98 protein-coding genes, 4 tRNA genes and 1 riboswitch (2 of these 103 only partly in view) are annotated in these 112,581 nt (G+C 72.2%); of the genes, 41 read left to right on the top strand and 61 right to left on the bottom strand.

What is annotated here, in order from left to right; all coding sequences use genetic code 11:
• Positions 1-388, bottom strand: partial view of a type II toxin-antitoxin system VapC family toxin gene (locus ACIRRH_RS27595; RefSeq protein WP_403072653.1) — the 5' portion only. The gene continues 11 nt to the left of window position 1, outside the view; 388 of the gene's 399 nt are visible here — the first part of the coding sequence; its start codon is at positions 386-388; its stop codon lies off the left edge, out of view.
• 37 nt (positions 389-425) lie between these two features.
• Entirely contained in the window at positions 426-653 is a 228-nt protein-coding gene (locus ACIRRH_RS27590) for an AbrB/MazE/SpoVT family DNA-binding domain-containing protein (protein WP_403072650.1), read from the bottom strand.
• Between the two features lie 303 nt (positions 654-956).
• Here ACIRRH_RS27590 and ACIRRH_RS27585 point away from each other — a divergent pair, with 303 nt between their 5' ends.
• Positions 957-1,955, top strand: coding sequence for a hypothetical protein (locus ACIRRH_RS27585; RefSeq protein WP_403072647.1), 999 nt, complete (start codon positions 957-959; stop codon positions 1,953-1,955).
• Between the two features lie 208 nt (positions 1,956-2,163).
• On the opposite strand, the gene ACIRRH_RS27580 is transcribed toward ACIRRH_RS27585, so the two are convergent.
• The 7 genes from ACIRRH_RS27580 to ACIRRH_RS27550 all read right to left on the bottom strand — a co-directional run bounded on the left by ACIRRH_RS27580 (position 2,164) and on the right by ACIRRH_RS27550 (position 6,730).
• On the bottom strand, positions 2,164-2,316 hold the full coding sequence (locus tag ACIRRH_RS27580) for a hypothetical protein (RefSeq protein ID WP_403072763.1): 153 nt from the start codon (positions 2,314-2,316) through the stop codon (positions 2,164-2,166).
• A gap of 45 nt (positions 2,317-2,361) precedes the next feature.
• Entirely contained in the window at positions 2,362-2,769 is a 408-nt protein-coding gene (locus ACIRRH_RS27575; RefSeq protein WP_403072644.1) for a type II toxin-antitoxin system VapC family toxin, read from the bottom strand.
• A complete protein-coding gene (locus ACIRRH_RS27570; protein ID WP_403072641.1) occupies positions 2,766-2,996 on the bottom strand; it encodes a FitA-like ribbon-helix-helix domain-containing protein in 231 nt (76 codons plus the stop codon). Before ACIRRH_RS27570 ends, ACIRRH_RS27575 begins: the two co-directional genes overlap by 4 nt.
• A gap of 125 nt (positions 2,997-3,121) precedes the next feature.
• Entirely contained in the window at positions 3,122-4,936 is a 1,815-nt protein-coding gene (gene thiC, locus ACIRRH_RS27565; RefSeq protein WP_403072638.1) for a phosphomethylpyrimidine synthase ThiC, read from the bottom strand.
• Positions 4,931-5,065: riboswitch (TPP riboswitch) on the bottom strand. (Overlaps the previous gene by 6 nt.)
• A 163-nt stretch (positions 5,066-5,228) precedes the next feature.
• The gene (locus tag ACIRRH_RS27560; protein WP_049653234.1) at positions 5,229-5,429 is read right to left on the bottom strand and encodes a DUF5326 family protein; all 201 of its coding nucleotides are present in this window, start codon (positions 5,427-5,429) and stop codon (positions 5,229-5,231) included.
• Positions 5,430-5,700: 271 nt separating this feature from the next.
• Entirely contained in the window at positions 5,701-6,372 is a 672-nt protein-coding gene (tenA, locus tag ACIRRH_RS27555; RefSeq protein WP_380769580.1) for a thiaminase II, read from the bottom strand.
• A gap of 40 nt (positions 6,373-6,412) precedes the next feature.
• The gene (locus ACIRRH_RS27550; protein WP_403072634.1) at positions 6,413-6,730 is read right to left on the bottom strand and encodes a cupin domain-containing protein; all 318 of its coding nucleotides are present in this window, start codon (positions 6,728-6,730) and stop codon (positions 6,413-6,415) included.
• A gap of 119 nt (positions 6,731-6,849) precedes the next feature.
• Here ACIRRH_RS27550 and ACIRRH_RS27545 point away from each other — a divergent pair, with 119 nt between their 5' ends.
• Positions 6,850-7,230, top strand: coding sequence for a phage holin family protein (locus ACIRRH_RS27545; RefSeq protein ID WP_403072631.1), 381 nt, complete (start codon positions 6,850-6,852; stop codon positions 7,228-7,230).
• Positions 7,231-7,329: 99 nt separating this feature from the next.
• On the opposite strand, the gene ACIRRH_RS27540 is transcribed toward ACIRRH_RS27545, so the two are convergent.
• Both ACIRRH_RS27540 and ACIRRH_RS27535 read right to left on the bottom strand, forming a co-directional pair.
• Positions 7,330-7,755: an SsgA family sporulation/cell division regulator gene (locus ACIRRH_RS27540; RefSeq protein ID WP_403072628.1), complete on the bottom strand. Its 426-nt coding sequence runs from the start codon at positions 7,753-7,755 to the stop codon at positions 7,330-7,332.
• Between the two features lie 197 nt (positions 7,756-7,952).
• Positions 7,953-8,768, bottom strand: coding sequence for an IclR family transcriptional regulator (locus tag ACIRRH_RS27535; RefSeq protein WP_403072625.1), 816 nt, complete (start codon positions 8,766-8,768; stop codon positions 7,953-7,955).
• A 238-nt stretch (positions 8,769-9,006) separates the two neighbouring features.
• On the opposite strand from ACIRRH_RS27535, the gene ACIRRH_RS27530 reads away from it, so the two are divergent.
• On the top strand, positions 9,007-9,576 hold the full coding sequence (locus ACIRRH_RS27530) for an NUDIX domain-containing protein (protein ID WP_403072622.1): 570 nt from the start codon (positions 9,007-9,009) through the stop codon (positions 9,574-9,576).
• Here ACIRRH_RS27530 and ACIRRH_RS27525 read toward each other — a convergent pair whose 3' ends face one another.
• The 4 genes from ACIRRH_RS27525 to pdhA all read right to left on the bottom strand — a co-directional run bounded on the left by ACIRRH_RS27525 (position 9,577) and on the right by pdhA (position 14,939).
• The gene (locus tag ACIRRH_RS27525) at positions 9,577-11,226 is read right to left on the bottom strand and encodes a globin domain-containing protein (RefSeq protein WP_403072619.1); all 1,650 of its coding nucleotides are present in this window, start codon (positions 11,224-11,226) and stop codon (positions 9,577-9,579) included.
• A gap of 232 nt (positions 11,227-11,458) precedes the next feature.
• Entirely contained in the window at positions 11,459-12,748 is a 1,290-nt protein-coding gene (locus ACIRRH_RS27520; protein WP_403072761.1) for a dihydrolipoamide acetyltransferase family protein, read from the bottom strand.
• A complete protein-coding gene (locus ACIRRH_RS27515; RefSeq protein ID WP_403072758.1) occupies positions 12,748-13,716 on the bottom strand; it encodes an alpha-ketoacid dehydrogenase subunit beta in 969 nt (322 codons plus the stop codon). Before ACIRRH_RS27515 ends, ACIRRH_RS27520 begins: the two co-directional genes overlap by 1 nt.
• A gap of 80 nt (positions 13,717-13,796) precedes the next feature.
• Complete coding sequence (gene pdhA / locus ACIRRH_RS27510; protein ID WP_403072616.1) at positions 13,797-14,939, bottom strand: pyruvate dehydrogenase (acetyl-transferring) E1 component subunit alpha; 1,143 nt, start codon at positions 14,937-14,939, stop codon at positions 13,797-13,799.
• Between the two features lie 149 nt (positions 14,940-15,088).
• On the opposite strand from pdhA, the gene ACIRRH_RS27505 reads away from it, so the two are divergent.
• Positions 15,089-15,553 carry an Lrp/AsnC family transcriptional regulator gene (locus ACIRRH_RS27505; protein ID WP_403072614.1) on the top strand — a complete coding sequence of 155 codons (465 nt, stop codon included), beginning with the start codon at positions 15,089-15,091 and terminating at the stop codon, positions 15,551-15,553.
• Between the two features lie 9 nt (positions 15,554-15,562).
• On the opposite strand, the gene ACIRRH_RS27500 is transcribed toward ACIRRH_RS27505, so the two are convergent.
• On the bottom strand, positions 15,563-16,147 hold the full coding sequence (locus ACIRRH_RS27500; protein ID WP_403072611.1) for a TetR/AcrR family transcriptional regulator: 585 nt from the start codon (positions 16,145-16,147) through the stop codon (positions 15,563-15,565).
• A 129-nt stretch (positions 16,148-16,276) separates the two neighbouring features.
• On the opposite strand from ACIRRH_RS27500, the gene ACIRRH_RS27495 reads away from it, so the two are divergent.
• The 3 genes from ACIRRH_RS27495 (at position 16,277) to ACIRRH_RS27485 (ending at position 21,043) form a co-directional block, all read left to right on the top strand.
• On the top strand, positions 16,277-17,545 hold the full coding sequence (locus ACIRRH_RS27495; protein ID WP_403072609.1) for a hypothetical protein: 1,269 nt from the start codon (positions 16,277-16,279) through the stop codon (positions 17,543-17,545).
• Between the two features lie 161 nt (positions 17,546-17,706).
• Complete coding sequence (gene paaN, locus ACIRRH_RS27490) at positions 17,707-19,407, top strand: phenylacetic acid degradation protein PaaN (RefSeq protein WP_403072607.1); 1,701 nt, start codon at positions 17,707-17,709, stop codon at positions 19,405-19,407.
• A 145-nt stretch (positions 19,408-19,552) separates the two neighbouring features.
• Positions 19,553-21,043 carry an FAD-dependent oxidoreductase gene (locus ACIRRH_RS27485; RefSeq protein ID WP_403072604.1) on the top strand — a complete coding sequence of 497 codons (1,491 nt, stop codon included), beginning with the start codon at positions 19,553-19,555 and terminating at the stop codon, positions 21,041-21,043.
• A gap of 82 nt (positions 21,044-21,125) precedes the next feature.
• Here ACIRRH_RS27485 and ACIRRH_RS27480 read toward each other — a convergent pair whose 3' ends face one another.
• Positions 21,126-21,692 (bottom strand): CGNR zinc finger domain-containing protein, encoded by a 567-nt coding sequence (locus ACIRRH_RS27480; protein WP_403072601.1) that lies wholly within the window; start codon positions 21,690-21,692, stop codon positions 21,126-21,128.
• A gap of 253 nt (positions 21,693-21,945) precedes the next feature.
• On the opposite strand from ACIRRH_RS27480, the gene ACIRRH_RS27475 reads away from it, so the two are divergent.
• The 5 genes from ACIRRH_RS27475 to ACIRRH_RS27455 all read left to right on the top strand — a co-directional run bounded on the left by ACIRRH_RS27475 (position 21,946) and on the right by ACIRRH_RS27455 (position 28,554).
• Complete coding sequence (locus ACIRRH_RS27475; protein ID WP_403072599.1) at positions 21,946-24,102, top strand: protease pro-enzyme activation domain-containing protein; 2,157 nt, start codon at positions 21,946-21,948, stop codon at positions 24,100-24,102.
• A 311-nt stretch (positions 24,103-24,413) separates the two neighbouring features.
• A complete protein-coding gene (locus tag ACIRRH_RS27470) occupies positions 24,414-25,430 on the top strand; it encodes an XRE family transcriptional regulator (protein WP_403072596.1) in 1,017 nt (338 codons plus the stop codon).
• Positions 25,431-25,614: 184 nt separating this feature from the next.
• Complete coding sequence (locus ACIRRH_RS27465) at positions 25,615-26,085, top strand: VOC family protein (protein WP_403072593.1); 471 nt, start codon at positions 25,615-25,617, stop codon at positions 26,083-26,085.
• A gap of 24 nt (positions 26,086-26,109) precedes the next feature.
• Positions 26,110-27,021: a pyridoxamine 5'-phosphate oxidase family protein gene (locus ACIRRH_RS27460; RefSeq protein ID WP_403072590.1), complete on the top strand. Its 912-nt coding sequence runs from the start codon at positions 26,110-26,112 to the stop codon at positions 27,019-27,021.
• 207 nt (positions 27,022-27,228) lie between these two features.
• On the top strand, positions 27,229-28,554 hold the full coding sequence (locus ACIRRH_RS27455; RefSeq protein WP_403072588.1) for a peptidoglycan-binding protein: 1,326 nt from the start codon (positions 27,229-27,231) through the stop codon (positions 28,552-28,554).
• 41 nt (positions 28,555-28,595) lie between these two features.
• Here ACIRRH_RS27455 and ACIRRH_RS27450 read toward each other — a convergent pair whose 3' ends face one another.
• Together ACIRRH_RS27450 and ACIRRH_RS27445 are read right to left on the bottom strand one after the other, a co-directional pair.
• Positions 28,596-29,348, bottom strand: coding sequence for a TrmH family RNA methyltransferase (locus ACIRRH_RS27450; protein ID WP_403072755.1), 753 nt, complete (start codon positions 29,346-29,348; stop codon positions 28,596-28,598).
• 39 nt (positions 29,349-29,387) lie between these two features.
• Positions 29,388-30,035 carry a TetR/AcrR family transcriptional regulator gene (locus tag ACIRRH_RS27445; RefSeq protein ID WP_403072585.1) on the bottom strand — a complete coding sequence of 216 codons (648 nt, stop codon included), beginning with the start codon at positions 30,033-30,035 and terminating at the stop codon, positions 29,388-29,390.
• Positions 30,036-30,222: 187 nt separating this feature from the next.
• Between ACIRRH_RS27445 and ACIRRH_RS27440 the strand changes: the two genes are divergently transcribed.
• Entirely contained in the window at positions 30,223-30,372 is a 150-nt protein-coding gene (locus ACIRRH_RS27440) for a hypothetical protein (protein WP_403072582.1), read from the top strand.
• Between the two features lie 23 nt (positions 30,373-30,395).
• Here the strand turns inward: ACIRRH_RS27440 and ACIRRH_RS27435 are convergent, their stop codons facing one another.
• From ACIRRH_RS27435 to ACIRRH_RS27420, 4 genes are all read right to left on the bottom strand, one after another.
• Positions 30,396-32,549 carry an FUSC family protein gene (locus ACIRRH_RS27435; RefSeq protein WP_403072579.1) on the bottom strand — a complete coding sequence of 718 codons (2,154 nt, stop codon included), beginning with the start codon at positions 32,547-32,549 and terminating at the stop codon, positions 30,396-30,398.
• Positions 32,550-32,558: 9 nt separating this feature from the next.
• Positions 32,559-33,833 (bottom strand): HTTM domain-containing protein, encoded by a 1,275-nt coding sequence (locus ACIRRH_RS27430; protein WP_403072576.1) that lies wholly within the window; start codon positions 33,831-33,833, stop codon positions 32,559-32,561.
• On the bottom strand, positions 33,830-34,492 hold the full coding sequence (locus tag ACIRRH_RS27425) for a DUF5819 family protein (protein WP_403072573.1): 663 nt from the start codon (positions 34,490-34,492) through the stop codon (positions 33,830-33,832). The genes ACIRRH_RS27430 and ACIRRH_RS27425 overlap by 4 nt, the downstream gene beginning before the upstream one ends.
• Before the next feature lie 73 nt (positions 34,493-34,565).
• Positions 34,566-35,831, bottom strand: coding sequence for a rhodanese-like domain-containing protein (locus ACIRRH_RS27420; protein ID WP_403072570.1), 1,266 nt, complete (start codon positions 35,829-35,831; stop codon positions 34,566-34,568).
• A gap of 214 nt (positions 35,832-36,045) precedes the next feature.
• On the opposite strand from ACIRRH_RS27420, the gene ACIRRH_RS27415 reads away from it, so the two are divergent.
• Entirely contained in the window at positions 36,046-38,892 is a 2,847-nt protein-coding gene (locus tag ACIRRH_RS27415; protein ID WP_403072567.1) for a SpoIIE family protein phosphatase, read from the top strand.
• 80 nt (positions 38,893-38,972) lie between these two features.
• Here ACIRRH_RS27415 and ACIRRH_RS27410 read toward each other — a convergent pair whose 3' ends face one another.
• Positions 38,973-39,665, bottom strand: a complete 693-nt coding sequence (locus ACIRRH_RS27410; RefSeq protein WP_403072564.1) for a hypothetical protein — start codon at positions 39,663-39,665, stop codon at positions 38,973-38,975.
• Positions 39,666-39,944: 279 nt separating this feature from the next.
• Positions 39,945-41,714 (bottom strand): phosphatidylglycerol lysyltransferase domain-containing protein, encoded by a 1,770-nt coding sequence (locus tag ACIRRH_RS27405; RefSeq protein ID WP_403072752.1) that lies wholly within the window; start codon positions 41,712-41,714, stop codon positions 39,945-39,947.
• A gap of 401 nt (positions 41,715-42,115) precedes the next feature.
• On the opposite strand from ACIRRH_RS27405, the gene ACIRRH_RS27400 reads away from it, so the two are divergent.
• Together ACIRRH_RS27400 and ACIRRH_RS27395 are read left to right on the top strand one after the other, a co-directional pair.
• Positions 42,116-42,769 (top strand): response regulator, encoded by a 654-nt coding sequence (locus ACIRRH_RS27400; protein ID WP_403072749.1) that lies wholly within the window; start codon positions 42,116-42,118, stop codon positions 42,767-42,769.
• Positions 42,766-43,911, top strand: a complete 1,146-nt coding sequence (locus ACIRRH_RS27395; RefSeq protein WP_403072561.1) for a sensor histidine kinase — start codon at positions 42,766-42,768, stop codon at positions 43,909-43,911. The genes ACIRRH_RS27400 and ACIRRH_RS27395 overlap by 4 nt, the downstream gene beginning before the upstream one ends.
• Positions 43,912-44,005: 94 nt before the next feature.
• Here ACIRRH_RS27395 and ACIRRH_RS27390 read toward each other — a convergent pair.
• Positions 44,006-44,089 (bottom strand) — tRNA-Leu (locus tag ACIRRH_RS27390).
• A gap of 422 nt (positions 44,090-44,511) precedes the next feature.
• Here ACIRRH_RS27390 and ACIRRH_RS27385 point away from each other — a divergent pair.
• The 6 genes from ACIRRH_RS27385 (at position 44,512) to pknB (ending at position 52,994) form a co-directional block, all read left to right on the top strand.
• On the top strand, positions 44,512-45,378 hold the full coding sequence (locus tag ACIRRH_RS27385; RefSeq protein WP_403072558.1) for an FhaA domain-containing protein: 867 nt from the start codon (positions 44,512-44,514) through the stop codon (positions 45,376-45,378).
• Between the two features lie 46 nt (positions 45,379-45,424).
• On the top strand, positions 45,425-45,970 hold the full coding sequence (locus tag ACIRRH_RS27380) for an FHA domain-containing protein (protein ID WP_403072555.1): 546 nt from the start codon (positions 45,425-45,427) through the stop codon (positions 45,968-45,970).
• 53 nt (positions 45,971-46,023) lie between these two features.
• A complete protein-coding gene (locus ACIRRH_RS27375; protein WP_403072552.1) occupies positions 46,024-47,622 on the top strand; it encodes a PP2C family protein-serine/threonine phosphatase in 1,599 nt (532 codons plus the stop codon).
• Between the two features lie 160 nt (positions 47,623-47,782).
• Positions 47,783-49,159, top strand: coding sequence for an FtsW/RodA/SpoVE family cell cycle protein (locus ACIRRH_RS27370; protein ID WP_403072746.1), 1,377 nt, complete (start codon positions 47,783-47,785; stop codon positions 49,157-49,159).
• A complete protein-coding gene (locus ACIRRH_RS27365; RefSeq protein WP_403072549.1) occupies positions 49,156-50,613 on the top strand; it encodes a peptidoglycan D,D-transpeptidase FtsI family protein in 1,458 nt (485 codons plus the stop codon). Before ACIRRH_RS27370 ends, ACIRRH_RS27365 begins: the two co-directional genes overlap by 4 nt.
• Before the next feature lie 260 nt (positions 50,614-50,873).
• The gene (pknB, locus tag ACIRRH_RS27360; RefSeq protein WP_403072546.1) at positions 50,874-52,994 is read left to right on the top strand and encodes a Stk1 family PASTA domain-containing Ser/Thr kinase; all 2,121 of its coding nucleotides are present in this window, start codon (positions 50,874-50,876) and stop codon (positions 52,992-52,994) included.
• 139 nt (positions 52,995-53,133) lie between these two features.
• Here pknB and ACIRRH_RS27355 read toward each other — a convergent pair whose 3' ends face one another.
• The 5 genes from ACIRRH_RS27355 to ACIRRH_RS27335 form a co-directional block, all read right to left on the bottom strand.
• Positions 53,134-53,991: a class E sortase gene (locus tag ACIRRH_RS27355; RefSeq protein ID WP_403072543.1), complete on the bottom strand. Its 858-nt coding sequence runs from the start codon at positions 53,989-53,991 to the stop codon at positions 53,134-53,136.
• A gap of 37 nt (positions 53,992-54,028) precedes the next feature.
• The gene (locus ACIRRH_RS27350) at positions 54,029-55,123 is read right to left on the bottom strand and encodes a class E sortase (RefSeq protein WP_403072540.1); all 1,095 of its coding nucleotides are present in this window, start codon (positions 55,121-55,123) and stop codon (positions 54,029-54,031) included.
• Positions 55,124-55,128: 5 nt separating this feature from the next.
• Complete coding sequence (locus tag ACIRRH_RS27345; RefSeq protein WP_224283166.1) at positions 55,129-55,794, bottom strand: aminodeoxychorismate/anthranilate synthase component II; 666 nt, start codon at positions 55,792-55,794, stop codon at positions 55,129-55,131.
• A 55-nt stretch (positions 55,795-55,849) separates the two neighbouring features.
• Positions 55,850-56,029 carry a hypothetical protein gene (locus tag ACIRRH_RS27340; protein WP_403072537.1) on the bottom strand — a complete coding sequence of 60 codons (180 nt, stop codon included), beginning with the start codon at positions 56,027-56,029 and terminating at the stop codon, positions 55,850-55,852.
• Positions 56,030-56,098: 69 nt separating this feature from the next.
• Complete coding sequence (locus tag ACIRRH_RS27335; protein ID WP_403072534.1) at positions 56,099-56,863, bottom strand: DUF881 domain-containing protein; 765 nt, start codon at positions 56,861-56,863, stop codon at positions 56,099-56,101.
• A 168-nt stretch (positions 56,864-57,031) separates the two neighbouring features.
• Between ACIRRH_RS27335 and crgA the strand changes: the two genes are divergently transcribed.
• Positions 57,032-57,280, top strand: a complete 249-nt coding sequence (gene crgA / locus ACIRRH_RS27330) for a cell division protein CrgA (RefSeq protein ID WP_224283164.1) — start codon at positions 57,032-57,034, stop codon at positions 57,278-57,280.
• Between the two features lie 335 nt (positions 57,281-57,615).
• Here the strand turns inward: crgA and ACIRRH_RS27325 are convergent, their stop codons facing one another.
• Positions 57,616-58,509 (bottom strand): rhomboid family intramembrane serine protease, encoded by an 894-nt coding sequence (locus ACIRRH_RS27325; RefSeq protein WP_403072531.1) that lies wholly within the window; start codon positions 58,507-58,509, stop codon positions 57,616-57,618.
• 249 nt (positions 58,510-58,758) lie between these two features.
• Between ACIRRH_RS27325 and ACIRRH_RS27320 the strand changes: the two genes are divergently transcribed.
• Positions 58,759-59,496, top strand: a complete 738-nt coding sequence (locus tag ACIRRH_RS27320) for a DUF5324 family protein (RefSeq protein ID WP_403072528.1) — start codon at positions 58,759-58,761, stop codon at positions 59,494-59,496.
• Between the two features lie 81 nt (positions 59,497-59,577).
• Here the strand turns inward: ACIRRH_RS27320 and ACIRRH_RS27315 are convergent.
• The 13 genes from ACIRRH_RS27315 to dnaA form a co-directional block, all read right to left on the bottom strand.
• Positions 59,578-59,650 (bottom strand) — tRNA-Ala (locus ACIRRH_RS27315).
• Between the two features lie 184 nt (positions 59,651-59,834).
• A complete protein-coding gene (locus tag ACIRRH_RS27310; RefSeq protein ID WP_014137031.1) occupies positions 59,835-59,963 on the bottom strand; it encodes a DLW-39 family protein in 129 nt (42 codons plus the stop codon).
• Between the two features lie 473 nt (positions 59,964-60,436).
• Positions 60,437-60,510 (bottom strand) — tRNA-Ile (locus ACIRRH_RS27305).
• Positions 60,511-60,612: 102 nt separating this feature from the next.
• Positions 60,613-60,689 (bottom strand) — tRNA-Ile (locus ACIRRH_RS27300).
• Between the two features lie 16 nt (positions 60,690-60,705).
• Positions 60,706-62,100: a class I SAM-dependent methyltransferase gene (locus ACIRRH_RS27295; RefSeq protein ID WP_403072525.1), complete on the bottom strand. Its 1,395-nt coding sequence runs from the start codon at positions 62,098-62,100 to the stop codon at positions 60,706-60,708.
• A 260-nt stretch (positions 62,101-62,360) separates the two neighbouring features.
• Positions 62,361-63,104: a DUF3566 domain-containing protein gene (locus tag ACIRRH_RS27290; protein ID WP_403072523.1), complete on the bottom strand. Its 744-nt coding sequence runs from the start codon at positions 63,102-63,104 to the stop codon at positions 62,361-62,363.
• A 151-nt stretch (positions 63,105-63,255) separates the two neighbouring features.
• Entirely contained in the window at positions 63,256-65,793 is a 2,538-nt protein-coding gene (gene gyrA / locus ACIRRH_RS27285) for a DNA gyrase subunit A (RefSeq protein WP_403072743.1), read from the bottom strand.
• Between the two features lie 131 nt (positions 65,794-65,924).
• Positions 65,925-67,940, bottom strand: a complete 2,016-nt coding sequence (gene gyrB / locus ACIRRH_RS27280) for a DNA topoisomerase (ATP-hydrolyzing) subunit B (protein ID WP_403072520.1) — start codon at positions 67,938-67,940, stop codon at positions 65,925-65,927.
• A gap of 267 nt (positions 67,941-68,207) precedes the next feature.
• On the bottom strand, positions 68,208-68,672 hold the full coding sequence (locus tag ACIRRH_RS27275; RefSeq protein WP_223244507.1) for a DciA family protein: 465 nt from the start codon (positions 68,670-68,672) through the stop codon (positions 68,208-68,210).
• Between the two features lie 271 nt (positions 68,673-68,943).
• Positions 68,944-70,077, bottom strand: coding sequence for a DNA replication/repair protein RecF (gene recF, locus ACIRRH_RS27270; protein ID WP_403072517.1), 1,134 nt, complete (start codon positions 70,075-70,077; stop codon positions 68,944-68,946).
• 41 nt (positions 70,078-70,118) lie between these two features.
• Positions 70,119-70,994, bottom strand: a complete 876-nt coding sequence (gene gnd, locus ACIRRH_RS27265) for a phosphogluconate dehydrogenase (NAD(+)-dependent, decarboxylating) (RefSeq protein WP_403072514.1) — start codon at positions 70,992-70,994, stop codon at positions 70,119-70,121.
• Positions 70,995-71,165: 171 nt separating this feature from the next.
• A complete protein-coding gene (gene dnaN / locus ACIRRH_RS27260; RefSeq protein ID WP_224284069.1) occupies positions 71,166-72,296 on the bottom strand; it encodes a DNA polymerase III subunit beta in 1,131 nt (376 codons plus the stop codon).
• 990 nt (positions 72,297-73,286) lie between these two features.
• Positions 73,287-75,113: a chromosomal replication initiator protein DnaA gene (dnaA, locus tag ACIRRH_RS27255; protein ID WP_403072511.1), complete on the bottom strand. Its 1,827-nt coding sequence runs from the start codon at positions 75,111-75,113 to the stop codon at positions 73,287-73,289.
• 354 nt (positions 75,114-75,467) lie between these two features.
• Between dnaA and rpmH the strand changes: the two genes are divergently transcribed.
• The 9 genes from rpmH to ACIRRH_RS27210 all read left to right on the top strand — a co-directional run bounded on the left by rpmH (position 75,468) and on the right by ACIRRH_RS27210 (position 82,180).
• Positions 75,468-75,605 (top strand): 50S ribosomal protein L34, encoded by a 138-nt coding sequence (rpmH, locus tag ACIRRH_RS27250; RefSeq protein WP_030059672.1) that lies wholly within the window; start codon positions 75,468-75,470, stop codon positions 75,603-75,605.
• Between the two features lie 18 nt (positions 75,606-75,623).
• Positions 75,624-76,052 carry a ribonuclease P protein component gene (gene rnpA / locus ACIRRH_RS27245; RefSeq protein WP_363388677.1) on the top strand — a complete coding sequence of 143 codons (429 nt, stop codon included), beginning with the start codon at positions 75,624-75,626 and terminating at the stop codon, positions 76,050-76,052.
• Complete coding sequence (gene yidD, locus ACIRRH_RS27240) at positions 76,049-76,420, top strand: membrane protein insertion efficiency factor YidD (RefSeq protein WP_403072508.1); 372 nt, start codon at positions 76,049-76,051, stop codon at positions 76,418-76,420. Before rnpA ends, yidD begins: the two co-directional genes overlap by 4 nt.
• Entirely contained in the window at positions 76,417-77,583 is a 1,167-nt protein-coding gene (gene yidC, locus ACIRRH_RS27235) for a membrane protein insertase YidC (RefSeq protein ID WP_403072505.1), read from the top strand. Before yidD ends, yidC begins: the two co-directional genes overlap by 4 nt.
• Positions 77,584-77,665: 82 nt before the next feature.
• Positions 77,666-78,196: a protein jag gene (locus ACIRRH_RS27230; RefSeq protein WP_392868679.1), complete on the top strand. Its 531-nt coding sequence runs from the start codon at positions 77,666-77,668 to the stop codon at positions 78,194-78,196.
• A gap of 159 nt (positions 78,197-78,355) precedes the next feature.
• Complete coding sequence (gene rsmG, locus ACIRRH_RS27225) at positions 78,356-79,174, top strand: 16S rRNA (guanine(527)-N(7))-methyltransferase RsmG (protein ID WP_403072502.1); 819 nt, start codon at positions 78,356-78,358, stop codon at positions 79,172-79,174.
• A gap of 145 nt (positions 79,175-79,319) precedes the next feature.
• A complete protein-coding gene (locus ACIRRH_RS27220) occupies positions 79,320-80,393 on the top strand; it encodes a ParA family protein (protein ID WP_403072499.1) in 1,074 nt (357 codons plus the stop codon).
• Positions 80,390-81,430 carry a ParB/RepB/Spo0J family partition protein gene (locus ACIRRH_RS27215; RefSeq protein WP_403072496.1) on the top strand — a complete coding sequence of 347 codons (1,041 nt, stop codon included), beginning with the start codon at positions 80,390-80,392 and terminating at the stop codon, positions 81,428-81,430. The genes ACIRRH_RS27220 and ACIRRH_RS27215 overlap by 4 nt, the downstream gene beginning before the upstream one ends.
• Before the next feature lie 132 nt (positions 81,431-81,562).
• Positions 81,563-82,180 (top strand): GNAT family N-acetyltransferase, encoded by a 618-nt coding sequence (locus ACIRRH_RS27210; RefSeq protein WP_224284275.1) that lies wholly within the window; start codon positions 81,563-81,565, stop codon positions 82,178-82,180.
• Between the two features lie 75 nt (positions 82,181-82,255).
• On the opposite strand, the gene trxA is transcribed toward ACIRRH_RS27210, so the two are convergent.
• The 7 genes from trxA to ACIRRH_RS27175 form a co-directional block, all read right to left on the bottom strand.
• Positions 82,256-82,582: a thioredoxin gene (gene trxA / locus ACIRRH_RS27205; RefSeq protein WP_403072492.1), complete on the bottom strand. Its 327-nt coding sequence runs from the start codon at positions 82,580-82,582 to the stop codon at positions 82,256-82,258.
• Positions 82,583-82,712: 130 nt separating this feature from the next.
• Positions 82,713-83,678 (bottom strand): thioredoxin-disulfide reductase, encoded by a 966-nt coding sequence (gene trxB, locus ACIRRH_RS27200; protein ID WP_403072490.1) that lies wholly within the window; start codon positions 83,676-83,678, stop codon positions 82,713-82,715.
• Between the two features lie 173 nt (positions 83,679-83,851).
• On the bottom strand, positions 83,852-84,856 hold the full coding sequence (locus tag ACIRRH_RS27195; protein WP_403072487.1) for a hypothetical protein: 1,005 nt from the start codon (positions 84,854-84,856) through the stop codon (positions 83,852-83,854).
• A complete protein-coding gene (gene sigM / locus ACIRRH_RS27190; RefSeq protein WP_403072484.1) occupies positions 84,853-85,575 on the bottom strand; it encodes an RNA polymerase sigma factor SigM in 723 nt (240 codons plus the stop codon). Before sigM ends, ACIRRH_RS27195 begins: the two co-directional genes overlap by 4 nt.
• 71 nt (positions 85,576-85,646) lie before the next feature.
• Positions 85,647-87,629, bottom strand: coding sequence for a serine/threonine protein kinase (locus ACIRRH_RS27185; protein WP_403072481.1), 1,983 nt, complete (start codon positions 87,627-87,629; stop codon positions 85,647-85,649).
• 303 nt (positions 87,630-87,932) lie between these two features.
• Positions 87,933-90,401: a murein biosynthesis integral membrane protein MurJ gene (gene murJ, locus ACIRRH_RS27180; RefSeq protein ID WP_403072478.1), complete on the bottom strand. Its 2,469-nt coding sequence runs from the start codon at positions 90,399-90,401 to the stop codon at positions 87,933-87,935.
• Positions 90,402-90,458: 57 nt separating this feature from the next.
• Positions 90,459-92,993, bottom strand: coding sequence for a DUF6049 family protein (locus ACIRRH_RS27175; protein ID WP_403072475.1), 2,535 nt, complete (start codon positions 92,991-92,993; stop codon positions 90,459-90,461).
• Between the two features lie 298 nt (positions 92,994-93,291).
• Here ACIRRH_RS27175 and ACIRRH_RS27170 point away from each other — a divergent pair, with 298 nt between their 5' ends.
• Positions 93,292-94,788 (top strand): CCA tRNA nucleotidyltransferase, encoded by a 1,497-nt coding sequence (locus tag ACIRRH_RS27170; protein WP_403072472.1) that lies wholly within the window; start codon positions 93,292-93,294, stop codon positions 94,786-94,788.
• Positions 94,789-94,840: 52 nt separating this feature from the next.
• Here ACIRRH_RS27170 and ACIRRH_RS27165 read toward each other — a convergent pair whose 3' ends face one another.
• From ACIRRH_RS27165 to ACIRRH_RS27145, 5 genes are all read right to left on the bottom strand, one after another.
• The gene (locus tag ACIRRH_RS27165) at positions 94,841-95,821 is read right to left on the bottom strand and encodes a hypothetical protein (RefSeq protein WP_403072469.1); all 981 of its coding nucleotides are present in this window, start codon (positions 95,819-95,821) and stop codon (positions 94,841-94,843) included.
• Positions 95,822-95,883: 62 nt separating this feature from the next.
• On the bottom strand, positions 95,884-96,564 hold the full coding sequence (locus tag ACIRRH_RS27160) for a hypothetical protein (protein ID WP_403072466.1): 681 nt from the start codon (positions 96,562-96,564) through the stop codon (positions 95,884-95,886).
• Between the two features lie 108 nt (positions 96,565-96,672).
• Complete coding sequence (locus ACIRRH_RS27155) at positions 96,673-97,995, bottom strand: MFS transporter (RefSeq protein ID WP_403072463.1); 1,323 nt, start codon at positions 97,993-97,995, stop codon at positions 96,673-96,675.
• 119 nt (positions 97,996-98,114) lie between these two features.
• Positions 98,115-99,197 (bottom strand): inositol-3-phosphate synthase, encoded by a 1,083-nt coding sequence (locus tag ACIRRH_RS27150; protein ID WP_403072460.1) that lies wholly within the window; start codon positions 99,195-99,197, stop codon positions 98,115-98,117.
• Positions 99,198-99,323: 126 nt separating this feature from the next.
• Positions 99,324-100,022, bottom strand: a complete 699-nt coding sequence (locus tag ACIRRH_RS27145; protein WP_403072457.1) for a PadR family transcriptional regulator — start codon at positions 100,020-100,022, stop codon at positions 99,324-99,326.
• A gap of 518 nt (positions 100,023-100,540) precedes the next feature.
• Here ACIRRH_RS27145 and ACIRRH_RS27140 point away from each other — a divergent pair.
• Together ACIRRH_RS27140 and ACIRRH_RS27135 are read left to right on the top strand one after the other, a co-directional pair.
• The gene (locus tag ACIRRH_RS27140; protein WP_403072455.1) at positions 100,541-103,009 is read left to right on the top strand and encodes a transglycosylase domain-containing protein; all 2,469 of its coding nucleotides are present in this window, start codon (positions 100,541-100,543) and stop codon (positions 103,007-103,009) included.
• 212 nt (positions 103,010-103,221) lie between these two features.
• A complete protein-coding gene (locus tag ACIRRH_RS27135) occupies positions 103,222-104,799 on the top strand; it encodes a glycosyltransferase family 87 protein (RefSeq protein ID WP_403072452.1) in 1,578 nt (525 codons plus the stop codon).
• 4 nt (positions 104,800-104,803) lie between these two features.
• On the opposite strand, the gene ACIRRH_RS27130 is transcribed toward ACIRRH_RS27135, so the two are convergent.
• The 3 genes from ACIRRH_RS27130 to ACIRRH_RS27120 form a co-directional block, all read right to left on the bottom strand.
• Complete coding sequence (locus tag ACIRRH_RS27130; protein WP_403072449.1) at positions 104,804-105,838, bottom strand: alanine racemase; 1,035 nt, start codon at positions 105,836-105,838, stop codon at positions 104,804-104,806.
• Positions 105,839-105,851: 13 nt separating this feature from the next.
• Positions 105,852-106,970, bottom strand: coding sequence for a lipid II:glycine glycyltransferase FemX (locus ACIRRH_RS27125; RefSeq protein WP_403072447.1), 1,119 nt, complete (start codon positions 106,968-106,970; stop codon positions 105,852-105,854).
• Between the two features lie 203 nt (positions 106,971-107,173).
• A complete protein-coding gene (locus tag ACIRRH_RS27120) occupies positions 107,174-107,473 on the bottom strand; it encodes a hypothetical protein (RefSeq protein WP_403072444.1) in 300 nt (99 codons plus the stop codon).
• Positions 107,474-107,793: 320 nt separating this feature from the next.
• On the opposite strand from ACIRRH_RS27120, the gene rpsF reads away from it, so the two are divergent.
• The 4 genes from rpsF (at position 107,794) to rplI (ending at position 109,566) form a co-directional block, all read left to right on the top strand.
• Complete coding sequence (gene rpsF / locus ACIRRH_RS27115) at positions 107,794-108,084, top strand: 30S ribosomal protein S6 (RefSeq protein WP_188298654.1); 291 nt, start codon at positions 107,794-107,796, stop codon at positions 108,082-108,084.
• Positions 108,085-108,180: 96 nt separating this feature from the next.
• Complete coding sequence (locus tag ACIRRH_RS27110; RefSeq protein ID WP_403072441.1) at positions 108,181-108,786, top strand: single-stranded DNA-binding protein; 606 nt, start codon at positions 108,181-108,183, stop codon at positions 108,784-108,786.
• A 79-nt stretch (positions 108,787-108,865) separates the two neighbouring features.
• Positions 108,866-109,102, top strand: coding sequence for a 30S ribosomal protein S18 (gene rpsR / locus ACIRRH_RS27105; RefSeq protein ID WP_030059640.1), 237 nt, complete (start codon positions 108,866-108,868; stop codon positions 109,100-109,102).
• 17 nt (positions 109,103-109,119) lie between these two features.
• Complete coding sequence (gene rplI / locus ACIRRH_RS27100; protein ID WP_224277698.1) at positions 109,120-109,566, top strand: 50S ribosomal protein L9; 447 nt, start codon at positions 109,120-109,122, stop codon at positions 109,564-109,566.
• A 92-nt stretch (positions 109,567-109,658) separates the two neighbouring features.
• Here rplI and ACIRRH_RS27095 read toward each other — a convergent pair whose 3' ends face one another.
• Positions 109,659-111,002, bottom strand: coding sequence for an MATE family efflux transporter (locus ACIRRH_RS27095; RefSeq protein WP_403072438.1), 1,344 nt, complete (start codon positions 111,000-111,002; stop codon positions 109,659-109,661).
• Positions 111,003-111,579: 577 nt separating this feature from the next.
• On the opposite strand from ACIRRH_RS27095, the gene dnaB reads away from it, so the two are divergent.
• Positions 111,580-112,581, top strand: partial view of a replicative DNA helicase gene (gene dnaB, locus ACIRRH_RS27090; RefSeq protein ID WP_403072740.1) — the 5' portion only. Its footprint extends 474 nt past the window's final position; 1,002 of the gene's 1,476 nt are visible here — the first part of the coding sequence; its start codon is at positions 111,580-111,582; the stop codon falls past the right edge of the window.

The following is a 112,581-nucleotide window of genomic DNA, read 5'->3' as shown; positions in this document are numbered from 1 at the left end:
TCAACTGAACGGTCGGGAAGTAGGTGCGGTAGCGCGTGGCATCCCGGGTGAGCAGGCGGTAACCCCGGACATCCGCATGCGCGCCTATGTAGAAGTCCGGAAGCGGAGCGGTTTTCTGACTGCCACATTTGCGGTACTGCAGGAAGGCCTTGCCGGCCAGGAACCCGGCCTCGTACGGAAGCGGCTCTCGAGTGAAGGCCTCAGTGGGGAGAACCGCGTCAAGTTCCTCGATCGCCGCATAGGCCACCGAGACCTCGGCGTAGACGATCGGGCTGATCACCACCTGTCCCTCGTCCTGAGCTTTGGCGAGCTCGACTTCGGACCAGTCGGCCCAGGTGGGGTCATCCGTCATGAGGTCCGGCAGCACGCAGGAGTCGACCAGGGTCACCGGCTGAGTCCGCTCCTGTTCCACAAGCCTCAGCCGGCTACTCGCCACGCAGCAACTCCATGATCTCGTCGGTCGACATGCCGCCCGCAGCGGTTCCCCTCATCCGCCGCGCCAGTCGCTGTCCTCCGGTGCCCGCCCCGACCCGGCGCACTATCCGCAGGACGCCCTCCTCCTCGATCACATCCACCTCGTCCCCGGGACGGAGACCGCACTTCTGCCGAAGTTCTGCAGGGATCGTGACCTGACCTTTGCTGCTGAGTCGCATCTCGTTGCTCCTGGCATCCCGTATTACCCCTACTACGTAGTACTACGCGCCACGACGACGCGCCGCCCCGAGAAGCGACGGCTCCAGGGGCGGTGTTCAGGGCGGTCCGGGCTCCGACGGTACTCGGGCCATCACTGCCGACGATCAGTCTGACGCACCGTCACATTACAGTGGCGATTTTACGTGGTGATCGAACGATTCGCCTGAGAAGATCTTCACATCGCAGCTGCTGGGCCCGCACCGAAGAGGCGGACCGACCTCAGCAAACGTCTGCATTTGGTTCTTCTTGGGGGGAGATCACCCATGTTCGCGCACTCGTCCACCCGTCGTTCCGGCCTGCTCGCCGCCGCCACGCTGGTGGTCGCCACCGGCACCGCCGCGCTCGCCCCGGCAACCGCCTTCGCCGGCACTCCCGCACCGACCGACGCCAAGCCCCTGGTAGCCACCCTGGAGCCGACCGAGGGACAGGCCCCGCTGACCCGCGGCGGCAACGGCGCGGCCCTGACGATGACCGTCACCAACAACTCCGACCAGGACCAGCCGTTCCACCCTGCGGTGACCGTCAAGCCGGTGGGCTCCACCCCGAGCGGATGGGCCTGGATCGACTTCAACGCCAAGGCGATCTCCGCGCCGGCCACCTACGGCCTGGCGAGTTGGAGCGACAACAGCACCTTCTCCGGCTACGTCGTGCCCGAGTACAGCATGTCCTACGTGCCCTTCACGGTGCCGGCCCACACGACCTACAGCTGGGCGGTCTCCTTCAAGCTGAAGGCCGCCCTCCCGGCGGACGACACCGCCGTCGAGGTCGGGCTGGTGAACGACCTGAACGACAGCACCAACAGCGCCCCGGTGACCCTGCCGGTCGCCTCCCCCACCGGCGCCCTCGTCCAGGACTTCAGCAACTACTCGGGCACCGTCTCGTACAAGCAGCCGTTCGAGACCGATCTCAACCTGACCAACAACGGCGCGGCCATCGACTCGACGATCAACCCGACGCTCCGCTTCGGCAACGGTTCCCGCCCGATCCCGGCCACCCTCAAGCTGGACGTGCTGCAGGACGACCAGTGGGTCACGGTCCCCGGCTCGGACAACGTCTGGAAGCTGCCGCCGGTGGTCGGCGGTCTCGGCCAGGGGGCGAGCCACCACTACAAGGTGCGGCTGTCGCTCACCGACTTCACCGGGGCGTGGTTCTCCGACTGGCTCAGCCTCGCTCCGGACACCGACCAGGGCCCGGTCGACATCAGCGTGAAGCCGTTGGTGAGGGTGGACGGCACCCCCGCCCCGTTCACCCCCACCGCCTAGCCCGTTCCGACCACGCCGGCCACCGCCGAAACCAGCGTGGTGGTGGCCGGGGCGACGTGCGGCACCTGCCCATGACGATCGTTTTCGGCGCCGGGCAGACAGCCTGAGCACAGTGCCGGGAAGCACCTCCGCTTCCCGGCACTGCTGTCGGTCGGCATGGGCCGCGAGCCCGACTTCACTCCCGGCCCGTGCCGACGATGGAACCCGATCAATCGGCCAGCGGAAGGTAGACCCGGTTGCTCTGGGCCGCGAACTCCGCCGACTTCTCGGCCATGCCGGCCAGGACCTCGGCATCGAAGTCGGTGGTGACGGCGGTGGAGCCTTCGCCGTGCTCGTCGCGGATCTTCTGGGAGATCTTCATCGAGCAGAAGGCCAACAAAGGCACCACGAAGATGAGTTGCGCCAGTCAGGAGCGGACCGAGGCGAAGACCTCGACCTCGCACTTCGCCGCACCACTGCGTTTGATCCTCGCGTCGCTGGTGACCAGCGGTACGCCCAAGGCCTCCGCCAGGACGACATACTGGGAGTCGTAGGCGCTGAGGTTGGCGTGCAGCTTCTTCACCCGGTCCCAGAAGGGCAGCGTCTCCCGTTTGGCGATGGGAAGCATCCGGTATGCGGCGACCGCCCTCTCCACTTCCTTCTCGGTCAGTTTGCCGCCACGCCGCATGCCGAGAAGGGCCGACTGGATCTCGTAGTCAAGGAGAGTGGGAGCGTAGACGTCCCCAGCCTCGGCTACGCGGTTGCGGATGAGCTCCCCGTCGGAACCGTGGGCCGTGAGAACCAGGACGAGGGCAGAGCAGTCAATGACGATCAACGCCCGGCTCGCCCTTCATCGATGGCAGCGAGAACGTCGGCGGCGCTGACGTTGGCAGTGGCTTCCCGGTTCAGCCTTTCCATCATCTCCGCCATCGTGGGCCTGGAGGCCTCCCTGGCGATCAGGTCCTGCATGAACGCCTGCAGCGACTTGCCGGCCTGAGCTGCGCGGACCTTCAAGGTCTGGATCTGGTCGTCCGGGACGTCCCGGATCGTGAGGGCAGTCATGTCTGCATTCTAGCTCCACTATCTGCAAAATGCAGATAGTGGAGCATGTTCGGAGCGGGAACGACGAAGCGCCGCCCCGAGAAGCAAGAGCTCTCGGGGCGGCGCTCAGGTGTCAGGCTCCTGCGTCAGTCGGCGAGCGGGAGGTAGACCCGGTTGCCCTGAGCCGCGAACTCCTCGGACTTGGCCTGCATGCCGGCCAGCGCCTCGGCGTGGAACTCGGTGTTGACGGCGCTGGAACCGTCGCCGTGCTCGTCCCGAATCTTTTGACTGATCTTCATCGAGCAGAACTTCGGGCCGCACATCGAGCAGAAGTGCGCGGTCTTGGCGGGCTCGGCGGGGAGGGTCTCGTCGTGGAAGTCGCGGGCGGTCTCCGGGTCGAGGGCCAGGTTGAACTGGTCCTCCCAGCGGAACTCGAAGCGGGCGTCGGAGAGGGCGTCGTCCCAGGCCTGGGCACCGGGGTGGCCCTTGGCCAGGTCGGCGGCGTGGGCGGCGATCTTGTAGGTGATCACGCCGGTCTTGACGTCGTCCCGGTTGGGCAGGCCCAGGTGCTCCTTGGGGGTCACGTAGCAGAGCATCGCGGTGCCCCACCAGGCGATCATCGCGGCGCCGATGCCCGAGGTGATGTGGTCGTAGCCGGGGGCGACGTCCGTGGTCAGCGGGCCGAGGGTGTAGAACGGCGCCTCGTCGCAGATCTCCTTCTGGAGATCCATGTTCTCCCTGATCTTGTTCATCGGGACGTGGCCCGGGCCCTCGATCATCACCTGGACGTCGCGCTCGCGGGCGATCCGGCCGAGCTCGCCGAGGGTCTTCAGCTCGGCGAACTGCGCCTCGTCGTTGGCGTCCGCGATCGAGCCCGGGCGCAGGCCGTCACCGAGCGAGAAGGTGACGTCGTAGGAGGCGAGGATGTCGCAGAGCTCCTCGAAGTTGGTGTAGAGGAAGTTCTCCTGGTGGTGGGCCAGGCACCAGGCCGCCATGATCGAGCCGCCGCGCGAGACGATGCCGGTCTTGCGGCGGGCGGTGAGCGGGACGTAGCGCAGCAGCACGCCGGCGTGGACGGTCATGTAGTCGACGCCCTGCTCGCACTGCTCGATGATCGTGTCCCGGTAGACCTCCCAGCTCAGCTCCTCGGCCTTGCCGTCCACCTTCTCCAGCGCCTGGTAGAGCGGCACGGTGCCGATCGGCACCGGGGAGTTGCGCAGGATCCACTCGCGGGTGGTGTGGATGTTGCGGCCGGTGGAGAGGTCCATGACGGTGTCGGCGCCCCAGCGGGTGGCCCAGGTCATCTTCTCCACCTCCTCCTCGATCGAGGAGGTGACGGCCGAGTTGCCGATGTTGGCGTTGATCTTCACCAGGAAGTTGGTGCCGATGACGGCCGGCTCCACCTCCGGGTGGTTCACGTTGACCGGGATGACGGCCCGGCCGCGGGCCACCTCGGCGCGCACGAACTCGGGTGCGAGGCCCTCGCGCAGCGCCACGAACTCCATCTCCGGCGTCACCACGCCCCGCTTGGCGTAGGCGAGTTGGGTGACGGCGCCACCGGCGCGGCCGCGCAGCGGGCGACGCGGGCGGCCGGGGAAGACGGCGTCCAGGTTGCGCAGGTCCCCGCCGCGCGGCGAGGTGTGCTTGATCCCGTCGTCCTCGGGACGCGGCTCGCGGCCGTCGTACTCCTCGACGTCGCCGCGCTGGCGGATCCAGGCGTCCCGCAGCGCGGGCAGGCCACGTCGCACGTCGGGCTCGTAGGACGGGTCGGTGTACGGGCCGGAGGTGTCGTACAGCGGGACGGACCTGCCGTTGGTGAGCTGCACCTCGCGGTACGGAACGCGCAGGTCGGGGCGCGATCCCTCGCGGTGGGCCTTGCGCCAGGCCGGGGTCGGGTAGCCGGTGCGCTCGCTGCTGGGGGCGCCCTGGGCAGACTGCGGCTGTGCTTCGAACGTGGTCATCTGACCTCTACTCCCTACGCCGGCATTACCCGGTCAGGTTCCTGCGGTCGACGCAGCCGTCGGTCCGTCCGTCGACGTCCCGGTCAGCGTCCTCTCAGCCCGGTGCTCCGAGCTCCCGCGTCGCAGGCGGTGTTGCCTGCACACGACGCCCAACACCGTAGCGAGCGGATCGCCGCAGGTCCAGAGCACGTCACGGCCCGCCCGGCCGGCCGGCACCCCGCGGGGAACGCCCGAGGCCCGGCTCCCCCCTCGCGGGGGACCGGGCCTCAGGGCGGCGTTACGGGGTGTCCGGTCAGCTCTTGGCGGCCTTCTTCACCAGGACCACCACGGCGGCCGCGATGCCGACCACCACCAGCAGCTTGATCACGATCGAGAGCAGTGCGCCGACAACGCCGAACACGAACGCGACGATGTTCCAGGCCAGCACCAGGACCAGCACCGGGATGACGATGTTGCGCACCCAGGAGGGCAGCGACTTCCAGAGCTCAGCCATGTCGGTTCCTCTTCTCCCCTCGGGTCGGCCGCCGTCCGGTGCCGCATCCCGCTTGCTTTCGGTACTTCGATCGTACGGTGACGTGAGTGCCGGAACGAGGCCCAACGGCCCGGAGAGAACCCCGAGATCACCCCGACTCCGACCCCCCGTGTGACCCCCGAGAAGCCGACGCCGCCGCCGACCCGGCCGGCTCCTGCGCCACGGGCCGACCCGCCACCGCCCGCCCGTCGTCCGGGCCCTGCCGGGGGACGGGCAGGCGCGCCCGCACGGCTCAGACCGGCCAGCGCTCACCGCGCCAGGCGGCGTCCCAGAACATCCACTCGTAGCGCGAGGTGGTCACGAAGTGTTCGACCACCTTGCGGCGTTCGGCCGCGGACAGCTCCTCGCCGAGCCGGTCGGTGAGCGCCAGCACCCGGCGGACCACCGACTGGAAGGCCTCGTCGCCGTAGGTGGCGATCCACTTGGCGTACAGCGGGTCGGGCGAGCCCTGGGCGAGCAGCGCCTCGCCGACCCGCGCGTAGATCCAGTAGCAGGGCAGCACCGCGCCGACCGCCTCGGCGAAGGAGCCGCCGTAGACGGTGGCCAGCAGGTAGCTGGTGTAGGCCCGGGTGGTGGGCAGCACCGGCTCGGCGGCGGCCTCCTCGGCGCTGCCGCCGAAGGCGGTCAGGAACTCGGCGTGCATGCCCTGCTCGGCGGCCAGCGCGCCGACCGCGTCGTCGGCGAAGGCCCGGACGTCCTCCTCGCCGGGTGCCTTGGCCGCGCAGACGGCGAGCGCGCGGGCGTAGTCGCGCAGGTAGTGCGAGTCCTGGACGACGAAGTGGCGGAAGGCCTCGCGCGGCAGGGTGCCGTCGGTAAGCCCGGCCAGGAAGGGGTGGGCGAGGATCTCGGCGTACACCGGCTCGATGGCCGCCCAGAGTTCTTCGGTCAGCGTCTTGGTGCTCATGACGCCGACCCTATGACGCCGACCCCGACCGCCGGGGTGCTCAGTCCTCCGGAGGGGAAAACACCACCAGCACCCGCAGCTCCTCGGTGATGTGGTGGAACCGGTGCGGGGTGCCGGCCGGCACGTACACCACGGTGCCCCGCCCGACCGTCGCGGTCTCGGCGCCGACGGTCAGCTCGGCCCGGCCGCTGATCACCTGGTAGATCTCGTCCTGGTCGTGCGCGGTCTGGGCGTCGGTGTCGCCGGGGGCGAGCGCGTACAGCCCGGCGGACATCCGCGGTTCGCGCAGGAACCGCAGGTACGCACCGTCGTTGGCCGCCCGTTCGGCGTCCAGTTCGTCCAGCCGGAAGAGCTTCACCGCGCCGTGCTCCCTCGTCCTCGGGCCCGTCCGTCCGCCTCCGCGCCCTGGCGCATTCAACACCACCCCGCCGCATGGTGGTTCCGCCGGGACCGGGGTTGCTGCCAGGCTTGGGCCGCATGAAGGGTTTCGTCATCAAGACACTGATCAACGCGGCGGCCATCTGGGTCGCCGCCTGGATCGTCAGCGGCATCCAACTGGCTCAGGGCACGGCGGACTGGCAGCACAAGGCGCTGACGGTGCTCGGCGTCGCCGTCGTCTTCGGCGTGGTGAACTGGCTGATCAAGCCGGTGGTCAAGCTGTTCTCGTTCCCGCTGTTCATTCTCACGCTGGGTCTGATCACCTTCGTGATCAACGCCCTGATGCTCCTGCTCACCTCCTGGGCCTCCGGGAAGCTGAACCTGGACTTCCACGTGGTCAACTTCGGTGCCGCACTGGTCGGTTCACTGATCATCAGCCTGGTCTCGTGGGGCCTGCACCTGGCCCTGGACGACGACTGACCGGTGTCGTGCGGACAGCCGAAAGGGGCCCGCACCCGGGTGTTCCACCGGGTGCGGGCCCCTTCGCCGTGCCTGTGCGGGCTGCCGCCGCCGGAGCGCTCACCCCGCGTTCTCACGCCCCTTGAGCAGGTCCGCGAGCTGGGCGTCGATGTCCCGCCCGGTGAGCTCCTGCCCCATCGGCACCAGCCGGTCGGTGCGCGCCAGGAACGCGATCAGCGGCGCCGACGAGGCGCGCAGCAGGGCGTCGCCGTCGGGGGAGCGCAGCACGATGCAGATCTCCGAGGGCTCCTCACCGACCGGGCGGATGTGCACGTCGCCCTCGCCCGCCGGTCCGCTGATTCCGTCGAGCAGCAGCTCCCGCGCGAAGTACCAGGTGACCGGGGCGTCGCCGGGCAGGTGGAAGGTGAGCCGGACGGCGTACGGGTCGTCGGCCTCGTACACCAGGTCCACCAGGAGGCGGAAGGAGAGCTCGTGCGAGACCACGAGGTTCATCACCAGGTGACCCTGGACTGTGCTGTGCTGCATGCGCCAGTACCTCTCGTTCTGCCCGCGCCGTCGGTTCGCTTGGTCCGATGGCGGCCGGACATGGTTTCGACGGTTTTTGTGACGGTTTATGCAACCAATCCACGTTCGATCATCATCGTCCACGTTTGGTGATGTAGTGGACAAGGTGTGCTTTTTCAAATGGTGAACAAACCGGAGCAGGTCTGGACCAAGTGGTGTCAGGGGATGAACGAGGGGCTCATCGCCCCGACCCCGCGCCGCAGTTGGCGGGCGGCGGAGGCCAACCGGTCGGCCTGTTCGACCGGAAGCGACAGGGCCATGGTGGCGACCACCGGGCCGATGGTGATCGGGACGGCCGCGCAGACCGTGCCGAGCACGTACTCCTGCCGCTCCAGCACGGGCATGGTCGGCCGCAGCACGGCGAGCCGGCGCAGCACGGCGCTCTCGCCGGTGAGGGTGGACGGGGTGAGCCCGGCCGGCGGATGGCGGGCGAGGTGGTCGCGGCGCGCCTCCTCGGGCAGCTGGCCGAGCAGGCACTGGCCGATGGCGTGCGCGTGGGCGGTGGCCCGGAAGTCCGCCCAGGGCTCGACGGCGGGGCGGTCCGGGTCCTCGACCACGTCCACCACGTGGACCTCGCCGTCCCGGTACAGCGCGAAGTAGACGGCGGCGCCGAGTTCGTCCCGTAACGACTGCATCCGCGTCCGCAGGTCGTGGTCGCAGGACCGGGCTATCCCGTCGAGCGCCTCCCCGGGGAAGAAGCGCCCCTCGGAGCGCCGCAGGTAGCCCTCGTGGGCCAGGGTGCGCAGCAGGTGGTAGGCGGTGCCGAGGGGCAGTTCGGCGGCCCGGGCCAGCTGTTTGGCGGTCGCGCCGCACCGGAAGCCCCCGACTGCCTCCAGCAGCCGCAGCGCCCGCTGGACGGAGCCGATCAGGGTGGGCCTGCGGTCCACCGCCGGCCGCCGCGGCGCGGCCGTCCGGGACTCCCGCGCGATCTCGACCGGCCGCGTTCTCTCGAACGGCTGTGCGATCCGATCCATGCCACCCAACCCCCAGCCCGAGTCCCTCGTACAGGTCCGTGCCCAGAACGGGCGTGCGGAGCGAAACCTCCGATTTGCCCAATAGCTGCTCATTGCAGCACAACGGGCCCCCGAACGGATGCACCCGACCGGGTCGGCGTTTCGACCCGTTCCCGGTGCGTTTCGACCCGTTCCCCGGGTTTCGCCCCCTCCCCGGTGCGGGAGACTCCCGCACAACGCGCCAGTCCCGGAGGTGGCCATGGGCCCCGAGAACCGCATCCCGCCACCGCGCCCGGTCGTGAAGCGCACCGCGCGGGCGATCCTGCTGGACCTGGACCCGGACGATCCGTACGGCCCGGCCTCGATCGTGCTGATCCGGCGGGTCCGGCCGGGCGCGCCGCACCCGTACTGGATCACCCCCGGCGGCGGGGTCGAGCGCGAGGACCGGACGGTGGTCGAGGCGCTGCACCGCGAGGTCGACGAGGAGCTCGGCGGCAAGATCGTGGACGTGGTGCCGGCCTTCGTCGACACCATCAGCCACGCCCTCCCCCATCCTCCGGCCGGGGGGACCCCGGTCGACGGCGGCACCCTGCCGCACCCGCACGGGGTCAAGGTGCAGCACTTCTTCGTCTGCCGGCTCGCCTCGATGGACCTCAGCCGGCGGCACGGGCCCGAGGTGACCGACCCCAACGGCGAGTACGAGGTGGTCCGGCTTCCGTTCACCCGCGAGGGCGTCACCTCCGTCAACGTGGTCCCGCCCCGGCTGCGGGCATACCTGGCGGCCAACATCGAGGGCATCCGCGCGCTCCTCGCCCCCGACCTCGGGTGATCACCAGGCGGCCGGGTCGCCGACCGGGTCGTGCCGGATCCGCTCGGCCGGCACCCCGGTGCGCAGCAGCACCCCGACGCCCTGGCGCACCATCGCGGGCGGCCCGCTGAGCACCGCCTCGCGGCCGGTCCACGGGCCGAACCGGCCCACCACCTCGGGCAGTTCGCCGGTCAGCAGGCCGCCGGCCGAACCACCCCCGGGCAGCGGACCACCGGCCGGCCCGCTGCCGGACAGCACCGGACTGACCGTCAGCCAGGGGTGGTGCGCGGCCAGTTCGCGCAGCCCGTCCAGCTCGTACAGATCCTCGGCCCGGCGGGCCCCGTAGAACACCTCGACCCGGCGGCCGGGCGTGCCGTGCTCGACGGCCTCCTCGACCAGGGCGCGGATCGGTGCGATGCCGGTGCCGCCGCCGAGGCAGAGCAGGTCCGGGCCGGCCGCGTGGTCGACGGTCATCGAGCCGGCCGCCGGACCGAGCCGCAGCACGTCCCCGGGCGCGGCGCGGTGGACCAGCGCGTTGCTCACCCAGCCCGCCTGGACGGCCTTGACGTGGAAGGTCAGCAGCCCGTCCGGGCGGGGCGCGGCGGCGAAGGAGTAGTGCCGCCAGACCCGCGGCCACCAGGGCGTCTCCAGAGCCGCGTACTGCCCGGCCCGGAACGGGTAGGCCTGGTCCGGCCGGACGGTGATCGCCGCGACGTCCCGGGTGCGGCGCTCGTGCCGGACGATCTCGCCCTGCCACCAGGGCGGCGAGGTGCGGGCGTCCTCCTCGGCGGCCTCGATCATGGCCGAGGAGATCATCCGGTAGGCGCGGCGCCAGGCCTGCTCGGCCTCGGCGCCCCAGCCGCCGCCCGCGTACCGGGCCAGCGTCTGCACCAGGCACTCCTCCACCGCGACGTAGTGGCCGGTCAGCGTGCCGTACCGGCGGTGGCTGCGGCCGAGTCCGGCCAGCGTGGCGCGCAGGGCCACCGGCTGGTCGATCTCGCGCACGACGGCCAGCAGGGTGCGGAACAGCCGGTCGCGGTGGACGTCCATGGCGGCGGGGAAGAACGAGCGGAGCTCGGGGTGGCGCAGGAAGAGCAGCGCGTAGAAGTGCGCGGTGGCCCGGTCGGCGACCGGCTCGACGGCGGCGAGGCCGGCCCGGACCAGCTCGACGTCCCGGGTGGTGAGCGGCTGGTCCCCGGCGGCCCGGTCGGGCCCGGCGGCCGGCAGCGCGGCGGCGGGGGGCGCGGCCGGAAGCCGTCCGGCGGGGGTCCGCACACCCCAGGCCTCGCTCCACCGGTCGCCCGGGCCGGCCCGGTTGAGGCCGGGCACGTCGACGAACAGCGGGCGGAACGCGGTGGCGGGGGCGGGCGCGGGCACGGGGGCAGGAACGGGCACGGGGACGGCCGGCGGCTGCACCGGCCGGGCCGGGATCACCGGCCGGACGGGCTCCAGCAGCGACACCGGCGGCAGCACCGCTGTCGGCGCGTCCGCCGGAGCTGCCGACGCCGGCGACACCGGCGGCCGGTCCGGCGGGTCCAGGGGCATCGGCGGCCGGACGGTCAGCTCCCGCGACCGGCGCCCTCCGGGCGCGGCCGCCGGCAGGCCCGGGACGGAGGTGACCCCCGCCGAGCCGTGCCCGGTGCGGACCAGGACCGTTCCGCGGGACCTCACCGCTACGTTTCGAGTACCCAAGAGAATCGTTTCGCCTCCGGCCGCCCTGCGCCACCACCCGGCTTGTCCCTGCTGGCGCCAAGGCAGCGTGGCACGCCCGGACCGCTCGTCCGGCGAATCGCGCGAAGCCCGGACATCCGGGCCCGGAACGCGCTACTCTCCCCGGCCCACGGTCGCCCTGGGCGCCCCTCCGCGCACCCAGGGCAATCGCGGCCCCGCCCGACGGCCGGGCTCAGAGCTGCCGCAGCAGCATCCCCGGCTGCTCCACGCAGTCCGCGACGAACCGCAGGAAGCCGCCCGCCGTCCCGCCGTCGCAGACCCGGTGGTCGAAGGTGAACGACAGCTGCGTCACCTCGCGCACCGCCAACTCCCCCTGGTGGACCCAGGGTTTGGCGACGATCCGGCCGACCCCGAGCATCGCCGCCTCCGGGTGGTTGAGGATCGGGGTGGAGCCGTCCACGCCGAACACCCCGTAGTTGTTCAACGTGAAGGTGCCACCGGTCAGTTCGGCCGGGGTGAGTCCGCCGCTGCGCGCCGCCTCGGTCAACCGGCCAAGCTCCTCGCCCAGTTGCTCGGTGCTGTGGTTCTGCGCGTCCCGCACCACCGGGACGACCAGCCCGCGCTCGCCCTGGGCGGCGAAGCCCAGGTGCACCGCCGAGTGCCGGATGATGCCCGAACCGTCCTCGGTCACCGAGGAGTTGAGCTCCGGGAAGCGCGTCAGCGCCACCGTGCAGATCCGCGCCAGCAGCGCCAGCACGCTCACCTTCGGCCCGGGCGTGGCATTCAACTGCCGCCGCAGCGCCATGAGTTCGGTGGCGTCCGCGTCCACCCAGCAGGTCGCCGCCGGGATCTCCCGGTGGCTGCGGCCGAGCTTCTCGGCCACCGCCTTGCGCAGCCCGCGCAACGGGACGACACCCTCCTGCGCGGCGGGCCCGGCGACCGCCGGAGCGGCCACCTTGGCCGCGACCGCCCGTTCGACGTCCGCACGCATGATCAGCCCGTCCGGCCCGCTCCCGGTGAGCGCGGCCAGGTCGACCCCCTGCTCCCGGGCCAGCCGCCGCACCAGCGGCGAGATCACCGGCACCACCGCCGGCCCGGCCGGCACGGCCGCAGCCGGCGCGGGAGCCACCACGGCCACGGCCGAGGCCGGTGCCCCGACCCGGCGCCGCCGCCCGCCCCGGCCCGGCTCGGCGACCCCGAACCCGACCAGCGGCCGCTCCACCTCGGCAGCGGCAACGGCCGGCTCGACCGGAGCCTCCGGAGTGCTCCCCTCCGCCGGCGCCACCGCGACCGTCACCAGCGGTGCGCCCACGGCGATCTCCTCGCCCTCCTCGCCGTACCGCGCGGTGACCACCCCGCCGTACGGGCAGGGCACCTCCACCACGGCCTTGGCGGTCTCCACCTCCACCACCGGCTGGTCGACCGCGATCACCTCGCCGACCTCGACCATCCAGCGCACCACCTCCGCCCCGGTGAGCCCCTCACCGAGGTCGGGCAGCCGGAACTCCCGCACGACGGGCATCATCCTCGGTCCTCCCACTGCAGCCGGGCGACCGCGTCCAGGATCCGGTCCACCCCGGGCAGGTGGTGGTGCTCCAGCATCGGCGGCGGGTACGGGACGTCGAAGCCGGTGACCCGCAGCACGGGCGCGGCCAGGTGGTGGAAGCAGCGCTCGGTCACCCGGGCGGCGATCTCCGCGCCGGTGCCGCCGAAGCCGCTCGCCTCGTGCACCACCACGGCCCGGCCGAGCGAGCGCACCACCCGGCAGACCGTCTCGTCGTCGAACGGCACCAGGGTGCGCAGGTCCAGCACCGCGAGGTCCCAGCCCTCGGCCTGCGCCGCCTCGGCCGCCTCCAGGCAGACCGGCAGCGAGGGGCCGTAGGTGATCAGCACGGCGGAGGTGCCGGTGCGCCGCAGCACCGCCCGGCCGATCGGCTCGACCGGCGCCGCCGGGTCGAAGTCGGCCTTGCCCCAGTAGAGCCGCTTGGGCTCCAGGAAGACCACCGGGTCGTCGGAGGCGATCGAGGCGCGCAGCAGCCCGTACGCGTCGGCCACCGTCCCCGGCGTGACCACGTGCAGGCCGGGGGTGCTGGTGTAGTACGCCTCGGAGGCGTCGCTGTGGTGCTCGACGCCGCCGATGCCGCCGCCGTACGGGATGCGGACGGTGATCGGCAGCGGGAGCCTGCCCGCCGTGCGGTTGCGCATCTTGGCGACGTGCGAGAACAGCTGCTCCAGCGCCGGGTAGGCGAAGGCGTCGAACTGCATCTCGACCACCGGGCGCAGCCCGTACATCGCCATGCCGATCGCGGTGCCGAGGATGCCCGCCTCGGCCAGCGGGGTGTCCAGGCAGCGTTCCGGGCCGAACTCGGCGGTGAGCCCGTCGGTGATCCGGAAGACGCCGCCGAGCGCGCCGACGTCCTCGCCGAGCACGTGCACCGCCGGGTCCTCGCGCATGGCGTCCCGCAGCGCGGAGTTGAGCGCCTGCGCCATGCTTGCGGTACGGGCACCGGAGGTGTTCCGTACCGCCGCTGCGCCGAGGGCGGGGGCGGGCGACGGGTGGGAAGCCGTGCTCATCGGTCGGCCACCTCCGCCTCCGCGGCCAGCTCGGCGGCCAACTGTTCTGCCTGCTCCCTCAGTTGAGGGGTGGGTTCGGCGAAGACGTGGGCGAACAGCGACATCGGGTCCAGGGCCGGGTCGGCGTGGAACTCGGCCCGCATCCGGGCCGCCAGTGCCTCCGCCTCGTCCGCCGCCTCCCGCACCAGCCGGTCGTCCAGCAGGCCGAGCCCGCGCAGCGCCCGCTCCATCAGCTGGATCGGGTCGTGCTCGCGCCAGGCGGCCACCTCGGACTCGGTGCGGTAGCGGGTGGCGTCGTCGGCGTTGGTGTGGGCGTCGATCCGGTAGGTCAGCGCCTCGACCAGGGTCGGGCCCCCGCCGGCCCGGGCCCGCTCGACCGCCTCGGTCAGCACCGAGTGCACGGCGGGCGCGTCGTTGCCGTCCACCAGCCGGCCCGGCATGCCGTAGCCGACGGCCTTGTGGGCCAGGCTCGGCGCGGCGGACTGCGCGCTGAGCGGGACGGAGATCGCGTAGCCGTTGTTCTGCACCAGGAAGACCACCGGGGCACCCAGCACGGCCGCGAAGTTCAGCGCCTCGTGGAAGTCGCCCTCGCTGGTGCCGCCGTCGCCGAGCATCGCCAGCGCGACCACCGGCTCGCCGCGCAGGCGGGCGGCGTGCGCCAGCCCGACGGCGTGCGGGGCCTGGGTGGCGAGCGGGGTGCAGAGCGGGGCGGTGCGGCTGGCCCGCGGGTCGTAGCCGGTGTGGGCGCTGCCGCGCAGCAGCGTCAGCGCCTCCAGCGGGTCGACGCCCCGGGAGACCACGGCGAGGGTGTCGCGGTAGCTGGGGAAGAGCCAGTCGCACTCGCCGAGCACCAGCGCGGCGGCGACCTGGCAGGCCTCCTGGCCGGTGGACGCCGGGTAGACGGCGAGCCTGCCCTGCTTGGTCAGGGTGGTGGCCTGCTGGTTGTACCGGCGGCCGACGACCAGCCGGCGGTAGAGCTCGCGCAGCAGGGCCGGGTCGTACTTCTCCAGCGCGGGGGTGCCGATCGCCCGGACGGGGGAGAGGTCCGGGAGGAGGGGTGCCGGATCGGCGCGCGGGGCGGTGGCCCCGGGCAGCCAGCCGGGCACAGGCGCGTGGTGTCTGTGGTCGAGAACGGTCATCTCGGGGCACCTCCAGGGGTGGCGGGGGCTCCCTACCGATTGTTCGGTCGTCTGTTCATCTTGACCAGAAGCGTGACAAGGTGGTGGACATTCGGCCCGTTCGGCGGTCGACTGGTGGCAGTACGTCCAATCGGGGAGGGTGGGGGGTCATGTCGGCTGAACAGATGTCCAGACTCGACCGGGTCGACCGGTCGATCCTGCGGCTGCTGCAGCAGGACGGTCGCGCCTCCATCCGCTCGGTGGCCGAGCGGGTGCACGTGTCCCGGGCCAACGCGTACGCCCGGATCTCCAGAATGGTCGAGGACGGCATCATCCGCGGCTTCACTGCCAGGGTGGACCACGAACGGGCGGGTCAGGCCGCGTCCGCGTACATCACCCTGAAAATCGTCCAGAACTCCTGGCGGACGGTGCGCGAGCAGCTGCTGGAACTGCCCGGGGTGGCGCACATCGCGCTGGTCGGCGGGGACTTCGACGTCCTGCTGCTGGTGCACACCGCCGACAACAAGACCCTGCGGGAGCTGGTGCTGGGCAGCATCCAGTCCATCCCCCAGGTGCTCGGCACCCGCACCATGCTGGTCTTCGAGGAGACCGACCAGGTGCCGCCCCTCTCGTGAGGGGACGGCTCAGCGCGCCCGCAGCCCGTCGAAGGCCAGGTGGACCACCGCGTCCGCGACCCCGTCGGCGGCCTTGAGCCCCGGCCGGTACCACTCCACGATCGAGTTGATCATCCCGAACAGGAGCCGGGTGGCCAGCCGCGGCTCCACGTCCGCGCGCAGCGCGCCGTCCGCGACCGCCGCCCGCAGCAGCCCGGCGACCTGGTGGTCGAAGTCCCGCCGGCGCTCCAGCGCCCACTGCTCGGTGGCCGTGTTGCCGCGCACCCGCAGCAGCAGCGTCACGTACGGCAGCTCCTCCAGCAGCACCTCGGTGGTGCGCCGCACCACGTGCTCCAGCCGCTCCACCGCCGGGCCCTCGACCGCGGCCGGCTCGGCCAGGATCGCGAACAGCCCGTCCAGCGCCCGCCCGACCGCCAGGCGCAGCAGCTCCTCCTTGCCGCGCACGTGGTGGTAGATGGAGGACTTGGAGATCCCGGCCGCCCGGGACAGGTCCTCCATGGAGGTGCCGTCGTAGCCACGCTCGTTGAAGACGTCGACGGTCACCGCGAGCAGTGACTCCACGGTGTAGGCGGTGCGCGTGGTGTGATCGGCCATCCTCCGAGTATCCCCGGCCGCCCCTGGCGGTACTCGATCGGGTCCGGCTGGTCCACACCAACCGAAGGAGGCAGGCCCTAGACTCTCCGGACGATCCGTCCACGTCCAGAGCACTGGGGTCCACGGCCGATGAACGCAATACGGGCAGTCGCCTCCGACGTGCCAGAGCAGCGCAGCGGGGATCCGGACGACGCCGCGCGCACCTGGCAGGAGCGCGCCCGCGCCCTGGTGGTCCGCTTCGGACCGGCCGTGTGGTGCTACGCGGTGCTGAAGCTGATCGGCTTCACCGTCTTCATGAAGCTGCTCTCCTTCGCCGGCGCGTACGCCACGAAGCCGGCCCGGTTCGGCGGCGGCGCCAATCCCTGGGACGTGGTGGCCAGCTGGGACGGCTGGTGGTACCAACAGGTGGCCCAGTTCGGGTACCACCCGGCGCTCGTCCCGATACCGAACGGGCCGGTCGGCTTCAACGTCGAGCAGAACTCGGCCGCGTTCTTCCCGCTCTACCCGGGCCTGATGCGGCTCACCTCGGACGCCACCGGCCTCGGCCTGTACGGCGCCGGGATGCTGGTCTCGGTGGTGGCCTCGCTGTTCGCCGCGGCCGGCATCTACGCCGTGGTGGAGAAGCTGACCGGCGACGCGCGCTCGGGCGTGATCGCGGCCGGGATCTGGGCGATCGCCCCGGGCTCGGGCGCCGAGTGGGCGGTCTACTCGGACTCCCTCTTCGTCGCCCTGGCCGCCTGGGCCTGCTACTGCGTGATGACCAAGCAGTGGGTCGCTGCCGGGGTGATCACCCTGGTCGCCGGGCTCAACCGGCCGACCTCGGCGGCCCTGATCGGCGCCGTGGGCCTGGCCGCGCTGGTCGAGCTGTACCGCCGGGAGAGCGGCGTCCTGCGCCCGCTGACCGCGATGCTGCTGGCCCCGCTCGGCCTGCTCGGCTACGTCGGCTGGGTGGGCTGGCGGACGGGCGAGTGGGGCGGCTACTTCCGACTCCAGCACGACGCCTGGCTGCACTACTTCGACTGGGGCCAGGGCACCTGGCACGCGATCCGCGGGGTGCTGCTGGGCCGCAGCGACTACCCCTTCGCCTTCCCGCTGCCGGACCTGTTCGCCACCCTGATCGTGCTCAGCCTGCCGATGCTGATCGTGCTGCTGATCCGGCTGCGCCCGCCGCTGGTGCTGACCGCCTACACGCTCGCCACGATCGTCTCGGTGCTCGGCAGCCTGGGCATCTTCGGCAACGTCTCGCGCTACCTGCTGCCCGCGTTCCCGCTGTTCATCGCGCTGGCGGTGGGGATGCGCAAGCTGAGCCTGCCGGTGCTGGCCACCGTCCTGGGCACCGGTGCGGTCGCCTCCGGCTGGTACGCCGGGTACGTGATATTCGAGCTCGGCGTGCCGTAGACCCCTGCTCGCCCGAGCCCACGGGGGCGCGTCCGCCACGGACGCGCCCCCGTTCGTTTCGGTGGATTCCCCGCCACGGCACCCTCTTGAGCCGACCGATCGTTCGGTTACCCTGTGACGTGTCCCGTCCTGCTTTTCGAGGCCCTCCGAGGAGCGCACAGATGTCCGCAGCGGTCACCCACCCCCTCGTCAGCGAGCTGGTCGAGCGCCACCAGGCCACCCTGGACGCCGCGCTCGCCGCCGCCGCCAAGCGCGACTACTGGTCGCCCTACCCCGAGTTCCCGAAGGCCTACGGCGAGAGCGGCCCGGCGGACGGCAAGGCCGCCTTCGACGCCCTGCTCGGCCGGCCCTTCACCCTCGACGGCCACCCCACCGACGGCGACCAGGTCGGCGGCGAGGCCTCCCCGTACGGCGTCGAGCTGGGCATCACCTACCCGCACGCCGGCCCGGACGCGCTGATCGCCGCACTCACCGCCGCCCGCCCCGGCTGGGCCGCCGCGACCCCGCTGGAGCGCGCCGCCGTCTGCCTGGAGATCCTCCACCGGATCAACGCCCGCTCCCACGAGTTCGCCCAGGCCGTCATGCACACCACCGGCCAGGCCTACGGCATGGCCTTCCAGGCCGGCGGCCCGCACGCCCAGGACCGCGGCCTGGAGGCGGTCACCTACGCCTACGCCGAGCAGACCCGGCTGCCGCAGCAGGCCGGCTGGACCAAGCCGCAGGGCAAGCGCGACCCGCTGGTGATGACCAAGGAGTTCACCGTCGTCCCGCGCGGCCTCGCGCTGCTGATCGGCTGCAACACCTTCCCCACCTGGAACGGCTACCCCGGGCTGTTCGCCTCGCTGGCCACCGGCAACCCGGTGCTGGTCAAGCCGCACCCGCGGGCCGTGCTGCCGCTCGCGCTGACCGTGCGGATCGCCCGCGAGGTGCTCGCCGAGGCCGGCTTCGACCCCAACCTGGTCTGCCTGGCCGCCGAGCACGAGGGCGGCACCGTCGCCCAGGCGCTCGCCGTCCGCCCGGAGATCAAGCTGATCGACTACACCGGCTCCACCGCCTTCGGCGACTGGCTGGAGGAGCACGCCAAGCAGGCGCAGGTGTACACCGAGAAGGCCGGCGTCAACGCGGTGGTGATCGACTCCACCGACGACTACAAGGGCATGCTGGGCAACCTGGCCTTCGCGCTCTCGCTCTACAGCGGCCAGATGTGCACCACCCCGCAGAACGTGCTGATCCCGCGCGGCGGCATCGCCACCGACCAGGGCGACAAGTCCTACGACCAGGTGGTCACCGACCTGGCCGGCGCCATCGAGGGCCTGCTCTCCGACGACGCCCGCGCCGCGGCGATCCTCGGTGCCGTGGTCAACCCCGGGGTGCTCCAGCGCTCGGCCGCCGCGGCCGGCGGCGAGTACGGCGAACTCGCCCTCGCCCCGCGCCCGGTGACCTCGCCGGACTTCCCCGGTGCGACCGTCCGCACCCCCGCGCTGGTCAGGCTGGACGCCGACAAGCCGGACGACCGCGCGGTCTTCCGCAACGAGTGCTTCGGCCCGGTCTCCTTCGTCGTCGCCGTCGAATCCACCGCCGCCGCCGTCGAGTTGCTGCGCACCACGGTCCGCGAGAAGGGCGCCATGACCGCCTCCGGCTACACCACCTCGCCCGAGGTGGAGGCGCTGCTGGTCGAGGCCGCGCTGGACTCCGGCGTCTCGCTCTCGCTCAACCTCACCGGCGGGGTCTACCCCAACCAGACCGCCGCCTTCTCGGACCTGCACGGCACCGGCGCCAACCCGGCCGCCAACTCCGCCTACTGCGACGGCGCGTTCGTCGCCAACCGGTTCCGCACGGTGGAGATCCGCCGGCACTCCTGAGCCCCGTACCGGCGGATCCGGGCCCCGGCGGTCACCCACCGCCGGGGCCCGGCGGTTCACGGCTCCGACCGCGCCCGCGATGATGGAGGCTGGGCGAACGCCGGGAACGGCGTCCGACCGCCCTCCGAGCAACGGGAGCTGACACATGGCCGTGAAGCCGACGACCGAAACCGACGTCCTGATCGTCGGCGCCGGACCGACCGGACTGCTGCTGGCCGGCGATCTCGCCGCCTCCGGAGTCGGCGTCACCGTGCTGGAGAAGCGGTCCGCCGAGTCCAACCTCACCCGGGCCTTCGGCGTGCACGCGCGCACCCTGGAGCTGCTGGACGCCCGGGGCCTGGCCGAGGAGCTGATCGCCACCGGCCGTCCGCTCACCGAACTGAGGTTGTTCGACCGCTTCGGCATCGACTTCGGCTCGCTGCCCACCCGCTTCCCGTTCGTCCTGATCACCCCGCAGTACAACGTCGAACGGCTGCTGCTGGATCGCGCGGAGAAGGCCGGCGCCACCGTGCTGCGCGGCGCCGAGGTCACCGGACTGCGCCAGGACGCCGAGGGCGTGACGCTGGAGACCCGGGACGGCCGCAGCCACCGCGCCGCGTACGCGGTCGCCACCGACGGCGTCCACTCCACCGTCCGCGACCTGCTGGGCATCCCGTTCCCCGGGGAGTCGGTGGTCGACTCGGTGGCGCTGGCCGACGTCCGGCTGGAGCGCGAGCCCGCCCAGGCGATCACCGCCGCCGCCAACCAGGCCGGCTTCGTCTTCATCGCCCCGTTCGGCGACGGCTGGTTCCGGATCATCGCCTGGGACCGCGAGGAACGGTACCCGGACGGCACCACCCCCTCGGCCGAGCAGCTCACCGCCCTCAGCCGGGCCGTCCTCGGCGAGGACTACGGCCTGCACGAGGTGCGCTGGAGCTCCACCTTCCACAGCGACGAGCGGCAGGCCCCCAACTACCGCTCCGGCCGGGTCTTCCTGGCCGGTGACGCCGCGCACTGCCACTCCCCGGCCGGCGGCCTGGGCATGAACACCGGCATGCAGGACGCCGCCAACCTGTCCTGGAAGCTCGCCGCCGCGCTCCGCGGCCGGGCCACCGACGCCCTGCTGGACACCTACCAGACCGAGCGGCACCCGGTCGGCAGGACGGTCCTGCGCACCTCGGGCGCGCTGATCCGGCTGGCGCTCGCCGAGTCCGCCCCCACCCGCGCCCTGCGCGGGGCGCTCACCGCGCTGGGCGGCCACCTCGACCCGGTCACCGAGCGCGGCGCCAGGCTGGTCTCCGGCATCGGCATCTCCTACCCCGCCCCCAGGGACGCCCACCCGCAGGTCGGCAAGCGCGTCCCGGATCTCCGGCTGACCGCCCTGAGCAAGCCCGTCGAGGGCGCCCCGGCCGCTCCCGAGCGGCTCTACGAGGCGCTGCGCGCCGGGAAGTTCGTCCTGGTCAGCAATGACGAGCTGGCCGCCGCCGAACCCTGGACCGACCGCATGGTCTGCGCCGCCCCCGCCGATCCGCACGGCAAGCTGCGCGACACCGTCCTGCTGATCCGCCCGGACGGCTACGTCGCCTGGGCCGCCGTCGATCCCGGCCAGGGCGAGCTCCGCACGGCCCTCACCGACTGGCTCGGCGCCCCGGCCTGACCGTCCTTCGGGCGGGTGCGCGACCCACCGCGCGCCCGCCCGTCCACCCGACCCGGCGCCCGGCCCGGCGCCCGGCCGTCGGTCAGCCCCGCGCCTTCACGTAGTGCCGCGCCGCCTTCGCCCGGTTCCCGCACACCGCCATCCGGCACCACCGCCGACGGCCGTTCTGCGAGGCGTCGAAGAAGTGCAGGATGCACGCCTCGTGCGCGCACTGCTTGACCCGCCGCGCCCCCTGACCGAGCAGCGCGAGGAAGCCGTCCACCGCCAGCCAGGGCGCCAGCCACTGCGGCCGGTCGGTCTCGATCCGGTCCTCGGCCCCGCCCGGCGCCGCCACCCGCCGGATCCGTCCGTGCGCCAGCACCTCGTCCAGTCCGTCCCGCGCAGCTGCGCCCAACTCGCCCTGCTCGCGGGCGTCCTGGGCGGCGAGCAGGATGGCCTCACGGGTCTGCCGGATCGCCGCCAGCCCCGCCTCGTCGGCCGCGCAGCGCTCGCTCAGCCCGGCGGAGGAGAGCCAGAGCGCGTACCCCTCGACGCCGGTGAGCAGGTCGTTGACGGGCTTTCCGGCCCAGCGCGTGTTGAGCAGGTCGAGTGCGAGCGGCTCGCCGATCAGCGGTCGCGGGTCCCTCGGGTCCGGCTGCACGTCAGTCATCGCCCTCCTCGGCTCGGCCCGATTCTACGTCCGCCCCTCCCAGCCCGAACCGGCGTGGACCGGCCCCCGGATCCCGGCCATTCACTGTATGGAACCGCCGAGTTTCCGACCCTCCACAGTTGACTGTTTTTTAGCAACGAATTGCCTGGCCATGAGCCACTTCGCACACGGGTTCTGTCATGTTCTAGCCAGCGTTCTCGACCTGAACGCCTGGCCCCTTGCCGGCCCCCACAGCCGGCCGGAGGAGGATCCGTTGCGCCCCCGCTCCCTTGCCCTCGCCGCGGCGATAGCCGTGCTGCCGCTGACCGCCGTCTCGCTCGGCGTCTCCACCGCGCAGGCCGCCACACCCAACGCCACCCCGCGCGTCGCCCTGCCGAACACCGTGAACCCCGCAGTGGCCCACTCGGAGAAGAAGGGTGACGTCCCGGCCGCGCAGCAGATCGCGGTGTCCGTCAGCCTGAAGCTGCGCAACACCGACGCCCTGGACCGCTTCCTCACCGCGGTCGCCACCCCGGGCACCCCGGAGTACGGCCACTACCTGACGCCGGAGCAGTTCACCGCGCAGTTCGGCCCGACCCAGGCCGCCGTCGACCAGGTCAGGACCTACCTGGCCCAGCAGGGCCTGACCGTCACCGACGTGAGCGCCAACCGCCAGGTGGTCAACGCCCACGGCACCGCCGCCCAGGTCTCCCAGGCCTTCGGCACGCACGAGAGCTCGTACCTCGACCCGCAGCTCCAGCGCGCCTTCTTCGCCAACGACGCCGCCGCATCGATCCCGTCCGACCTGGCCGCCGTGGTCCAGGGCGTCAGCGGCCTGGACAACCACGCGGTGCGCAAGAACCGCCTGGCCACGCCGAACGCGGTCACCCCGAACACCGCGAGCTCCACCCCGAGCGGTATGGCCCCGGCCCAGTACACCGGCGCCTACAACCTCAACAGGACCGGCGCGGACGGCACCGGCACCACGGTCGCGCTGTGGGAGTTCGACGGCTACAAGTCCTCGAACCTGACCACCTACGACTCCCAGTACGGCCTGTCCGGCCCGGCCGTCTCCACCGTCTCGGTGGACGGCGCGAGCTACGACTCCGCCCCCGGCCAGGGCCAGGGCGAGGTCGAGCTGGACAGCGAGATCGTCCGCGGCGCGGCGCCCAAGGCCACCCAGCTGGTCTACGAGGCGCCCAACAGCGACCAGGGCGAGATCGACATGGCCAACAAGATCGTGACCGACAACCGGGTCTCGGTGGTCTCGATCTCCTGGGGCTCCTGCGAGCCGGACACCACCGCCTCCTCGATGACCGCGGTCGACAACGCCTTCAAGCAGGCCGCCGCCCAGGGCATCTCGATCTTCTCCGCCTCCGGCGACGACGGCTCCCGCGACTGCACCCGCTCCACCAGCGGCTCGACCGTCAAGGCGGTCGACTTCCCGGCCTCCAGCCCGCACCAGACCGGCGTCGGCGGCACCAACCTCAAGGTCTCCAGCAGCAACACCTACTCCTCGGAGAGCGCCTGGAGCACCGCCGGCGGCGGCGTCTCCACCGTGTTCGCCAAGCCGAGCTGGCAGACCGGCACCGGCGTCAGCGGCACCATGCGCACCGTCCCCGACGTCTCCTCCAACGCCGACCCGGCCAGCGGCTTCGCGATCTACACCGCCGGCGCCTGGCAGGTCTACGGCGGCACCAGCGCGGCCGCGCCGCTCTGGTCCGGCTACGCGGCCCAGTTCAACCAGAAGGCCAAGGCCGCCGGCCAGCCGGTCCTCGGCGAGGCGAGCCCGCGGCTGTACTCGGTGGCGAACAGCAGCAGCTACGGCAGCACCTTCCACGACGTGACCACCGGCGCCAACCAGGACTTCTCCGCCAAGGCCGGCTACGACCAGGTCACCGGCTGGGGCTCCCCGGTCGCCGACGCGCTGACCACCGCCCTGCTCGGCGGCGGCACCACCCCGCCGTCCGGCGGCTGCACCGCCGCCCAGCTGATCGGCAACGGCGGCTTCGAGAGCGGCACCGCCTCCCCGTGGACCGCCTCCAGCGGCGTGATCGACAACAGCGCCTCCCAGCCGGCCCACTCGGGCAGCTGGAAGGCCTGGATGGACGGCTACGGCTCGGCCCACACCGACACCATGTCGCAGACCGTCTCGATCCCGGCCGGCTGCGCCTCCGCCAAGCTGACCTTCTGGCTGCACGTCGACACCGCGGAGACCGGCTCCACCGCGTACGACAAGCTGACCGTCCAGGCCAACGGCACCACGCTGGCGACCTACTCCAACACGGACGCGGCCGCCGGCTACGTCCAGCGCACCCTGGACCTGACCTCCTTCGCCGGCAAGAGCGTGACCGTCACGTTCACCGGCACCGAGGACTCGTCGCTCCAGACCAGCTTCGTGATCGACGACGTCGCACTGAACGTCAACTGATCACCGGCCGGTAGCACCACCGAACCCCCGCCGGGGCGGAGCCGTCAGGGCCCGCCCCGGCGGTGTCCGTCCCCTGCCCTCCCCGGGCGGTCCGCCGGCCCGGGAGGGCCCGTGTCCACGGCTTGTGTTTCCGGACTGTTTCAAGATCGCTAACCCTTCGGTCCACCTGCCGTGACCACTGTCATACGCACGACTGATGACGTAGCCTCTCGACCGTGCATAGGGTTCCCCAAAGCTCGGTGAAGCCGCTCGCGGCGCGCCCCGGCGCCGGCCCGGTCCCACCGAACTCACCTGGTGGGGAGGTTCACCGCATGGCCGCACAGCAGCCTCAGGACGCCGCGCGACTGCGGCTGGTCGGGTCGCACACGGAGCGCCCCGGCCCGTCCGGACCGGCTCCCGCCACCGTCCCCGCACCGCCCCCCGGCCGGCTCGCCCCGGTCGGCGGCTTCGCGGACACCCTGCACCTGGCCATCGAGGCCAGCGGCCTCAGCCTGGACCGCATCCGCGCCGCCCTGGCCGGCCGCGGCGTCAGGGTCAGCGTCACGACCCTCAGTTACTGGCGGCGCGGCCGCAGCCAGCCCGAGCGGGCCAGCTCGCTGCGCGCCGTCCACCTGCTGGAGGAGCTGCTCGGCCTGCCGCACAGCGCGCTCTCCTCGCTGCTCGGCCCGCCGCGCCCGCGCGGCCGCTGGGCCGCCGCGGCCAACACCTGCCACCTCGGGCTGGAGGACGTCTGGCCGGGGGAGCAGGAGATCGCCAACATCTTCGCCGAGCTGAACGCCCCGCCGGCCGGCGAGCTGGAGCGCCTGAGCATCCACGACTCCTACTACGTGGACGCCGAGCGGCGCGGCAACCTGCTGCGGATGCGCCAGGTGGTGCGCGCCACGGTCGGCGGCGTCGGCCGCTGCCTGGTGGTGCACATGGCCGACGAGGAGGCGGCCGGCTGCCCGGAGATCACCTCGGTGCGGCACGGCCGGCTGGGCCGGGTGCGCCGCCGCCCGGAGGCCGGACTGATCGTCGCCGAGCTGATGCTGGACCGTCCGCTGGGCCTCGGCGACAGCACGGTCTTCGAGTACGAGGTGGAGATCCCGCCCGGCGGCCCGACCATGGAGTACAGCCGCCGCTTCGCCACCCCGGTGCGCGAGTACGTGCTCCAGGTGCACTTCGACCCGGCGGCCGTCCCGGCGCACTGCGAGCGCTACGACCGGGAGCCGGGCGCCGACGTCGACCACCGCCGCGAACAGCTGTGGATCGGCGCCTCGGCGAGCGCCCACGTCCTGGCCCCGGACCAGCAGCCGGGCCACATCGGCATCCGCTGGGAGTGGGCGTAGCCCTTCCCCTCCTCCAGCCCCGCCGGACCTGACGGTCAGGCGGGGCTTTCGCATGCCCGCCCGGAAAACCTGACCGCCCCACTGCGAAGAACTGGTTGACGGCATATCACCTAACTCCTAATCTCATGAGTACCGGTTAGGCAGCGGCCTCGCCGGACACCGACGCCTCCGGGAGCGACCAGGCATGTCCACCACCACCCAGCTCCGCACCCTGCAGACCGGCCACGTGGGTCTGAACGTCACCGACCTGGCCCGCTCGATCGACTTCTACCGCGCCGTCCTCGGCCTCCAGGTCACCACCGAGGGCACCGACCCCGAACGCCGCTACGCCCTGCTCGGCCGCGACGGCCGCCTGGTGGTGACGCTCTGGCAGCAGAGCACGGGCAGCTTCGCCACCGCCGGCCCCGGCCTGCACCACCTCTCCTTCGAGGTCGAAAGCCTCGACGAGGTCCGCGCCACCGAACGGCTGCTGCGCGAGCTGGGCGCCGGGTTCGCCTACGACGGCGTCGTCCCGCACGGCGAGGGCTCGGCCTCCGGCGGCATCTTCTTCACCGACCCGGACGGCATCCGGCTGGAGGTCTACACCCGCACCGGGGTCGACGGGACCGAGGCCGCCGCCCCCAACTCCGACGCCCCGACCTGCGGCTTCTTCTAGGAACCGGACCCCTGGGAGCCGACCGTGACCACCACCGACACGCCGTACCACCCCGGCGAGCGGGCCGCCCAGGCCCGGGCCGGCCGGACCGAGCGGGCCGACCACGCCGGCCGGGCGATCCGCCGCACCGTCCCGGCGGTCGCCGCCCGCTTCCTGACCGAGCGCCGGATGCTGGTCGTCGGCGCCGCCGACCGGGACGGCCGGGTCTGGGCCACCCAGCTGGCGGGCCCGGCCGGTTTCCTCTCGGCCCCGGACGAACGCACCATGGCCGTCGCCGCCCTCCCGGCCGCGGCCGACCCGCTGGCCGGGGCACTGGACCGCCCCGCCCGGGTCGGCACCATCGCGCTGGACCCGGCCGGCCGGCGCCGGATGCGGCTCAACGGCCGCTCCGTTCCGGACGGCCGGGGCGGGCTGCTGGTGCACGCCGACGAGGTGGTCGCCAACTGCCCGAAGTACATCCAGCGCCGCACCCCGACGGACCGCCCGGCCGCCGGCCCGCCCCGTACGGTCGCCGCCGGCCCGGTGCTGACCACCGCGCAGCTCCTGACGGTGGCCACCGCGGACACCTTCTTCATCGCCAGCACCGGCCCGGACGGCGGCGTGGACGCCTCCCACCGCGGCGGTTTCCCCGGCTTCCTGGAACCGGTGGCGCCGAACCGGCTGCGCTGGCCCGAGTACCCGGGCAACAGCATGTTCCTGACGCTCGGCAACCTGGAGCTTGACCCGCGGGCCGGCCTGCTGCTGCCCGACTGGGAGACCGGTGGGTCGCTGCTGGTCACCGGCGAGGCCCGCACCGACTGGTCCGAGGAGGCCCGGCAGGGCGTCCCGGGCGCCGAGCGGATCGTCGAACTGACCGTCACCGGCGTGGTCGAGCTGGCCGACGCCACCCCGCTGGCCTGGACCGACCCCGAGTACTCACCCGCCATCCCACGCTGACCACGCCTCACCCCTGCCGGCCGCTCCCACCGACCCGCGCCACGCTCCGGGGCCGAACGAGTGTCACCCGTTCGGCCTAACCCATCGTGACGCACCCCGCCTGCTTTGGGACTTTGGTCCCGATAACACGCGGAATGGGCCCGGGAAGGCCACTCCTGTCCCGCCGTCAGGCGGCGACCAGGAAAGACCGCAGGAAAGAGGCGGAGCATGACCCTTACCGATCCCCTGTCCCCGCTCATGGAGTTCGACGAGGTCGAACCGGCGGAGGACTGCATATGCGGGGGCTGCAGTGCCCGCCGACGCGCACGGCGCACCGCCGCGCCGGTCCACGAGGGCGGCCACGCCGCCGCCCGCAGCGTCCGCCGCCGGGCGGCCGTGCTGATGGCCGCCGTGGGCACCGCGATAGGCGGCGGGACGGCCGCCGCCGGCTCCGCCACCGCGGCCCCCGCTCCCACCCCCACTCCGGGCGGCAGCAGCGCCGCCCGGCCGCAGACCCCCCAGGGCGAGGTCAGCGGCCTCTACGGCCAGGCCCCGGGCGCCCGCACCTTCGCCGCCCCCCGCGCCGCCGCCGCACCGGTCACCCGGGCACAGATCATCCAGCGCGCCCAGAGCTGGGTCGACCAGGGCGTGCCGTACAGCATGAGCCGCTACTGGTCGGACGGCTACCGCCAGGACTGCTCCGGCTTCGTCTCGATGGCCTGGGGCCTGGGCAGCAGCCAGACCACCTGGACACTGCCCGGCTTCGCCGAGCGGATCGGCAAGAACGACCTCCAGCCCGGCGACGTGCTGATCTACAACAACCCGGCCAACCCGCAGGCCGGCTCGCACGTGACGATCTTCGGCGGCTGGACCGACTCCTCACGCACCACGTACGTGGCCTACGAGCAGACCGGCCCCGCCACCAAGAAGCGCTCCACCCCGTACGCGTACTGGAACAACTCCGGCTCCTACGTCCCGTACCGCTACACCGGCCTGTCCGCCGGCGGCAACGGCGGCGGCACCTCCTCGACCGCCTTCCCCGGCGCCGACAGGTTCGGCCCCGGCGCCGACAACGCGTACGTCACCGAGCTCGGCCGGATGCTGGTGCAGCGCGGCGGCGCCGCGTACTACTCCTCGGGCCCCGGCCCGCGCTGGAGCGAGGCCGACCGCAAGGCCACCCAGGCCTTCCAGCTCGCCCAGGGCTGGCGCGGCAGCGAGGCCGACGGCATCCCCGGCAAGGACACCTGGGACCACCTGGTCAACGGCAAGGGCCGCAACATCGACGGCGGCACCCCGCTGCCGCCCGCCACCGGGGGCTCCGCCTTCCCCGGTGCGCAGTACTTCGGCCCCGGCCAGAGCAACGACCACGTCCGGCAGCTCGGCGAGCAGCTGGTCCGCAAGGGCTTCGGCGCCTCGTACAGCGTCGGCCCCGGCCCGCGCTGGACGGAGAGCGACCGCCGGGCCGTCCAGGCCTTCCAGCAGGCGCAGGGCTGGCGCGGCAGCGAGGCCGACGGCTACCCCGGCCCGGACACCTGGCGCCGGCTCTTCTCCTGACGACCCTCCCGAGGCGCGGTGCCCACCCCGGGCGCCGCGCCTCAGCGCTTCCCGGACATCCAGTGGAACAGACCCATCGCGACGCTGGTCGCCAGGTTGAAGCTGGACACCCCCGGCTGCATCGGCACCGCAACCAACTGGTCGGCGCGCGCCTTGAGTTCGGCCGAGACACCGTGCCGCTCGGTGCCAAAGGCCAGCAGCGCGTCGTCCGGGAACGGCACATCCCGGATGTCCGCGCCCTCCGGGTCCAGCACGTACAGCGGCCCGCCGGGCAGCTGCTCCAGGGACAGCCGCTCCACAGCAGTCGCGAAGTGCAGCCCCGCACTCCCCCGCAGCACGTTCGGATGCCACGGGTCCAGGTCGCCGGTGGTCACCACCCCGGTGGCACCGAACCCGGCCGCCAGCCGGATCACCGCCCCGACGTTCCCCAGGTTGCGCGGATTCTCCAACAGCACCACCGGCGCCTTCCGCGGCCGACGGCCCAGCACCGCCCGGTTCGCCTCGGCGCCGGGCCGCACCGCCAGCGCGGCCACCCCCGTCGGGTGCAGCCGCGGCACGAGCCGCCGCAGGGCCGCCTCCGGCAGCTCCACCGCGAGCCCGTCCAGCTCCGGAACGACGTCCCCCGCCAACTCACCCGCCAACGCCAGCAAGGCCCCCCGGTCGGCGGTCAGCACCCGCCGCACCTCACCCCCGAACCGCAGCGCGTGCTTCAGCGCGTGGAACCCGTCCAGCAGCACCGCCCCCGGCTCCCGCTCGGCCGCCCGCCACGCCCGCACCAGCTCGTCCTCGTCCATGATGCTCACGCGCCCACCTTCGCTCCGCTCATCGCCCGCTCACTCTGTCACCCGTCCCCGAACCGGCTCACCGGGACGTCCGGCCGCGGCGACCACCTCGTCGAAGCCGAGCGCCCGACCCGGCGGGCCGTCCGGGGCGGCGGCCAGCCCGGCCAACGCCAGGTCCAGGTGCCGGTGGACCAGCGAGCCGTCCGCATCCAGCGCCGCCAGGGCACCCGGCAGCGGGCGCGACACCCGGACGCAGAGCAGCACCAGGTCCCCCATCCCGACGTCGGGGCGCAGCCGCCCGGCCTCCCGCGCAGCGCGCAGCAACCCCTCGACGGCCACCACGGTGCCCCGACGGACCGCCATCAGCTCCTCGTCCACCACCAGGTGCTCCAGCAGCACCACGATCGCCGCACCCATCCGCAGGTCGGCGGCGGCGTGCACGAAGCGGCGCAGCGCCAGGTACGGGTCCGGCTCGGCCAGCCGCGCCTGCCCGGCGGCCTCGGTGAGCCGGGCCAGCAGGTCGGTGACCAGCGCCCGGACCAACGCCTCCCGGTCGGGGAAGCGCCGGTAGAGAGTGGCCGGCCCGATCCCGGCCCGCCGCACCACCGCGTCCAGCGGGGCGTCCGGGCCCCGTTCCAGGAACACCTCGCAGGCGGCGTCCAGGATCCTGCGGCGGCTGCGTTCCGCGTCGGCCCTCATCCACGGCTCCCTAACCGGAGAAAAACTCTCCCCCTATGCTAGCGCCGAGACCATCGGCACCGGCCCGACCCGTTTCCTCCTCCGCTTCCACGACGACGTCCCCATCACCGGCCCCGGCCACAACGCCTTCCCGGTCCGCATCGGCGCCACCGGCACCCTCGCCGACGGCACCGAAGTCCTGCGCGTCATGCACGAGTTCGCCGACACCCCCGACGGCCTCCGGATCCGCCTCACCGTCCAGTTCCCGGAAGCCGCCCCCGACCTCCTCCTCACCGGCCACCAGTGGCACTTCGCCTGCGAGTCCACCAACTGGCTCCGAGCCGCCCATGCCGCCTGACCACAGGGGCGGCCGTCGGAAGATCAGCCGGCCTCCAACGCCGCCCCGCCCCCACCCTCCCGAAAGCCCCCCGTCGACGAGCTCCCCCGCAAGGCCCGCTCCAGATCCCGCAACGCCTGCCCCACCAACCGGGTCCCCGCCCGCACCACATCCCGCTGCACCCCCGCCGGCACCCCCGCCAACTCCTCCTCCAACCGCGCCTGCGCCGCCCGCACCGCCTCGAACTCCACCGGCTGCCCGGTCAGCAGCGCCGCCGCCGCGAGCGCCGTCGCCAGCCGCAGCTCCTCCGCGTACTCCCCCGTCCCCGGCACGGGCTCCGCGTCCGCCGCCGGCAGATGGGCCTCCAGCAGCACGGCCGCCCGCCCGAGGGCTCCGACCGCCGCCCGGGCCCGGTCGATCTGGCGCCGGCTCACCCCGGCCAGCCCGGACTCGTGCCGCCCCGGTTCGGCGTCGGCCCGCTGCATCGCCTGGATCAGCTCGGACCGCGCCTCCCGCGAGTCCAGCAGCGCGCTGCGCACCGCCCGTCCGCGCGGCGCCGCCGGCTTCTCGTAGCAGGCGATCACCGCCCCCGCGTACCGTCCGGCCGCCGCCAGCCACTCGGCGAGCCGTTCGCCGAGCCGGGCGGTCTGCCAGGTCGGGAACAGCGCGTACGTGACGAGCGCGATCGATCCGCCGAGCAGCGTGAGCCCGACCCGTTCGACGGCCGTCACCAGCGGGTTGCCCTCCTGCAGCCCGAGCAGGAACACCACGTACGTGGAGATCCCGACCGTGGTGAGCGCGTACCCGGTCCGGAACGCCAGGTACGACCCGCCGATGCAGACCACCGCCAGCGCGGCCAGCACCCATTCCCCGGGGTGGACCAGCTGCACCACCAGCGTCGAGGCGGCGACCCCGACCACCGTCCCGGCCAGCCGGGCGACGCCCCGGCTGTAGGTCTGCGCGAAGTCCGGCCGCATCACCATCGCGGCGGTCATCGGCGCCCAGTAGCCGTGGTGGAACCCGGCGAGCCGGGCCAGCAGGTAGGCGACGGTGACGACCCCGGTGAGCCGGACGGCGTGCTGGAAGATCGCCGAGCGCGGCCGCAGCTGCCGCCGGACGGCCCGGGCCGCGACCGGCAGCATCCGGGCGATGGTCGGCTTGTGCAGCGCCCCGCCGGCCCCGACCACGGGCGTGGTGATGGTGTCCTCGTCGTTGCGGTCCAGGGTGTCCGCGGCCTTCCGCAGCAGCCCGCCGAGCCGCCGGGCGGAGCGCCGGGCCGCTCCCTGGAGCCGCGGCCCTTCGTCCGAGCCGGCCAGGGTGAGCGAGGGCGCGGAGCGGGGGAGCCGGACCGGGTCGCCGGTGCGGATCGCCCGGGCGAGGGCGTCCATGACCTCGGCGGCGGCCGCCAGCACCTCCCGGGCCCGGTCCCGCTCCGCCCCCTCCTCGGGGGCGCCCACCTTGGGGTCGGCGAGGGCGGCGAGGGTGGGCCGGATGCGTTCGGCGATGCCGCGCAGGCCGCGCAGCTCGGGCGGACGGTGGCGGTCCTGCCAGGGGGTGAGGGCGGCCGCGTGGCGGGCCGTCATGAACGGCTCGGGGTCCACGTGCGCGGTCGGGTCCTGCCGCAACCTCCGGGCGTAGTCGGCGAGTTCGGCGTAGGTGTCGGCGAGGGCCTCCCGCTGGGCGGCCCAGCTGCCGATCGGCCAGACGGTGATGACGGTGGCCTGGACGACCCCGCCGAGGGCGGCGACCAGCCCGTGGCCGAGCGCGGTGGCCACGCTGACCGGGAGCTGCACGACGATCAGCATCACCGAGACGGTGTTGGTGGCGACCACCCCGGCGGTGGGCCCGATCGCCCAGGCCAGCCCGGCGCCGAAGGCCCACACCGCGAGCAGCACCGGGAAAAGCCCGGGGACGCCGGCGGCCAGGTAGCCGAGGAGGGTGCTGATGCCGAGTCCGGCCCCGGCCGCCACGGCGAGGCTGGCCCGGGGCCGGAAGCTGCGCTGGAAGGTGGCCGAGCCGGCGATGAACGCGCCCATCGCGGCCGAGGTGGCGAGCGCGACGCCGCCGAGCGCGAGGGTCGGGAAGAGCACCAGCGCCACCGCGACCGCCCCGCGCACCGCCCTCTTGGGGTCGGTCAGCGCCCGGTCCAGGGTGAGCCCGGTCCGCGCGGTGTCACGAAGTGCGGCGAACCAGGACATAGCGACATCCTAGGGGGCGAGCCTGCGCCTGATCCGCCTCAGCCGCGCCGCCGCCCACAGCAGCGCCCCGGTGGGTAGGAACACCGCGTCCGCCGCGATCATCGCCAGCGAGAAGACCGGCAGCCCGAGCACCACCGCGATCCCCGCGTGCTCCAGCACCATGACGGCCAGCAGGACGTTCTTGACCCGCCGGTTGAGCAGCGTGAACGGGAACGCCACCTGGAGGACGACGGTGCCGTACGAGATCAGGAAGACCGGCAGCAGCGCCGAGCCGACCAGCGCGGACAGCCCCGGCCAGGGAGTGAAGTAGTCCAGGTGCAGCGGGTAGTACAGCGCGGTTCCGTCCTGCCAGCGCGAGCCCTGCACCTTGTACCAGCCGGCCGTGGCGTAGATCAGCACCACCTCGACGGCGATCACCAGCATCGCGCAGTTGTGCACCATGTTCGCCAGCCCGTCGAGCACCGCCCGCGGCTCGCCGTCCGGCCGCAGCCGGCCGAGCGTCCACCAGAGCCCGGCCACCGCCCAGAGCCCCCAGAACAGCGGCGACCAACCGAGGTACGGGAAGGCCCGGTCGGTCCAGGTCAGGCTGTCACCGGCGAAGCCGCCGAACTGACAGACGGCCAGGACGGCCCCGAGCACCGCCCAGAGCGCCACCCCGGTCCGCCCCGGCCCCGGCCTCCTGGCGTCCAGCGACCAGACCTCGGCGCAGCGGGTGAAGACCAGGTAGACGGCCATCAGGTGGACGACGTTGTCACCGCCGTCGCCGAGGAAGACGTCGCGGTTCTGCAGGGACAGCACGGTGACCAGGAACAGCACCGTGCTCGCCCTGGTCCGCCAGCCCAGCAGCACGGCCAGCGCCGCCAGCACCGCCAGGTGGTAGACCAGCTCGAACCAGAGCCGTCCGCCGAACCAGGGCAGCACGGTGAACGCCCCGTTGTCGGTCAGCAGCCGCTCGGCCAGCTCCATCGACCAGGGGGAGCGGTCGCCGTACAACATCCGCCGGTTGGGCCACTCGCGCAGCAGGTAGGCCAGCCAGACCAGCCCGAAGCCGATCCGCATCACCGCGGCCTGGTGCCGGCCGAGCACCCGCCCGGTGAAGGCCTCCATCACCCGCCCGAGCGGAGCCCCCGGCCCGCGCGCCTCCCGAACCGCCCCGGACTCCACCGCCCCGGACTCCATCGGCCGCCCGGCGCCGGCCTGCCGCGGCACGCCGTCCGACGGCAGCGCCCCGTCCGGTGCCACAGCCCCGTCCGGTTGCCCGGCCCGCACCGTCGCCTCGTTCATCCGAGCAGCCCCCGGTAGTCCTCGTCCGCCACCGGCCACCAGGGCAGCTCCCGCACCCGGGGCGCCGGCGGCTCGGCCTCGCCGCTCCAGGACGGCGGCGGGACGGTGGCCGCGGTCGACCGGAACTGGATCTCCAGGATCCGCTCACCGTCCGCCTCCCGGCCGATCCGCTGCAGGGCGATCCGCTTGAGGTACTGCTTGGCGAGCGCGCCGCGCGGGGAGGCCGCGGTCTCGTCCTGCGGGTTGTGCGAGGCGTCGTAGAAGTCCCAGGCCCGGCGCAGCAGGTTCTGCTCGACGTGGCTGGGCGCCGGGTTGCCCCGTATCGCGGCGACGTCCTGCGCGGTCAGCCCGATCCAGTCGTGGGTGCGGGCCGTCCCGTCGGGCGCGGCGGTGCGGACCCGGGCGTCCACGCTCACGTTCTGCTGCAGCGGGTTGGGCGCGAACAGCTTCCAGTTCTGCTCGAACTCCGGGTACACCACGCCGTCGAGCTCGTCCCGGTACTGCCGGGACACCGAGTTGGCGGGCGCGACGTGCAGGAACACCGCGGCGAGGAACAGCCCGGTGCCGCCGGCCAGCACCGCCCCGGCGAAGCCGAGGACCAGCTGCGCGGGCCTGGACCAGGCCCGCCCGGCAGCCGGCCGGTCCGTCGTCTCGGTCATGGCACCCCCGCCCGGTCGGCGGGCGCCGGCCCGGTGCCGGCGCGCTCGCGCGCGCCCATCCTGCCCCAGACCGTCAGAGGACGAAGGCCTCCTGGCCGGTGCTGCTCACCATGGGACGGCCCGCACCCTGCCACGCGTGCATCCCGCCGTCGACGTTCACCGCGTCCCGGCCCTGCTGCACCAGGTACTGGACGACCTGCGCGGAGCGGCCGCCGACCCGGCAGAGCACGTACAGCTTCTCGTCCGGCAGCTCGCCGAGGCGGGCGATCACCTCGCCGATCGGGATGTGCAGCGCGCCGGCCACGTGGCCGGCGTCCCACTCGTCCTGCTCGCGCACGTCCAGCAGGGCGGCGTCGGTGGGCACGGCGGCGGCGTCGGCGGAGGGGATCTGCGGGAACATCGTGTGGCTCTCCTGATCGGGGTACGTCCCGGCCGAAGGCTGGGGGACGGTCGGGTGCGTGCCATTGTCGCCCACCGGCGCCGTACCGCGGCCGCCGGAGGACGCGTCGGCCGGGCCGCCGAGCAGCCGCTCCAGCTCGGCCTGCCGCTCGGCGGCCTTGGCCAGCAGCTCCTCGGCGAGCTGCTCCAGCAGCCGGTCCGGATCCTGCGGGGCGAGGGCGAGCAGCTGGCCCATCGGGGTCTGCTCCAGCCGGACCTGCTCGGCGGCGGTCTCGGCGATCTTGGCGGTCAGCCAGTCCAGCCGGCGGCGCAGCCAGTCCGGGCGGTCGGGGGCGTCGACGGCGGGCGCGGCCTCCGGCGCGGTGGACCACTCGGTGGCCAGGGCCCCCAGCGCGGCCGCGTCCCCGTACGCGTAGGCCTCGTTGACCCGGGCCAGGAAACCGGCCCGGCGCTGCTGCTCGGCCGGGTCGGTGGTCAGGTCGGGGTGGGCGCGGCGGACCAGCTCGCGGTAGATCCGCTGGGCCTCCTTGCCGGGCCGCACCCGCTCCGGCGCGGCGGGCGGCGGCGGGGCCGTCTCCCCGTCCTGGCCGGACTGCTCCAGCACCGAGTCGAACAGCGCGTCCAGGTCCGGCAGTTCCTCGACCTGCCGGCGCGCCTCGGCGGCCCGGCGCAGGTCCTCGGGACGGCCGGTGCGGGCCGCCACGGCCTCGGCGACCAGTGCGTCCAGCTCGTCCAGCCGGGCGTAGAGCGGGCCGAGCAGCTGGTGGTGGATCAGCGCGAAGTTGTCGATCTCGACCCGCAGCGTCTGCACGTCCACGTCCATGCTGAGCCAGGCCAGCTCCGCGGCGGCGACCCGCTCCTCCAGCTCTCCCCCAGCCTCCGGCCGGGGGTACCCCCAGCGCTCCGGGTCCGTCCAGCGGGCGGGGCTCTGTGCGCTCACTTCTCGCCTCTGTCTCGTCCGGCCGGCTGCGTCCTGCGGACCACCCGTACGGGCGGTCCGGCCTGCCACCCTACCGCCGTGGTCGCAGGCCCCGTCCGGGTGAACCAGGGGTACGGACCGGCGCGCGGCACGCGACACACAACCGATCCTGAGGAATCTCCCCGTTTCGGTGTCGAGTCCGGCCCGGTCCGTGCTTCGCTGGTATCCGCACAGCGTGCCTTCCTCCGGAGAGACGGCCGCCCCGGGCGCGGCGGCCAGGCGGGAGCAGAGCGGATCCATGGTGGCCGAGTCCAACTCCACACCGCGGCCGGCGGGCGACGGAACCGCGTCGGGTGACCACCCGACGGGTGTGGCCGCCCTGGTCCGGCTCGCCCCCGTCCTGGTCGACCGGTCCGGCCGGATCGCGCAGTGGGGCCGGGCAGCCGAGGAGCTGTTCGGCCACCGCGCCGAGGTCGCCCACGACCGCCCGGCCTCCGGCCTGCTGCCCGCCCTGGACTCCCGGGTGCTCGAACGCTGCTCCGTCCGCCGCCACTGCGACGCTTTCGACACCCTCGCCGAGCGGACCGCCGACGGCCGGCCCTGGATCGGCCGGCTCACCGTCACCGACCGGGAGGAGCACCAGCGCGACGTGCTCTGGTGGGCCTACCCGCTGCCCGGCCCGTCCGGCGGACTGCTGGCGCTGGCCGCCGACGCCCGCCCGCTGCGCTCCACCGGGCCGCGGCTCGCGCTCGGCGAGCGGCTGCTCCCCTTCGCCGCCGCGCCCGGCGCCCGGGGCGGTTTCCACACCCTGGCCGCGGCGCTCACCCCGGCCGGGCGGCCGGTGCCCGAACCGCTGGCCCGGCTGCTGCCCGCCACCCACCGTGCGGCGCTGCTGGCCGCGCTGGAGCAGGGCGGGCTGCCCGCCCTGCGGCTGGACCCGGCCACCGTGCTGCCGGTGCTGCCCGCCGACGCGCAGACCGGTACGGCGCACGCGGCCGCCGGCCTCGGCCGCCGCTACCCGACGCCCCAGCAGCGCGCCGCCCGGATCGGCCCGCCGCCGCAGCCCGAACAGGGCGCGCCCGGCCGCCGTCCGCCCTGGCCGCTGCCCGTCCAGCGCGAGACCGCCGAACGTCCCCCCGCCCAGTCCGCCGTCCCCTCCGCCGTCCGGCCGGTGGCCGTCGGCGGCGCCGCGGCGGACGGCGGCCCGTCCGTCCCGCCCCCGGCCTCAGGCCGGGAGGTGCCGCCACCCACCGCAGGAGCAGCCGCCATCAAGCACACCGCCGTCGAGCCCTCCGCCAACGGCCACCCCCCGCTGCACACCGACCAGGCCCCGCCCGTCCCCGTCCTGGTCCCCGCCCCCGCGGCCGGCGAGGGCCCGCCCGGCGGACGGCTCGGCTCGTTCCTCACCAACGGGCAGGCCGGCGAGCAGCTGGCCCTGCTGAACGAGGTCGGCGGCAAGGTCGGCACCACGCTGGACCTCGGCTTCACCGCCCGCGAGCTCTGCCAGGTGCTGGTCCCCCGGATCGCCGACTTCGCCTGCGTGGACCTGGTGGACGGGCTGATCGCGGACTCCGAGCTGCCGGCCGCCCGCCCGGACGACGACACCATGCTGCGCCGGGTCGCCCTGGTCTACAACGAGACCGGCGGCGCCTGGGACCACGTGCTCTCCGAGGGCTCACTGGTCAGCATGCCCCGCCGCACCCCGCCCGGGATGGCCCTGCAGCTGAACCAGCCGGTGCTGGTCCCGGTGGTCAGCTCGGACGTCGCGGTCGACTACGCGATCGCCCTCGGCGGCGTCCGGCTGGCCCCGGTGGTCTCCGGCCGCTCGATGCTGGTCGTCCCGCTCTCGGCCCGCGGCACCGTGCTGGGCATCCTCAAGCTGCTCCGGCTGCCGGACCGCGCCCCCTTCGACGAGAGCGACGCCGCGACCCTCAAGGAGCTGGCCGTCCGCGCCGCGCTGTCGCTGGACAACGCCCGGCTGCACCGCGCCGAGGCACGGGTCGCCACCACCCTGCAGCGCTCGATGATCCCGACCCGCCCGCCGCAGATCCCCGGCGTGCAGATTGCCCACCGCTACCTGCCCGGCGACCCCAAGGCCGAGGTCGGCGGCGACTGGTTCGACGCGATCCAGCTGCCCGGCAGCCGGGTCGCCCTGGTGGTCGGCGACGTGATGGGCCACGGCCTGCACTCGGCGGCCGCGATGGGCCGCTTCCGCACCGCCATGCAGACCCTCGCCGCCCTGGACCTGCCGCCCGGCCAGCTGCTGCGCCACCTGGACAACCTGGCCCACAAACTCGGCGACGACCACCTCGCGACCTGCCTGTACGCGGTCTACGACCCGATCAACCGGACCTGCGAACTGGCCAGCGCCGGCCACGTCCCGCCCGTCCTGGTGCACCCGGACGGCACCGGCGAACTGCTGGAGATCCCGGCCGGCGCGCCGATCGGCGTCGGCGGGGTGCCGTTCGTCGCCAAGACCATCGACGTCTCGGACGGCTCGATGCTGGTGCTCTGCACCGACGGCCTCGTCGAGGTCCGGGGCGGGGACATAGGAGCCGGCCTGGCCGCGCTCTGCGGCAACCTGATCGACCCGCAGCAGAGCCCCGAGCAGGCCTGCGACGAGGTGCTGCGGCGGCTGCACTCGGACGACCGCAAGGACGACGTCGCCCTGCTGGTGGCCCGCTTCGACGGGGTCGCCCCGTCCGAGGTGGCCACCTGGGACCTCACCGTGGACCACCGCGAGGTCCGCAGGGCCCGCTCGCTGGTCCGCGAGCAGCTGGCCGGCTGGCACCTGGAGGCGCTCAGCGACACCACCGAGCTGCTGGTCAGCGAGCTGGTGACGAACGCCGTGCGGGTCGCCCGGGACACCGTGAAGCTCCAGCTGATCCGGGTGGACAAGCTGCTGGTCGAGGTCAGCGACGACAACCACAACCTGCCCTCGCTGGAGCCGGCCGAACAGCTCGGCGAGACCGGCCGCGGCCTCACCCTGGTCACCAAGCTCGCCGAACGCTGGGGCACCGCCCGCAAGGCGGTGGGCAAGGTGGTCTGGTTCGAGCTCCCGCTCCCGCTCCCGCACGCCTGACGGCCGCACCGGCGGCGCCGGACACCGAACGGCCGCGTACGGGCACCCGTACGCGGCCGACGAGACGTGATCAGCACCCGTCAGGGGATGACGGCCTCCGCCGAGCGGCGCCGCCGAGCCTCCACCGCGACCTCCCGCGAGGCGGCCGCGGCCACCGAGGTGGCGGCGCCGACCCCGGCCAGCACCCTCGGCCAGAAGTCCCCGAAGACCTCCACCGAGACGGCGATCAGCAGCGCGGTGATCACCGCGACCACGTGCTCCAGACCGGCCAGGTTCGGCAGCACGACCGCCTCGCCGATCATCACCGCCACCACCAGGCCGCCGGTGAACCAGGCCCGGCAGCGGAACGCGATGCAGATCGCCAGCGCCACCACTGCGGCCGAGGGCCCGGTGTCCCGCACGTAGGAGACCCACTTCGGGAAGCCGAACACGTGGTGCGGCCCGATCGCCACACCGACCCGGGCGAACAGCGTGCCCGCCAGGGTGCACGCGTAGGCGACCACCAGGGTCATCCGCCGGCCGAGCACGATCTCGGCGATGGCGAAGACCACGAACACCTGGGCCAGCGCCCCCCAGACCGGAAGGTCCAGCGCCGGCACGTACAGGGAGAGCGGGGTCCGCAGCAGCGAGACCTCCAGCGGCAGCGCCGCCCGCACCACCCCGATGTTGTTGACGAAACGCTCGCCGCCCGGCAGGTGCTGGACGATGCTGAACAGCAGGATCAGAAACGTCGCCAGCGTGGCCAGCGGAACCGCGGCGAACTTCTTTCGCACCACCGCGTCCCGGACCGTCGCGAACAACGTTCCCCACTCGGCGACAGCGGCCGATCTGGCGATTGCCAGCGGCCGCTTTCGCACGCCCCCCGCGTGGGTCCTGTGAATCACAACCGTTTCTCCGAATCCCCGAACTCTCGACTACTGCAACACATTAGAAGCCCGTTAACACGGCCACATCGGCATGGATGGGGATAGGGGTCATCCTCAGGGGGGAGGCCACTCCCCCAACGGACCCCCAATTCGGCCGACCGGCCCCCTCCGCCCCCCGACGGAGGGCTACCCCTTCCCGTCCCGTGCCGCCACCGGGAGCCGGGGCGCCACCACGGCGGCCCGGGCGTGCCGGCGGCGGAACAGGGCGGGCAGGCTCGGCGCGACGATGAAACCCTCGGCGCGCGCGCTCGCGATGCCGATCCGCGGAATCTCGCTGCTCTTCTCGAAGAGCAGGTAACGCGGCTCCCAGATCGGCCGGTACTTGGCATTGGCGCGGTACAGCGACTCGATCTGCCACCAGCGCGAGAAGAATCCCAGGATCGAGCGCCACAGCCGCAGCACCGGGCCGGCGCCGAGGCGCGAACCCCGCTCGAAAACCGAGCGGAACATCGCGAAGTTCAGCGACACCCGCTTCAGCCCGACCTCCTCGGCCCGCTGCAGCAGTTCGATGACCATGAACTCCATCAGGCCGTTCTCGGTGTCCCGGGCCCGGCGCATCAGGTCCAGCGAGAGCCCGTCCGGGCCCCACGGCACGAAGCTCAGCAGCGCCCTGAGCTCGCCGTCCCCGTCGTGGCACTCCAGCATCACGCAGCGGCCGTCGCCCGGGTCGCCGAGCCGGCCGAGCGCCATCGAGAAGCCGCGCTCGGTCGCCCCGTCGCGCCACTCGTCGGCCTTGGCCACCAGCTCGGCCATCTCCGCCTCCGAGATGTCCTCGTGGCGACGGATCCGCACCGTGTACCCGGCCCGCTTGACCCGGTTGTAGGCCTGCCGGACCACCCGCATCGCACGGCCGTCCAGCGAGAACTCGTCCAGTTCGACGATCGCCTCGTCGCCCAGCTCCAACGCGTCCAGCCCGTGCCGGGCGTAGATCACCCCAGCCTCCTCGGAGGCCCCCATGACGGCCGGCGCCCAGGCGTGCTCGCGGGCCTCGGCCAGCCAGGCGTCGATCGCGCCCGGCCAGGCCTCCGGGTCGCCGATCGGGTCGCCCGAGGCGAGCGAGACGCCGCCGATCACCCGGTAGGTGACCGCCGCCTTGCCGCTGGGGGAGAAGATCACCGCCTTGTCCCGGCGCAGCGCGAAGTAGCCGAGCGAGTCCCGCTCGCCCTGCTTGTCCAGCAGGCCGCGCAGCCTGGCCTCGTCCTCGGCGGTGAGCAGTTCCTTGCCGCGCGGGCTGCGGAAGGCCACGTACAGCACCAGCAGGAAGAGCAGTGCGCCCATCGCGTTGATCGCGGCGTTCACCCAGGTCGGCGCGGCGATCACCGAGCGCAGGTGCTCGGACGGGGTGATCGTGATCATCCGGCCGACGGAGTACCGGAACAGGTCCCAGAAGCCGGCGCCGGACAGCTCGTTGGTCATCCAGACCAGCAGCGCGCCGACCCCGCCGCCGAACGCCAGCCCGCCGACGAAGGTGGCCGCCGCGGTCTTCGGGTTGGAGCTGTCGCCCTTGGACGTGAACTCCTTCCGCCCGACCAGCAGCGTCAGCACGAACAGGCAGGTCAGGACGGTGGAGAAGTAGTTGAGCGGGTGGGTGTCGAAGCGCTCGTCCGGCACCACCATGGCCGCCAGGTACAGCAGCGCGAACGTGCCGCCGAGCGCCGCGTTGAAGATCCACGCGGCCCGCTTGCGCCGCCGCATCGCGATCGCGAGGAACACCGACAGCACCGCGCTGGCCAGCCCTGAGGTCATCAGGTACGGGGTGAAGTACTCGCCCTCGTTGTGCTCGCTGACCTGGTTGCGGAAGGGCACCAACAGCACTGTCGCCACGTTCAGCAACGCGATCAACCGCAGGTACCAGACGGAGGCCGCGGCGGCCCTCGGGCGCCAGCGGTCCAGCACGCCGCCGGGACGGGGCCCCGGGGATGTGGCGGACGGCTCCGACTTCACAGTGGACGACACAGCTCAATTCCAAACGATCAGATGGTGGGGCGCATCCGCAAACGGCCCGGCGTCGGGCGCCCGTTCTTGCCCGACGGACTGACCGGCGACCTCACCCGGCCGACCGCCGAATGGAGAAGCGGCCGGGAAAGGGTCAGCCAACTCCATGGTTCCCCACCGAAGCTGAGAATTGCGTGAACCGGGTAGCGGATTCCCACCCCCGCCGAACGGCGGGGGTCATCACCCCCCACACGTTCGGCGCCCCGACCCGGCTGCCCCTACTCTCGACTCGAAACGACCCACGCGGACCGCCCCGACCCGGCCGCCCGAACCGAGGAGGCACCATCACCACCACCCGCGTGCTGATCGTCGACGACGAGATCCTGGTCCGCTCCGGCCTGGGCCTGATCGTCGGCTCCGCCGCCGACCTGGAAGTGGTCGGCGACTGCTCCGGCGGGCAGGCCGAGGAGCACGTCCGGCGGCTGCGCCCGCACGTGGTGCTGCTCGACATCCGGATGCCGGACCTCGACGGCATCTCCGTGCTGCGCCGCCTGCGCGCCCTGCCCGACCCGCCCGCCGTGGCGATGCTCACCACCTTCGACACCGACGAGTACATCGGCACCGCGCTGCGGGCCGGCGCGGCCGGCTTCCTGCTCAAGGACACCGCCCCCGAGCAGCTGGTGCACGCCGTCCGGGTGCTCGCGGCCGGCGGCAACATCCTCTCCCCGACCGTCACCCGCACCGTGATCGGCGGCTACGTGGACGGCGGCGGCCCGGACGCCGAGGCCACCGCGCTCGCCCGCACCCTCACCGGCCGTGAGCTCGACGTGCTCTCGCTGCTCGGCGAGGGCCTGTCCAACGCCGAGATCGCCGACCGGCTCTTCCTCGGCACCGGCACCGTCAAGGACCACATCAGCGCGATCCTCGGCAAGCTCGGCGCCGCCAACCGGGTCCAGGCCGCCGTCCTGGCCCACCGGGCCGGCCTGGTCCGGCCCAAGCCCGGCGACGGGGCATGACGGCCGCCGACCAACTGCCGTCCAGACGGCTGCCGGCCTGGTGCACCGCCCCCTGGCTGATGCTGCTGCTGCCCGTCCTGTACTCCCTGCTGGACGCCGGCCTGGTGGCCCGGGAGGCCACCTGGTGGCAGGTGGCGCTGTCCACGCTGGCCGCCGTCGCACTGTTCTGGCGCCGCCGCTTCCCGGTGACGGTGCTGCTGCTCACCATGCCGGGCAGCTGGGTGGACGAGATCTGGCTGGCCCCGATAACGGCCGTCTACTCGGTGGCCGCCGAGCGCCCCCGCCCCCGGGTCGTGGTCCCCTGCGGCATCCTGTTCGCCCTGGTCGAGTTCTTCCACTGGCCGCTGCCCGAGGACGTCATCACCCTCAGCCGCGCCACCGCGCTGGACGCCATCCAGGCCGTGATGCTGGCGGCCGGCCCGGCCGCCACCGGTCTGCTCGCCCGCACCCGGCGGGAGCTGGCCGTCCGCCTGGACGAGCTGACCCGCGGCCAGGAGCGGGAGAGCCGACTGCTGGCCGAGCGGGTGCTGATCAGCGAGCGCGGCCGGCTGGCCCGGGAGATGCACGACGTGGTCTCGCACCAGGTCAGCCTGATCAGCATCCAGGCCGGCGCGCTCCAGGTGAGCAGCCCCGATCCGGCGGCCGTGACCGCCGCCCGCACCATCCGCGAACTGTCCGTACGGACCCTGGACGAGCTGCGCCAGATGGTCGGGGTGCTGCGCGGCACCGGCGGGCTGCCGGACGCCCCGCTCGCCCCGCAGCCCCGGCTGGCCGACCTGCCCCGGCTGATCGAGGAGAGCGGCCTGGCCGCCGACACCGAGCTGGTCCCCGGCGACCGCCCGTGGCCGGAGGCGGTCGAGCGGGCCGCGTACCGCACCGTCCAGGAGGCGCTCACCAACATCACCAAGTACGCCCCGGACGCGGCGGTGCACGTGCGGGTCCGGGCGAAGGGCCGCCGGCTGCGGGTCGAGGTCCGCAACGAGGCCCCGCCGGTGCACCCGGCCGAGATCCTGCCGGGCGGCGGCCACGGCCTGGTCGGCCTGCGCGAGCGCGCCCAGCTGCTCGGCGGCACCCTCACCGCCGGGCCGACCCAGGACGGCGGCTTCGAGGTCCGCGCCGAACTCCCGGCCAGCCGCGGCTGACCCGTCCCGCCCCCGGCCCCGTACGGCCCGGCGCCGGGCGGCGCCAGGACAACGAGAAAGCCCCGCAGATCCGTAGATCTGCGGGGCTTCGCTGTGCGCGAGGGGGGAGTTGAACCCCCACGCCCTTTCGGGCACTGGAACCTGAATCCAGCGCGTCTGCCTATTCCGCCACCCGCGCATGGGTGTTGTCCTCGTTGCCGGCCGATCTTCCGAAGCGCTCGGTACCATGGGTACTTCGCGTTTCCTTGGACCGGCCTCCCTTCCGGGCGGCCCTTCCGACGTGGAAAACATTAGCACGACCTGGCGGGCTGCTCCGAATCCGTCGTCCGGAGGGCCCGACGGCATCCGAACCCATGCCCGGCGAACGTCTGTACGACTGTCGGACGGGCGCTCCGACGGGCAGACCTGGCGTGCCGTACCCGAAATGCGTCACCCTGTGTGTCCGAGCCCACCCCCGGGCACCACACGCTCCGGGAACCGTACGGAAGGGCCCGGCGTGGATACGATCAGTACGGAAGTACCGCAAGTAGGAGGCGCGACCGGGTCCCGGGCGGGATCCGGCCGGCAGGCAGGCGAACGAACCCTGGAAGGGGGTGCCCCATGGGAGTGCTGAAGAAGTTCGAGCAGCGACTCGAGGGTCTCGTCAACGGCACCTTCGCCAAGGTGTTCAAGTCCGAGGTCCAGCCCGTGGAGATCGCCGGCGCGCTGCAGCGCGAGTGCGACAACAACGCGAGCATCTGGAACCGCGACCGCACCGTCGTGCCGAACGACTTCATCGTCGAGCTGAGCCCGCACGACCACGAGCGGCTCAGCCCCTACTCGGGGCAGCTCGGCACCGAGCTGGCCGGGATGGTCCGCGAGTACGCGGAGGCCCAGCGGTACACCTTCATGGGTCCGCTCCAGGTGAACCTGGAGAAGGCCGACGACCTGGACACCGGGCTGTACCGGGTGCGCAGCCGCACCCTCGCCGCCGAGGAGCCCCAGCAACAGCAGTACGCGCCGCCGCAGCCCGGCTACGACCGCCCGCCGGCCGCCCCGGCCCCCGGCGCACCGTGGCAGCAGCCCGGCGCCGGCCCGTACGGCGCACCCCCGCCGCCGGCCGCGCCGCCCGCGATGCCCCCGGGTCCGCCCGCGCCCGCCGGCGGCAACGTCCGCGCCTTCCCCGGCGCCGGCCACGGCGGCGCCGGGATGCGCCGCTGGATCGAGGTGAACGGCGCCCGGCACCAGATCACCGGTTCGGCCTGCGTGCTCGGCCGGTCGACCGAGGCGGACGTGCGGATCGACGACCCCGGGGTCTCCCGCAAGCACGCCGAGATCCGGCCCGGCACTCCTTCGATGGTGCTCGACCTGGGCTCCACCAACGGCATCGTGGTGGACGGACAGCACACCCAGCGCGCTACGCTCCGCGACGGCTCCCGAATCGTCGTGGGCTCCACCACCATCGTCTACCGGCAGGTCGAAGGGTAGTGTCCGAATTGTTCGCGCGCCTCGCTCACCGACTGGCGGGACGGTCATGTCAGAACTGACCCTCACGGTCATGCGGCTGGGCTTCCTGGCCGTGCTGTGGCTGTTCGTCATCGTCGCGGTCCAGGTGATCCGCAGCGACCTGTTCGGCACCAAGGTGAACCCGCGGTCCTCCCGTCGTGGCGCGAGCGCCACGACGGGAGGCGGCGCGTCCACCGCGACCGCCGCACGCGCCGCTGCGCCGACCCAGGCCGGCCCGGCGGCGGGCCAGACCCAGGGCGGCGGCGGGCGCCGTCGCGGCGGCCCGACCCAGCTCGTCGTGGTGCAGGGCTCGCTGGCCGGCACCACGGTGGCGCTCCAGGGCCAGACCATCACGCTCGGCCGCGCGCACGACTCCACCATCGTGCTGGACGACGACTACGCGTCCTCCCGGCATGCCAGGATCTATCCGGATCAGACTGGGCAGTGGACGGTCGAGGATCTAGGCTCCACCAACGGCACCTATCTGGACCGGCAGCGCCTGACCGCGCCCACCCCGCTCCAGCCGGGCATGCCGATCCGTATCGGCAGGACCGTCATCGAACTGCGGAAGTAGTAGCGCATGAGGGACAGCATCCCGTCCATGACCCAGAGGGGGGCACAGGTCGCATGACCCTGGTGCTGCGCTTCGCCGCCGGCTCCCACAAGGGACTGATCCGGGAGGGGAACGAGGACTCCGGCTACGCCGGGCCGCGGCTGCTGGCCGTGGCCGACGGCATGGGCGGCGCCGCGGCCGGCGAGGTCGCTTCCTCCGAGGTGCTCGGCTCGATCGTCCGGCTGGACGAGGACGTGCCGGGCGCCGACCTGCTGACCCTGCTGGGCGACGCCGTCCAGGGCGCCAACGACCGGCTCCGGCAGATGGTCGAGGAGGACCCGCAGCTGGAGGGCATGGGCTGCACCCTGACCGCCATGCTGTGGACGGGCCAGCGGATGGGCCTGGTGCACGTCGGCGACTCCCGGGCCTACCTGCTGCGTGACGGCTCCCTGGTGCAGATCACCCAGGACCACACCTGGGTGCAGCGCCTGGTCGACGAGGGCCGGATCACGCCCGAGGAGGCCGAGACCCACCCGCAGCGCTCGCTGCTGATGCGGGCGCTGGACGGCCGCGGCCAGGTCGAGCCCGACCTGTCGATCCGCGAGGTCCGGGCCGGCGACCGCTACCTGATCTGCTCCGACGGCCTCTCCGGCCCGGTCAGCCACCAGACCCTCCAGGACACCCTCGGCAGCTACTACGCTCCCGAGCAGACCGTGCAGGAGCTGATCCAGCTCGCGCTGCGCGGCGGCGGTCCGGACAACATCACCTGCATCGTGGCGGACGTCATCGACGTCGGCGCCACGGACACCATGAGCGGCCAGTTCAACGACGTCCCGGTGGTGGTCGGCGCGGTCGCCGACGCCCCGCCGTCCTCGGCCGCCGCCGACCGCTCGATCGCGGACACCCCGGCCGGCCGCGCCGCCGGCCTCGGCCGCGGCCCGCAGGGCGCCTTCGGCCCGGCCGAGGGCTACGACGCCACGCAGGGCGGCTTCGGCCCCGCCGAGGGCTACGACGGCGAGTACGGCTCCGGCGAGCCCTCGGTGTACGGCACCGAGGGCTTCGACGAGGGTCGGCCCGCGAAGCGCAAGCGCAAGGGCCTGACGGTCTCGCTGGCCGTCCTGGTCACGCTCGGGCTGCTCGGCGGCGCCGGCTACTTCGGCTACCAGTGGACCCAGGACCAGTACTACGTCGGCACCCAGGACGACCACGTCGCGATCTACCAGGGCATCAACCAGAACCTGGCCGGCCTGAGCCTGTCCTCGGTGCACTCCTCCTACAGCAAGATCCAGCTGAAGTGGCTGCCCGAGGACCAGCAGGTCCACGTGAAGAAGACCATCTCGGTCGGCAGCATGAAGGACGCGCAGTCGACGGTCAACGAGCTCGACGGCTGGGTCCAGCTCTGCCAGCGGGCCGCGAAGGCGACCGTCCCGGCCGCACCGCCCGCCACCCAGGCGTCCCAGGCCGTGTACCTGGCCACCACGCCCACCCCGACCGAGAAGAACCGCGGCCCGGCCGCGTCGACGCCGACCACCGGCCCCTCGACCGCACCGACGCCGACCGCCCCGGCGGCACCCGCCCCGGCGCCGAACGCCACCCCTCCGGCCACGCAGGGCGACCAGGCTCCGTTGACCGAAGAGGAGCTCAGCCGGGCGAACTCCTGCCCGAAGCAGTGACGTCCGTGATCCGACATAGGTCCGCCCCGAACGGGCTTGCCGGCCGTCAGGGAGCGGTCACCACGTGAGCAGCTACGACCTGAGCCAAGAAACCACCCGGTCCGGCCGGCGCCGGGCGGCGGCCGGACGCGCCGCCCCCCGCCGGCGGGGCAACACCACGATCTCCCCGCAGGAGGCGCCCAACCGGCGCAACACCGAGCTGGCCCTGCTGGTCTTCGCGGTGCTGCTGCCGGTCCTCGCGTACGCCAACGTGGGCCTCGCGATGGACGGCCGGCTGCCCGCGGGCATGCTCGGCTACGGGTTCGGCATGGGCGCCCTGGCCGTGGTCGCGCACCTGCTGGTGCGCCGCTTCGCGCCGTACGCGGACCCGCTGATGCTGCCGATCGCCACCCTGCTCAACGGGCTCGGGGTGGTGATGATCTGGCGGCTGGACAAGGCCGGCAAGCTGCTCAAGAACAACTACCCGGCGGCCGAGAACCAGCTGATGTGGTCGGCCCTGGGGATCGCCGGCTTCATCGGGGTGATGGTCCTGCTGAAGGACCACCGGGTGCTCCAGCGCTACACCTACATCTCGATGGTGGTGGCCCTGGTCCTGCTCGCCGCCCCGGCCTTCTTCCCCTCCCGGGACGAGGACTTCGGCGCCAAGATCTGGATCCGGATGGGCAGCTTCTCCATCCAGCCGGGCGAGTTCGCCAAGATCATCCTGACCGTCTTCTTCGCCGGCTACCTGATGGTCAAGCGGGACGCCCTGGCGCTGGCCAGCCGCCGGTTCATGGGCCTGTACCTGCCGCGCGGCCGCGACCTCGGCCCGATCATCGTGATCTGGCTGCTCAGCCTGCTGATCCTGATCTTCGAGAACGACCTGGGCACGTCCTTCCTGTTCTTCGGCCTGTTCGTGGTGATGCTCTACGTCGCCACCGAGCGGACCAGCTGGATCCTGTTCGGCCTGCTGATGTCGGTCGGCGGCGCGGTGGCGGTCGCCTCGACCGCCAGCCACGTGAAGGTCCGCATCAACGCCTGGCTGGACCCGATGGCCGTCTTCGGCCCGAACCCGCCGAAGGGCGCCACCGAGCAGATCGGCCAGTCGCTGATGGCGCTCGGCTCCGGCGGGGTCACCGGCTCGGGCCTCGGCCAGGGCCGCTCCTGGCTGATCGGCTTCGCCGCCAAGAGCGACTTCATCCTGGGCTCCTTCGGCGAGGAGCTCGGGCTGGCCGGACTGATGGCGATCTTCCTGCTGTACGCGCTGCTGGTGCAGCGCGGTCTGCGCACCGCGCTCGCCGCCCGCGACCCGTTCGGCAAGCTGTTCGCCGTCGGGCTCTCCTCGGCGATGGCGATCCAGGTGTTCGTCGTGGCCGGCGGTGTCACCGGGCTGATCCCGCTGACCGGTATGACCATGCCGTTCCTCGCCCAGGGCGGTTCGTCCGTGGTCGCCAACTGGGCGCTGGTCGGGATCCTGCTGAAGATCAGCGACAGCGCCCGCCGCCCCGGGGCCGAACCGGCCCCGGCCACCGAGGGCCAGGGAGGACCCGCCCGATGAACAAGCCGATCCGCCGGGTCTCGATCTTCTGCCTCGTGCTGATCCTGGCCCTGATGGTGCGCACCAACTGGGTGCAGGGCGTCCAGGCCGAGTCCTGGGCGACCAACAAGAACAACAAGCGCCAGCTGTACGACCGCTACGCCCACCCGCGCGGCAACATCATCGTCAGCGGCCAGCCGGTCACCAAGTCCGACTTCGTCAACGGCCTGCGCTACAAGTACAAGCGCTCCTGGGTCGACGGCCCGATGTACGCCCCGGTGACCGGCTACTCCTCCCAGGCCTACGGCTCCAACCAGCTGGAGAACCTGGAGGACGGCATCCTCTCCGGCACCGACGACCGGCTGTTCTTCCGGAACACCCTGGACATGCTGACCGGCGAGCAGAAGCGCGGCGGCGACGTCGTGACCACCATCAACGCCAAGGTCCAGAAGGCCGCCTTCGACGCCATGGGGAACAAGAAGGGCGCGGTGGTCGCGCTCGACCCGAAGACCGGCGCGATCCTGGGGCTGGTCTCCACCCCCTCCTACGACCCGGGCACCTTCGCCGGCGGCGAGGCCGCCGACACCAAGGCCTGGACGGACCTCAACGCGGACCCGAACAAGCCGATGCTCAACCGGGCGCTGAAGGAGACCTATCCGCCCGGCTCGACCTTCAAGCTGGTCACCGCGACCGCAGCGTTCGAGAACGGCCGGTACCAGAGCATCGACGACGCCACGGACACCCCCGAGCCGTACATCCTGCCGAACACCACCACGCAGCTGAAGAACGAGAGCCCCAACGAGCGCTGCGAGAACGCCACCATCAAGTCCGGGATGGACCAGTCCTGCAACACGGTCTTCGCCAAGATGGGTGCGGACCTGGGCAAGGAGAAGATGCGGGCGCAGGCCGAGAAGTTCGGCTTCAACAGCACGATCGACACCCCGGTCCGCTCCGAGAAGAGCGTCTTCCCGGACAGCCCGAGCCTGGACGGCACCGCCCAGGACTCGATCGGCCAGCACGACACCCGCGCCACCCCGCTGCAGATGGCCATGGTCTCCGCCGCGATCGCCAACAACGGCAGCCTGATGCAGCCGTACCTGGTCGACCAGGAGCGCTCGGCCACGCTGACCACCGTCTCCAAGCACACCGAGAAGCAGTTCTCCCAGCCGATGAGCCCGGCCACCGCGCAGAAGATGCAGGACCTGATGGTCTCGGTGGTCGAGAACGGCACCGGCAAGAACGCCCAGATCCCCGGACTCCAGGTCGGCGGCAAGACCGGCACCGCGCAGCACGGCGAGGACAACGCCGGGCTGCCGTTCGCCTGGTTCACCTCCTGGGCCAAGACCCCGGACGGCCAGTCGGTCGCGGTCGCGGTGGTGGTCGAGGACGGGTCCCAGAACCGCGACGGCATCAGCGGTGGCCGGCTCGCGGCCCCGATCGCCAAGGCGGTGATGCAGGCCGCACTCGGCAAGTAGGAGCGCAGATCCGGGGTGAGTGGAATGTCACGATCGGCACCGTCGTCCGGATACCGGTCTGATATCGGCCGACGGTCGACTCCGGTCCGATGCGGTACGACCGGTAGCGTATCCGCCAGCAGCGGGTGTGCCCGTTGCCGCCCGCGAGGCACCGCACGGCTCGGCCGGAGAACCGGTCGCGGACCGCGCGGCGTCACCCAGAGCGTGCGGGGACGCCTACGTCACAACCTCACCGGCCGGTGAGGGAGAGGGTCGGAACTATGGAAGAGCCTCGTCGCCTCGGCGGCAGGTACGAGCTCGGCGGCGTCCTCGGACGCGGCGGCATGGCCGAGGTTTACCTCGCCCATGACACCCGACTCGGCCGCTCCGTCGCAGTGAAGACGCTCCGGGCCGACATGGCCCGGGATCCGTCGTTCCAGGCCCGCTTCCGCCGCGAGGCACAGTCGGCGGCGTCCCTGAACCACCCCGCGATCGTCGCCGTGTACGACACCGGCGAGGACTACATCGACGGCATCTCCATCCCGTACATCGTGATGGAGTACGTCGAGGGGTCCACGCTGCGCGAGCTGCTGCACTCCGGGCGCCGTCTGCTGCCCGAGCGTGCGCTGGAGATGACCATCGGCATCCTCCAGGCCCTGGAGTACTCGCACCGGGCCGGCATCGTGCACCGCGACATCAAGCCGGCCAACGTGATGCTGACCCGGCAGGGCAACGTCAAGGTCATGGACTTCGGCATCGCCCGTGCGATGGGCGACGCCGGTATGACCATGACGCAGACCTCGGCCGTCATCGGCACCGCCCAGTACCTCTCCCCCGAGCAGGCCAAGGGCGAGCAGGTCGACGCCCGCTCCGACCTCTACTCCACCGGCTGCCTGCTCTACGAGCTGCTGACCGTCCGCCCGCCGTTCGTCGGCGACTCGCCGGTCGCCGTGGCCTACCAGCACGTCCGGGAGGAGCCGCAGCCGCCGTCCGTCTTCGACCCCGAGGTGCGCCCCGAGGTCGACGCGATCGTGCTGAAGGCGCTCGCCAAGGACCGCGACTACCGCTACCAGACTGCCGACGAGATGCGCGACGACATCGAGCGCTTCCTCGACGGCCTGCCGGTGGCCGCCGCCCAGCAGGCCGCCGCGTACGGCATGGGCGCGGCCGGCTACGGCTACGACCAGAACGGCTACCCGCAGCAGCACGACCCGTACGGCCAGACCAACGTGCTGCCGCAGCAGCCCGGCGGCGGCCCGACCACCGTCCTGCCGCAGGCCTCCGGGCAGCCCGGCTACGGCCAGGGCGGCTACCAGGACGACGGCTACGGCCAGACCCACGCCGGCCCCGCGGTCGGCGGCAACGACGGCTACGACGACGGCTACGGCCGCGGCCGTAGGGGCGATGACCCGCCGAAGAAGAGCAACACCTCCTGGATCGTGCTGGCGGTGGCCGCCGTGCTGGTCCTGGTCGGCACCTTCTTCGTCGCCCAGGCGATGTTCAGCGACAAGGGCACGAAGGACGCCGCGAAGGTCACCGCGCCGAACCTGGTCGGCAAGACCCTCGCGGAGGCCAAGACGGCCGCCACCGGGGCCGGTCCCAAGCTCGTGGTGACCGAGGGCGAGAAGGTCGCCTGCCCGGACGCCAACGTCAAGAAGGACCAGGTCTGCACCCAGAACCCGGTGTCGGGCACCCAGGTCGCCGAGACTGCCACCATCACGGTGCAGATCTCCTCCGGCCCGGCCAAGACGCAGATCCCGACCGTGACCGGCAAGCCCAAGGACCAGGCCCTCCAGGCCCTGGCCGCGGCCGGCTTCACCAACGTCGCCCCGCCCGAGTACAAGGACGACGACACCGCCCCGCAGGACACCGTCATCGCCCAGGACCCGGCGGCCGGGTCGCCCGCCGACCCGAGCGCTCCGGTCAAGCTGACGATCTCGCAGGGCAAGGCCAAGGTGAACGTCCCGAACGTGGTGGGCGCCCAGAAGGACGACGCGGTGAACCAGCTGCAGGGCGCCGGCTTCCAGGTCGACGCCTCCAAGACCACGCAGACCAACGACCCGACCAAGGTCAACACCGTCTTCTCGCAGTCGGTCTCGCCGAACACCAAGGTGCCGGCCAACACGAAGATCTCGCTGATCATCTACAAGGCGCCGGACAAGGCCCAGGTCCCGCCGATGCAGAACCAGAAGCTGTCGGACGCCATCGCCGCGCTCCAGAAGGTCGGTCTGCTCTACACCGTGGTCAGCGGTCCGCAGGACCCGAACGCGGTCGTCATCCAGAGCAACCCGGGGGCCGGCACCCAGCTGGACCCGAACACCCAGGTGCAGCTGTTCACCCGGCCGGCCGATCCGGTCAAAGGGGGCGACCCCACCACCCCACCCGCCAAAGGGGACCACTAGGCCTCCGATCTTCCCCTGGTTCGGCTGAGCCGGGGCCGGAGCCCGGGTAGCCCCGGATAACGCCCGAGGGCCCGCCGCAACGCTTGCGGCGGGCCCTCGGGCATTTCCGTACCGGCCCCCAGGAGGCCCGTGAGCGGCTTCAGGAGTGCCGCAGCTCCGGCGGCGGGGTGCGCTTGGCGTCCATGTCGTCCACCCGCACCAGGCTCCCCCAGACGGCCATCCGGTAGCGCGAGGTGTACACCGGCGTGCAGGTGGTCAGGGTGATGTAGCGGCCGGGACCGGCGTAGCCGGAGCGGGCCGGGACGGGTGCCACGATGCCGGTGTCGTACTTGGACGTCTCCGCCAGGGTGTTGTCGACCTTGTAGACGTACCACTTGTCCTTGGTCTCTACCACGACCGCGTCGCCCTGGTGGACGGCGTCCAGGTCGTGGAACTTGGCGCCGTGGCCGTCCCGGTGGGCGGCCAGCGTGAAGTTGCCCTGCTGGTCCCAGGGCATCGCGGCCTTGTACGGCTGCTCGTAGACGCCCGCCACGCCGTCGTCCAGGACCTCGGTGGAGGTGCCCATCCGGATCAGCACCTGGTAGCCCCGGCCCATCGCCGGGACGTGCAGGAAGCCGACGTCGTCCCCGGCCGCGAACTGCTTGGCCGGGGGCGCGGGCGCGGGCCCGGTGCCGGTGCCGGTGCCGGTACCGGGGGCATCGGGCGCACCGGGGGCCGGGGCCGCGCCGGGTGTGGCCGGGGGACCGGGGTCCGGGCCCGCGGCCCAGCTGCTGCGCAGCCGGTCGGCGGCGGCCGAGGCCGATCGGTCGGCCTCCACGTTGGTCCACCACAGCGAGTAGGCCACGAACAGGCCGAGCACCAGGCCCAGCGTGATCAGCAGCTCGCCGAAGACCCCGAGCGCGGCCAGCGCCCGGCTCCGTCCCCGCCCGGCCCGCGGCTCGGGCGGCGGAAAGGCCTCCTGCGCCGGTTCGGCCGACTGCGCGGTCTCGTCCTGCATCTGCGGTGCTCCCCCTCCGGGCCGGGCGGCCGGGCGTCTACCCGCCCGTGATCGCGGCCGGCTTGCCCTGGGCACGCGGCCGTTCCTCGATCATCTTGCCAAAGACGATGAGACGGAACTTGGAGGTGAACTCCGGCGTACAGGTGGTCAACGTGATGTAGCGGCCGGGACCGGCGTACCCGGCGCCGTTCGGCACCGGCTTGATCACGCTCACGTTGTTGGGGGAGGTCTCCGGGATGCCCCCGGTGACCTCGTAGGTGTAGTAGCCGGCGGCGGTCTCCACCACGATCTTGTCGCCCTTGCCGAGCTGGTTGATGTACCGGAACGGCTCGCCGTGGGTGTTGCGGTGGGCGGCCAGCGCGAAGTTGCCCGCCTTGTCGCCCGGCATCCCGGTGCCGGTGTAGTGGCCGACCAGGCCGTTGTCGAGCACCGCCGACTTGGAGGTGCCCTCGGCGATCGGGAACTTCAGCCCCAGCTTGGGCAGGTAGATGATGGCGAAGCCCTTGCCGGGCTCGAACACCTCGGGCTTGTTCGGGTCCGGGGCCGGCCGGCCCGGCTGTACGAGTGGGGCAGCCGCGTTGAACTGCTGCTCCAGCTGGTTGCGGGCCCCGTCGGCGGCCTCGTCGGCCTGCACGTTGGTCCACCAGAGCTGGTAGGCGACGAAGAGCAGCATCACCAGGCCGAGCGTGATGCACAGCTCGCCGACGCCCCGGGCGGCCACCACGAGCACGGACTCCTTGGGGCGCACCCGCCCGGCGGCGCGGCCGCCCGCCCGGCGCCGGCCGCTGCCCGAACGCAGCGAGGTGCGGCCCTGGGCGGCGCGGCGGCGCTCGGCCCGGCCACCCGTGGGGGCCGGTTCGGAGGCCGGCGCGCCGTCGACGAGGGGCAGCCGCAGCTGGAGGGTCTGGTCGGGCAGCCAGGGGTACTCGGGCCCGTCCACGAGGGGCTCCTGGGCCTGCTCGTACACGCCCCAGGCATCCTCGGGCGCGGTCTGCACCGGGAACCCCTGCTGGTACGGCACGCCGCCGGTGCCGTCGTCCTGGCCCGGGTACCGGGGCCCGCCGTACTGCTGCACGGTGCCGTACGGGTCCGCCTCCGACTGGAAACGCCCATCCGGACGCAGCGCGGTCACGCCGGTCAGCCCCGGCCGATCACCGGGGCGAGCCCGGCCGACCGGTCGACCGCCTGCGGGAAGCCGCACTCCGCGAGCCAGTTGGCGAGCATCCGGTGCCCGCCCTCGGTGAGCACCGACTCGGGGTGGAACTGCACGCCCTCGACCGGAAGTTCACGGTGCCTCAGGCCCATGATCACGCCGCTCCCGGTGCGCGCGGTGACCACCAGTTCGGCCGGCACGGTGGCCGGTTCGACCGCGAGCGAGTGGTAACGGGTCGCGGTCAGCGGCGAGGGCAGGCCCTCGAAGACCCCGCCGTCCTCGTGCTCGACCGGCGAGGTCTTGCCGTGCAGCAGCTCGGGCGCCCGGCCGACCACCGCACCGTACGCGGCCGCGATCGACTGGAGCCCCAGGCAGACGCCGAACACCGGCAGGCCGATCCGCGCGCAGTGGTGCACCATCTCGATGCAGACCCCGGCCTCCTCCGGGGCACCGGGCCCGGGGGAGAGCAGCACCCCGTCGAAGCCCTCCGCGCCGGAGCGGCGTACGGCGTGCTCGACGGTCACCTCGTCGTTGCGCACCACCTCGCAGGTGGCGCCGAGCTGGTACAGGTACTGGACCAGGTTGAAGACGAAGCTGTCGTAGTTGTCCACCACCAGGATGCGGGGCGGGGTGGTCGGCTGGGTCGTCATGCGCGCGTGGTCTCCGTGGGGTGCGGTGCTGGAAGGGAGTTCCGGGCCCGCCGGCTCAGCCGGCCGCGGCACCGTCGCCGCCGTCCACTGTGACGTCGCCGAAGGGGAGCAGCGGTTCCGCCCACGGGAAGACGTAGGTGAAGAGGAGGTACACGGTCCCCACGACGAGGAGCAGCGAGATGAGGGCCCGGACCAGGGTGTGCCCCGGGAGGTGACGCCAGATCCAGCCGTACATGGTGCTCCCTCGACGTAGCGGACTGGGTTAAAGAGTAGACCCGCCGTCCACGGCCGCGGGGCAGGTCCGCTACTGCTGTCCGCCCGCCGAACGCAGTTCGGTGGTGCCGGAGTACCCGGGCAGGGTCAGCTCGCCGCTCTCCTGGACCTTCCAGCCCAGCCCGTAGGCCTGGACGTACTGGAGGTAGTTGCGGATCGTCGGGTCCGCCTCGACGGCCGAGCGCAGGGCGTCGGTCCGCCCGACCGCCTTGACCACGTACGGCGGGGAGTAGACCCGGCCCTGGAGCAGCAGGGTGTTGCCGACGCAGCGGACGGCGCTGGTGGAGATCAGCCGCTGGTCCATCACCTGCACGCCCTCGGCGCCGCCCCGCCACAGCGCGTTGACGACGGCCTGGATGTCCTGCTGGTGGATGACCAGGTCGTTGACGCCGGGCTCGGGCACCCCGGGGATGCGCGCGGTGGCGTTCGGCGGCGCGTCGTTGAGGGTGACGGTCAGGCCGCCGCCCTGGAGCGGCTCCAGGGCCGCACCGGAGCGCAGGCCGTCCAGCCGCGCGGCGTCGGCGGGGTCGTGGCCCTGCTGCTCGGTGAGCTGCTGGGCGCGGCTCTGGAGGTCGGCGAGCTGGGACTGCGCCTGCTGGTTCTGCCCGCTGCGCTGGCGGATCACGTCACCGAGGCTGAGCAGCGAGTTGTCGGTCCGCAGGTCCGTGCCGCGGGCGGTCTGCGCGCTGACGTAGAAGAGCAGGCCGGCGAGCGCGAAGACGGCACAGGTCAGGGCACGTCCGGCAATTCGGGTACCGGAGCGGCGGATACGGGCCGTCTCAGGGGGAATCGACAAATTAGTCACCGTACCCTTATCTCCTCAAGACCCACCGAGCCACTACGCTAACGGACGCCGGTGGCACGTGGCGGAGCGATCCCCAGGGCGTTCTCCACAGCCGGCCCGGCCGATTCCACCCGCTGCACGCCCGCGCGGTCTCACAGCGCATCGACAGGAGAGCTCCTCGTGCCGAAGTCTCGACTCCGCAAGAAGTCCGACTACACCCCGCCGACCACGGCCGCGGTGAAGATCAGTTCGGGCCGCAGTTGGGTCGCGCCGCTGATGCTGGCACTGTTCCTGATCGGCCTGGTGTGGATCGTCACCTACTACGTGACCAGCGGCACCTACCCGGTCGAGAGCTGGCGGAACTGGAACATCCTGGTCGGCTTCGGCTTCATCGCCGCCGGGTTCGGCGTCTCCACCCAGTGGAAGTGACGGCCCGCCCGTCCTGAGGCTCTGATTCGAGCCGTTCTCCGCCGCTCCGGATCGCTCGTCCCGGGGCGGCGGTCAGGCGTGCCCGGAGCCGAGCGGGGGCCCGGTGGGTTATCCCGACCATCGGACCGTCATGCTTATCCACATGGTTATCCACACTGGGGAAAAGTCTCCCCAGCCTGTGGATAACCTTCCCGGCCGGGGCCGTCCACAGCTGTGCACAACTCCCGGGAAACGAGAAATCCGCACAGCAGGACACGCGTAGAACAGCAGTCCACAACCAGCGGGCCGCACAGCCTGTGCACAACCCCGCACCCGCTGTGGACAAACGTCCGGGGTCAGGCCCCGTAGAGCGCCATCCCGGTCAGCAGCATCCCCGCCTCGACCGCCAGGGCGCCCGCCACCGCCAGCGCCTGGACCAGGCCGCGGCGCTCGCGCGGGGCGTACATCAGGCCGGCCGCGGTCAGCGCGCCGAGCACCAGCCCGCCGACGTGCGCGCGCCAGTCGATGCCCGGGCGGGAGAAGGTGACGATCAGGTTGAAGACCAGGAACGCCATCGCCGGGCCGAGCGGGCCCTTGTTCCGCAGCTGCATCACGATCGTGGCGCCGATCAGCCCGAAGACCGCGCCGGAGGCGCCCACCGAGTTCATCCAGTCGCCGGCCACCAGGAAGGCGAAGGTGCTGCCGCCCAGGGCGGAGAGCAGGTAGAGGGCCAGGAAGCGCAGCCGGCCGAGCGCCTCCTCCAGCGAGGGGCCGAGCCAGAACAGCACCAGCATGTTCATCCCGACGTGCCACCACTCCAGGTGCAGGAAGGTGGCGGTCAGCAGTCGGTACCACTGGTCCGGGCCGTCCGCGATGCCCGCCGGGCCCCCGAGGATGTCCCGCCCGGCGCTGAACAGCGACCAGGTCTGGCCCAGCCGCGGGGTGAGCACGTAGGCCGCCAGCACCCAGACCACGATGTTGAGCCCGATCAGCACCCGGGTGACCAGCCCGCCGTCGGCGGCAAGGGCCCCACCGAACCGGGTGGTCGCCTGCCGCGACCCGGCGTGGCCGCTGCCGACGCACTCCGGGCACTGGAAGCCCACCGAGGCGGCCACCATGCACTGCGGGCAGATCGGCCGCTCGCAGCGGGTGCAGGAGACCCCGGTGGGGGTCTGCGGGTGCCGGTGGCAGCCGGGCAGTCCGGCCTCCGGGGACCGATCGGCCGACGGCCGCGGCTCGTCCGGGAGCATCAGCGGTGTCCCCTTCCCGTACACGACCTCCGAAACCGCCAGCCTACTGCCGCGCCCCCCGCTCCCGGACCGGCTCCCCCACATCCGCCCGCCCCGCCCTCGCCCCTTCCCCGACACGCCCGCACCACCCGCCCGCACCACGGAGCCCCGCGTACGGCCCACTCCGACATGCTTCCGGACAAATCAGGATGCATGATCAGCATTCAGGTGGATATGTACATAAAGGACGCCACCCAGGAGGAGAGACTCGTGAGCTTTACGGATTCGGCCCGAGAGACGGCCACCAGGACCCGGGACACCGCCGCACACTTCGCGGACGGCGCCAGGCAGCGCCTAGGCCCGGCCTTGGACGCCGTCGGTCCGAAGGCCGTGCTGGCCGCCCACAATCTCCGGGTCCAGTACGACAGACATCTCGCCCCGCAGTTCGGCCACGTCTTCGCCAGCCTGCCGCCGGAGGCCCAGCAGAACGTCCTGAAGGCCCTCCACCGGGCCCAGGAGGCCGCCCTGGCGGCCCGCCTGTCCGCCGCCCGGGCCGCGGACCAGACCCGCGCCACCGTCGGCCCCAGGATCGCCCATGCGGTCGAGGAGGCCCGCGCCACCGTCGTCCCGGTGGCGCAGGAGGCCCAGGCGCGCGGCGCCGCCGCGCTGACCGCCCTCCACGGCAACGTCAGCTCGGCCGAGATCAGCGAGCTGGCCGCCCGGAACGCCCGGAAGGAGCGCTGCAACCGCCTGGCCGCCGGCCTCGCCGTGGCCGGCCTGCTGGCGATCGGCGGTGGCATCGTGGCCTGGGAGTGGTGGCGCCGGCACAGCAACCCGGAGTGGCTGGTCGAGCCCCCGACCGGGCAGGAGTCCCGGCCGGCCGGCGCGCACCCGGCGTCCGCCCCGGTGAACGGCTCCGACTCGGACGCCACCGTCGAGCCGACGGACGAGGGCCCGGCGGACGAGAACGACGGCCCCGCCGGCGAGGACGGCCCGAAGCCGCACTGACCGTCCGGAAACACCCGAAACGCCGATCGGCCGCCGGCCAGGATTCCTGGTCGGCGGCCGATCGGCTACTGCTGTGAACTGTGGAGCATAGGAGACTCGAACTCCTGACATCTGCCTTGCAAAGGCAGCGCTCTACCAACTGAGCTAATGCCCCTCGACGGCACCGCGCGTGCCAACGGGCACTAGCGTACCGGTTTCCGGCGCGATTCCCAGCGCCGTCCCCCCGGAACGGTGCCGTTCCCTGTGGTCGGCCGGTCCGGTTCGTCGACCGGGCCGGCCGGCCCGGGAGGCGCCGACGGGCGCCTCCGGAGTTCGTCGATCGTCAGATCGCCGAGGGCTCAGCGACCGGCCGGAACCGGGTCGGTGGCCTCGGTCCACAGGTCCTGCTCGGCGCGGTCCGCCTGGACCTGACGGTAGACAAAGAAGCCGCCGAGGGCGACCAGGGCGACCAGGAGAAGCTTCTTCACCGCGGGACCTCGTCCTTCGTGCGTTGGTGGACTCAAGAGCCGGATCCGGCCGGACTGACCGGGCCGACGAGTCCAGTTGTGTTTCGAGCGCGAACGGGCGGCCGAGTACCAGACTGCCCTTGCGGCCGATGATACACACCGGTGTCCCAATCGTGACCAGCCGCCGTACGGCCAACCCGGCGGTGCGGTCCCAGGATTGACGCCGCACCTCCTGGCGGCCGCTCCGGCCGCGCCCGGGGACCGTCCCGGCGCCCCCGGTCAGGCGCGGCCGGCCGCTCCGTCCACGGGTCCGTCCGGTACCACCAGGGCGCAGACCAGTCCGGGGATGCTCATCGCCCAGAGCACCGCCATGTCGTCACCAACCCTCCACCGTCCCTCCCCGGAGAACAGCGGGGGAGGGCGGGCGGTTCCCGGTCCGGCGGCGGGGAACGTCGAAGGGCCCGGAGTGGATCACTCCGGGCCCTTCGGGGAGGTGGGCCTAACAGGACTTGAACCTGTGGCCTCTTCCTTATCAGGGAAGCGCTCTAACCGTCTGAGCTATAGGCCCTCACCGAGAAGAGATCGTACCGGATTCCGGCCGACCCGCGGCCCCGCCCGATCTCGGGAAGTGTCGAAGGGCCCGGAGTGGATCACTCCGGGCCCTTCGCGGTGGTGGGCCTAACAGGACTTGAACCTGTGGCCTCTTCCTTATCAGGGAAGCGCTCTAACCGTCTGAGCTATAGGCCCTTGCCGCACTGAAAGATTAGCGGACCGACGGCCGATCTCCCAAATCCGGATCGGCCGGGGCCGCGGCGGCGCCCCCCGCGACCAGCTGCGGCGCAGCGGCGGTGGGGCTCAGCAGCCACTCCTCGCGGGTCGACGGCAGACCCGCCGCGCCCTCCTCGGTGCTGCGGACGGCGAGGACCTGGTTGATCCCGATCCGGTTCTGCTCGAAGGCGAGCGCGGAGGCCGCCATGTACAGCCGCCAGACCCGGGCCCGGCCGCGCCCGACCAGCCGGACCGCCTCCGTCCAGTGCGCCTCCAGGTTGGCCACCCACTCGCGCAGGGTCAGCCCGTAGTGCTCGCGCAGCGACTCGACGTCCCGAACCTCGAAGCCGGCCTCCTCCAACCGGGCCACGGTGGAGCCGACGGGGGAGAGCTCGCCGTCCGGGAACACGTAGCGGTCGATGAACGGGCTGGTGCGGTGCGGCTCGCCGGGGAAGTCGGGACGGCGGGCGATCTGGTGGTTGAGCAGCCGGCCGCCGGGCACCAGCAGCCGGTACAGGCCCTCGGCGTAGACCCGGTACTGCTCGGAGCCGACGTGCTCGGCCATCCCGACGCTGGAGATCGCGTCGAAGGGCCCGTCGGCGATCTCCCGGTAGTCCTGGAGCCGGACCTCGGCCCGGTCGGACAGCCCGGCCTCCTCGATCCGGGCGCGGGCCAGCGCGACCTGCTCCCGGGAGATGGAGACGCCGACCGCGGTGACCCCGTAGTGCTTCGCCGCGTGCAGCAGCAGCGAGCCCCAGCCGCAGCCGACGTCCAGCAGGCGCACCCCGGGGCGCAGGCCGAGCTTGCGGCAGATCAGGTCAAGCTTGGCCTCCTGGGCGGCCTCCAGGCTCTTCGCCTCCGGCGTCCAGTAGGCGCACGAGTAGACCATCGAGGAGCCCAGCACGATCCGGTAGAAGTCGTTCCCGACGTCGTAGTGGTGGCTGATGGCCTCGCGGTCCCGGCTGCGGCTGTGCAGCCGCCCGTCGGCCCTGCGGACCTCCTCACGGGGCGGCTCGGGATCGAGGCCGACCGCTCCGGCCCGCAGCGCGGCGGCGAGCACCCGGCGGCCCCTGGCGCCGAGCACGTCGCGCGGCCCGAGGGCCAGGGTGCGGATCTCCGGTCGCTCGGCGAAGCGGGCGACGGCGGAGAGCGTCTCGTACAGGTCGGTGCCGGGGGCGAGTTCCAGGTCCCCCGCGACGTAGGCCCGGGCCAGTCCCAGCTCGTCCGGCCGCCAGATCAGCCGGCGCAGTGCCCGGCGGTTGCGCAGGACCACGGTGGGCGCGCCCGGCGGCCCGGCGACGCTGCCGTCCCAGACCTGCACCCGCAGCGGCACCGGGACCCCCAACAGCCCTTCCAGGGCCTCGACCAGTTGACCTGCGAGCTTCGCCACCGCGCGCCTCCGTCCAGTCGTCCTGCGGAACCTCAGCTGACCCGGTCGGGCGGACCGGGGGCGGCCTGCGGCACTCCCGGGCGCGGGACGGGCGGCAACCAGCTAATCCCACCGCGGCCGCCCGGTTTCCGGACGGCACGCCGCGGGCGGCCGGCTGTCACCCGAAATGCCGACGGGCCCCACCGGCTGGAACAGCCTGCGGGGCCCGTGCATTCCGTCCTCGGACGGAGAGCTGAGCGAGGGTCAGGATCCGGCCGGGATCAGTCCTCCTCGGCCAGGGTGAGCTCGACGCCGCCGGTGAAGCCGGCCGCCGCGTTGTAGATGAACGCGGAGAGCGTGGACAGGGCGGTCAGCAGGACGACGTCGACCACGGCGATCAGCGTGGTGAAGGTCATCACCTTGCCGAAGCCGATGTAGTCCATCAGGTTGAGGCCGCCGCTGCTGTCCGAGCCGGTGACGTCCTTGAGGGTCTTGGTCAGCGAGTCGAAGACGCCGAGCGAGTCCAGCGTCATCCACAGCACGGCCGAGGCCACGATGATGATGATGCCGACGGCCAGCGACAGCAGGAAGCTGACCTTCATCACGGACCACGGGTCGACCTTGGTCACCCGCAGCCGGGCCTTGCGGGTCCGGCCGAGGCCGGGGCCGCCGCCCGCGGGGGCAGCGGCGGCCGGGCGGCGTGCCGCCCCGGCGGCGGCCGCACCGCCGACCGGGGTTCCGCCGGCCGGGGTGTTGCCCGAGGTTCGGGTGCCCCGGGCCGGGGTCGGCTGCCCCTTGGCGTACGTGGTCGGCTGCGAGAAGCCGCCCGAGCCGGAGGCCGGGCTGCTCTGCGGCTGCCCCCCGTAGGTCCCACCGCTCTGTCCCGCTCCGCCGACCGGTGGCATCAGCGAGGTGGACGCGGCCGGGTGCTCGGCCGGCGGCTGCGGCACGCCGTACGAACCCCCGCCCTGCGCGCCCGGACGGCCGCCGGAGGTTCCTCCCGCAGCACCCGTGGCTCCACTCACCTGGTCCTCCCGCACTTCCCACCAGGACGGCGGCGCCGCCCTGCTTCGTCACTCGTCATCCAGCGCCCGGCGGGATTGCCCGGAACTGGTCGGCGTCCGGTGCCGTCGCGTCCCTCTACCTGGACGCGGCGGCACCGGTCTGCGGTTCGGTTCAGGCCTCGACGTCTCCGTCGACCACCGTCTCCGTACCCTCGGCCGTCTCGGTGGACTCGGTACCAGCGACCTCGTCCTCCGCCGTCTCCTCGTCCTCGGCCTCCGCGTTGCGGGCCATGCCCACGACCGCGTCGCGCTTCCCGAGGTTGATCAGTTGGACGCCCATGGTGTCACGTCCGGTTTCACGAACCTCGGAAACCCTTGTGCGGATCACTCCACCCGAGAGGGTGATCGCCATGATCTCGTCGGATTCGTCGACCACGAGCGCGCCCACCAGCGAGCCTCGACCCTCGACGATCTTCGCCGCCTTGGTGCCGTAGCCGCCGCGCCCCTGGACACGGTACTCGTCCACGCCGGTGCGCTTGGCGTACCCGCCGTCAGTGGCGGTGAAGACGTAGGTGCCCGGACGGACGACGTTCATCGAGAGCAGTTCGTCGTCCTCGCGGAACGCCATGCCCTTGACGCCGGAGGTGGCACGGCCGGTGGGCCGCAGCGCGTCGTCGGTCGCGGTGAAGCGGATCGACTGGGCCTTCTTGGAGACCAGCAGCAGGTCGTCCTCGGCGGAGACCAGCTCGGCGCCGATCAGCTCGTCGTCCCGGCCCTCCTCGTCCTGGCGCAGGTTGATCGCGATCAGGCCGCCGGAGCGCGGCGAGTCGTAGTCCTTGAGCGCGGACTTCTTCACCAGGCCGGCCCGGGTGGCGAGGACCAGGTACGGCTTGTCCTCGTAGGTGCGGACGGCCATCACCTGGGTGATGTGCTCCTCCGGTTGGAAGGCCAGCAGGTTGGCCACGTGCTGGCCGCGGGCGTCGCGCCCGGCGTCCGGCAGCTCGTAGCCCTTGGCCCGGTAGACCCGGCCCTTGTTGGTGAAGAACAGGATCCAGTTGTGGGTCGTCGTCACGAAGAAGTGGTCGACGATGTCGTCCTGCTTCAGCTGGGCGCCGCGCACGCCCTTGCCGCCGCGCTTCTGCGAGCGGTAGAGGTCGGAGCGGGTCCGCTTGACGTAGCCGCCACGGGTGATCGTGACGACGATGTCCTCCTCGGCGATGAGGTCCTCGATGGAGAGGTCGCCGTCGGAGGGGATGAGGGTGGAGCGCCGCTCGTCGCCGTACTTCTCGACGATCGCGGCGAGCTCCTCGGAGATGATCTCCCGCTGGCGGATCGGCGAGGCCAGGATCGCGTTGTACTCGTCGATCTTGCGCTGGAGCTCGTCGTGCTCGTCCGTGATCCGCTGGCGCTCCAGGGCGGCCAGGCGACGCAGCTGCATCTCCAGGATGGCGTTGGCCTGGAGCTCGTCGATGTCGAGCAGGCCCATCAGGCCGGTGCGGGCGGCGTCGGCGCTCGCCGAGGCCCGGATCAGCGCGATGACCTCGTCGATCAGGTCCAGGGCCTTGAGCAGGGCGCGCAGGATGTGGGCGCGCTCCTCGGCCTTGCGCAGGCGGAAGGTGGTGCGCCGGACGATGACCTCGACCTGGTGGTTGACCCAGTGCCGGATGAAGGCGTCCAGCGACAGGGTGCGCGGCACGCCGTCGACCAGGGCCAGCATGTTGGCGCCGAAGTTGGTCTGCAGCTCGGTGTGCTTGTACAGGTTGTTCAGCACGACCTTGGCGACCGCGTCGCGCTTGAGCACGACCACCAGGCGGGTGCCGGTGCGGGCCGAGGACTCGTCGCGGACGTCGGCGATGCCGGCGATCTTGCCGTCCTTCACCAGGTCGGCGATCTTCAGCGCGAGGTTGTCCGGGTTGACCTGGTACGGCAGCTCGGTGATCACCAGGCACTGGCGGCCCTGGATCTCCTCGACCTCGACCACGGCGCGCATGGCGACCGAGCCGCGGCCGGTGCGGTAGTAGTCGTCGATCCCGCGGCGGCCGACGATCAGCGCGCCGGTGGGGAAGTCCGGGCCCTTGATCCGCTCGACCAGGGCCTCCAGCAGCTCCTCGTTGGAGGCTTCCGGGTTCTCCAGGTACCAGAGCGCGCCGGAGGCGACCTCGCGGAGGTTGTGCGGCGGGATGTTGGTGGCCATGCCGACCGCGATGCCGGTGGCACCGTTGACCAGCAGGTTGGGGAAGCGCGCGGGCAGGACGGTGGGCTCCTGCGAGCGGCCGTCGTAGTTCGACGCGAAGTCGACGGTCTCCTCGTCGATGTCGCGCATCATCTCCATGGCCAGCGGCATCATCTTGCACTCGGTGTAGCGCATGGCGGCGGCCGGGTCGTTGCCCGGGGAGCCGAAGTTGCCGTTGCCGTCCACCAGCGGCATCCGCAACGACCACGGCTGGGCCAGGCGGACCACGGTGTCGTAGATCGCGGCGTCGCTGTGCGGGTGGTAGTTGCCCATGACGTCGCCGACGACGCGGGCGCACTTGTAGTAGCCCTTCTCGGGGCGGTACCCGCCGTCGTACATCGCGTAGAGCACGCGGCGGTGCACCGGCTTGAGGCCGTCGCGGACCTCGGGCAGCGCACGGCTGACGATCACGCTCATCGCGTAGTCGAGGTACGAGCGCTGCATCTCGGTCTCGAGCTCGACCGGCTCGATCCGCATGGTCGCCTGGGCGGTGGCCTCGGCGGCCTCGGGGGTCTCGGGCTGTTCGCCTTCGGGACGGTTGTCGTCGACCACTGGTGGTCAGTTTCCTTTCACGCGGACTGGTACGTGCGGGGCCTGGGGTGCAGGCGTCACACGTCCAGGAAGCGGACGTCCTTGGCGTTGCGCTGGATGAAGGAGCGGCGGGCCTCGACGTCCTCGCCCATCAGCACGGAGAACAGCTCGTCGGCGCGGGCGGCGTCCTCCAGGGTGACCTGGAGCAGCAGGCGGTGCTCGGCGTCCATGGTCGTGACCCGGAGCTCCTCGGCGTTCATCTCGCCGAGACCCTTGAAGCGCTGGATCGCGTCGTCCTTGGGGAGCCGGCGCCCGGCCTCCACCCCGGCGGCCACCAACGCGTCGCGCTCGCGGTCGGAGTAGGCGTACTCGAAGTCGTCCTTGCCCCACTTGATCTTGTACAGCGGCGGCATGGCGAGGTAGACGTACCCGGACTCGACCAGCGGCCGCATGAAGCGGAACAGCAGGGTCAGCAGCAGGGTGCGGATGTGCTGACCGTCGACGTCGGCGTCTGCCATCAGGACGATCTTGTGGTACCGCAGCTTGGCCTCGTCGTAGTCCTCCTGGATGCCGCAGCCGAACGCCGAGATCAGCGCCTGGACCTCGGTGTTCTGGAGGACCTTGTCGATCCGGGCCTTCTCGACGTTCAGGATCTTGCCGCGGATCGGCAGGATGGCCTGGGTGCGCGGGTCCCGGCCCTGCTTGGCCGAGCCGCCGGCGGAGTCACCCTCGACGATGAAGATCTCGCACTCGGACGGGTCCTTGGACTGGCAGTCGGAGAGCTTGCCCGGCAGCGAGGCGGACTCCAGCAGGCCCTTGCGACGGGTCAGGTCGCGGGCCTTGCGGGCGGCGACGCGCGCGGTGGCGGCCTGGATCGACTTGCGGATGATGTCCGCGGCCTCGTTGGGGTTGCGGTCCAGCCAGTCGTTGAGCTGCTCGTGGACGACCTTCTGGACGAAGGTCTTGGCCTCGGTGTTGCCGAGCTTGTCCTTGGTCTGGCCCTCGAACTGCGGCTCGCCGAGCTTGACCGAGATGATCGCGGTCAGGCCCTCGCGGATGTCCTCGCCGGAGAGGTTGTCGTCCTTCTCGCGGAGCAGCTTCTTGTCCCGCGCGTAGCGGTTGACCAGGCCGGTCAGCGCGGCGCGGAAGCCCTCCTCGTGGGTACCGCCGCCGTGGGTGTGGATGGTGTTGGCGAAGCTGTAGACCCCCTCGGTGTAGGAGGAGTTCCACTGCATCGCGATCTCCACCGAGATCGCCTTGTCCTTGTCCTCGGCCTCGAAGTCGATCACCGAGGGGTGGACGGGCTCGCCCTTGCGGGAGTTGAGGTGGGCGACGAAGTCGGCGATGCCGCCGTCGTACTTGTACGTGACGGAGAGCGGCTTGCCCTCCTCGTCCACGTGCTCGGGGCGCTCGTCGGTCAGCGAGATCGACAGGCCCTTGTTGAGGAAGGCCATCTCCTGGAAGCGCCGGGAGAGCGTCTCGAAGGAGTAGACGGTGGTCTCGAAGATGTCGCCGTCGGCCCAGAAGGTCACCGTGGTGCCGGTGCGGTCGGTCTCCGTGCCCTTGACCAGGGCGGCGGTCGGCGCGCCCATCTTGTAGTCCTGGGTCCAGATGTGGCCGTCCTTGTGGATCTCCACCGAGAGCCGGGTGGACAGCGCGTTCACCACGGAGACACCCACGCCGTGCAGACCGCCGGAGACGGCGTAGCCGCCGCCGCCGAACTTGCCGCCCGCGTGCAGGACGGTGAGCACGACCTCGACGGCGGGCTTGTCCTGGCCGGGGACGATGTCCACCGGGATGCCGCGGCCGTTGTCGACGCAGCGGATCGCGCCGTCGGCCATGATCGTGACGTCGATGGTGTCGGCGTACCCGGCCATCGCCTCGTCGACGGAGTTGTCCACGACCTCCTGCACCAGGTGGTGCAGGCCGCGCTCACCGGTGGAGCCGATGTACATGCCGGGGCGCTTGCGGACGGCGTCGAGGCCTTCCAGCACCTGGATGTTGCTACCGGTGTAGGAAGCCTGGTCGGACTGGTCTGGGGTCTGGCTGGGGTTGCCGGAATCGGCCACGAAGCGCCCTCTCTGGCACAGCACGGGCCGCATGCCCACCCCGTGCGGGCGGGCGTGCGACCACAGCGTTTCGACTCGGTTGCCACTAGCAACAGTGTTTGGCTTCCAGTCTACCGGTACGACTGACAGAGATGGGCGTTTGGCAGCCCTTGAGGGCAGATACGCCGCCCTGAATCCCTCTACACATGTCCCGATACTCGACCGGGGGGCCCAGGGCGCCTGGAAGGGCTGTCAGGGGTTCCGGAAGATCGCCATCCGATCCGCGCACCCGGCGGCCGTCCGACTTCCCGCTCAGCCCCAGGTGTCGCCCGGCCCCTTGCTCCCCGGCGCGCGCAGCCGGCCGTAGCCACGGGCGGGCGCCGCCGGGCCGAGCACCTTGATGGTCCTGACCGTCCCGTGCCCCAGCTCGTGGTTCAGACGGGCCACCAACTGCCTTGCCAGCCACCGCAGTTGGGTGGCCCAGGCAGTGGAGTCGCACTGCACGGTGAGCACCGCGGCGGCCTCGTCGTAGGAGGAGGGGTGGCAGTGCGCGGCGATGTCCGGGCCGACGATCTGCGGCCAGCGGCCCATCACCCCGCCGACGGCGGCCGAGGACTCCCAGCCGCGCTCGGTCAGCAGCCGGTTGAGCGCCGCACCCAGCGGGACCGGGTCGCGGCCGTCCGAGCGGGCGCCGCTGCGCAGGCCGTGCCGCTTCGCCTCGCGCTTCTCCCGGACCTGCTCACCGCGCTGGCGGGCCTGGGCACGGGCCGCCCGCAGCGCGGAGCGGGCGAGGTCGGCGCCGGTCGGCCCGGAAGCGCCGGGCCCGGGGGCTTCGGACGTGGGGGCTTCGGACGTGGGGGAGTGCTCCGCCGACTCGCTCACGGCGATCTCCTTTCCCCAGCCTGTGGACAACGGTCGCGGTCGCGCGCCCGCCGAGCCGTCCAGCCTACGGGAGCGGCCGGGCCCGTCGGGCCGGGCCGGGGGTGCGCGGAAGTGGTCGCGGTGACGGTGGTGCGGTGGTGCGGCGGTGCCGGTGAAGGGGGCGCGGTCAGGCGTCGATCCGGCGCACCGCGCCGTCGGAGACCGCGAACCGGGCGCCGGCCAGCGCCTTCGGGACGTCCTCGGCGACCGCCGCGGTCACCAGCACCTGCTCGCCGCCGGCCACCAGCTCGGCCAGCCGGTCCCGGCGGGCGGCGTCCAGCTCGGCGAACACGTCGTCCAGGATCAGCACCGGCTCGCCGCCGTCGGCGCGCAGCAGCTCGTACGAGGCCAGCCGCAGCGCCAGCGCGTAGGACCAGGACTCGCCGTGGCTGGCGTAGCCCTTGGCCGGCAGCGGGCCGAGCTTGAGCACCAGCTCGTCGCGGTGCGGACCGACCAGGGTGACGCCGCGCTCGACCTCCTGTTTGCGGACCGCCTGCAGCGCGTGCAGCAGTTGCTCCTCGGCCTGCTCGCGGCTGGTCGGCAGCTCGCCCTCGAAGGAGCTGCGGTACTCCAGGGCGGTCTCGCCGCCCCCGGGGGCCAGCTGCCCGTACGCGGCCGACACCAGCGGCTGCAGGACGGCCACCAGCTGGATCCGGAAGGCCGTCAACTCGGCGCCGGCGCGGGCCAGATGGCCGTCCCAGACCTCCAGGGTGGACAGGTCCGCGCCCTTGCCGCCGCCGGCCCGTCGGGCCATCGCGGCGGTCTTCAGCAGGGCGTTGCGCTGCTTGAGCACCCGCTCGTAGTCCTGCCGCACCCCGGCCAGCCGGGGTGCCCGGGCGGTCAGCAGCCCGTCCAGGAAGCGCCGCCGCTCACCCGGGTCGCCCTTCACCAGGCTGAGGTCCTCGGGGGCGAACAGCACGGTGCGCAGCAGGCCCAGCACGTCGCGCGGGCGGACGTTGTCGGAGCGGTTGATCCGGGCCCGGTTGGCCTTGCCCGGGGTGAGCTCCAGCTCGATCAGGGTGGAGCGGCCGCGGTCCACCACCGAGGTGCGGACCACCGCCCGCTCGGCACCCAGCCGGATCAGCGGGGCGTCGGTGGCGACCCGGTGGCTGCCCAGGGTGGCGACGTAGCCGATCGCCTCGACCAGGTTGGTCTTGCCCTGGCCGTTGGGTCCGACGAAGGCGGTCACGCCCGGGTCGAGGGGCACCTCGGCCCGGGCGTACGACCGGAAGTCGGCGAGCGACAGATGCGCGACGTGCATGGCTGTGGACTGCGCCCGCCTTCTTGTGGAGAACCTTCTGTTTACTTGGACTCGACCGCGTGGCCGCCGAACTGGTTGCGCAGCGCGGCGATCATCTTCATCTGCGGCGAGTCCTCCTGGCGGGAGGCGAAGCGGGCGAACAGCGAGGCGGTGATCGCCGGCAGCGGCACGGCGTGGTCGATCGCGGCCTCGACGGTCCAGCGGCCCTCGCCGGAGTCCGCGGCCCAGCCGCGCAGCTTCTCCAGGTGCTCGTCGTCGTCCAGGGCGCGGACCGCCAGGTCCAGCAGCCAGGAGCGGATGACCGTGCCCTCCTGCCAGCTGCGGAAGACCTCGCGCACGTCGGTGACCTCGGGGGCGGCCTCCAGCAGCTCCCAGCCCTCGGCGAAGGCCTGCATCATCGCGTACTCGATGCCGTTGTGGACCATCTTGGCGAAGTGGCCGGCGCCCACCGCGCCCGCGTGCACCGAGCCGAAGTCACCCTCGGGCTTGAGGGCGTCAAAGACCGGCTGGACCTTGGCGACGTGCTCGGCGTCGCCGCCGTACATCAGCGCGTAGCCGTTCTCCAGGCCCCAGACGCCGCCGGAGACACCGCAGTCCACGAAGCCGATGCCCTTGGCGGCCAGCGCCTCGGCGTGCTTGACGTCGTCGGTCCAACGGGAGTTGCCGCCGTCGACCACCACGTCGCCGGGGGAGAGCAGCTCGGCGAGCTCGTCGACCGTCGCCTGGGTGGCGGCGCCCGCCGGGACCATGACCCAGACCACGCGCGGGCCCTGGAGCTTGGTGACGAGCTCCTGGAGGCTCTCAACGTCGGAGATGTCCGGGTTGCGGTCGTAACCGATGACGGTGTGGCCGGCGCGGCGGATCCGCTCGCGCATGTTGCCGCCCATCTTGCCGAGACCGATGAGGCCGAGCTCCATGACCAAGTCCTTACCTGTGGTGAACGTGCCTGCCGGCGGCGCCGTTGCCGCACTCCTTGAGCCTACGCGCTGGAGCGGCCCCGGCCGCCTGCGGTCGGCCGGGCGGGGGAGATGTCCACAGGCTGTGCACAGCGGGTGTGCACAGCCTGTGGGTAACCGGACGGGGGCGGGTCAGCCGGAGAGGCGGACCGGCATGATCAGGTACTGGTAGGCCTTGTCCTCCTCGGCGTCCACCGAGACCTTGCCGCTGAGCAGCGCGGGCTTGGTCGGGGTGGTGAAGCTGAGCTGGGCGAAGGGGGAGTCGATGGCCTTGAGGCCCTCCTCCAGGTAGCCCGGGTTGAAGGCGATCGAGATGTCGTCGCCCTCCAGGTCGGCCTCGATCCGCTCGGTGGCCTGGGCGTCGTCGCCCGAACCGGCCTCCAGGGTCAGCACGCCCTGCTCGAAGTTCAGGCGGACCGGGGTGTTGCGCTCGGCGACCAGCGAGACGCGCTTGAGCGCCTCCAGGAAGGGCTGGGTCTGGATCGCGGCGACGGCGCTGAACTCGGTCGGGAACAGGCTGCGGAACTTGGGGAACTCGCCCTCCAGCAGCCGGGTGGTGGTCCGTCGGCCGGCGCCCTCGAAACCGATCAGGCCCTCGCCCGCGCCGCCCGAGGAGAGCGCGATGGAGACGTTGTCGCCGCTGCCCAGGGACTTGGCGATGTCCTGGAGGGTCTTGGCGGGGACCAGCGCGACGGCGGAGATGTCCGACTGCTCGGGCTTCCACAGCAGCTCGCGGACCGCGAAGCGGTAGCGGTCGGTGGCGGCCAGGGTGATCCGGTCGCCCTCGATCTCGACCCGGACACCGGTGAGCACCGGGAGGGTGTCGTCCCGGCCGGCGGCGACCGCGGCCTGGCTGACGGCGGAGGCGAAGACGTCGCCGGAGACGGTGCCGGTGGCGGTCGGCATCTGGGGGAGCGCGGGGTACTCGTCCACCGGAAGGGTGGGGAGGGTGAAGCGGGAGCTGCCGCAGACCACGCTGACCCGCTGGCCGTCGGTGGAGATCTCCACCGGCCGGTTGGGGAGGTTGCGGGAGATGTCGTTCAGCAGCCGGCCGGAGACCAGGACGGTACCGGCCTCCTCGACGTCCGCCTCCAGCTCGACCCGCGCCGAGACCTCGTAGTCGAAGCCGGACAGCGCCAGGCTGCCCTCCTGCGCGGTCAGCAGCAGGCCTGCCAACACCGGCACCGGAGGCCGTGCCGGGAGGCTGCGGGCAGCCCAGGCCACCGCCTCCGCGAGGACGTCACGCTCCACCCGGAACTTCACCGGTAACCGCCTCCTGGATCGAGCGCTCCCGCTCGCACTCTGGTTCGTCTGATCTTGATCGTCGGTTCGGCTGTCCGCCGAGCTCCGTCACTCCGCTTCCAGTCGCAAGGACAGTCTGACGTACTCCGCCGACAGACGGGGCAGACGGGCGGAAGCAACCCGAACGGTTGTCGGGGCGCGGTTGTCCACAGATTCGGGGCCCACCCACTTTGAAAGCAAGTCCGGGGTCTAAATGTGTAGTGGTAGTAGTAGGGCCTGTGGAAACCGTGGATAACCCCGTTTCCGCAGGTCAGAGCCCAAATTTTGTCCACAGTGGCTGTGGACGGCGGCTGTGGACGGACAGGCCGCGCTGTGGACAGCCGAGCGTTACCCACAGGCCACGCACGGTATCCACAGGTTATCCCCAGGGCTGTCCCCAGATCCGGGCCCGGTTATCCACGGGCGCCGGTCAACTTTTCGTGACGCCTTTCACACCAGGGTATGAACGCCAGCCCACGGTTGTCGAACTGTGGACGCCGCTGTGGACAACCTGGGGATAACCGCCCCTCCCCTGGGGACAACCGGTGGACAACCCGGACGGCCCACTGGTGGCCCGTCAATTGTCCACACCCTGTGGATAACCGTTGTGCACAAGTCCACAGGCACGTGACCTGCGCGGAAGAGCGTAGCGGCGACGGGCCTGTGGACGAATTCTGGATAACTCCGCACTCCCCACCCTGTGGACGGTGGAGAAGGGGCCGGTCCTGTGGACAACGGCCTTGCGCGCCCCGGGTTTTCGAATCACCGGTCAGCTGTTCGGCGCGGACTGTGGACTGGCGGATCGTCCGTCGACGGCATCCCTGCCCAGTCTGCGCGCGATGCACACCTGTGGATGTGCAAAAGGGCGTCAGGATTCGCTCCTGACGCCCTGGGGGCCCGCCCTGCCGATCGTTCCCGGGGCCCGAGCCGATCGACGGGACGGGCCCCGGGGGCCGCACTGCGCGGCGCCGGCTAGCTCTTGATGCGGTTGGTGAGTTCGGTGACCTGGTTGTAGATCGAGCGCCGCTCGGCCATCAGCGAGCGGATCTTGCGGTCCGCGTGCATCACCGTGGTGTGGTCGCGGCCGCCGAACTGCGCGCCGATCTTCGGCAGCGAGAGGTCGGTGAGCTCCCGGCAGAGGTACATGGCGATCTGCCGGGCCGTCACCAGCACCCGGCTGCGCGAGGACCCGCAGAGGTCGTCCACACCCAGGCCGAAGTACGCGGCGGTCTGCTGCATGATGACCTGCGCGGTGATCTCCGGGCCGGCGTCCTCGTCCCCGCCCGGGATCAGGTCCTTGAGGACGATCCCGGCCAACTCCAGGTCCACCGGGGCCCGGTTGAGGTTGGCGAAGGCGGTGACCCGGATCAGCGCGCCCTCCAGCTCCCGGATGTTGCGGGTGATCCGGGACGCGATGAACTCCAGCACGTCGGCGGGAGCGTTGAGTTGCTCCTGGATCGCCTTCTTGCGCAGGATCGCGATCCGGGTCTCCAGCTCCGGCGGGGTGACGTCGGTGATCAGACCCCACTCGAAGCGGTTGCGCAGCCGGTCCTCCAGCGTGGTCAGCAGCTTGGGCGGCCGGTCCGAGGAGAGGACGATCTGCTTGTTCGCGTTGTGCAGGGTGTTGAAGGTGTGGAAGAACTCCTCCTGCGTGGACTCCTTGCTCGCGAGGAACTGGACGTCGTCCACGAGCAGGATGTCCATGTCCCGGTAGCGGCGGCGGAAGGTGTCCGCCTTGCCGTCCCGGATCGAGTTGATGAACTCGTTGGTGAACTCCTCCGAGGACACGTAGCGCACCCGGGTGCCCGGGAAGAGACTGCGCGAGTAGTGCCCGATGGCGTGCAGCAGATGGGTCTTGCCCAGCCCGGACTCGCCGTAGATGAAGAGCGGGTTGTACGCCTTGGCCGGGGCCTCGGCGACCGCCACCGCCGCCGCGTGCGCGAAGCGGTTGCTGGCGCCGATGACGAAGGTGTCGAACAGGTACTTGGGGTTCAGCCGGGCGGCCGGCTCGTCCTTGCGGGAGCCGCCGGCCGGGGGAGCGCCGGGCGGGGCGGGCACCCCGGGGACGCCGGGACGCTCGGAGCGCTCCGGGGCGGCCTTCTCCGTCGGGCGGCCGCCGGAGGGGCGGGAGCCGCCGGCCCGGCGGCCGGCGCCGGTGCGGGGCTGCTCGTTCGGGCCGGGGCCGTAGGCGCCGCCGAAGAGGTCGCCCTGGGTGGTCGCGGGCGGGCCGGGGACGGGCCGCGGCGCCGGGCGGGGCGCGGACTCCTCATCGCGGTAGGCGGGCGGCTGCTCGTGGTAGCCCTGCCAGCCGCCGGGGCCGCCGTACGGGGCCTGGCGCGGCTCGTAGCCGCCGGTGTCGTAGCGGGGGCGCTCGTAGTCCTGCTCGTACGGCTGCCCCTTCTCGTAGGGCTGGCCGTGCTCGTACGGCTGCTGGTAGTCCTGGCCGCCGTAGTCGGGGGTGTCCTCCTCCTCGGCCGGGCCCGGGTAGGGCTCGGCGGGGGCCTGGGCGGCGGGTGCGGGGGTGGTCGGTATCGCGTTGGCGTCGACCATCACGGCGATCCGGACCGGGCGGCTGAGCTCACGGCTGAGGGCCTCGGTCAGCTGCGGCAGCAGCCGGCCCTCCAGCACCTGCTTGGCCCGCTCGTTCGGGGTCGCCAGCAGGGCGGTGTCGTGCATCATCCACATCGGCTGGGTGCGCTGCACCCACTGCTTGTCCATCTCCCCGACATCGGGGTCGCTGACCAGCCGCTCGACGACCCTGGCCCAGACCGGGACGAGGTCGCTGTTGACATCAGCCACTGGTGCACGCTTTCCAAGAACAAACCAGACAAGTTCTACAACGGTAGTCAGCGAACAGGGCCGGATCAAGTCGTTGTCCACAGGCTGTGGGCAAAGCGGGCCGGAGGCTGCTGGTTTGACCCTCGCACCCCGTCCCGCGTACCGTAACCAGGTCGAGTTGTCGATGGCCGCTGCCGCATGTCCGCGGGTCCACCCGCTCCATAAGGCGCGCAGCACGGGCGCCGTGGATTGCCTCAGACCCCAGCCGAACTGGGGCGATGGGCCGGATTTCCGAAATCAGGGGAGATCACGCGGACGCACGGTGACGGCCAAGCGACTCCCCGTCATCCTACGATTCACCTCAGGAGCCCCCGAGTGAGCAAGCGCACCTTCCAGCCGAACAACCGTCGCCGCGCGAAGACCCACGGCTTCCGGCTGCGTATGCGTACCCGCGCCGGCCGCGCCATCCTGGCCGCCCGCCGTGGCAAGGGCCGCGCCAGCCTGTCCGCCTGATCCGCGCCAGAGTCTGTTGTGCTGCCCTCCGAGAATCGGCTGCGGCGGCGCCAGGACTTCGCGACCGCGGTGAAACGCGGTCGCCGGGCCGGCCGGCCCCTTCTGGTCGTCCATCTCAGCAGAGAGGGTGACCCCCAGGGGCAGACCGACCGGACCAGCGACTCCCGCCCGCACGTCGCCGAGGGGACTCCTTCGGCGCGTGCGGGTTTCGTCGTGAGCAAGGCCGTTGGCCCGGCGGTCGTCCGCAACCTGGTCAAGCGCCGGTTGCGCCACCTCGTTCGTGATCGTCTGTCCAGGCTGCCCGCCGGTAGCCTGATAGTGGTGCGTGCGCTGCCCCAGGCCGCGACCGCCTCGTACCAGGACCTCGAACGTGACCTGGACGCGGCACTCAAGCGGTTGCTGAGGACGGAGCCCGCCGCCACGGCGCCGACGGGAGCAGGGCGATGAAGTACCTGCTGATGGGTCTGATCAGGGTCTACCAGTGGACGATCAGCCCACTGCTCGGTCCTGTCTGCCGTTATTACCCCTCCTGCTCGCACTACGGCTACGAGGCCGTGAAGGTGCACGGGGCGGTCAAGGGCGGCGGACTGACCGCCTGGCGCATCCTGCGCTGCAATCCGTGGACGCCCGGCGGGGTCGATCACGTCCCGCCGCGCAAGCATCCGGTGTGGCACCGACGGTTGCGAGACTGGCTGAAGAGCCGGTCCGCCACCGGAGACCCGGTGACCGCCACCCCCGCCGGTCCGGACCCCGAGGGCCCGGCGACCATTGGCCCGGAGCGGCCAATCCACCTGTCCAAGGAGTCTGACCGGTGACCTTCGGTTTTCTTAGCCCCCTCTACACGGCGGTGTCCTGGATCATCGTCCAGTTCCACTCGCTGTACAGCCTCGTCTTCAATCCGGACGGTGGCTGGGCGTGGGGTCTGTCCATCGCCTCGATGGTCGTCGTCATCCGGATCTGCCTGATCCCGCTCTTCGTGAAGCAGATCAAGGCGACCCGGGCCATGCAGGCGATCCAGCCGAAGATGAAGGCCATCCAGGAGCGCTACAAGAACGACCGGCAGCGCCAGTCCGAAGAGATGATGAAGCTGTACAAGGAGGCGGGCACCAACCCGTTCTCCAGCTGCCTTCCCATCCTCGTGCAGGCGCCGTTCTTCACCGCCCTCTACGGTGTGCTGGCCTCGGTCGCCAAGGGCACCTCGATCGGCGTGATCCACGGCGACCTGCTGGTGAGCGCCGGCAAGGCACACATCTTCGGTGCCCCGCTGTCCGCGACCTTCGTCAGCAGCAGCGAGACCAGCGTCAAGATCGTCACCGCTGTGATGATCATCCTGATGTCGTTGTCGCAGTTCGTCACCCAGCGTCAGCTGATGACCAAGAACGTCGACCTCACGGTGAAGACGCCGTTCATGCAGCAGCAGAAGATGCTGATGTACGTCTTCCCGATCATGTTCGCCGTGATGGGCATCAACTTCCCGGTCGGTGTCCTGGTCTACTGGCTGACCACGAACGTCTGGTCGATGGGCCAGCAGCTGGTCGTCATCCACAACAACCCGACCCCGGGCAGCAAGGCCTTCCAGGAGCGCCAGGCGCGCCTGAAGAAGGCCGGCCGACTGCGTGCGGACGGTACGGAGATCAAGGGCGCGCTCTGGGGCATGCTGCCCCCGTCCAAGGCGGCCATCAGCGAGGCGGCCAGCGCCGCCGCGGTCGTGGAGGAGTCGGTCCGGGCGAGCCGCCAGCAGCCCCGTCGGCAGTCCAAGTCCCAGCGCCAGCAGGGTGGTGCCGGGCAGCCGGCCGACCTGAGCAAGGAAACGGCCGAGGAGCCTGTCGACACCGTCCCGGCCGATTCCTCCCCGGCCGACTCCGGTGGCAAGCCGGCGGCCGCCAAGCAGACCGGGGCCAAGCCCGCCGGTACCAAGCAGGGCACCCGGCAGCAGCCGAAGCGCGGTGGCGCCCAGCGGCCGAAGAAGAAGTCCTGACCGGCCCCGAGCCTGGCGTGACAGCCGCGAAGAGCTTCGTTCCCGGCCCGACAGACGGGCCCATCTCCGAAGGAGTCCATCAGTGACGGAAGGCACCACCTCCGCCGTCGAGGCCGAGGCCGCCGCCAGCGCCGACGAGAGCCTCATCTCCCGCCTGGAGCAGGAGGGCGACATCGCGGCGGACTACCTGGAGGGTCTGCTCGACATCGCGGACCTCGACGGTGACATCGACATGGACGTCGAGGGCGACCGCGCCCTGGTCTCCATCGTCAGCGACGGCAACGACCGCGCGCTGCAGCGCCTGGTCGGCCAGGACGGCGAGGTGCTGGAGGCCCTCCAGGAGCTGACCCGGTTGGCTGTCCACCGGGAGACCGGCGAGCGCAGCCGCCTCATGCTGGACATTGCCGGCTTCCGGGCCCGCAAGCGCGAGGAACTGGCGGCGCTCGGTGCCAAGGCCGCCGAGCAGGCCAAGAGCACCGGCGAGCAGGTCAAGCTGCGGCCGATGACGCCCTTCGAGCGCAAGGTCGTCCACGACGCGGTCGCCGCGGCCGGTCTGCGCAGCGAGTCCGAGGGCGAAGAGCCCCAGCGGTGCGTGGTCGTGCTGCCGGTCTGAGGCCGACAGGTCGACGACCGGCCGCCGCGGCGGCCGGAGAGCTTCACCGGACGCGACCCCGTCCGCCTCGTGCGGGCGGGGTCGTCGTCCCTTCTGGGATGTTTCACGTGAAACAGTGCGTTGAGCGGGTCGGTGGATCCGGGGATCGGAGAGGTCGAGATGGACACGGAGAACGCGGCTGCCGGCCGGCCGGGGGCGGACGTGGACCCGGCCGCTGAGGGGCGGGCCACCGAGCTGGAGGCGCTGCCCGAGGCGCCGGCCGCGGCCCGGGAGGTCTTCGGCGAGCGCTACGACGCCGCGGTCCGCTACACCGAGCTGCTGGCCACCGCGGGCGTGCAGCGCGGGCTGATCGGGCCCCGCGAGGTGCCCCGGCTCTGGGACCGCCACGTGCTGAACTGCGCGGTGCTGGCCGAGCTGCTGCCCTCCGGCATCACCCTGTGCGACGTCGGCTCCGGGGCCGGCCTACCGGGCATCCCGGTGGCGCTGGCCCGCCCGGACGTCTCGGTGACGCTGCTGGAGCCGCTGCTGCGCCGGACCACCTTCCTGGAGGAGGTCGTCCGGGAGCTGGGGCTGGACAACGTCACGGTGCTGCGCGGCCGCGCCGAGGAGATGGTCGGCAAGCTCGCGGTGGACGTGGTGACCGCCCGGGCGGTGGCGCCGCTGGACCGGCTGGCCGGCTGGGGCATGCCGCTGCTGCGCCCGCACGGTCAGATGCTGGCGCTCAAGGGGGACAGTGCGGAGCAGGAGCTGGCCGACTCGCGGGCCGGACTGGCCAAGCTGGGCGCGGTCGAGTGGAGCGTCATCGGGGTGGGCGAGGGCACCCTGGAGACCTCGACCCGGGTGGTCCAGGTGAAGGCGGGGGAGAGCCCCGGCGGGGTGAAGGCGGCCACCCGGCGCGCCAAGGCGGCCCGGGCGGGCCGCAACGCGAGCGTCCGGACCGGCGAGCGCGGCCGGGGCGGGCGGCGTCGCGGCCGCTGAGCCGGCGTGACGCCGGACACGTACCGAGCACGGGCGGACGGGCCTCCTGAACGGGAGGGGCGTCCGCCCGCGGTCGTTCAGGTGACGGTCCGGTCGACAGTGGGGCACCGGAGTGTCGCAACGTCAGATTTCCGGCATAGCGGGCATGGTGTTTCACGTGAAACGTCGCTCCTTGCTCTCGGGCATCCTCCGCCGTGACCGGGCGGCGACTGTTGCCGCTTCGGTTTCACGTGAAACACTGACCCCCATGCAGGACTCGGAGACCGTCGACCATATCGATGACACGCCCATCGCACGGGCTGCCCAGGCTGCGGTTCGAGCGATCGGCCGAGCGGGCGCGGGACTGCCCCGGCCCGCCGCCACCCGGGTGATCGTGGTCGCCAACCAGAAGGGTGGGGTGGGCAAGACCACCACCACCGTGAACATGGCCGCCTCGCTCGCCATGCACGGCCTGCGCGTCCTGGTCGTCGACCTCGACCCGCAGGGCAACGCCTCCACCGCGCTCGGTATCGACCACCACGCCGAGGTGCCGTCCATCTACGACGTCCTGGTGGAGGGCAAGCCGCTGGCCGACGTCGTGCAGCCGGTGCACGACGTCGAGGGGCTGTTCTGCGTCCCCGCCACCATCGACCTGGCCGGCGCCGAGATCGAGCTGGTCTCCCTGGTGGCCCGGGAGAGCCGGCTCCAGCGCGCCATCGCCGCCTACGAGCAGCCGCTCGACTACATCCTGATCGACTGTCCGCCCTCGCTGGGCCTGCTGACGGTCAACGCCCTGGTCGCCGGCAGGGAGGTGATGATCCCGATCCAGTGCGAGTACTACGCGTTGGAGGGCCTCGGCCAGCTGCTGCGCAACGTCGAGCTGGTGCGCGCGCACCTCAACCCCGCACTGCACGTGTCGACCATCCTGCTCACCATGTACGACGCCCGGACCAGGCTGGCCGCCCAGGTCGCCGAGGAGGTCCGGACCCACTTCCAGCAAGAGGTGCTGAGCACGGCGATCCCCCGCTCGGTGCGCATCTCGGAGGCGCCCAGCTACGGGCAGACGGTGCTCACCTACGACCCGGGCTCGACCGGGGCGCTCTCCTACCTGGAGGCCGCCCGCGAGCTCGCGCTGCGTGCGGTGGGCCAGGGCGGTTCACTGGTGGGTCAGCAGCGGGACGGTCATCAGGGGCACGGCGCCCCGGTGGCACAGTACGGCACGACGGAGGGTCATCAGTGAGTGCTCGCAGGGTTGGTCTGGGCCGAGGGCTGGAGGCGCTGATCCGCCCCGCCGCGCCGGTGGACGGCGGGGCGGAGGCGAAGCCCCCGGCAGCCGCGCCCGCACCGGCCTCGGTGACGCCGCTGCCGGTCGGCCGCGGCACGGTGGCGGCCCGGGCGGCCGCGGAGAAGCAGGCGGAGCAGGCACAGCCTGCCGGTGCCTACTTCGCCGAGCTGCCGCTGGACGCGATCACCCCCAACCCGCGCCAGCCGCGTGAGGTCTTCGACGAGGACAAGCTGGCCGAGCTGGTCACCTCCATCAAGGAGGTCGGCCTGCTCCAGCCGATCGTGGTGCGCCAGGTCGGTGCCGACAGCTTCGAGCTGATCATGGGCGAACGCCGCTGGCGCGCCTCCCGGGAGGCCGGGCTGGAGCGGATCCCGGCGATCGTCCGGGCCACCGAGGACGACAAGCTGCTGCTGGACGCCCTCCTGGAGAACCTGCACCGCGCCGAGCTGAACCCGGTGGAGGAGGCCGCCGCGTACGACCAGCTGCTGCGGGACTTCTCCTGCACCCACGAGGAGCTGGCCGACCGGATCGGCCGCTCGCGCACGCACGTCTCCAACACCCTGCGGCTGATGAAGCTCCCGCCCTCCGTGCAGCTCCGGCTGGTGGCCGGGACGCTGATGGCCGGGCACGCCCGGGCGCTGCTCGGACTGTCGGACCCCGAGCAGCAGGAGCGGCTGGCCGCGCGGGTCAACGCCGAGGGCCTCACGGTGCGCAACGTCGAGGAGATCGTCGTGCTGATGCGCTCGGAGGAACCGGAGAAGTCGAAGCGCCAGGCGCCGAAGGCGGGCAAGCTGAACTCCCCGGCGTTCAACGACCTGGCGAGCCGGCTGTCCGACCGCTTCGACACCCGGGTCAAGGTCGAGGTGTCGCAGCGCGGCGGCAAGCTGGGCAAGGGCAAGGTGGTGCTGGAGTTCGGCTCGGTGGAGGACCTGAACCGGATCCTGGACAGCATGGCCCCGGGTGAGGACGGTCTGCGGCTGTCGCAGGGCTGAGCCGGACCGGCCGGCCGAGGGCAACGACCCGATGGGTGCGTGTTCCACGTGAGCGCTGTTTCACGTGAAACATGCACCCATCGGCGTTCGTGGGGGAATGCTCGACCGTGAAAGGGAGGAGGAGGTGCGGCCATGGGACGCCGGATCGCTCCGCTGACGCTGGACAACCTCGGGGACCTGCCGACCGGCTGCCGCTCCTGCGTGTTCTGGGAGCTGGACCCGGTCAGCGGGAAGCAGGCGGTGGAGTCGGGCAAGCCGGAACTGGAGAAGGAGGGGTGGATCTCCACGGTGCTGCTGGAGTGGGGCTCCTGCGGCCGGATCGTCTACGTGGACGACCGGCCAGCCGGGTTCGTGTTGTACGCGCCGCCCGCCTACGTCCCCCGCTCGCAGTCCTTCCCGACCAGCCCGGTCTCGCCGGACGCCGTTCAGCTGATGGTCAGCCGGGTGCTGCCGGGCTACCAGCGCCAGGGGCTCGGCCGGGTGCTGGTGCAGGCCGTGGCCAAGGACCTGATCGGGCGCGGGGTGCGGGCGATCGAGGCCTTCGGCTCGGCCGGGCGGGTGCCGACCAGCTGCGTGCTGCCGGCCGACCACCTGCTCGCGGTCGGCTTCAAGACCGTCCGCCCGCACCAGCGCTACCCGCGGTTGCGGCTGGAGGCGCGGACCACGCTCTCCTGGCGGGGCGACGTGGAGGGGGCGCTGGAGCGGCTGCTGGGCGGCGGGCGCAAGGAGCCCGCGCTGCGGCCGTTCTAGGGGAAGCCCGGAAGACGACGGCGGGGCTCCCCTCGATGGGGAGCCCCTCCGCCGTGCGGTCGATGACCGGAAGACCTAGATGAACTCGGCCAGCTCGCGCAGCAGCGCGGCCTTCGGACGGGCACCGGTGATGGACTTCACCGGCTCGCCGCCCTTGTAGACGATCAGGGTCGGGATCGAGATGACGCCGTACTGGGCGGCGGTCGCCTGGTTGGCGTCCACGTCGAGCTTGGCGATGGTCAGCTTGTCGCTGTGCTCGGCCGCGATCTCGTCCAGGATCGGGGCGACCTGGCGGCACGGGCCGCACCAGGTGGCCCAGAAGTCGACCAGTACGGGCTTCTCGCTCTCCAGGACATCGGTCTGGAAGGTCGCGTCGGTGACTGTGGTGGTGGCGCCGGCCACGGGAACTCCTCGGGTTCGGACGGAGGGGGCTGCTGCCAGGAGAACAACGGGCGGGTCCGTTCTGTTTCTGCCCGGCCGGGGCGGGGGTGTTCCACGTGGAACACCCCCGCGGGTGGATTCGGGGAGGGGCTCAGACCGCGACGGCGGCGGCCTTGGCCTCCAGGTCGTCCAGCGCCGCCAGGTAGCGCTCGGCGTCCAGGGCGGAGGAGCAGCCGGTGCCGGCGGCGGTGATGGCCTGGCGGTAGGTGTGGTCCACGACGTCGCCGGCGCCGAACACGCCCGGGATGTTGGTCCGGGTGGAGGGGGACTCGACCTTGAGGTAGCCCTCGGCGTCCAGGTCCAGCTGGCCCTTGAAGAGCTCGGTGCGCGGGTCGTGGCCGATCGCGATGAACAGGCCGGTGACGGCCAGCTCGCGGGTCTCGCCGGTGGTGGTGTCGCGCAGGGTGACGCCGCTCAGCTTCGGGTCGCCGTGGATGGCCTCGACCGCGCTGTCCCACTCGAAGCGGATCTTCGGGTCGGCGAAGGCACGCTCCTGCATCGCCTTGGAGGCGCGCAGGGTGTCCCGGCGGTGGATGATCGTGACGCTCCTGGCGAAGCGGGAGAGGAAGGTCGCCTCCTCCAGGGCGGTGTCGCCACCGCCGACCACCGCGATGTCCTGGTCGCGGAAGAAGAAGCCGTCGCAGGTGGCGCACCAGGAGACGCCGCGGCCGGAGAGCTTGTCCTCGTTCGGAAGGCCGAGCTTGCGGTGCTGGGAACCGGTGGTGACGATCACGGCGCGCGCCTTGTGCACGTTGCCCTCGGAGTCGGTGACGGTCTTGATGTCACCGGTGAGGTCGACCGCGACGATGTCGTCGGGGATCAGCTCGGCGCCGAAGCGCTCGGCCTGGGCCCGCATGTTGTCCATCAGCTCGGGGCCCATGATGCCGTCCCGGAAACCCGGGAAGTTCTCGACCTCGGTGGTGTTCATCAGCGCACCACCGGCGGTGACGGCCCCTTCGAAGACCAGCGGCTTGAGGGAGGCACGGGCCGTGTAGAGCGCAGCCGTGTACCCGGCCGGGCCGGAACCGATGATGATCACGTTACGGACGTCGCTCACTGCTTCTCCTGGTTCGCATCGCGACCCGCGTTTGCTGCGGGGAGGGCGGTCCTGCTCCGCCGCCCGGGACAACGACTGACCAGTGTCTCGCATTCCCAGGCGGATCAGTACCAGACGCCCGAAGTCCGGAAGCGGCGTGGCGCAGTTGGCGTGGATCGCATGGGAACCGTCGGTCAGTGGCTGGGAACGGCCTGGTGCAGGAGGACCGGACCGCAGTCGGTGGAGCGCAGGTAAACGTCGACGAAGCCGGGCCGGCCGGGCAGCGGGTAGACCAGGACGTCGACCGGTGCGCCGCGGTAGCTGCCCCGGTCGGTGGCCAGCGGGCTGCCGGTGGCGGGGGCCGGGCAGCCCGGGTCGGCGGGGGAGAGGGAGGGGGAGTCGGGCTCGGGTCGGGCACCGTCGGCGGGCAGGGCGCCCTCGGACTTGGCGGGCCCGGTGGCCCGCAGCCCCGGGACGTTCTCCGAGCGGGCCAGCAACTGCTGGACCTGGGCGGCGATTTCGTCCTCGCGGTAGTCGGTGCCGGCGCCCGCCGCGTGCGGGGTGCGGGCGCCGTGGTCGTCGGCGGTCGGGGCCCCGCCCGCGGCGGCCGTCACCGTGCCGGACCGGTCGTCGGGGTGCAGCAGCAGCGCCCCGCCGAGCCCGAGCGCGGCCAGGGCGGCGGCCGTGCCGAGCAGCAGGGCGAAGCGCCGCCGGCGGGGACGGGAGCGGCCGGGGCCGGTGGCCGCGTCGGACCGGCCGGTGGGTCGGTCGGCACGGTGGCTGCCGGGTCGGTCCGCGGGCCGGGAGAGGGCGTCGGAGGGCGGCGTGGCGGGCTCCGTGGCGGCGCGGGCGGGCCGGTCCGGGGTTCCGGTCCGCCGGTCGGCCGCGGGGGCCTCCTGGGGCCGACCGGCGGACCCGCGGTCGCTCCCGGCGGTGGCTTCGGCGGCGGCCTCGGCCAGCGCCGCGTCCAGCCGGGCGGCGACGTCGGCCGGCATCGGCGGGGTCCCGACGTCGCCGAGCAGCGCCTGCACCTCGGCGAGCGCGTCGACGGTCTCCCGGCACTCGGCGCAGCCGCCCAGGTGCTGCCGCAGCGCTCCGACGGTGTCCGGGGAGTCGATCAGCCCTTCGGCGAGGTCGGCCAGCTGCTCCACCGGGGGGTGGCCGTCGGCGGGGTCGGGGAAGGAGGGGTGGGCGTTCATCGGGTGCTCGCGTCTCCTTCCAGAACCGTCCGACCGGTGCTCGGGCCCGTCCCTGTGACGGTGCCGGGGCGCTTCGGGTTCCCCGGGGTGTCCCGGCGCGGCGGGGCCGAGCCGGGGGCGGGCGGTGTTTCACGTGAAACACCGGGCTCGCGCAGGTGCCGGACCAGCGGGAGGAGCCGGGCCCGACCGCGTGCGCAGCGGCTCTTCACGGTGCCCACCGGGACGCCCAGCAGCTCGGCCGCCTCGGCCACCGGGTAGCCCTGCATGTCGACCAGCACCAGCGCGGCGCGCTGCTCGGCGGGCAGCTCGGCGAGCGCCGCGGTCAGCTCGCGGTGCAGCTCGGCCCGGACCACCGGGGAGTCGGCCGGCTCGGCGGTGCCGACCAGGGTGTCCAGCCGCTGCGGGTCCTCGTCGAGCGGGGTGGTGCGGCGGGTGGCGCTGCGCCTGGCGCGGTCCAGGCAGGCGTTGACCACGATCCGGTGCAGCCAGGTGGTGACCGCCGAGCGGCCCTGGAAGCCGGCGGCGGCGCGGAAGGCGGAGACCAGGGCGTCCTGGAGGGCGTCGGCGGCCTCCTCGCGGTCGCCCAGGGTGCGCAGGGCGACCGCCCAGAGCCGGTCGCGGTGGCGGTCCACCAGCAGGCCGAAGGCCGCCGGGTCGCCGGCGACGTGCCGGGCGAGCAGCGCCGCGTCGTCGTCCGGCTGGTCCACGCCGTCCGTCACCGTCCCCCCTCCGTCCCGGTCGTTCGTCCGTGTTGCCCGACCGTGCTGCAGGACGCGTCACGGTCGTCGGGTCAGCCGAAGGCCTTGACCTCGGCGACGTGGCCACGGAACTTGCCGTCGGGATCCTTCGGCAGACTGGTCAGCCAGACCAGGAGGTAACGCGTGGTGACCGGGTTGTCGAGGGTGAAGTCGGCCGTGCCGCCGCTCTTCTTGCCGACCACGGTGAAGTCGTTGAGCGGGGCGCCCTTCGGATTGGCCGCGGCCGAGGCGTTGGGCACCCGGAGCTCCGCCGTGTGGTTCCCGGCGAACTGGACGTTCACCGAGCTGACCGCCTGCGGCGAGCCGAGGTCGAGCAGCAGACCGGTGCCAGCCTTGTAGAGGTTGGGGGAGAACTGGTCCTCGTACCACTGGGTGGTCCACTGGGTGTCGGGCTTGCCGTCGATGGCGTTGGCCAAGGTCTCCTTGCCGTCGACCCCCTCGCCCAGCGGGTTGTACGACTGCGCGTCCTTGATCGTGATCGGTACCGGGGTGTGGGTGGTGGCCTGCGGGCTCGGTGCGGTGCTGCTGACCGAGGGGAGCGGGGACGTGACGGCCGGCGCGGTGTGGCGCAGGCTGTCGACGAACTGCCAGGACGCGACGCCGATCGCCCCCAGCGCGACCGTCCAGGCGGTGGCCTTGATCACCCGGCGCAGCCGCCGCTTGGTGCGCCGGGAGGAGGCCGGGCGGGACGAGGCCGGCAGCGGGGCGACGGTGGTGTCGGCCACCCGGGTCGGGTTGGGCGCGGTGGGCAGCGCGTGGGTGTTGTGCCGGGGCGGGGCCGGGAAGTCGGGCAGCTCCGGCTCGGGCTGGCGGATCCGGGGCAGCTGGGCGATCGCCCGGACCAGCTCCCCCGGGGTGGTGATCGGCTGGGCGTGGTGCGGCGGCTGGTCGAACAGGGCCCGCGCGGCGAGCTGGGACAGGCCCTTGTGGACGCCGGCGCGGACCTGGTCCGGCGCGGCGTTCTGGAGGTCCTTGGGCAGGCCCTGGAGGTCGTAGCGGTCCTCCGGGTACGGCCAGCGGTGGGTGAGCGCGGCGAACAGCAGTGCGCCGATCGCGCGGGTGTCGGCCCGCTGGGCGTCCTCGGCGTCCTCGGCGGGCAGCCCGCGCAGGGCGGCGTCCACCGCGATGCCGTTGATCCGGTACTGGCCGCTGTCGGTGCGCAGGACGCAGCGCGGGGTGAGCCGCAGGTGGGCCTGGCCGCGCTGGTGGGCGGCCGCGACGGCGTCGGCGACCTGGCGGACCATCTGGTACGCCTCGTGCGGCTCCATCGGGCCGTTCACGAGCAGCCTGGCCAGGTCGGAGGAGTGCGGCAGCCACTCCCGCACGACGTAGACCAGCTCGCCCTCGTGGACGGCGTCCAGCACCTGGACGAAGCGGGGGTCGCCGAGCAGGGCGGCGGACTTGGCCGCGGCCAGCACCTTGCGGGCCCGCTGGTGGCCCGAGGCCATCAGGTGGACGCCGACCGCCCGGCGCAGCTTCTCGTCGACGGCGCGCCAGCTGCTGAAGGTCTCGGTCTCGGAGATGCACTCCTCCAGCCGGTACCGGTGGCCGATCATGTCGCCGCTGCGGCGCTGCGGGGCGGGAAGGGTGCGCGGGAGGGTGGCGGTGTCGCGCGGGTCGACCGTGGGCTGCGGGTCGGTGGGGCGGCGCGCGGGGCGGGCGGGCTCGGGGGCGGCCTTCTTCCGGGGGGAGCCGGCGGCCAGTTCGGCGCGGATCTCCTGGACCGAGAGCGGGGCGGTGATCTCCGAGGTCTCCTCGCTGACGGCGGACTCCGGGTCCGGGCCTGCGGCCGGTTCGTCGTCCTCCTTCTCGTCCCCGTCCTCGTCCCCGTCCTCGTCCGCGTCGGTGCGCCCGGGGGCGGCGGCAGCGGCGGCGCCCTCGCGGGCGTCCGCGGGGGCGCTCCCGGCGGCGTCCTCCGAGCCCGCGAGCTCGTCGATCGCCGCGGCCAGCGCGGCCTCGTCCGTCGCCGCGTCAGCTGCTGACGTGTCGACGACGGCCTTGGTGCCATCAGCCACCGTGGTCCTGCCTCCCCTTGTGTCGCCCCGGCCTGAGAGAGTCGCTGGAGCCCGAGGGTCGGCAGCCCTGTGCTCCAGGACAATTGTGCCCACTCTTCTCCACCGGGTACGACCGCTGAGACGTCCGCTCGGTTGCACGCGGGTGGAGAGATGTGGTGCAGATCCGACACCGGGTCGCCATCCGGCGTTCGGGCGGACCCGAACCAACCGGTGACCCAGCACTCGGCCGGACGAGCGCTGGAGCGTCCCGCTCCGGTTGACGTCCGGTCGGGGCGCCCGCTCGTCCGGCCGGTGGTCGGACGGTCAGCGGCCCAGTCGGCCGCGGACCATGCCCAGCATGGCGTTGAGCTCCTCGATCCGCAGGCGCTTCGCGATGAGCACGAAGACCGCCATCTGGAGGCCGCCGGCCACGACCAGGGACGCCACGCTGCCCGGCCAGCCGCCGAGCACCTGCTGGATCCCCAGGCTGGCGCCGACGCCGACCACGGCGGCCGGGACGCAGGCGGCGGCCAGCCGGCTGTACGTCCTGCCGATCCGCTTGGTGTCCAGCCCGCCGATCCGCTTCTTCAGCTTCGGCATCGCGACCGTCACTCCGACGGCGTAGGCCAGGCCGTAGCCGAAGGCGATGCCGGTCACCGTCCACTCGGCGGGCAGCAGCAGCCAGCACAGCAGCGCGAAGCCGGCCTGGCAGGCCGCGACCCAGACGGTGTTGGAGAACGGCGTGCGGGTGTCCTCGTAGGCGTAGAAGCCGCGCAGCATCACGTACTGGGCGGAGTACGGGATCAGGCCCAGCGCGAACGCGGAGAGCATCAGACCGACGTTGGTGGCGTCGCTCAGGACGGTGTCGTTGCCGCCGATCGCGTAGATCGCCCGGCCGATGACCGGGCCGAGCGACAGGAACAGGAAGGCCGCCGGGACGACCGCCACCGCGGTGGTGCGCAGCCCGTAGGAGATGTCGTCGCGCACGGCGCCGGCGTCCTCGTCGGCCGCCGCACGGGAGAGCCGGGGGAGCACCGCGCTCATGATCGAGACGGTGATCACGGCCTGCGGGAGCTGCCAGATCAGCAGTGCGTTGGAGAACGCGGCCAGGCCGACGCCGTCGTGTCCGGCCGCCGACGCGGCGGCGCCCGCCTTGGTGGACAGCTGGGTGATCACCAGGTAGCCGGCCTGGTTGGCGAGCACGAAGAAGAACGTCCACTTGGCCAGCCGGGCGGCCTTGCCCAGGCCGTGGCCGCGCCAGTCGAAGCGGGGCCGGTAGCGGAATTCGGCGGCCCGCAGGTACGGGATCATCGCCAGCGACTGGACGACCAGACCGACCAGGGTGCCGAGGCCGAGCAGCCGTACGCCCTCGGGGGAGACGCCCTCCGGGGTGACGTGGGTGGTGCCGAACCCGCCGTAGACCCAGATGTAGGCGGAGAAGGTGAAGATCACCACGATGTTGTTCAGGACCGGGGTCCACATCATCGCGCCGAAGCGGCCACGGGCGTTGAGGATCTGGCCCATCACCACGTGGATGCCCATGAAGAAGATGGTCGGCAGGCAGTAGCGGGCCATCGCCACCGTGGTGTCGGCGCGCTCCGGGTTGGCCATCATCGGATGCGCGATCAGCTGCACCAGCACGGGTGCCCCGAGCACCGCCAGGAAGACCACGCCGCCGAGCCCGACCATCACCAGGGTGAGCAGTCGGCTGGCGTACGCGGTGCCGCCGTCCTCGTCGTTCTTCATGCTGCGCACCAGCTGCGGCACGAAGACCGCGTTCAGCGCGCCGCCGCCGATCAGGATGTACAGCAGGGTCGGCAGGGTGTTCGCCGCGTTGTACGAGTCGCCCATCACACCGACGCCGATGGCCGCGGTGATCACCATGGTCCGGACGAAGCCGGTGCCCCGGGAGACCAGCGTGCCGGCCGCCATGATCGCGCTGGAGTTCAGCAGGCTGGAGACCTTGCCGCCGCCGGCCGCCTTGGCGGGCTCGGCGGTGGGCGCGGGCGCCTGCCGGGCGGCCTGCTCGTCGGCGATGACGTCCGCCGGCGGCTCCACCGCCGGGGGCACGGCGACGGCGGCCACCTGCATGGTGGCCTCCTGCTCGGAGAGCGGCGGGTCGAACTCGATCGGCGGCACGAAGTGGTGCTGTCCGCCCGGAGCGCCGCCGTGCTGCGGCTGCCCCGGGTAGCCGACCATCGGCGGCGGCGGGTACGGCGCGTGGCCGGCCGCGGGGGCGGTCGGCTGGGGGGCCGGGGCGGGCTGCGGTACCGGCGGCTGGGCCGTGGCCTGAGCCGGGCGGCCGCCGAACAGCGCCTCCACCCCGACGTACTCGGTGGTCTCGGTGTCCCAGGCGGAGTGCGCCGGGCCCGGCTCCCACTGCGGGGGCTGCTCGGCGCCGCCCCAGTGGCCGCCGGCGGCCTGCGCCGGGGCCGGATCCTGCTGCCAGGCGGGCTGCACCGGGGTGTCCCAGCCGGGCTGCACCGGCGGCACCGGGGCCGAGAACTGCTCCGGGGCCTGGTAGGGGGTCGGCGGCACCGGCGTCGGGTAGCCGCCGCCCTGCGGCGGCAGCTGCGGCGGCACGTCGTACGCGGCGGCCGGCGGCTGGGGCGCGGCAGGCCGACCGGCCTGCAGGCCGTACGGGTCCCGGCCGTCCTGCGGGTGCCCGTAGGCGTCCACCGCGTACGGGTCCTGGGCGTAGGTGTCGGCCACGTACCAGTCGCCGGACGGCGACTCGGCGCCCGGCCGGCTCTCACCGCGGCCCGGCGGCCGCTCCTCGCTGCGCCCGGTCATGTCACCTCTTCGCTGTCGTGGGGGAGGCCGGCCCGGGGGTGCGGGGGGTCGGCGGTATCAAGGACCAACCTTCTCATCACCGGCGGCCCGATCCCGGCCATCCGGGCTGCTGCCACGCGGTGTCTGTGCAGGACCGTCACCAGGGGCGTCGTCCGTCCCGCCGGTCCCGTCCGCTGCCGGGGCCCCGGCGGGATCCGCGGTGGACTCCTTCGCCGTGCCCTCCGCCGGGGGTTGCGGAGCGGGCCCGGCAGCCGTGGCGCCGCTCTCCGCCGGGGCGTCCCCGACCGGCTGGTCGCCGTCCTCGTGCGGCTGCCCGCCGCGCCGCTTGCGCTGGCGCACGAAGCGCAGCGCGGCCAGCAGCAGCAGGACGCCGGCGCCCGCGAAGACGTACAGCACGCCGTTGGTCACCGAGGTGACCTCCACCGTGAACTTCCGGGCCTCGCCGTACGGCCGGGAGTCGGGGCCGGTGGTCCACAGCTGGGCGGTCATCGCGACCGGCCCGTTGTTGTGCGCCTCGGCGTTGAAGCGGAGGGTCACGCTCTGCGAGGGCGGGAGGACCAGCTCCTCCTCCTTGCTCACCCGCAGCCTGTTCGGCTGGGCCGAGGTGAGCACCAGCTTGAGGTTGGTGACCGTCTGGGTCAGGTCGTTGCGGACGCTGACCTGGAGCAGACCGGTGTCGCCGGCCAGGGTGACCACGTTCTTCTTCGGCACCTGGACGGCCCTGGTCAGCTCCTTCAGGTACTCCGTGACGCCGGTGCGGTAGGTGCTCCCGGCCGGCGGCTGGCTGCGCCACTCGGTGGACAGCGAGCGGACCATCGCGGCGCTGAACGGGCCGCGCACCCGCTGCGGCAGGGTGAGCACCCGCATCAGGGTGTCCAGGTCGCGCTGGATGTCGTCGGTGCGGCTCAGGTCGGCCGCCGGCAGCTCCGAGGCCCGGGCCTCGGTCGGGTAGTCGGTGGGCGCCGGGACGGCGGTGTTGGCCTTCGGGTCGGGCGCGGACTGGGCCACCGCGTCCAGCTTGACCGAGGAGATCCACTTGCCGTCCGCCGTCTGGAGGGCGGTCGCCAGTGCCTTGGCGTTGGCGGCGCTCAGCTCGCGCGGCGGCATGACCAGCAGCCCGCGCTGGTTCTGCGGCTGCTCGTGGGTGATCGCGAAGGTCTCGGCGAGGAAGCGCTGGGTGGCCTCGGTCTGCGCCTGCGGGCTGTTCAGGTCCTTGTCGAAGAGCGAGGACACGGTCTCGTCGGCCACCACGGCGTTCTGCCCGTTGCCGATCGGGCGGACGGCGGTCGGGGTGTAGTTGAGCGAGTCCGGCTCCGGCATGCTCTCGCCGTTGACCAGCAGCAGCCCGCTGCCCGACTGCTGGGCGAGGGCGGCGATCTGCTGGTCGAGGTAGCCCTGGAACGGCCAGGCGACGTCCGAGCGGGTGTCCACGGAGAGCCGGCCCTCGACGGTCAGCCGGCCGGCCGTGGTCGCCTTGCTCAGCGCGGTGGTCACCCCGGTCAGGTCGGAGCCGTTGTGCGCGATCGAGGCGAGGTCCGGGTCGGCGTAGGGCAGCGAGACCACCTGGTCGCCCGGCTTGGCGACGGCGGCCCGCAGCTTGTCCAGCCAGGCGACGGCGGCGGGCGAGGGGGGGAGCTGGACGGTGTTGTCGTCCTTGGCCGACTTGCCCGACTCCTCGGTGCCCGGCTTCTGCACCCGGTAGGGCTTGGTCATCGCGAGCGCGGCGTCCAGCAGGTCCGGGTCGATCACCCAGGTCAGCCCGTTCAGCTTGGCGCCGGTGTCGACCAGCTCGTACAGCCGGCCGCCCGGGGCGAACTCGGCGGCCAGGCTGTCGTCACGCAGCACCGAGATGGTCTGGTCGTTGTCGGCGACGGTCTGGGCGGCCATCACCGGCGGGTGCACCAGCGGCCAGATCGTGGCGACCTTCGTCGGCTGCGCCTCGGCGCCGCCCGGGTTGTACGGCAGGAAGGTCCGGGCGATGCCCAGGGCACGGTCGCGCGAGTTGTCGGCGGTCGTGCCCCAGGCGTCCACCGCGAGCTCGTACGCGCCGCTCGTGGAGAGTCCGAGGTCGCTCACCGCGACGCTCAGGGTGTACGGCTGGCTCTGCCCGGGGTTCAGCTCCGGCAGGGCGTACTGCGGGCTGTCCAGCTCCACGCCGTCCTTGCCGTCCGGCGTGGAGCGCCCGGCCACGTTGGCCAGATCGCTGCGCCGGTCCAGCGGCCTGCTGCTGTTCGGCTTGCGGATGGCCGCGTGGGCGCCCTTGATCGCCGACTTGCCCGCGTTGGTGACGTGCCCGGTGATCGTCACGGTGCCGTTCGGGGTGGCCACCTGGGGGCTCAGCGCGTCGATGGTCATCACCACCGGGTACTCGGCCGTGACGGAGGAGTCGGCGGCCGGGCGGACGTTGCCGCCGGAGGGCAGCGCACCGGCCGGGACGGCCGTGAACAGGGTCAGGGCGGCCGCGCAGGCGGCGGCGGCCATCCGGCCCGCACGGCGTACCCGGCGGGCCGGATGGCGCCCCTCGGCGGGGCGCTCGGCCCGTCCAGGCTGTCGGTGCGCCCCCAGGCCCGAGTGCCGTGCCGGCTCACTCACTCGCTTCGCCCTCGCCGTTCTCGATCGTTCGCTGCTGATGCTGTCCGTCCGGCGCGGTCCGCCCGACGGTCTTCGCTTGACTCTTCTGGAACTCTTCGCCCGACGCCGTCGCCGCACCGATGCCGCGGGGATTCCGCGGGTGGTGGCGGCGCGCGACACCGCATCCCCTGTCCGGTGCCCGAGACTCGTCCACCGGCATGGTAACGATGCGGCCCGCGGTGCAGTGTTGCGGGCTGTGGGGTGAGACGCCCAGAACGCGCGGGCGGTTGACCTGTCGGGCCACGTACCCTTGTGAGCCGTGTCCACTGCCAATGAGCCCACCACGCGCACCGACCGTTCCAGCACCGCCGTCCAGGTCGTACCAGGCCTGAGCGAGGCCCAGACCCTCGGCCTCCAAGAGCTGCTGCGGGTGTCGCCGGTCGCCGACGAGATCGCCCGCCGGTTCCAGGCGGCCGGTCACCGGCTGGCGCTGGTCGGCGGGTCCGTCCGGGACGCGCTGCTCGGCCGGCTCGGCAACGACCTGGACTTCACCACCGACGCCCGTCCGCAGCAGGTGCTCAAGCTGGTCAAGGGCTGGGCGGACGCGGTCTGGGACGTCGGCATCGCCTTCGGTACGGTCGGCGCCCGCAAGGACACCCCCGAGGGCTCCTTCCTGATCGAGATCACCACCTACCGCTCCGAGGCGTACGACCGCACCTCGCGCAAGCCCGAGGTCAGCTACGGCGACACCATCGAGGAGGACCTGGTCCGCCGGGACTTCACGGTCAACGCGATGGCCGTCGACCTGCCCGGCCGCGGCTTCGTCGACCCGCACCACGGCCTGGAGGACCTGGAGGCCCGGGTGCTGCGCACCCCCGCCACCCCCGAGGAGTCCTTCTCCGACGACCCGCTGCGGATGATGCGGGCCGCCCGCTTCGCCGCCCAGCTGGACTTCGACCCGGTGCCCGAGGTGGTCGCCGCGATGACCGCGATGGCCGAGCGGATCACCATCGTCTCCGCCGAGCGGGTCCAGGCCGAGCTGAACAAGCTGCTGCTGGCCAAGTACCCGGTGAAGGGCCTGCGGCTGCTGGTCGACACCGGCCTGGCCGGGTACGTGCTGCCCGAGCTGCCGGCACTGCGGCTGGAGCGGGACGAGCACCACCGGCACAAGGACGTCTACGAGCACTCGCTGACCGTCCTGGAGCAGGCCATCGACCTGGAGCAGGACGGTCCGGACCTCACCCTGCGGCTGGCCTCGCTGCTGCACGACATCGGCAAGCCGCGCACCCGCCGCTTCGAGTCGGACGGCCGGGTCTCCTTCCACCACCACGAGGTGGTCGGCGCCAAGATGACCCGCAAGCGGATGCGCGAGCTCAAGTACTCCAAGGAGCTCACCGAGGACGTCTCGCGACTGGTCGAGCTGCACCTGCGCTTCCACGGCTACGGCGGCGGCGAGTGGACCGACTCCGCGGTGCGCCGCTACGTCACCGACGCCGGGCCGCTGCTGGAGCGCCTGCACAAGCTGACCCGCTCCGACTGCACCACCCGCAACAAGAAGAAGGCGGCCGCGCTCTCCCGCACCTACGACGGTCTGGAGGTCCGGATCGGCGAGCTGAAGGCACAGGAGGAACTGGACGCCATCCGCCCGGCGCTGGACGGCAACCAGATCATGGAGCTGCTCGGCCTCAAGCCCGGCCCGCAGGTCGGCAAGGCGTACAGGCACATGCTCGAACTCCGGCTGGAGCACGGCCCGTTGGAGCACGACGAGGCGGTCTCGGCGCTGCGCGCCTGGTGGGCCGGGCAGCCGCAGGGCTGAGGAACGCGAAGAGGGGGTGGCCCGAGCCCGGGCCACCCCCTCTTCGCGTTCCTCAGCCGACCGCCCGCAGGCACAGGACGTAGTCGAGGGACGGAAGGAGGGGGTGCTTGACCCAGTACGTGCTGGTCGTCTTCGGCTGCTTGCTGCAGGACTCCTTGTCGGACGTGCCGGTGTACTTGTAGATCACCTTGTACTCGGCCTTGGCGTCCGTGCAGGGCAGCACGGTCATCTTCGGGTCGGTGTCGCTTCCGTCGTTGTGCAGGCAGTCTCCGGCCTTGGCGGCGTCGGCCGGGTCGGCGGCCGGCGGGGTGTAGGACGGCAGGGTGTACGTCGGGGTGGGCAGCGGCGGCGGGGTGTAGGGCGGCAGGGTGAAGGTGGGGCTGGGCAGCGGTGGCGGGATGGTGTACCGGCTCGGGCTCGGCTGGGGGTCGGCGACCGGGTCGTTCTCCTTCGGGCCGAGCACCCCGGTGGCGGCCAGGGCCACGGTGACCGCCAGCGAGACCGGCACCAGCAGCATCGCCATGTGCGGCCGGCTGGTCAGCGCGACGCCCGGGTTCAGCTGCGGGCCGTGGCTGCCAGGGACGGGTGGCGGCAGCTGCTTGAACTTGTTGTGCGGGCCGAGGTTCAGCAGCAGCGTGATCGGGGTCAGCAGCCAGGACACCAGGCTCCACCAGCCCTGGACCAGCGTCCGGGCCGACATGTCGCGCACCGTCGCGATGCCGCAGGTGCGGCAGAACGGGCCGGTCATCCGCAGCATCCGGTAGGCGATGATCAGGCCCTGGTGGCCGCGGACGGTGGCGTTCACCGCCGGGTAGCCGCCGCAGAACCGGCAGGTGGTCCCGTCCACCGGGGGCGGCGGTGGGTACCCGTAGCCGTAACCGCCCGGCGGGGGCTGGACGCCGTACGGCTGCTCGGGCGGCGGCGGAGCGCTCGGGTAGCCGTACCCGGGCGGGGCCGGCGGCGGGGGCGGGGCGCCGTAGGAGCCGCCGGAGGCGTACGGATTGCCGTCGCCCGGTGGCGGGCCGTACGGCATCTGGGGCGGAGGCGGAGGCGGAGCGGACAAGGAGGTCCCCCGAGAAGGAGAGGCGGAAGAGTTCAGGACTTCTTCACCGGCGGGACGCCGGTGGTGGCGGGTGCCAGCGGGCCGAGGCAGAGCACGTACCGCTTCTTGTTCCAGCGGCGGCCGCTCTGGCCCGAGACCACGCTCGTGGCTTGCGGCGTCTGCTGGCAGCGGGTCACGTCCGTGGTGCCCTCGAACTTCGACAGCACACGGTAATTCGCTTTGGAATCAGTGCACTTGACGATCTCGACGTCGCGGGAGCCGCTCGTTCGCACGCAGTCGCCGGGCTTGGCGCTGCTGACGCTCGGCCCGGCCACGAAGTAGCCCACCGCCAGCGCCACGCAGCCGCCGACCGCCCCGACGATCCGCAGCTTGGACCGGATGCCGCGCTTGGCGGCCGGCGCGGCCGGCGTCGCCGGGGCGGGCTGCGGCTGCCCGTACGGCCCGGGGCCCGGCTGTCCGTACGGCCCGGGGGGCGGCTGCTGCCCGTACGGCTGTTGGCCGTAGGGCTGCTGTCCGTACGCCGGCGGCGGTCCGTAGCCGGGCGGGGCCGGCGGCGCGGGCTGCCCGTAGGCCGGCGGCGGCCCGTACGGCGCGGCCGGCGGGGGAGCGGGTGCCCCGTACGGCGGGGGAGCGGGTGCCCCGTACGGCGGTGCGCCGGGCGGGCCGACCGGGGCCGGCGAGGGCGGTCCGTACGGATTGGGCGGTGTGCTCATCAGGTCTTCCCCCGAGACAGAGTTCTGTCGTTCCGACAGGTTTGAGTACCTTAGCGAGTCGGTCGGACGCCATCGGCCCCGAACCCCCGAGGGGCCCAGGAGGCCAGGTCACCGGGAGAGCGGGTTCCGGCGGGCGGCGCGCAGGTAGAGGACCGCCGTCAGGGCGTACACCCCGGCGAGCCCGAGCACCACCGCGACCGAGCGGCCGGACAGCGGCAGCACCAGTGCGGTGACCATGGCGGCGGCCACGAAGGCGACGTTGAACAGTACGTCGTAGATGGCGAAGACCCGGCCGCGGTACTCGTCCTCGACCGACTCCTGCACCACCGTGTCGGCGCAGATCTTGGTGCCCTGGGTGACCACCCCGAGCAGCAGGGCGGCGAGCAGGCAGGGCGCCGGCGTGAAGCTCAGCCCCAGGGCGGGGACGAAGACCACCGGGGCGACCAGGCAGGCCGTCATCCACCCGGCCAGGCCCAGCCTGCGGGTGCACCAGGGGCTGACCAGCGCGGCGACGAAGAACCCGGCGGCGGACAGACCGACCGCCTGGCCGAGGGTGACCAGCCCGGCCGCGCTGTCGGTCGGGTCGTTGAAGGTGTACCGGGCGAGCATCACCACGACCACGATCAGCACGCCGTAGCAGAACCGGGCCGCGGTGACGGCGGCCAGCGCGTGCACGGCGGGCCGGCAGTCCCGGACCAGGTGGCGCACCGCGGCACCGAGTTCGACGGCGGCCCGGACCAGCGCCTGGCCGATCCCGGGCCGGTCCTCGTGCTGCTCCGGGCCGAGCAGGTCGCGGTCCATCCGCCGGGCGGCCAGCGCGGCCGACAGGTAGAGCAGTGCGGCCACCGCGACCAGGGCGGCGTCGGCCTTCGGCCCGGGGGCCATCAGCTGGTGCAGCAGGAAGCCGATGCCCCCGCCCGAGGCGGCGGCGACCGTTCCGAGGGTGGGGGAGAGGGCGTTGGCGGTGACCAGCTGGTCCTGCTCCACCACCCGGGGCAGGGCCGCGGACAGGCCGGCCAGGATGAACCGGTTGAGCGCGGTGACCAGCAGCGCCGAGGCGAAGAACAGCCAGGTCGGCGCCTGTGCCAGCAGCAGCGCGCCGGTGCCCAGGCCCAGCCCGAAGCGGGCCAGGTTGCCGAAGTAGAGCACCTGGCGGCGGCGCCAGCGGTCCAGCAGCACACCGGCGAACGGGCCGATCACCGAGAACGGCAGCAGCATCACGGCCAGCACCGAGGCGATGTCGGCGGGGGAGGACTGCTTCTCGGGGGAGAAGACCACGTACGCGGCGAGCGAGACCTGGAAGACGCCGTCCGAGAGCTGGGAGAGCACCCGGGCGGTCAGCAGCCGCCGGAAGTCACGGCCCTTCAACAGGACGAGGAGCGTGGCGCGGTGCGCGGACTGGTGGGTGCTGCCGTTCTCGGTGATCGCCACCCGCCCAGAGTGCCATGGAACCGGTCGTCGTTTCACGTGAAACATCGGCCGCGAAAACGTGAAGGGCCCACGATCCGGAGACCGTGGGCCCTTCCGACGAGCTACGGGCGGTCAGCCGCTCAGCGCTCGACCTCGCCGCGGATGAACTTCTCGACGTTCTCCTTGGCCTCGTCGTCGAAGTACTGGACCGGCGGGGACTTCATGAAGTACGAGGAGGCCGACAGGATCGGGCCGCCGATGCCGCGGTCCTTGGCGATCTTCGCGGCGCGCACGGCGTCGATGATGACACCGGCGGAGTTCGGGGAGTCCCAGACCTCGAGCTTGTACTCCAGGTTCAGCGGGACGTCACCGAAGGCGCGACCCTCCAGGCGGACGTAGGCCCACTTGCGGTCGTCCAGCCAGGCCACGTAGTCCGAGGGGCCGATGTGGACGTTCTTGGCGCCCAGCTCGCGGTCGCGGATCTGCGAGGTGACGGCCTGGGTCTTGGAGATCTTCTTGGACTCCAGGCGCTCGCGCTCGAGCATGTTCTTGAAGTCCATGTTGCCGCCGACGTTCAGCTGCATGGTGCGCTCGAGGATGACACCGCGGTCCTCGAACAGCTTGGCCATCACGCGGTGCGTGATGGTCGCGCCGACCTGGGACTTGATGTCGTCACCGACGATCGGCACGCCGGCCTCGGTGAACTTGTCGGCCCACTCCTTGGTGCCCGCGATGAACACCGGCAGGGCGTTCACGAAGGCGACCTTGGCGTCGATGGCGCACTGGGCGTAGAACTTGGCCGCGTCCTCGGAACCGACGGGCAGGTAGCAGACCAGGACGTCGACCTGCTGGTCCTTGAGGACCTGGACGACGTCGACCGGCGCCTCGTCCGACTCCTCGATGGTCTCCAGGTAGTACTTGCCCAGACCGTCGAGGGTGTGGCCGCGCTGGACGGTCACGCCGGTCGGCGGCACGTCGCAGATCTTGATGGTGTTGTTCTCGCTGTTGCCGATGGCGTCGGCCAGGTCGAAGCCGACCTTCTTGGCGTCGACGTCGAAGGCGGCGACGAACTCCACGTCGCGGACGTGGTAGTCACCGAACTGGACGTGCATCAGCCCGGGGACCCTGCCGGCCGGGTCGGCGTCCTTGTAGTACTCGACACCCTGGACCAGCGACGCGGCGCAGTTGCCCACGCCCACGATGGCTACGCGAACCGAACCCATTCCGGTTGCTCCCTGTGATCTCATGAGGACCGCCGGGGTCGGCGGAACTCGTCCTGCTTCTTCGATGACTGCATGTAAGGGCGCGAGGCGCCCAATCCTGCCGCGCGGCACAGGGCTGGCGCGGTGTCAGCGCTCCTGGGCGGAGCGCCCCGGGCGGTCGTACGGTGGCCCGGACGGGTCCGTGGACCCGGTCTCCTGGCCACGGCCGTCCGAAGTCTTGCGGGGGCCGGCGGCGGTGCCGCCGGTGTCGGGGCCGGTCCGGCCGGTGCGGTTGGACCGCTCGGTCTCGATCAGCTCGTTGAGCCAGCGGACCTCGCGCTCCACCGACTCCAGTCCGTGCCGCTGGAGCTCGACGGTGTAGTCGTCGAACCGCTCGCGGGCGCGGGCCAGCGAGTTGCGCATCCGCTCCAGCCGCTCCTCCAGCCGGCTGCGGCGTCCCTCCAGGACGCGCATCCGCACGGCGCGGTCGGTCTGGCCGAAGAACGCGAAGTGCACGCCGAAGTGCTCGTCCTCCCAGGCGTCCGGGCCGGAGTCGGCGAGCAACTCCTCGAAGCGCTGCTTCCCCTCGGCGGAGAGCCGGTAGACGATCTTGGACCGCTTGCCGTTGAGCGCGGTGGCCGGGACGTACTCGACGTCCGGGTTGTCCTCGACCAGGAAGCCCTGGGCGACCAGGCTCTTCAGGCAGGGGTAGAGCGTCCCGTAGGAGAGCGCCCGGAACGTTCCGAGCAGGATGTTCAGCCGCTTGCGCAGCTCGTAGCCGTGCATCGGGGCGTCATGGAGCAGTCCGAGGACGGCGAACTCCAGCACTCCTGAGCGTCTGCCCACTGCCGTCGTCCTCCTCCCTCTCGGCGTCCGTCCGGCCGCTGCATCCGGCGGTATTCCGCTTCGATGTATCGGCTCGATATATCGAGAACAGTAAACCCGGCCCCCGGAACCGGCAAGAGGGGCACGCGTGAATGTGATCACAAGCCGACGCGCGGGCAGGATTGGCAACGGGCGTGTAATGATCTGTCGCCGTTTTGCGGGCATTGGCAACTGATGTCCGATTAGTTGTGTTTCCGTGCTGCGTACGCTGTCGCGTGTGCACGAGGACCACCTCCGTGATCAGGGCGGTTTGCGGGCATCGGACGTGAACCCTGCCTTCAGGCTGGAAACGCCTGGCGAGGAGTGGCTGGAAGATGAGCGAGCGACGGCGAAGGACGCCCGACCCGGGCGGTGACGGGCAGCAGCCCCCGGGTGGCGGCGGCCGTCGGGGAGGTGCGCCGGGGCCCGACGAGCTGCGCTCGGACGGCGTCGGCCGTAGGCGTCCCTCGGGGGTCAGGGAGACCGCGCAGCAACCCCGGATGACCCGTGCGGAGATGCGCAAGGCTGCCCAGAAGAAGGGCAAGGGAGGCGGCAATCGCGGTGCTGCCGCGGCCTCCGCCGCGGCCGCCGGCCCCGGCAAGAAGCGCTTCATCGACTACCCGCGGTTCGGCAAGACCGGCGTCCGGCGCTGGCTGCCGTCCTGGAAGCAGTGGCTGAGCGGCTTCCTGCTGGTCTTCGGCTGCTTCGTGGGCCTGGTGTTCTACCTGTACCAGACCACCGAGGTCCCCGAGCTGAACAAGCTGGTGAACAACCAGAACACGATCTACTACTGGGCCGACAGCACGGAGATGACCCGCAAGGGCCAGACCAACCGTCAGATCGTCGAGCTCAAGGACATCAGCCCCAACCTCCAGAACGCCGTCATCGCCGCGGAGAACAAGAGCTTCAGGACCGACCACGGCATCGACCCCAAGGGCATGCTCCGCGCGGTCTGGAACATGGCGAAGGGCGGTGAGACCCAGGGCGCCTCGACCATCACCCAGCAGTACGTGAAGAACGCCTACCTGAGTCAGGAACAGACCCTCAGTCGCAAGGTGAAGGAGTTCTTCATCACGCTGAAGGTCGACCAGGACAAGGACAAGGACGAGATCCTCACGGGCTACCTGAACACCAGCTGGTTCGGCCGCGGTGCGAACGGTGCCCAGGCGGCCGCCCAGGCGTACTACGGGGTGGACGCCAAGGACCTCAACGTCTGCCAGAGCGCCATGCTGGCCGGTCTGCTCAAGGGCGCGACGTACTACGACCCCACCAACCCGGCCAACAAGGAACGGGCACAGGGCCGGTGGAACTGGATCCTGGACCAGATGGTGGACACCAAGGCCATCACCCCGGACGAGCGCGCCAAGTGCACCGCCTTCCCGGACCCGATCCCGCAGAAGCCCAGCTCCAACATGAACGGTGAGATCAGCTACCTGGTCGACACCGCCAACAAGTACGTGATGGCCACCGACAAGACGATCACCCCGCAGGTGATCGACCGGGGCGGCCTGAAGATCTACACCACCTTCGAGAAGGACAAGGTCGACGCGCTGAAGGCGGCCGTCGACGCCGTCAAGGCGGAGAACCTCAACCCGCAGAAGCGCCCGGACAACGACACCAACATCCAGTTCGGCTCCGCCAGCATCCGCCCCGGCGACGGCGCGATCGTCGCCCTCTACGGCGGCGACGGCGTGGAGAACGGCCACTTCGACAACAACGCCGACGCCACCGGCGTCCAGGTCGGCTCGACCTTCAAGCCCTTCGTGCTGGCCACCGCGATGCAGACCGGCGTGCAGACCGCGAAGGACGACAAGGGCAAGCCGAAGCGGATAAACGCCGACAGCCGCTACCTCGCCGACGACATGTCCGAGATCCGCAAGCCGGACGGCTCGCTGGTGATCGGCGACGACGGCAAGCCGTACCGGCAGAAGAACGAGGACTCCGGCAAGCGCGGCTACGTCTCGCTGCGGCAGGCCATGCAGTTCTCGTACAACGTGCCCTTCGTCCAGCTCAACCAGGACGTCGGCGGCCAGAACGTGGCCGACATCGCGGTGCAGATGGGCGTCAAGAAGGACAGCCTCGCCGATCCGAAGACGGCGACCTTCCCGCTCGGCACCTCCACCATCAGCCCGATCCGGATGGCCACCGCCTACGGCACGCTGGCGGCCAGCGGCAAGGAGGCCGAGCCGTACTCGGTCACCAAGGTCGAGGTGAGCGGCGTGGAGCGCCCGGGCTTCGGCAAGAAGGACCCCAAGGTCGCGCTGGAGCCGGCCGTCGCCGACAACGTCACCGACGTGCTGGTGAACGTGGCGGCGAACGGTACCGGTAAGAAGACCAAGGACCTGGGCCGCCCGGTGGCCGGCAAGACCGGTACCACCGACCAGAACAAGTCGGCCTGGTGGGTGGGCTACACCCCGCAGCTGGTGACCAGCGTCGCGATGTGGCGCGAGGACCCGGCCAAGCACGAGCGGCAGTCGCTCAACGGCACCGGCGGCAAGGAGTCCATCCACGGTGGTGACATCCCGACCGACGTCTTCACCCGGTACATGAAGGCCGCGCTGGCCAACGAGAAGAAGATGGACTTCCCGACCCCGCAGCCGGTCGGCACCGAGGTGGACTCCTCCGGCGCGCCGTCCACCGCCACCGCGACGACGGCCCCGAGCACGACCGACAGCCCGACGGCCCAGACGCCCCAGTCGCAGGCGCCGCAGCCGCCGGTGCAGCCGCAGCCCACCCAGACCTGTGTGCCCGGTGTCGACTGCCCCGGCGACCAGCCGAGCCCGTCGAACAGCAGGAACCCGCACCCGGGCAACTCCTGTCTGCCGGTGATCGGCTGCCCGACGCAGCCCTCGCCGACGGACAGCACGTCGCCGGGCAACGGTGGCGGCAAGCCGGGCGGCGGTGGCGGCGGCAAGCCGACGCCGAGCAACACCGGTGGCGGCCAGCAGGGCATGCCTCCCGGGCAGTAGCCCGGGCCCGGCGGAACCCGGAACGGCGGTGGCGGTCCTCCTCGGAGGGCCGCCACCGCCGTTTTCGTCGCAGCCCCCGTTCTCGTCGGGACCGCCGCCGTCCGCGTCACGGCCGTTTCGTCATGATTGGCGGGCCGGCCCGCCACGCAGGGACGCAGACCGTTGCGGGGTCCTCCTCGTCCCGGCGGGACCGGTGCGGCAGGATGTCCGGCATGACGTCGAGCGATCGTGACGAAACCGCCGGCCCGGTCGGGTCCGGCGCCGCCGCAGGGCCCCACCCGGCAGCCGTCGCCACGGCCGCGCCGCCGGCCAACACCGTGGTCGTCCCGGCCGACGAGGACCCGGTGGCGGCGGCCGGCAGCGAGGTGATCGGCGGGCCCCCGGGCCGCCGGGCGCTGCTCGGAGTCTCCTGGTGGATCCCGGCGCGCTTCCTGGCGCTCGCGGTGATCGTGGTGTCGGTGCTCGGCATGGTGCAGAAACTGCCCTGCTACGAGCAGGCCTGGTTCCAGCCGGGCTCGCCGCAGTACATCCACGCCTGCTACAGCGACATCCCGCACCTGTTCTCCGGACGCGGCTTCGCGGCCGGGCTGCACCCGTACGTGGACCGCATCCCGGGCTCCTCGGGGGACCTCCAGTACCTGGAGTACCCGGTGCTCACCGGCCTGTTCATGCAGGTCGCGGCCTGGCTGACGCCCGGCGGCGGGGACCGGCAGAGCCAGGAGCAGTGGTTCTGGGCGATCAACGCCGGGATGCTGATGGCCTGCGCGGTGGTCGCCGTCGTGGCGCTCTCGCGCACCCACCGGCGCCGCCCGTGGGACGCGCTGCTGTTCGCGCTCGCCCCTGTCCTGCTGCTCAACGGCACCGTCAACTGGGACCTGCTCGCGGTCGCCCTGGCCGCCGTGGCGATGGCCTGGTGGGCCGGCGCCCGGCCGGGCTGGGCCGGCGTCTTCATCGGCCTGGCCACCGCGGCCAAGCTCTATCCGCTGCTGCTGCTCGGCCCGCTGCTGGTGCTCTGCTGGCGGGCCGGCAAGTGGCGCGAGTTCCGGCTGGTGCTGGGCGGTGCGCTCGGCTCGTGGCTGGTGGTCAACCTGCCGATCATGCTGGCCAACTGGCGGGGCTGGTCGACGTTCTACGTGTTCAGCAAGCACCGCGGCGAGGACTACGGCTCGTTCTGGCTGATCCTGATGCAGCGCCGCGGCGCCGGGCTGGCCGACCTCGACGTCTACATCGGCGTGCTGATGGTGCTGGGCTGCCTGGCCATAGCGTGGCTCGGCTTCTCGGCCCCGCGCCGGCCGCGTCTCGCCCAGCTGGCCTTCCTGGTGGTCGCGCTGTTCGTGCTGGTCAACAAGGTGTACTCGCCGCAGTACGCGCTCTGGCTGCTGCCGCTCGCGGTGCTGGCCCGGCCGCGCTGGCGGGACTTCCTGGTCTGGCAGGCCTGCGAGGTGCTCTACACCCTGGGCATCTGGTCCCACCTGGGCCTGGTCACCGGCTCCAAGCAGCACGGGATCGGCGAGGGCTGGTACCACTTCGCGATCGGGCTGCACCTGCTGGGCACGCTCTACCTGGTCGCCCTGGTGGTCCGCGACGTCCTCCACCCGGACCGCGACCCGGTCCGCTGGGACGGCAGCGACGACCCCTCCGGCGGGGTCCTGGACCACGCCCCGGACGTGTTCGTGCTGGGCACCGCCCGCCGGCTGCGCGAGGAGGAGAGCTACGCCGGATACGCGCCGGCCGGCCCCGAGCAGTGGCTCACCGAGCCAGGACTGCCGGAGCCGGCCGAGAAGCCCTAGCGGCTCAGCGGTCCACCACGCGGTCGAAGTGCGTGGTGGTGTGCCGGACCTGGAGACCGAGTTCCTCGCCGATCGCCGGGGGCTTGGTCTCCCCGTCCAGGAACAGCAGCGAGACCTGCATGTGCGGCGGCTCGGCGAACCACAGCTGCTTGCCGGCCCAGTGGAACGGCGACTTGGTCTTGTTGACCGTCGCCAGGCCGGCCCGGGCGATGCCCTTGGCCCGCGCCCCCATGCTCTGGAGGTACTTGGGCGCCTCCAGGCCGATGCCGTGCGCGGTGCCGCCGGCGACCACCAGGATGTGGCCGTCGGTGGGCGCCGGGTGCTGGCGGTAGCCGTAGCGGTCGCCCTTCTTCACCGGGGTGACGTCCAGGACGGTGGCCCGGACCTCCAGCGCGGCGTGGTCGCCCAGCCAGAGCCGGGTGCCGATCCGGGCCCGGAAGACCGTCTGCGGGTAGCGCTGGGCCAGCTGGTCCATGCCGGCCGCGCCGAGGTGGCTGACGAACACGGTGTGCACCGGGATGCCGGCCGCCAGGGCGGTGTCCACCCAGTACGCGACCTCCTCGACCGGGCTGGAGCCGTCCGGCCGGTCCATCGGCAGGTGCAGCGCCAGGCCCTCGAAGGCGACGCCCTCCAGGTCGGCGGCGACGGTGCTCAGGTCGGCCGCGCTCACGCCGTGCCGGCGCATGGTGGTCATGCACTCCAGCACCACCCGGGCGCCGTTCAGCGCGCGCAGCGCGTCCACACTGGCCACCGTCCGGATCACCCGGGCGTGCGGCAGCGGCAGTATTTCCTCGCCGACCCGGTACGGGGTGAGCACCAGCAGCTCGCCGCCGTACCACTCGGCGGCGTCGGCCGCCTCGTACGCGGTACCGACGGCGAGCACCCCGGTGCCCAGCAGCGTCGCCTCCTCGGCCAGCCGGTGGTTGCCCAGGCCGTAGCCGTTCCCCTTGGCGACCGGCACCAGGCCGGGGAACTCGGCGAGGACGGAGCGCTGGTGGGTGCGCCAGCGTTCGGTGTCGAGGTAGAGCGACAGCGTCATCGGGTCAGCCTCCTCAGCGGCGGGACATGTAGAGGTCGAGGGCCTTGTGCAGCAGCTTGTTGAGCGGGAAGTCCCACTCGCCGAGGTACTCGGCCGCCTGGCCGCCGGTGCCGACCTTGAACTGGATCAGGCCGAACAGGTGGTCGTCCTCGTCCAGGGTGTCACTGATGCCGCGCAGGTCGTACACGCCGCCGCCGAGGGCGTAGGAGTCGCGCATCATCCGCCACTGGATGGCGTTGGACGGCTTGACCTCGCGCTTGTGGTTGGCCGAGGCACCGTAGGAGTACCAGACGTGCTCGCCGACCACCAGCATCGTGGTGGCGGCCAGCGGCTCGCCCTCGTGGTAGGCGATGTAGAGCCGCATGCGGTTCGGGTCCTCGGCCACGAGGGCCTTCCACATCCGCTGGAAGTAGGCCAGCGGGCGCGGGGTGAACTTGTCGCGCTCGGCGGTGACCAGGTAGAGCTGGTGGAAGATCGGCAGGTCGTCGTAGCCGCCCTGGACCACCTCGACGCCGCTCTTCTCGGCCTTCTTGATGTTGCGGCGCCAGAGCTGGTTGAAGCCCTTGTGGATGTCGTCCAGCGAGCGGTTGGCCAGCGGAACCTGGAAGACGTAGCGCGGCTGGACGTCACCGAAGCCGGCGCCGCCGTCCTCGCCCTGGAGCCAGCCGGCCTTGCGCAGCCGGTCGGCCACCTCGAAGGCGCGGGCCTCGTACCAGTCGGCCTCGACGTCGCGCAGCCGCTTGGCCTGCTTGGCGGCGATGGCCTCCTTGATGGTGGGGGCGTTCCAGCGGCGGATGACCACCGGCGGGCCCATCTTCACCGAGAACGCGCCCTGCGACTTGAGGTGCGCCAGCATCGGGGAGAGCCAGCGGTCGAGGTCGCGGTCGAACCAGTCGATGACCGGGCCCTCGGGCAGGTAGGCGAGGTAGCGCTTGAGCTTCGGGAGCTGGCGGTAGAGGACCAGGCCTGCGCCGACGAGCTGGTCGGCCTCGTCGAACCAGCCGATCGACTCGGACCGCCACTCGGCCTTCACGTCACCCCACGACGGCACCTGCATGTGGCTGGCCGAGGCGCGGCTCCTGATGAAGGCGAGGTGCTCCTCGCGGGTGATCGTCCTCAGGCGCAGGCTCATTGCTCGGTGCTCCTCGTCGGTCGGGCTGCGGTGGCCCCAGGTTCTCGGGCTGACCTTATCGTCCGGGGCTCGGGCGCCCGTCGCGGCGGGCACGACGGCGCCCCCGTCGGGTACCTGTCTCCTCTGCAGATACGCGACGGGGGCGACGAGGGTTCCGGGCGGGCCCTGTGGGCTCGGTCCCAGCGGGTCGGGCGCGGGGCGGCTCAGCCCCAGAGACCGCCGCGGGCGACGCCGAGGTAGAAGCCGAGTGCGGATGCGCCGAGCGTGATCATCAGGACGAATCGCTCGGCGGTGGTGACCGAGACGAACATGCCCCACAGGCCCGTGATGATGCCGAACAGGCCGGTCCACGAGGTCAGCAGGTGCAGGTTGTGGAAGAACGAGGTGGTGAAGGCGATCACGCCGAGGAGAGCGGTGATGCCCACCAGGGTGTTCTCGCGGGGGTGCGGGTGGCCGTCGGTGTTCAGCGTGAGCGCGGGCATGCGGTGGACGGATTGGGCCATGGGTCCCACCTCCTGGCGGGGAGACGAACGGGCAGGAATCCCGTTCCGTCCAGATTGAGGCGGTTGGGTCGCTCTCACAACCCCTATGCGTTTTGTTCGGCCGTCCGGGTGCAGGTAGGCTGTGCCGTCTGCACTGGTGTAGTTGTGCCCCCTTGCGCCCTCTTCCGGGTGACACCCTCTTTCGGGTGGAGCGGGGGCCGACTGTCCGACCTTCCCGTTACGGTGGGCCGGAGTCGTCACTGCTCCGGTGCCGACGCTACGCACAACCCTCCTGCCACGGAGAGACCGTGGCCGCTGAGTCCAAAGGAGGTGGGTTACTCATGCGTCACTACGAGCTGATGGTCATCCTCGACCCCTCGGTCGAGGAGCGCGCTGTCTCCCCCCTGATCGAGAGCTTCCTCGCTGTCGTCCGCAACGCCGGCGGCAAGGTGGAGAAGGTCGACACCTGGGGTCGCCGCCGTCTGGCTTACGAGATCAACAAGCAGTCCGAGGGCATCTACTCGGTCATCGACCTCAAGGCCACGCCTGAGGTCGTCAAGGAGCTCGACCGCCAGCTGGGCCTGAGCGAGTCGGTTCTGCGGACCAAGGTCCTGCGCCCGGACACCCACTGAGCCACCTCTGAGGCCTTCGGGTCTCGGGTAGCTCGCGTCCGCTGTTTCACGTGAAACAGCGGTGAACGGACATCTTCCCGAGAGGTCATCACCACCATGGCAGGCGAGACCGTCATCACCCTCGTCGGCAATCTCGTCGACGACCCCGAGCTGCGCTTCACCCCGTCGGGTGCGGCGGTCGCGAAGTTCCGCATCGCGTCCACCCCCCGCACCTTCGACCGCCAGACGAACGAGTGGAAGGACGGCGAGAGCCTCTTCCTCACGTGCAACGTCTGGCGTCAGCCGGCGGAGAACGTGGCCGAGTCGCTGCAGCGCGGCATGCGCGTCATCGTGCAGGGCCGACTGCGCCAGCGGTCTTACGAGACCAAGGAAGGCGAGAAGCGGACGGTCTTCGAGGTCGAGGTCGACGAGGTCGGCCCGAGCCTGCGCTCGGCGACCGCCAAGGTCACCCGGGCCAACCGGTCCGGCGGCCCCGGTGGCGGCTTCGGCGGCCAGCAGGGTGGCGGCCAGGGCGGTGGCGGCTGGGGCGGCGGCGGTGGCGGCCAGCAGGGTGGCGGCAGCTGGGGTGGAAACTCCGGCGGCGGCCAGTCCGGCCCCTCCGACGACCCCTGGGCCTCCAGCGCCCCGTCCGGTGGCAACCAGGGCGGCGGCTGGGGTGCCCCGTCCGGTGGTGGCGGCTACTCGGAAGAGCCCCCGTTCTAAGAGCTGACAGATTTCGTGCGGCCCGGCCGCCGGCGTCCCCGGACGCCCGCCGGGCCGTGAACCCCAAATGGAGCACACAATGGCGAAGCCGCCTGCTCGCAAGCCGAAGAAGAAGGTTTGCGTCTTCTGCAAGGACAAGGTCAACTACGTTGACTACAAGGACACGAACCTGCTGCGGAAGTACATCTCCGACCGCGGCAAGATCCGTGCCCGTCGGGTGACCGGCAACTGCACCCAGCACCAGCGTGACGTCGCCACGGCCGTGAAGAACAGCCGTGAGATGGCGCTGCTGCCCTACACCAGCACCGCGCGCTAAGAGAGGGTGACCGAGTAATGAAGATCATCCTCACGCACGAGGTGCCGGGTCTCGGCTCCGCCGGCGAGGTCGTCGAGGTCAAGGACGGCTACGCCCGCAACTACCTGGTCCCGCGTGGCTACGCCATCCGCTGGACCAAGGGTGGTCAGAAGGACGTCGACGCCATCCGTCGCGCCCGGAAGATCCACGAGATCCAGACCCTTGAGGCCGCCAACGAGGTCAAGGGTCAGCTCGAGGGCGTCCAGGTCAAGCTGGCCGTCCGCTCGGGCGAGGCCGGCCGCCTGTTCGGTTCGGTGACCCAGTCCGACGTCGTCGAGGCCATCAAGGCCGCCGGCGGCCCGGCGGTGGACAAGCGCGCCGTCGCGATCGCCTCGCCGATCAAGACCGTGGGCTCCCACAAGGTCTCGGTCAAGCTGCACTCGGACGTCGTGGCCAACCTCGACGTCGCCGTCGTGGCTGCCTGAGCTCCGTAGCGAAGGCCTGAGGGCCGGACTCCTTCGGGAGTCCGGCCCTCGGTCTTTTCCGGTCCGGTTCCGGTTCCGGACCCGGCCCGGTCCTAGCCGCGCACCGCTCCGGTGACCAGCCACTTGCCGCCGCGGGCGCGCCAGGCCAGGAAGCCGGCCCGCAGCAGCATGAACAGGTTCATCGCCCACCAGAGCCCGGCCAGTCCGGTGCCGGTGGCCGGCACCGCCAGGGCCACCGGGACGAACACCGCCAGGGTCGCGAGCCCGGCCCAGGCCAGGTAGGGGCCGTCCCCGGCGCCCATCAGCACGCCGTCCAGCACGAAGACCGGGCCGGCCACCGGCTGGGTGAGCGCGAGCAGCAGCAGGGCGGTGTCCAGCTGGGCCCGAACGGCCGGATCGGGCGTGAACAGCGGGACGTACAGCGGGCGGGCGACCACCACCAGCAGGCCGAGCACCAGCCCGGAGACGATGCCCCACTCGACCATCCGCCGGGTGGCGGCCCGGGCGCCGGGGGCGTCCGAGGCGCCCAGGTAGCGGCCGATGATGGCCTGGCCGGCGATCGCGATGGCGTCCAGCGCGAAGGCCAGGAAGTTGAACAGCGTCATGGTGATCTGGTGGGCGGCCACCTGGTCGTCGCCGAGCCGGGCGGCCACCGCGGTGGCGGTCATCAGCACCGCGCGCAGGCTGATCGTCCGGACCAGCAGCGGGCCGCCGGCCCTGGCACTGGCCCGGATGCCCGCCGCGTCCGGCCGCAGCGAGGCCCGCTCCCGGCGGGCGCCGCGGACCACCACGACCAGGTAGGCGGCGGCCATCCCGGTCTGTGCGAGCACGGTGCCCCAGGCCGAGCCGGCCACCCCGAGCCCGGCGCCGTACACCAGACCGGCGTTCAGTCCGATGTTGGCGGCGAAGCCCGCGACGGCCACCACCAGCGGGGTGCGGGTGTCCTGGAGCCCGCGCAGCACCCCGGTGGCGGCCAGCACCATGAGCATCGCCGGGATGCCCAGGGAGCTGATCCGCAGATACGTCACTGCATGCGGCGCGGCGGTCGCCGAGGCCCCCAGCGCCTCGGCCGCCCAGGGGGCCAGCAGCAGGGTGAGGAGGACCACCGGGACGGCCAGGCCCAGGGCGAGCCAGATGCCGTCGATGCCCTGCTGCACGGCGCCCCGGCGGTCCCCGGCGCCGATCCGGCGGGCGACCGCCGCGGTGGTGGCGTAGGCGAGGAAGACGAACACACCGGTCGCGGTGGAGAGCGCCGCGGAGGCGACGCCCACCCCGGCCAGCTGGGGGGTGCCGAGGTGGCCGACGATCGCCGAGTCGGCCATCAGGAAGAGCGGTTCGGCGACGAGTGCGCCGAAGGCCGGGACGGCCAGGGCGAGGATCTCCCGGTCGTGCCGGCGTCGCGCGGCCGGAGCCTGGGTCGGGGGCGAGGCGGTCATGGACTCCAGGCTACTCATCCACAGGTAATGGACGTAAGTGGCCCGTGGCTATTACTCGTCATCCTGAGCGACGCGGTTCGTCCGCTCTGTGCCCACAGCCATTCGGAGGTGTGTGAAGAATTTCTCATGCACAGGCCCGGGAAGAGGTAATCCCAGGTCAGCACGTTGACAGTGGATCGATCGTCCGGTTATCCACAGGGACGTCCACAGGGGCGTCCACAGCTTTGCGGCAGTTCTCCACAGGACGGGGCCGTTCATCCACACCCCCTGTGGATAACCGCCTTGGCGCAACGGTGCCCGGCGCCTTAGCGTGGGCCCTCCGCCCGACACTCGTACCGCTCCGGCGTCCGATTTGTCGGAGCCGTGGCGTACAAAGAGGAGCGGATCCGCTCCACCCAGCCACCGGCAAGCCCGCTCCAACTTCGCACCACTCGCTGATCGGGGAACATGCGTGACCGGCCCCCAGTACGACGACCACGACGCCCCGCCGCCGGAGGATGACTGGCAGACCGCCGAGGACCCCTTCCCGGCCGGCGCCTTCGACGACGCACCCTTCCCGGACGGCCCCGGTGACCGGCTGCCGGTCCCGCGCGGCCGCGGCGAGGGGCGTCAGGGCGGTGGCCGCGACGGGTTCCAGAAGGGCGGCTTCCAGAAGGGCGGCAAGGGCGGCCGGCCGGAGGGCGGCTGGCAGCGCCGGGGCGAGGGCGACGGCGAGGGCGGGGTGGACGGCTTCGAGCGCGTCCCCCCGCAGGACCTGGCCGCCGAACAGTCCGTCCTCGGCGGCATGCTGCTCTCCAAGGACGCCATCGCCGACGTGGTCGAGGTGCTCAAGCCGGCCGACTACTACCGGCCCGCGCACGAGATGGTGCACGGCGCGATCCTCGACCTCTACGCCCGCGGCGAGCCGGCCGACCCGATCACGGTGGCCGGAGAGCTGACCAAGCGCGGCGAGCTCCAGCGGGTCGGCGGCGCCTCGTACCTGCACACCCTGGTCAACTCCGTCCCGACCGCGGCCAACGCCGAGTACTACGCCCAGATCGTGCACGAGCGCGCGGTGCTGCGCCGACTGGTCGAGGCGGGCACCCGGATCGCCGGCATGGGCTACGCGGCCGAGGGCGACGTGGACGAGATCGTCAACGCCGCCCAGGCGGAGATCTACGCCGTCACCGAGCAGCGCACCAACGAGGACTACGCCCCGCTCGCCGACATCATGGAGGGCGCCCTCGACGAGATCGAGGCGATCGGCTCCCGGCAGGGCCAGATGTCCGGCGTGCCGACCGGCTTCGCCGACTTCGACCAGCTCACCAACGGGCTGCACCCGGGCCAGATGATCGTCATCGCGGCCCGCCCCGCGATGGGAAAGTCCACCCTCGCGCTGGACTTCGCGCGCGCCTGCTCGATCCACCACAAGCTGCCGAGCGTGATCTTCTCGCTCGAAATGGGCCGCAACGAGATCGCCATGCGCCTGCTCTCCGCCGAGGCCCGGGTGGCGCTGCACCACATGCGCTCCGGGAACATGACGGACGACGACTGGACCCGGGTCGCCCGCCGGATGCCCGACGTCAGCGAGGCACCGCTG

The organism is Kitasatospora sp. NPDC101235 (assembly GCF_044767505.1).
GTDB lineage: Bacteria > Actinomycetota > Actinomycetes > Streptomycetales > Streptomycetaceae > Kitasatospora.
This window is presented reverse-complemented; position numbering and strand designations above follow the sequence as displayed.

What these genes read in the sequence shown, in the direction of transcription:
- ACIRRH_RS27590 (WP_403072650.1), bottom strand. Translation starts at nt 653, where the DNA reads ATGCGACTCAGCAGCAAAGGTCAGGTCACGATCCCTGCAGAACTTCGG.
- ACIRRH_RS27585 (WP_403072647.1), top strand. Translation starts at nt 957, where the DNA reads ATGTTCGCGCACTCGTCCACCCGTCGTTCCGGCCTGCTCGCCGCCGCC.
- ACIRRH_RS27580 (WP_403072763.1), bottom strand. Translation starts at nt 2,316, where the DNA reads ATGAAGATCTCCCAGAAGATCCGCGACGAGCACGGCGAAGGCTCCACC.
- ACIRRH_RS27570 (WP_403072641.1), bottom strand. Translation starts at nt 2,996, where the DNA reads ATGACTGCCCTCACGATCCGGGACGTCCCGGACGACCAGATCCAGACC.
- thiC (WP_403072638.1), bottom strand. Translation starts at nt 4,936, where the DNA reads ATGACCACGTTCGAAGCACAGCCGCAGTCTGCCCAGGGCGCCCCCAGC.
- ACIRRH_RS27560 (WP_049653234.1), bottom strand. Translation starts at nt 5,429, where the DNA reads ATGGCTGAGCTCTGGAAGTCGCTGCCCTCCTGGGTGCGCAACATCGTC.
- tenA (WP_380769580.1), bottom strand. Translation starts at nt 6,372, where the DNA reads ATGAGCACCAAGACGCTGACCGAAGAACTCTGGGCGGCCATCGAGCCG.
- ACIRRH_RS27545 (WP_403072631.1), top strand. Translation starts at nt 6,850, where the DNA reads ATGAAGGGTTTCGTCATCAAGACACTGATCAACGCGGCGGCCATCTGG.
- ACIRRH_RS27540 (WP_403072628.1), bottom strand. Translation starts at nt 7,755, where the DNA reads ATGCAGCACAGCACAGTCCAGGGTCACCTGGTGATGAACCTCGTGGTC.
- ACIRRH_RS27535 (WP_403072625.1), bottom strand. Translation starts at nt 8,768, where the DNA reads ATGGATCGGATCGCACAGCCGTTCGAGAGAACGCGGCCGGTCGAGATC.
- ACIRRH_RS27530 (WP_403072622.1), top strand. Translation starts at nt 9,007, where the DNA reads ATGGGCCCCGAGAACCGCATCCCGCCACCGCGCCCGGTCGTGAAGCGC.
- ACIRRH_RS27520 (WP_403072761.1), bottom strand. Translation starts at nt 12,748, where the DNA reads ATGCCCGTCGTGCGGGAGTTCCGGCTGCCCGACCTCGGTGAGGGGCTC.
- ACIRRH_RS27515 (WP_403072758.1), bottom strand. Translation starts at nt 13,716, where the DNA reads ATGGCGCAGGCGCTCAACTCCGCGCTGCGGGACGCCATGCGCGAGGAC.
- pdhA (WP_403072616.1), bottom strand. Translation starts at nt 14,939, where the DNA reads ATGACCGTTCTCGACCACAGACACCACGCGCCTGTGCCCGGCTGGCTG.
- ACIRRH_RS27505 (WP_403072614.1), top strand. Translation starts at nt 15,089, where the DNA reads ATGTCGGCTGAACAGATGTCCAGACTCGACCGGGTCGACCGGTCGATC.
- ACIRRH_RS27500 (WP_403072611.1), bottom strand. Translation starts at nt 16,147, where the DNA reads ATGGCCGATCACACCACGCGCACCGCCTACACCGTGGAGTCACTGCTC.
- ACIRRH_RS27495 (WP_403072609.1), top strand. Translation starts at nt 16,277, where the DNA reads ATGAACGCAATACGGGCAGTCGCCTCCGACGTGCCAGAGCAGCGCAGC.
- paaN (WP_403072607.1), top strand. Translation starts at nt 17,707, where the DNA reads ATGTCCGCAGCGGTCACCCACCCCCTCGTCAGCGAGCTGGTCGAGCGC.
- ACIRRH_RS27485 (WP_403072604.1), top strand. Translation starts at nt 19,553, where the DNA reads ATGGCCGTGAAGCCGACGACCGAAACCGACGTCCTGATCGTCGGCGCC.
- ACIRRH_RS27480 (WP_403072601.1), bottom strand. Translation starts at nt 21,692, where the DNA reads ATGACTGACGTGCAGCCGGACCCGAGGGACCCGCGACCGCTGATCGGC.
- ACIRRH_RS27470 (WP_403072596.1), top strand. Translation starts at nt 24,414, where the DNA reads ATGGCCGCACAGCAGCCTCAGGACGCCGCGCGACTGCGGCTGGTCGGG.
- ACIRRH_RS27465 (WP_403072593.1), top strand. Translation starts at nt 25,615, where the DNA reads ATGTCCACCACCACCCAGCTCCGCACCCTGCAGACCGGCCACGTGGGT.
- ACIRRH_RS27455 (WP_403072588.1), top strand. Translation starts at nt 27,229, where the DNA reads ATGACCCTTACCGATCCCCTGTCCCCGCTCATGGAGTTCGACGAGGTC.
- ACIRRH_RS27450 (WP_403072755.1), bottom strand. Translation starts at nt 29,348, where the DNA reads ATGGACGAGGACGAGCTGGTGCGGGCGTGGCGGGCGGCCGAGCGGGAG.
- ACIRRH_RS27445 (WP_403072585.1), bottom strand. Translation starts at nt 30,035, where the DNA reads ATGAGGGCCGACGCGGAACGCAGCCGCCGCAGGATCCTGGACGCCGCC.
- ACIRRH_RS27440 (WP_403072582.1), top strand. Translation starts at nt 30,223, where the DNA reads ATGCACGAGTTCGCCGACACCCCCGACGGCCTCCGGATCCGCCTCACC.
- ACIRRH_RS27435 (WP_403072579.1), bottom strand. Translation starts at nt 32,549, where the DNA reads ATGTCCTGGTTCGCCGCACTTCGTGACACCGCGCGGACCGGGCTCACC.
- ACIRRH_RS27430 (WP_403072576.1), bottom strand. Translation starts at nt 33,833, where the DNA reads ATGAACGAGGCGACGGTGCGGGCCGGGCAACCGGACGGGGCTGTGGCA.
- ACIRRH_RS27425 (WP_403072573.1), bottom strand. Translation starts at nt 34,492, where the DNA reads ATGACCGAGACGACGGACCGGCCGGCTGCCGGGCGGGCCTGGTCCAGG.
- ACIRRH_RS27395 (WP_403072561.1), top strand. Translation starts at nt 42,766, where the DNA reads ATGACGGCCGCCGACCAACTGCCGTCCAGACGGCTGCCGGCCTGGTGC.
- ACIRRH_RS27385 (WP_403072558.1), top strand. Translation starts at nt 44,512, where the DNA reads ATGGGAGTGCTGAAGAAGTTCGAGCAGCGACTCGAGGGTCTCGTCAAC.
- ACIRRH_RS27380 (WP_403072555.1), top strand. Translation starts at nt 45,425, where the DNA reads ATGTCAGAACTGACCCTCACGGTCATGCGGCTGGGCTTCCTGGCCGTG.
- ACIRRH_RS27375 (WP_403072552.1), top strand. Translation starts at nt 46,024, where the DNA reads ATGACCCTGGTGCTGCGCTTCGCCGCCGGCTCCCACAAGGGACTGATC.
- ACIRRH_RS27365 (WP_403072549.1), top strand. Translation starts at nt 49,156, where the DNA reads ATGAACAAGCCGATCCGCCGGGTCTCGATCTTCTGCCTCGTGCTGATC.
- pknB (WP_403072546.1), top strand. Translation starts at nt 50,874, where the DNA reads ATGGAAGAGCCTCGTCGCCTCGGCGGCAGGTACGAGCTCGGCGGCGTC.
- ACIRRH_RS27355 (WP_403072543.1), bottom strand. Translation starts at nt 53,991, where the DNA reads ATGCAGGACGAGACCGCGCAGTCGGCCGAACCGGCGCAGGAGGCCTTT.
- ACIRRH_RS27345 (WP_224283166.1), bottom strand. Translation starts at nt 55,794, where the DNA reads ATGACGACCCAGCCGACCACCCCGCCCCGCATCCTGGTGGTGGACAAC.
- ACIRRH_RS27340 (WP_403072537.1), bottom strand. Translation starts at nt 56,029, where the DNA reads ATGTACGGCTGGATCTGGCGTCACCTCCCGGGGCACACCCTGGTCCGG.
- ACIRRH_RS27325 (WP_403072531.1), bottom strand. Translation starts at nt 58,509, where the DNA reads ATGCTCCCGGACGAGCCGCGGCCGTCGGCCGATCGGTCCCCGGAGGCC.
- gyrA (WP_403072743.1), bottom strand. Translation starts at nt 65,793, where the DNA reads ATGCGGATCGAGCCGGTCGAGCTCGAGACCGAGATGCAGCGCTCGTAC.
- recF (WP_403072517.1), bottom strand. Translation starts at nt 70,077, where the DNA reads ATGCACGTCGCGCATCTGTCGCTCGCCGACTTCCGGTCGTACGCCCGG.
- gnd (WP_403072514.1), bottom strand. Translation starts at nt 70,994, where the DNA reads ATGGAGCTCGGCCTCATCGGTCTCGGCAAGATGGGCGGCAACATGCGC.
- yidD (WP_403072508.1), top strand. Translation starts at nt 76,049, where the DNA reads ATGAAGTACCTGCTGATGGGTCTGATCAGGGTCTACCAGTGGACGATC.
- rsmG (WP_403072502.1), top strand. Translation starts at nt 78,356, where the DNA reads ATGGACACGGAGAACGCGGCTGCCGGCCGGCCGGGGGCGGACGTGGAC.
- ACIRRH_RS27220 (WP_403072499.1), top strand. Translation starts at nt 79,320, where the DNA reads ATGGTGTTTCACGTGAAACGTCGCTCCTTGCTCTCGGGCATCCTCCGC.
- ACIRRH_RS27210 (WP_224284275.1), top strand. Translation starts at nt 81,563, where the DNA reads ATGGGACGCCGGATCGCTCCGCTGACGCTGGACAACCTCGGGGACCTG.
- ACIRRH_RS27195 (WP_403072487.1), bottom strand. Translation starts at nt 84,856, where the DNA reads ATGAACGCCCACCCCTCCTTCCCCGACCCCGCCGACGGCCACCCCCCG.
- murJ (WP_403072478.1), bottom strand. Translation starts at nt 90,401, where the DNA reads ATGACCGGGCGCAGCGAGGAGCGGCCGCCGGGCCGCGGTGAGAGCCGG.
- ACIRRH_RS27165 (WP_403072469.1), bottom strand. Translation starts at nt 95,821, where the DNA reads ATGCCGTACGGCCCGCCACCGGGCGACGGCAATCCGTACGCCTCCGGC.
- ACIRRH_RS27160 (WP_403072466.1), bottom strand. Translation starts at nt 96,564, where the DNA reads ATGAGCACACCGCCCAATCCGTACGGACCGCCCTCGCCGGCCCCGGTC.
- ACIRRH_RS27150 (WP_403072460.1), bottom strand. Translation starts at nt 99,197, where the DNA reads ATGGGTTCGGTTCGCGTAGCCATCGTGGGCGTGGGCAACTGCGCCGCG.
- ACIRRH_RS27140 (WP_403072455.1), top strand. Translation starts at nt 100,541, where the DNA reads ATGACCCGTGCGGAGATGCGCAAGGCTGCCCAGAAGAAGGGCAAGGGA.
- ACIRRH_RS27135 (WP_403072452.1), top strand. Translation starts at nt 103,222, where the DNA reads ATGACGTCGAGCGATCGTGACGAAACCGCCGGCCCGGTCGGGTCCGGC.
- ACIRRH_RS27130 (WP_403072449.1), bottom strand. Translation starts at nt 105,838, where the DNA reads ATGACGCTGTCGCTCTACCTCGACACCGAACGCTGGCGCACCCACCAG.
- ACIRRH_RS27125 (WP_403072447.1), bottom strand. Translation starts at nt 106,970, where the DNA reads ATGAGCCTGCGCCTGAGGACGATCACCCGCGAGGAGCACCTCGCCTTC.
- ACIRRH_RS27120 (WP_403072444.1), bottom strand. Translation starts at nt 107,473, where the DNA reads ATGGCCCAATCCGTCCACCGCATGCCCGCGCTCACGCTGAACACCGAC.
- rpsF (WP_188298654.1), top strand. Translation starts at nt 107,794, where the DNA reads ATGCGTCACTACGAGCTGATGGTCATCCTCGACCCCTCGGTCGAGGAG.
- ACIRRH_RS27110 (WP_403072441.1), top strand. Translation starts at nt 108,181, where the DNA reads ATGGCAGGCGAGACCGTCATCACCCTCGTCGGCAATCTCGTCGACGAC.
- rpsR (WP_030059640.1), top strand. Translation starts at nt 108,866, where the DNA reads ATGGCGAAGCCGCCTGCTCGCAAGCCGAAGAAGAAGGTTTGCGTCTTC.
- rplI (WP_224277698.1), top strand. Translation starts at nt 109,120, where the DNA reads ATGAAGATCATCCTCACGCACGAGGTGCCGGGTCTCGGCTCCGCCGGC.
- ACIRRH_RS27095 (WP_403072438.1), bottom strand. Translation starts at nt 111,002, where the DNA reads ATGACCGCCTCGCCCCCGACCCAGGCTCCGGCCGCGCGACGCCGGCAC.